The 86,295-nt window shown below is 73.8% G+C and carries 77 protein-coding genes, 2 tRNA genes and 2 pseudogenes (1 of these 81 running past the window's edge); 51 read left to right on the plus strand and 30 right to left on the minus strand.

The genetic code is table 11. The features are described 5' to 3' along the window. The 9 genes from KPF47_RS17725 to KPF47_RS17765 all read left to right on the plus strand — a co-directional run. Nucleotides 1-110 carry the end of an electron transfer flavoprotein subunit beta/FixA family protein gene (locus tag KPF47_RS17725; RefSeq protein WP_224389843.1) on the plus strand. It extends 676 nt beyond the left edge of the window, so only the last 110 of its 786 coding nucleotides appear in the window; the start codon falls outside the window, past its left edge; it ends in the stop codon at nt 108-110. 45 nt (nt 111-155) lie between these two features. Next, the gene (locus KPF47_RS17730) at nt 156-1,103 is read left to right on the plus strand and encodes an electron transfer flavoprotein subunit alpha/FixB family protein (RefSeq protein ID WP_224389844.1); all 948 of its coding nucleotides are present in this window, start codon (nt 156-158) and stop codon (nt 1,101-1,103) included. A gap of 176 nt (nt 1,104-1,279) precedes the next feature. Beyond that, entirely contained in the window at nt 1,280-2,053 is a 774-nt protein-coding gene (locus tag KPF47_RS17735) for a GNAT family N-acyltransferase (RefSeq protein ID WP_224389845.1), read from the plus strand. Continuing rightward, nucleotides 2,050-3,189 carry a 1-acyl-sn-glycerol-3-phosphate acyltransferase gene (locus KPF47_RS17740; RefSeq protein ID WP_224389846.1) on the plus strand — a complete coding sequence of 380 codons (1,140 nt, stop codon included), beginning with the start codon at nt 2,050-2,052 and terminating at the stop codon, nt 3,187-3,189. Before KPF47_RS17735 ends, KPF47_RS17740 begins: the two co-directional genes overlap by 4 nt. Nucleotides 3,190-3,256: 67 nt before the next feature. Next, nucleotides 3,257-4,465, plus strand: a complete 1,209-nt coding sequence (locus KPF47_RS17745; protein WP_224389847.1) for a cysteine desulfurase family protein — start codon at nt 3,257-3,259, stop codon at nt 4,463-4,465. Between the two features lie 3 nt (nt 4,466-4,468). Beyond that, nucleotides 4,469-5,551, plus strand: a complete 1,083-nt coding sequence (mnmA, locus tag KPF47_RS17750; RefSeq protein ID WP_224389848.1) for a tRNA 2-thiouridine(34) synthase MnmA — start codon at nt 4,469-4,471, stop codon at nt 5,549-5,551. A 375-nt stretch (nt 5,552-5,926) separates the two neighbouring features. Beyond that, complete coding sequence (locus tag KPF47_RS17755; RefSeq protein ID WP_224389849.1) at nt 5,927-6,388, plus strand: nitroreductase family deazaflavin-dependent oxidoreductase; 462 nt, start codon at nt 5,927-5,929, stop codon at nt 6,386-6,388. A 101-nt stretch (nt 6,389-6,489) separates the two neighbouring features. Next, on the plus strand, nt 6,490-6,936 hold the full coding sequence (locus KPF47_RS17760) for a nitroreductase/quinone reductase family protein (protein ID WP_224389850.1): 447 nt from the start codon (nt 6,490-6,492) through the stop codon (nt 6,934-6,936). A 386-nt stretch (nt 6,937-7,322) separates the two neighbouring features. Beyond that, the gene (locus KPF47_RS17765; protein WP_224389956.1) at nt 7,323-8,357 is read left to right on the plus strand and encodes a methionine synthase; all 1,035 of its coding nucleotides are present in this window, start codon (nt 7,323-7,325) and stop codon (nt 8,355-8,357) included. A 213-nt stretch (nt 8,358-8,570) separates the two neighbouring features. Here KPF47_RS17765 and KPF47_RS17770 read toward each other — a convergent pair whose 3' ends face one another. Continuing rightward, nucleotides 8,571-9,842, minus strand: coding sequence for an MFS transporter (locus KPF47_RS17770; protein WP_224389851.1), 1,272 nt, complete (start codon nt 9,840-9,842; stop codon nt 8,571-8,573). Nucleotides 9,843-9,996: 154 nt separating this feature from the next. Continuing rightward, complete coding sequence (locus KPF47_RS17775) at nt 9,997-10,683, minus strand: GntR family transcriptional regulator (RefSeq protein WP_224389852.1); 687 nt, start codon at nt 10,681-10,683, stop codon at nt 9,997-9,999. Nucleotides 10,684-10,842: 159 nt separating this feature from the next. Here KPF47_RS17775 and KPF47_RS17780 point away from each other — a divergent pair, with 159 nt between their 5' ends. Genes KPF47_RS17780 through KPF47_RS17800 form a run of 5 tightly spaced genes read left to right on the plus strand, consistent with a single transcriptional unit; the run spans nt 10,843 to nt 17,829 of the window. After that, complete coding sequence (locus KPF47_RS17780; RefSeq protein ID WP_224389853.1) at nt 10,843-12,546, plus strand: thiamine pyrophosphate-binding protein; 1,704 nt, start codon at nt 10,843-10,845, stop codon at nt 12,544-12,546. Further along, the gene (locus tag KPF47_RS17785) at nt 12,546-13,937 is read left to right on the plus strand and encodes a phenylacetate--CoA ligase family protein (protein ID WP_224389854.1); all 1,392 of its coding nucleotides are present in this window, start codon (nt 12,546-12,548) and stop codon (nt 13,935-13,937) included. The genes KPF47_RS17780 and KPF47_RS17785 overlap by 1 nt, the downstream gene beginning before the upstream one ends. A 43-nt stretch (nt 13,938-13,980) precedes the next feature. Continuing rightward, nucleotides 13,981-15,504, plus strand: coding sequence for an aldehyde dehydrogenase (locus tag KPF47_RS17790; RefSeq protein WP_224389855.1), 1,524 nt, complete (start codon nt 13,981-13,983; stop codon nt 15,502-15,504). Nucleotides 15,505-15,536: 32 nt separating this feature from the next. Continuing rightward, nucleotides 15,537-16,166: a gluconate 2-dehydrogenase subunit 3 family protein gene (locus KPF47_RS17795; RefSeq protein WP_224389856.1), complete on the plus strand. Its 630-nt coding sequence runs from the start codon at nt 15,537-15,539 to the stop codon at nt 16,164-16,166. A gap of 10 nt (nt 16,167-16,176) precedes the next feature. After that, on the plus strand, nt 16,177-17,829 hold the full coding sequence (locus KPF47_RS17800; protein ID WP_208822583.1) for a GMC family oxidoreductase: 1,653 nt from the start codon (nt 16,177-16,179) through the stop codon (nt 17,827-17,829). 46 nt (nt 17,830-17,875) lie between these two features. Here KPF47_RS17800 and KPF47_RS17805 read toward each other — a convergent pair whose 3' ends face one another. After that, complete coding sequence (locus KPF47_RS17805) at nt 17,876-18,655, minus strand: isocitrate lyase/phosphoenolpyruvate mutase family protein (protein WP_224389857.1); 780 nt, start codon at nt 18,653-18,655, stop codon at nt 17,876-17,878. A gap of 175 nt (nt 18,656-18,830) precedes the next feature. Between KPF47_RS17805 and KPF47_RS17810 the strand changes: the two genes are divergently transcribed. From KPF47_RS17810 to KPF47_RS17830, 5 genes are all read left to right on the plus strand, one after another. Beyond that, nucleotides 18,831-19,166: a hypothetical protein gene (locus KPF47_RS17810; protein ID WP_224389858.1), complete on the plus strand. Its 336-nt coding sequence runs from the start codon at nt 18,831-18,833 to the stop codon at nt 19,164-19,166. Nucleotides 19,167-19,232: 66 nt separating this feature from the next. After that, nucleotides 19,233-19,934 carry an SDR family NAD(P)-dependent oxidoreductase gene (locus KPF47_RS17815; protein WP_224389859.1) on the plus strand — a complete coding sequence of 234 codons (702 nt, stop codon included), beginning with the start codon at nt 19,233-19,235 and terminating at the stop codon, nt 19,932-19,934. A 19-nt stretch (nt 19,935-19,953) separates the two neighbouring features. Continuing rightward, a complete protein-coding gene (locus tag KPF47_RS17820; RefSeq protein WP_224389860.1) occupies nt 19,954-21,009 on the plus strand; it encodes a catalase family protein in 1,056 nt (351 codons plus the stop codon). After that, a complete protein-coding gene (locus KPF47_RS17825; RefSeq protein WP_224389861.1) occupies nt 21,009-21,668 on the plus strand; it encodes an SDR family oxidoreductase in 660 nt (219 codons plus the stop codon). The genes KPF47_RS17820 and KPF47_RS17825 overlap by 1 nt, the downstream gene beginning before the upstream one ends. A 268-nt stretch (nt 21,669-21,936) precedes the next feature. Continuing rightward, nucleotides 21,937-22,332, plus strand: a complete 396-nt coding sequence (locus KPF47_RS17830) for a VOC family protein (protein WP_224389862.1) — start codon at nt 21,937-21,939, stop codon at nt 22,330-22,332. A 37-nt stretch (nt 22,333-22,369) separates the two neighbouring features. Here the strand turns inward: KPF47_RS17830 and KPF47_RS17835 are convergent, their stop codons facing one another. From KPF47_RS17835 to KPF47_RS17850, 4 genes are read right to left on the minus strand one after another with little or no spacing between them, the layout of a single operon-like run. Continuing rightward, nucleotides 22,370-23,272, minus strand: coding sequence for a DMT family transporter (locus tag KPF47_RS17835; RefSeq protein ID WP_308015418.1), 903 nt, complete (start codon nt 23,270-23,272; stop codon nt 22,370-22,372). Then, nucleotides 23,229-24,875, minus strand: a complete 1,647-nt coding sequence (locus KPF47_RS17840) for a peptide chain release factor 3 (RefSeq protein ID WP_224389863.1) — start codon at nt 24,873-24,875, stop codon at nt 23,229-23,231. Before KPF47_RS17840 ends, KPF47_RS17835 begins: the two co-directional genes overlap by 44 nt. A 9-nt stretch (nt 24,876-24,884) precedes the next feature. After that, nucleotides 24,885-25,283 carry a VOC family protein gene (locus tag KPF47_RS17845; protein WP_224389864.1) on the minus strand — a complete coding sequence of 133 codons (399 nt, stop codon included), beginning with the start codon at nt 25,281-25,283 and terminating at the stop codon, nt 24,885-24,887. Nucleotides 25,284-25,286: 3 nt separating this feature from the next. Next, the gene (locus KPF47_RS17850) at nt 25,287-25,670 is read right to left on the minus strand and encodes an ankyrin repeat domain-containing protein (RefSeq protein WP_224389865.1); all 384 of its coding nucleotides are present in this window, start codon (nt 25,668-25,670) and stop codon (nt 25,287-25,289) included. A 98-nt stretch (nt 25,671-25,768) separates the two neighbouring features. Between KPF47_RS17850 and ligA the strand changes: the two genes are divergently transcribed. Then, entirely contained in the window at nt 25,769-28,267 is a 2,499-nt protein-coding gene (ligA, locus tag KPF47_RS17855; RefSeq protein WP_224389866.1) for an NAD-dependent DNA ligase LigA, read from the plus strand. 201 nt (nt 28,268-28,468) lie between these two features. Then, a complete protein-coding gene (locus KPF47_RS17860; protein ID WP_224389867.1) occupies nt 28,469-29,188 on the plus strand; it encodes a 3-keto-5-aminohexanoate cleavage protein in 720 nt (239 codons plus the stop codon). Nucleotides 29,189-29,475: 287 nt separating this feature from the next. Here the strand turns inward: KPF47_RS17860 and KPF47_RS17865 are convergent, their stop codons facing one another. After that, the gene (locus KPF47_RS17865) at nt 29,476-30,132 is read right to left on the minus strand and encodes an amino acid-binding protein (RefSeq protein ID WP_224389868.1); all 657 of its coding nucleotides are present in this window, start codon (nt 30,130-30,132) and stop codon (nt 29,476-29,478) included. Between the two features lie 337 nt (nt 30,133-30,469). On the opposite strand from KPF47_RS17865, the gene gatC reads away from it, so the two are divergent. From gatC to KPF47_RS17885, 4 genes are all read left to right on the plus strand, one after another. Next, nucleotides 30,470-30,799, plus strand: coding sequence for an Asp-tRNA(Asn)/Glu-tRNA(Gln) amidotransferase subunit GatC (gatC, locus tag KPF47_RS17870; RefSeq protein WP_224389869.1), 330 nt, complete (start codon nt 30,470-30,472; stop codon nt 30,797-30,799). Next, nucleotides 30,796-32,295 (plus strand): Asp-tRNA(Asn)/Glu-tRNA(Gln) amidotransferase subunit GatA, encoded by a 1,500-nt coding sequence (gene gatA / locus KPF47_RS17875; RefSeq protein ID WP_224389870.1) that lies wholly within the window; start codon nt 30,796-30,798, stop codon nt 32,293-32,295. Before gatC ends, gatA begins: the two co-directional genes overlap by 4 nt. Beyond that, entirely contained in the window at nt 32,292-33,797 is a 1,506-nt protein-coding gene (gene gatB / locus KPF47_RS17880; protein ID WP_224389871.1) for an Asp-tRNA(Asn)/Glu-tRNA(Gln) amidotransferase subunit GatB, read from the plus strand. Before gatA ends, gatB begins: the two co-directional genes overlap by 4 nt. 67 nt (nt 33,798-33,864) lie before the next feature. Further along, on the plus strand, nt 33,865-35,028 hold the full coding sequence (locus KPF47_RS17885) for an ROK family transcriptional regulator (RefSeq protein WP_224389872.1): 1,164 nt from the start codon (nt 33,865-33,867) through the stop codon (nt 35,026-35,028). A gap of 11 nt (nt 35,029-35,039) precedes the next feature. Here KPF47_RS17885 and KPF47_RS17890 read toward each other — a convergent pair whose 3' ends face one another. The 4 genes from KPF47_RS17890 to KPF47_RS17905 are packed head-to-tail and all read right to left on the minus strand — an operon-like array spanning nt 35,040 to nt 41,289. Further along, nucleotides 35,040-35,927 (minus strand): carbohydrate ABC transporter permease, encoded by an 888-nt coding sequence (locus KPF47_RS17890; RefSeq protein WP_224389873.1) that lies wholly within the window; start codon nt 35,925-35,927, stop codon nt 35,040-35,042. Further along, the gene (locus KPF47_RS17895) at nt 35,924-36,838 is read right to left on the minus strand and encodes a carbohydrate ABC transporter permease (protein WP_224389874.1); all 915 of its coding nucleotides are present in this window, start codon (nt 36,836-36,838) and stop codon (nt 35,924-35,926) included. Before KPF47_RS17895 ends, KPF47_RS17890 begins: the two co-directional genes overlap by 4 nt. Beyond that, entirely contained in the window at nt 36,835-38,214 is a 1,380-nt protein-coding gene (locus tag KPF47_RS17900; protein WP_224389875.1) for an extracellular solute-binding protein, read from the minus strand. Before KPF47_RS17900 ends, KPF47_RS17895 begins: the two co-directional genes overlap by 4 nt. A gap of 45 nt (nt 38,215-38,259) precedes the next feature. Beyond that, nucleotides 38,260-41,289, minus strand: a complete 3,030-nt coding sequence (locus KPF47_RS17905) for a glycoside hydrolase family 38 C-terminal domain-containing protein (RefSeq protein ID WP_224389876.1) — start codon at nt 41,287-41,289, stop codon at nt 38,260-38,262. A 139-nt stretch (nt 41,290-41,428) separates the two neighbouring features. Here KPF47_RS17905 and KPF47_RS17910 point away from each other — a divergent pair, with 139 nt between their 5' ends. Further along, nucleotides 41,429-42,286 carry an IS5 family transposase gene (locus tag KPF47_RS17910; RefSeq protein ID WP_224389877.1) on the plus strand — a complete coding sequence of 286 codons (858 nt, stop codon included), beginning with the start codon at nt 41,429-41,431 and terminating at the stop codon, nt 42,284-42,286. Nucleotides 42,287-42,422: 136 nt separating this feature from the next. Next, complete coding sequence (locus KPF47_RS17915) at nt 42,423-43,265, plus strand: IS5 family transposase (RefSeq protein ID WP_224386276.1); 843 nt, start codon at nt 42,423-42,425, stop codon at nt 43,263-43,265. A 104-nt stretch (nt 43,266-43,369) separates the two neighbouring features. Here KPF47_RS17915 and KPF47_RS17920 read toward each other — a convergent pair whose 3' ends face one another. Beyond that, nucleotides 43,370-44,467, minus strand: a complete 1,098-nt coding sequence (locus KPF47_RS17920) for a sorbosone dehydrogenase family protein (RefSeq protein ID WP_224389878.1) — start codon at nt 44,465-44,467, stop codon at nt 43,370-43,372. 55 nt (nt 44,468-44,522) lie between these two features. Between KPF47_RS17920 and KPF47_RS17925 the strand changes: the two genes are divergently transcribed. From KPF47_RS17925 to KPF47_RS17945, 5 genes are all read left to right on the plus strand, one after another. Further along, nucleotides 44,523-45,443 (plus strand): 2-hydroxyacid dehydrogenase, encoded by a 921-nt coding sequence (locus KPF47_RS17925; protein ID WP_224389879.1) that lies wholly within the window; start codon nt 44,523-44,525, stop codon nt 45,441-45,443. Between the two features lie 284 nt (nt 45,444-45,727). Further along, the gene (locus KPF47_RS17930; RefSeq protein WP_224389880.1) at nt 45,728-46,747 is read left to right on the plus strand and encodes a polyprenyl synthetase family protein; all 1,020 of its coding nucleotides are present in this window, start codon (nt 45,728-45,730) and stop codon (nt 46,745-46,747) included. Then, nucleotides 46,737-47,753, plus strand: a complete 1,017-nt coding sequence (locus KPF47_RS17935) for a UbiA family prenyltransferase (protein ID WP_224389881.1) — start codon at nt 46,737-46,739, stop codon at nt 47,751-47,753. Before KPF47_RS17930 ends, KPF47_RS17935 begins: the two co-directional genes overlap by 11 nt. Further along, nucleotides 47,750-49,426: a prenyltransferase/squalene oxidase repeat-containing protein gene (locus tag KPF47_RS17940; RefSeq protein WP_224389882.1), complete on the plus strand. Its 1,677-nt coding sequence runs from the start codon at nt 47,750-47,752 to the stop codon at nt 49,424-49,426. Before KPF47_RS17935 ends, KPF47_RS17940 begins: the two co-directional genes overlap by 4 nt. After that, nucleotides 49,423-50,763: an NAD(P)/FAD-dependent oxidoreductase gene (locus tag KPF47_RS17945; RefSeq protein ID WP_224389883.1), complete on the plus strand. Its 1,341-nt coding sequence runs from the start codon at nt 49,423-49,425 to the stop codon at nt 50,761-50,763. The genes KPF47_RS17940 and KPF47_RS17945 overlap by 4 nt, the downstream gene beginning before the upstream one ends. Before the next feature lie 2 nt (nt 50,764-50,765). Here the strand turns inward: KPF47_RS17945 and KPF47_RS17950 are convergent, their stop codons facing one another. Next, complete coding sequence (locus tag KPF47_RS17950; RefSeq protein WP_224389884.1) at nt 50,766-51,782, minus strand: methyltransferase; 1,017 nt, start codon at nt 51,780-51,782, stop codon at nt 50,766-50,768. A 163-nt stretch (nt 51,783-51,945) separates the two neighbouring features. On the opposite strand from KPF47_RS17950, the gene KPF47_RS17955 reads away from it, so the two are divergent. The 6 genes from KPF47_RS17955 to KPF47_RS17980 all read left to right on the plus strand — a co-directional run bounded on the left by KPF47_RS17955 (nt 51,946) and on the right by KPF47_RS17980 (nt 57,951). Next, nucleotides 51,946-52,782, plus strand: coding sequence for a TauD/TfdA family dioxygenase (locus KPF47_RS17955; RefSeq protein ID WP_224389885.1), 837 nt, complete (start codon nt 51,946-51,948; stop codon nt 52,780-52,782). Nucleotides 52,783-52,832: 50 nt separating this feature from the next. Next, nucleotides 52,833-54,071, plus strand: coding sequence for a cytochrome P450 (locus KPF47_RS17960; RefSeq protein ID WP_224389886.1), 1,239 nt, complete (start codon nt 52,833-52,835; stop codon nt 54,069-54,071). After that, nucleotides 54,068-55,081, plus strand: a complete 1,014-nt coding sequence (locus KPF47_RS17965; protein WP_224389887.1) for an aminotransferase class I/II-fold pyridoxal phosphate-dependent enzyme — start codon at nt 54,068-54,070, stop codon at nt 55,079-55,081. The genes KPF47_RS17960 and KPF47_RS17965 overlap by 4 nt, the downstream gene beginning before the upstream one ends. Next, the gene (locus tag KPF47_RS17970; RefSeq protein ID WP_224389888.1) at nt 55,078-56,337 is read left to right on the plus strand and encodes an MFS transporter; all 1,260 of its coding nucleotides are present in this window, start codon (nt 55,078-55,080) and stop codon (nt 56,335-56,337) included. Before KPF47_RS17965 ends, KPF47_RS17970 begins: the two co-directional genes overlap by 4 nt. A gap of 70 nt (nt 56,338-56,407) precedes the next feature. Continuing rightward, complete coding sequence (locus KPF47_RS17975) at nt 56,408-57,010, plus strand: DoxX family membrane protein (RefSeq protein WP_224389889.1); 603 nt, start codon at nt 56,408-56,410, stop codon at nt 57,008-57,010. After that, on the plus strand, nt 57,007-57,951 hold the full coding sequence (locus tag KPF47_RS17980) for a phosphotransferase (protein ID WP_224389890.1): 945 nt from the start codon (nt 57,007-57,009) through the stop codon (nt 57,949-57,951). Before KPF47_RS17975 ends, KPF47_RS17980 begins: the two co-directional genes overlap by 4 nt. An 83-nt stretch (nt 57,952-58,034) precedes the next feature. Here KPF47_RS17980 and KPF47_RS17985 read toward each other — a convergent pair whose 3' ends face one another. The 4 genes from KPF47_RS17985 to KPF47_RS18000 all read right to left on the minus strand — a co-directional run bounded on the left by KPF47_RS17985 (nt 58,035) and on the right by KPF47_RS18000 (nt 63,138). Continuing rightward, the gene (locus KPF47_RS17985) at nt 58,035-59,417 is read right to left on the minus strand and encodes an NAD-dependent succinate-semialdehyde dehydrogenase (protein ID WP_224389891.1); all 1,383 of its coding nucleotides are present in this window, start codon (nt 59,415-59,417) and stop codon (nt 58,035-58,037) included. A gap of 88 nt (nt 59,418-59,505) precedes the next feature. Beyond that, complete coding sequence (locus KPF47_RS17990) at nt 59,506-60,501, minus strand: aldo/keto reductase (protein ID WP_224389892.1); 996 nt, start codon at nt 60,499-60,501, stop codon at nt 59,506-59,508. A gap of 71 nt (nt 60,502-60,572) precedes the next feature. Next, nucleotides 60,573-62,414: a dihydroxy-acid dehydratase gene (gene ilvD, locus KPF47_RS17995; RefSeq protein WP_224389893.1), complete on the minus strand. Its 1,842-nt coding sequence runs from the start codon at nt 62,412-62,414 to the stop codon at nt 60,573-60,575. A 169-nt stretch (nt 62,415-62,583) separates the two neighbouring features. Beyond that, a complete protein-coding gene (locus KPF47_RS18000) occupies nt 62,584-63,138 on the minus strand; it encodes a PH domain-containing protein (protein WP_224389894.1) in 555 nt (184 codons plus the stop codon). A 269-nt stretch (nt 63,139-63,407) separates the two neighbouring features. Between KPF47_RS18000 and KPF47_RS18005 the strand changes: the two genes are divergently transcribed. The 5 genes from KPF47_RS18005 to KPF47_RS18025 all read left to right on the plus strand — a co-directional run bounded on the left by KPF47_RS18005 (nt 63,408) and on the right by KPF47_RS18025 (nt 69,125). Beyond that, on the plus strand, nt 63,408-65,351 hold the full coding sequence (locus tag KPF47_RS18005; protein ID WP_224389895.1) for an acetolactate synthase large subunit: 1,944 nt from the start codon (nt 63,408-63,410) through the stop codon (nt 65,349-65,351). Continuing rightward, the gene (gene ilvN / locus KPF47_RS18010; RefSeq protein ID WP_224389896.1) at nt 65,348-65,857 is read left to right on the plus strand and encodes an acetolactate synthase small subunit; all 510 of its coding nucleotides are present in this window, start codon (nt 65,348-65,350) and stop codon (nt 65,855-65,857) included. The genes KPF47_RS18005 and ilvN overlap by 4 nt, the downstream gene beginning before the upstream one ends. 52 nt (nt 65,858-65,909) lie before the next feature. Then, complete coding sequence (gene ilvC, locus KPF47_RS18015) at nt 65,910-66,914, plus strand: ketol-acid reductoisomerase (protein WP_224389897.1); 1,005 nt, start codon at nt 65,910-65,912, stop codon at nt 66,912-66,914. Between the two features lie 244 nt (nt 66,915-67,158). Then, entirely contained in the window at nt 67,159-68,769 is a 1,611-nt protein-coding gene (gene serA / locus KPF47_RS18020; RefSeq protein ID WP_224389898.1) for a phosphoglycerate dehydrogenase, read from the plus strand. 95 nt (nt 68,770-68,864) lie between these two features. Then, on the plus strand, nt 68,865-69,125 hold the full coding sequence (locus tag KPF47_RS18025) for a hypothetical protein (protein ID WP_224389899.1): 261 nt from the start codon (nt 68,865-68,867) through the stop codon (nt 69,123-69,125). A gap of 21 nt (nt 69,126-69,146) precedes the next feature. Here KPF47_RS18025 and KPF47_RS18030 read toward each other — a convergent pair whose 3' ends face one another. Further along, nucleotides 69,147-70,157, minus strand: a complete 1,011-nt coding sequence (locus KPF47_RS18030; protein WP_224389900.1) for an LLM class flavin-dependent oxidoreductase — start codon at nt 70,155-70,157, stop codon at nt 69,147-69,149. Nucleotides 70,158-70,403: 246 nt separating this feature from the next. Here KPF47_RS18030 and KPF47_RS18035 point away from each other — a divergent pair, with 246 nt between their 5' ends. Beyond that, entirely contained in the window at nt 70,404-71,444 is a 1,041-nt protein-coding gene (locus KPF47_RS18035; protein ID WP_224389901.1) for a 3-isopropylmalate dehydrogenase, read from the plus strand. 43 nt (nt 71,445-71,487) lie between these two features. On the opposite strand, the gene KPF47_RS18040 is transcribed toward KPF47_RS18035, so the two are convergent. Continuing rightward, nucleotides 71,488-71,796: an EthD family reductase gene (locus tag KPF47_RS18040; RefSeq protein ID WP_224389902.1), complete on the minus strand. Its 309-nt coding sequence runs from the start codon at nt 71,794-71,796 to the stop codon at nt 71,488-71,490. A gap of 130 nt (nt 71,797-71,926) precedes the next feature. Here KPF47_RS18040 and gltX point away from each other — a divergent pair, with 130 nt between their 5' ends. The 3 genes from gltX (at nt 71,927) to KPF47_RS18055 (ending at nt 73,663) form a co-directional block, all read left to right on the plus strand. Further along, nucleotides 71,927-73,405, plus strand: coding sequence for a glutamate--tRNA ligase (gltX, locus tag KPF47_RS18045; RefSeq protein WP_224389903.1), 1,479 nt, complete (start codon nt 71,927-71,929; stop codon nt 73,403-73,405). Between the two features lie 55 nt (nt 73,406-73,460). Further along, nucleotides 73,461-73,532 (plus strand) — tRNA-Gln (locus tag KPF47_RS18050). Nucleotides 73,533-73,590: 58 nt separating this feature from the next. After that, nucleotides 73,591-73,663: transfer RNA gene (locus tag KPF47_RS18055), tRNA-Glu, on the plus strand. Between the two features lie 42 nt (nt 73,664-73,705). Here the strand turns inward: KPF47_RS18055 and KPF47_RS18060 are convergent. The 6 genes and pseudogenes from KPF47_RS18060 to KPF47_RS18085 form a co-directional block, all read right to left on the minus strand. After that, a complete protein-coding gene (locus KPF47_RS18060; protein ID WP_224389958.1) occupies nt 73,706-74,311 on the minus strand; it encodes a cysteine hydrolase in 606 nt (201 codons plus the stop codon). Further along, nucleotides 74,308-75,096, minus strand: a complete 789-nt coding sequence (locus KPF47_RS40200) for an MFS transporter (RefSeq protein ID WP_224389904.1) — start codon at nt 75,094-75,096, stop codon at nt 74,308-74,310. The genes KPF47_RS18060 and KPF47_RS40200 overlap by 4 nt, the downstream gene beginning before the upstream one ends. A gap of 58 nt (nt 75,097-75,154) precedes the next feature. After that, nucleotides 75,155-75,706, minus strand: a pseudogene (locus KPF47_RS18070) (MFS transporter); the annotation flags it as partial. Further along, nucleotides 75,706-76,149 carry a MarR family winged helix-turn-helix transcriptional regulator gene (locus tag KPF47_RS39720; protein ID WP_305080436.1) on the minus strand — a complete coding sequence of 148 codons (444 nt, stop codon included), beginning with the start codon at nt 76,147-76,149 and terminating at the stop codon, nt 75,706-75,708. The pseudogene KPF47_RS18070 and the gene KPF47_RS39720, both read right to left, overlap by 1 nt. A gap of 62 nt (nt 76,150-76,211) precedes the next feature. Beyond that, nucleotides 76,212-77,975 carry an Hsp70 family protein gene (locus KPF47_RS18080; RefSeq protein ID WP_224389905.1) on the minus strand — a complete coding sequence of 588 codons (1,764 nt, stop codon included), beginning with the start codon at nt 77,973-77,975 and terminating at the stop codon, nt 76,212-76,214. 189 nt (nt 77,976-78,164) lie between these two features. After that, the gene (locus KPF47_RS18085; protein ID WP_224389959.1) at nt 78,165-78,851 is read right to left on the minus strand and encodes an IclR family transcriptional regulator; all 687 of its coding nucleotides are present in this window, start codon (nt 78,849-78,851) and stop codon (nt 78,165-78,167) included. A gap of 68 nt (nt 78,852-78,919) precedes the next feature. Between KPF47_RS18085 and KPF47_RS18090 the strand changes: the two genes are divergently transcribed. From KPF47_RS18090 to KPF47_RS18105, 4 genes are all read left to right on the plus strand, one after another. After that, nucleotides 78,920-79,984, plus strand: a complete 1,065-nt coding sequence (locus tag KPF47_RS18090; RefSeq protein ID WP_255658826.1) for an IS630 family transposase — start codon at nt 78,920-78,922, stop codon at nt 79,982-79,984. 231 nt (nt 79,985-80,215) lie between these two features. Next, on the plus strand, nt 80,216-81,643 hold the full coding sequence (gene leuC / locus KPF47_RS18095) for a 3-isopropylmalate dehydratase large subunit (RefSeq protein WP_224386220.1): 1,428 nt from the start codon (nt 80,216-80,218) through the stop codon (nt 81,641-81,643). Between the two features lie 16 nt (nt 81,644-81,659). Further along, complete coding sequence (gene leuD, locus KPF47_RS18100; protein WP_224389906.1) at nt 81,660-82,250, plus strand: 3-isopropylmalate dehydratase small subunit; 591 nt, start codon at nt 81,660-81,662, stop codon at nt 82,248-82,250. Nucleotides 82,251-82,389: 139 nt separating this feature from the next. Further along, the gene (locus KPF47_RS18105) at nt 82,390-82,848 is read left to right on the plus strand and encodes an HU family DNA-binding protein (protein WP_224386221.1); all 459 of its coding nucleotides are present in this window, start codon (nt 82,390-82,392) and stop codon (nt 82,846-82,848) included. Nucleotides 82,849-83,282: 434 nt separating this feature from the next. Here KPF47_RS18105 and KPF47_RS18110 read toward each other — a convergent pair whose 3' ends face one another. From KPF47_RS18110 to KPF47_RS18125, 4 genes and pseudogenes are all read right to left on the minus strand, one after another. After that, nucleotides 83,283-84,215, minus strand: a complete 933-nt coding sequence (locus tag KPF47_RS18110) for an endonuclease domain-containing protein (RefSeq protein ID WP_224386222.1) — start codon at nt 84,213-84,215, stop codon at nt 83,283-83,285. A gap of 366 nt (nt 84,216-84,581) precedes the next feature. After that, the gene (locus KPF47_RS40205; RefSeq protein WP_224389907.1) at nt 84,582-85,232 is read right to left on the minus strand and encodes a histidine phosphatase family protein; all 651 of its coding nucleotides are present in this window, start codon (nt 85,230-85,232) and stop codon (nt 84,582-84,584) included. Beyond that, a complete protein-coding gene (locus tag KPF47_RS18120) occupies nt 85,184-85,531 on the minus strand; it encodes an NUDIX domain-containing protein (protein WP_224389908.1) in 348 nt (115 codons plus the stop codon). Before KPF47_RS18120 ends, KPF47_RS40205 begins: the two co-directional genes overlap by 49 nt. Further along, nucleotides 85,531-86,295, minus strand: a pseudogene (locus KPF47_RS18125) (RNA degradosome polyphosphate kinase); the annotation flags it as partial. The gene KPF47_RS18120 and the pseudogene KPF47_RS18125, both read right to left, overlap by 1 nt.

The following is an 86,295-nucleotide window of genomic DNA, read 5'->3' on the forward strand; positions in this document are numbered from 1 at the left end:
TGGTCTCGGCGTCGCCGAAGCCGCCGAAGCAGGCCGGCGAGAAGGTCACCGACGAGGGCGACGGCGGCGCGCGGATCGCCGAGTTCCTGGTCGGCCAGAAGCTGATCTGACCCCGGTTCGTCCCGGCTTCCCTCTTCGTTTGGAGATAGAGACTCATGGCTGAGGTTCTGGTCCTCGTCGACCACGTCGACGGTGACATCAAGAAGACCACCTACGAGCTGCTGACCGCCGCCCGCGCGCTGGGCGAGCCGTCGGCGGTCGTCGTCGGTGCCGCGGGCACCGCGGACAAGCTGGCCGACGGCCTGACCGAGCACGGCGCCGAGAAGATCTACGTCGCCGAGACCGACTCCACCGACTTCCTCTCCCCGGAGACGACGGTGCTGGAGTCCCTCGTGGGCTCCGCGTCCCCGGCGGCGGTGCTGCTCGCGGCCACCGGCAACGGCAAGGAGATCGCCGGGCGGCTCGCCGTCCGGACCGGCTCCGGGCTGCTGTCCGACGTCGTCGGCGTCTCGGCCGACGGCGTGTCGCACTCGATCTTCGGTGGTGCCTACACGGCCGAGGCGAAGGCCAACACCGAGCACCCGGTGATCACCGTGCGCCCGGGCTCGATCGAGATCGAGACCGCGGCGGGTGCGGGTGCCCGCGAGACCGTCGAGGTCCCGGCCCCGTCCGGCCGCGCCGCCACCGTGACCGGCCGCGAGCCGATCGAGGGCGGGTCCCGCCCGGAGCTGACCGAGGCGACCGTGATCGTCTCCGGTGGGCGCGGGGTGGGCTCGGCCGACGACTTCACCGTCGTCGAGGGCCTGGCGGACTCGCTCGGTGCCGCCGTCGGTGCCTCGCGCGCCGCGGTGGACTCCGGCTACTACCCGCCGCAGTTCCAGGTCGGCCAGACCGGTAAGTCGGTCTCGCCGCAGCTCTACATCGCCCTCGGCATCTCCGGCGCCATCCAGCACCGCGCCGGCATGCAGACGTCGAAGACGATCGTCGCGGTGAACAAGGACGAGGAGGCGCCGATCTTCGAGATCGCCGACTTCGGCATCGTCGGCGACCTGTTCAAGGTCGCGCCGCAGCTGCAGGAGGAAGTGGCCAAGCGCAAGAGCTGACCGCTCCGACGACGACGCCCGGGTGCCCTCGTGCACCCGGGCGTCGTCGTGTGCAGGGCCACTGTTCACCGGCTCCTGCCTGCGGCGACACCTGTCCGGGTCCGTTCACCCGGATGCCATCGCCGTGTCGTCGCGGAACCGTCCGGGCGTCGTACCCGGCCGGTACCAACCCCGGTGTGAACCAGGTGATCGTCTCGACCCCGGAGACCGCGGCCCGGCGGTACTCCCTGCTCCTCACGACCGACGACGGCGACGTCGACGCGGCGCAGGCGCTGCGGCACCGGGTGTTCGCCGGTGAGCTCGGTGCCCGGCTCGACAGCACCGTGCCCGGCCGCGACGCCGACCGCTTCGACGCGTTCTGCGACCACCTCGTGGTCCGCGAGGACGCGACCGGCGAGATCGTCGGTACCTATCGGATGCTCCCGCCGCAGCGGGCGCGCGCCGCGGGCGGCCTCTACGCCGACGGCGAGTTCGACCTCGGCAACCTCGACCCGCTGCGCCCCGGCATGGTGGAGACCGGCCGCTCCTGCGTGCACCCCGACCACCGCGGCGGTGCCGTCGTCGGGCTGGTGTGGGCCGGGCTCGCCCGCTACATGCTGCTCACCGGGCACCGCTGGCTGATCGGCTGCGCCAGCGTGTCCCTCGCCGACGGGGGTGCGCAGGCCGCCGGGGTCTGGGAGCGGGTCCGTGCGAAGCACCTGGCGCCCGAGCGGTACCGCACCGTCCCGCTCCGCCCCTGGGACCCGCCCGCCGCGCCCGCGGGCCGGGGCGGCATCCCCCCGCTGCTGCGCGGCTACCTGCGTCTGAACACCTGGGTGTGCGGGCCGCCCGCGCACGACCCGGACTTCGGTGTCGCGGACTTCCCGGTGCTGCTGGGGATGGACCACATCGACCGGCGCTACCTGCGCTTCTTCCTCGGCGACGACGCCGCCGGGGTGACCGGCGCATGACCCTCGCCGCCGGACCGGAGGGCGACGCCGGCGCGTCCCTCCGCCCGCGCCGCCGGTTCCGGCCGCGCGGCCGTGTCTCCGCGGTGCCCGCCGCCTCCGCGGTGCCCGCCGCCTCCGCGGTGCCCGCCGTCGTCCCCGTCCCCGCCGGGCCTGCGGTGCTGTCGTCCGTCCCGTTGGCCCCGGTGGCGCCGGCGACGGGGGACCCCCGTGGTGTCGTGCACCACCCGGCCCGCGCCGCCCTGCGGGCCCCGGTGCACCCGCTCGTCGACCACCCCACGCACCCGCCGGCGCCGCCCGCGTCGCGGCGTCCCGGCGGGCCGTGGGCGGCCTGGTCGCCGTGCACCCCGCAGGAGTGCCTGCCCCCGCGCTCCACGACCGGCACGCTGCGCCTCGCCCGGCGCGCCGCGGCCCTGCTGTCGGTGCTGGCGGTGGCCGCCGCGGTCGTACCGGTCGCCGCGCTGCTGGGCACCCGCGTGCGGGGACCGGTGCTGCGGACGCTGCACCGCGCGGTGCTGCGTGCCGCCGGGGTCCGGCTCGTCGTGCGCGGCGGCCCGCTCGCACCGGCCGACGGCCGGGGTGCGCTGGTCGTCGCCGACCACACGTCGTGGGTCGACGTCCCGGTGCTCGGCGCGCTCGGCCCGGTCACGATGCTCGCCAAGCGCGAGGTCCGGGACTGGCCGCTGATCGGCGCGCTCGCCGCCCGCACCGGCACCCTGTTCGTGGACCGCGAGGGCCTGTCGCGCCTGCCCGGCACCGTCGCGGCCTGCGCCGACGCGCTGCGGGCCGGTGCGCTGGTCGGTGTGTTCCCCGAGGCGACGACGTGGTGCGGCGCGCTCTGCGGGGACTACCGGCGGGCACCGTTCCAGGCCGCGCTCGACGCCGGCGCCCCCGTCCGGCCGGTCACCGTCGCGATCACCACCCCGGACGGGCGCCCGACCACGGCCGCGGCGTTCGTCGGCGAGCAGACCCTCGGGGACACCGTCGGCCGGGTGCTGCGGCTGCCCGGCCTGGTCTGCGAGGTCGTCGTCGGCGAGCTCGTCGAGCCGGGCCCGCACACCGACCGGCGCGCGCTGGCCGCCCGTGCCCGGGACCGGGTCCGTCACCCGCGCCCGGCCACGGCCGCCACGACCGTGTGAGACGGACGGTCGTCCACGACGGGTTCGGCACGCACCGCTGTCACGACGGGGTCTACCCTGGAGGCCGATGACGTACCTGGACCACGCGGCGACCACCCCGATGCTGCCCGCCGCCGTCGCCGCCATGAGCGAGGCGCTCGGCCGCACCGGCAACGCGTCGTCGCTGCACTCGTCGGGCCGCCGCGCCCGGCGCGCGGTCGAGGAGGGGCGCGAGCGGATCGCCGAGGCGGTCGGCGCGCGCCCGTCCGAGGTCGTGTTCACCACCGGCGGCACCGAGAGCGACAACCTCGCGGTGAAGGGCCTGTTCTGGGCGCGGCGGGCCGCGGACCCGCGCCGCACCCGGGTGCTGGTCTCGGCCGTCGAGCACCACGCGGTCGTCGACGCCGCCGAGTGGCTGGCCACCCACGAGGGCGCGCGGCTGCGGCTGCTCGAGGTCGACGCGACGGGCCGGGTCCGTCCGGAGACACTGCGTGCCGCGCTCGCCGAGGACCCGGACGGGAACGCCCTGGTCTCGGTCATGTGGGCGAACAACGAGGTGGGCACCGTCAACCCGGTGCGCGAGCTCGCCGCCGTCGCCCACGAGTTCGGGGTGCCGTTCCACACCGACGCCGTGCAGGCCGTCGGGATCCTCGACGTCGACTTCGCCGCGAGCGGCGCCGACGCCCTCACCCTGACCGGGCACAAGCTCGGCGGTCCCTACGGCGCGGGCGCACTGCTGCTCGGCCGTGAGGTCGCCTGCACCCCGCTGCTGCACGGCGGCGGCCAGGAGCGCGACGTGCGCTCCGGCACCCTGGACGTGCCGTCGCTGGCCGGGCTGGCGACGGCCGTCGTCGAGTCGGTGGCCGCCGCGCCGCGCCGCCGGGTCCACCTGGCAGGCCTGCGTGACGAGCTGGTCCGGGCCGTGCGCGCCGAGGTGCCCGATGCGGCCCTGAACGGCGACACCGCCGACTCCCGGGTCGACGGCGGCCCCGGCAGGCTGCCCGGGAACGCGCACCTGTCCTTCCCCGGGTGCGAGGGCGACAGCCTGCTCATGCTGCTCGACGCCCACGGCATCGACTGCTCCACCGGCTCGGCCTGCACCGCGGGCGTCGCCCAGCCCAGCCACGTGCTGCTGGCGATGGGTGCCGACGAGTGCACCGCTCGCGGGTCGCTGCGCTTCTCCCTGGGGCACACCAGCACCGCGGCGGACGTGGCCGCGGTCGCCGGAGCCATCGGATCGGTCGTGGAACGCGCCCGCAACGCCAGCCGCCGCACTCCCGCCTCGGTCACGGGCTGAGCCGTGCGCGTCCTCGCTGCGATGAGCGGTGGCGTCGACTCCGCGGTCGCCGCCGCGCGGGCGGTCGCCGCCGGACACGACGTCGTCGGGGTGCACCTGGCGCTGTCGCGCACCCGGGACGCGATGCGGTCCGGGTCGCGTGGCTGCTGCTCCAAGGAGGACGCGGGCGACGCCGCCCGCGCCGCCGACGTCCTCGGGATCCCCTACTACGTCTGGGACCTGTCCGAGGAGTTCACCCGCGACGTGGTGGACGACTTCGTCGCCGCCTACGCCGCCGGGGAGACCCCGAACCCCTGCCTGCGCTGCAACGAGAAGATCAAGTTCGCGGCGGTGCTGGACCGGGCACTGGCCCTCGGCTTCGACGCCGTCTGCACCGGCCACTACGCGCGTCTCGACCCGGCCGGTCCGGTGCTGCGCCGCTCGGCCGACGACGGCAAGGACCAGTCCTACGTGCTGGCCGTGCTGCGCGCCGACCAGCTGCGGCACGCGATGTTCCCGGTCGGGGACACCCCCAAGCCGGAGATCCGGGCCGAGGCCGCCCGGCTCGGTCTGCGCGTCGCCGGCAAGCCCGACAGCCACGACATCTGCTTCATCCCCACCGGTGACACCCGCGGCTTCCTGACCGACCGGCTGGGCAGCACTCCCGGCACCCTGGTCGACGACGCCTCCGGGGAGACCCTCGGTACCCACGACGGCGTGCACGGCTTCACCGTCGGGCAGCGCAAGGGGCTCGGCATCGACCGCCCGGCCGCCGACGGCCGCCCCCGCTACGTGCTCGGCATCGAACCGGTCAGCGGCACGGTCCGGGTCGGTCCGGAGGCCGCGCTCGACGTCACCGCGATCACCGCGCGCAGCCCGGTGTGGACCGCGGGCACGGCGCCCGAGGCGCCCTTCGGCTGCGTCGCGCAGGTCCGCGCACACGGCGGGACCGCACCCGCCACCGTCGCCCCCACCGGCGACGGCGTGCAGGTCGCGCTCGACGAGCCGCTGCGCGGAGTCGCCCCGGGGCAGGCCGTCGCCTTCTACCGCCCCGACGACGACGGCGACGTCGTCCTGGGGTCGGCGACGATCACCGGGACCGCCTGACCGAGGTCGCCCGCCGCATCCGCCCGGCGGCATCCGGTCGACCCGGGCCGCGCCATCCCCACCGCCGCCCGATCCGCGTCCGTTCGCGCCGCACCGCACCGCGCCGCGCCGCGCCGAATCGCGCCGCACCGCACCGCGCCGAATCGCGCCGTGCCGCACCGCGCCGAACCGCGCCGCGCCGTGCCGCGCCGCACCGCGCCGTGTCCGCTCGCGCCGCGCCGCGCCGCGTCGCGCGCGCGCCGAGATGCACCCCAGCGGGCAGCGCGGGCCCGTTCCAGCCCGTTGATCTGCATCTCGGCGCACCCCAGCCCCCTCACCCACGTTGACGAGAGCGCTGCTCTTGCTTTCGTGTAATGAAAGGTGAACACTGCTCGCATGAAGAATCAGCGCTCTCACATCCACTACCTGGCCCCCGGCCGCATCACCCGCCGGGTCATGAACCCCCTGGTCGCCGGCCTGACCCGGCTCGGCCTCCCGCTCGCCGGATCCGCGGTGCTCGGTGTCCGCGGCCGCCGCTCGGGCGAGGTCCGCACCACGCCGGTCAACCCGCTGCGCCACGACGGCGCCCGCTACCTCGTCGCCGCCCGCGGCGAGACGCAGTGGGTGCGCAACCTGCGCGTCGCGGGGGAGGTGGAGCTGACCGTCGGCCGTCGCACCGAGCGGGTGGCCGCGACCGAGCTGACCGAGCCGGCCGTCGTCGTCCCGGTCCTGCGCGAGTACCTGCGTCGCTGGGCCTGGGAGGTCGGGGCGTTCTTCGACGGCGTCGACGCCTCCTCGTCCGACGCCGAGCTCGCCGCCGTCGCGCACCGTCACCCGATCTTCGTCCTGGCCGCATGATCCTTCTCCGCGGAGTCGGGAACGCCCCTCGGGGCGCTGCGGGCTCCGGTGAGAGGGATCGCCGGACGGACGGACGCGGTGATCGGTGAGAGGCTATCGCCATGAGTGATCGTGACTACCGAGCACCCGGCCTGCTGGTGCGACGCGTCCTCAACCCGCTGGTCGGGGCCCTGGCGCAGCGCGGGATCACGCCCGGTGACACGGCCGTGCTCGCCGTCCGCGGACGGCGCAGCGGCACGGTGCGCACGGTCCCGTTGACCCCGGTCCTGGTCGGCGGGACCCGTCACCTCATCTCGCCGCGCGGTGAGACCGACTGGGTCCGCAATCTGCGCGCCGCCGGCGGGAGCGCCGAGCTGCGTGGCCGTGGGGGAGCGGAGCCGGTGTCCGCCACCGAGCTCGACGTCGCGGCAGCCGTCCCCGTGCTGCGTGCCTACCTGCGCGGGCTCGGCCGGGCCGCCGGGATGCTGTTCGACGACGTCGGTCCCGCCTCCACCGACGCCGAGCTCGCCGCCGCTGCTCCGCGGCACCCTGTCTTCGCCCTGCGCTGACCGACTGCGCGCCGATCCCGCGCGCCGACCGTGCCCACCCCACGGCGCTCCTCCGCGGTGCCCGTCCGAGCGTCGGTGCCCCGGGGTGATCGCGAGCGTGGAGCGTGGCGTGCAACGCACTGCGTCCCGCACTCCAGTCCCGCACTCCACTCCCGCCGATGATGTCCGTCGACCCTGCACGGCCCCGCGGGGCCCGGGGTCGCCCGCACCGGGACGCGGTGACGGGGGAGACTGGGGACGTGACCGTTCCGGACCCTGCCGACCCGCTGGCCGCCGCGCTCGCCGCCGCCGGACTCGGCGACGTGCGTCCCGGTGAGACCCTGCCGCCCCCGCCGCGGATCGAGGTCGTCGACGACGCCCCCGCCGAACCCGATGCGCCCCGCGCCCTGTGGCCCGCGGGCGTCGGCACCGGTGTGGGCTCGCTGCCCGGCACCGACGTCCGCGAGGCGTGCGCGCTGGTCACCGGCGAGAACCCGGAGTTCCCGGCGCTGCCCGAGCTGCCCGCCCGCGGCGTCGGCGCGGACATGGTCGGCCGCACGGCCGGGCTGTTGGTGGACCTCGCCGTCGAGGTCGTGCCGACCGGCTGGCGGGTCACTGCCCGCGCCGGGCGCGACCTGCGCCGCGCCCGCGACCTGATGTCCGGTGACCTGGACGCCTTCGACGACGCCTGCGACCGCGTCCGCCCGTCCTGGGTGAAGGTCCAGGCCACCGGGCCGTGGACGCTCGCCGCCTCGGTCGAGCTCGCCGCCGGGCACCGCGTGCTCACCGACCGCGGCGCCGTCCGCGAGTTCGCCGCCAGCCTGGGCGAGGGGCTGCGCGCCCACGTCGCCGAGGTGGCGCAGCGGACGGGGGCGACGGTCGTCGTGCAGCTGGACGAGCCCGGCCTGCCCGCCGTGCTCGCCGGGTCGCTGCCGACCGCGTCCGGCTACGGCACCGTCCGCTCGGTCGCCGCGCCGGACGCCCAGGACCTGCTCCGCGACCTGATCGCGCGCGTCGATGCCCCGGTCGTCCTGCACTGCTGCGCGGACCGCCCGCCGATCCGGCTGCTCGCCGGGACCGGTGCCGCCGCGGTCGGGATCGACGCGACCCGGCCGGCGTTCGCCGGAGCCACCGCCGAACCGCGCGCCCTCGACGCGATCGGCGAGACCTGGGACAGCGGTGTCCCGCTGTTCCTGGGGCTGCTCCCCGGCACCGCGCCGCCCCGCGAACCGGTGATCGGCGACCTCGCCCGCCTCGGCTACGACCTCGCCGACCGGCTGGGCTTCGACCGTCACCGGCTGGCCCGCCTCGCCGTCCCGACGCCCGCCTGCGGGCTCGCCGGTGCGACCCCGGCCTGGGCGCACCGCGCGCTCGCCCTGTCCCGCGAGCTGGGGAAGGCCTTCACCGACCCCGACGAGGTCCCGCCCGCCGGCGAGCGCTGACCCCCGCGCGCTCCGACCTCGCGCGCTCCGACCCCCGCGCGCCGATCCTCCACGCGCGCTGATCCGCTCCCCGCGCGTGTCCGGACGCGCGCGGCGCACGGATCACCGCGCGGCGCACGGATCACCGCGCGGCGTTGGGATCACCGCGCGTCGGGGATCCGTGCGCCGGAGGGACCGGGCCCGAGGGGCACTGCATCGCCGGGCCCGAACCGGTCAGGCCCTCGTGGGCTTCCCGTTCACCCTTTCCGGCCGCACCGCGAGCGCTAGCAGCCCACCCGCGACCAGCACCGCGCCGAACAGGTACAGGCTGCTCGCGGTCGACCCGGTGGCGTCGGAGACGAGCCCGACCAGCGACGTACTGACCGCCCCGGCGACGTTGCCGATCGAGTTGACCAGGGCGATCCCCGCCGCCGCCCCGACCCCGGACAGCAGCGCCGCGGGCAGGCTCCAGAACGCGGCCTGTGCACTGGAGACCGCTGCCGCGGCGACCGTCAGCGCGACGAGGGCGAGCACCGTGCTCGACTGGGTCAGCCCGACCGCGACGAGGCCGAGCCCGCCGACGACGGTCGGGACCGCGGTGTGCCACCGGCGCTCTCCGGTGCGGTCGCCGTGCGTGGCGACGGCGACCATCGCCACCACCGCGACCAGGTAGGGCACGGCGGACAGCAGCCCGACGGCCAGGGTGGACTCCACGCCGCTGCGGGAGATGATCGTCGGGAGCCAGAAGCTGATCGTGTAGATCCCCAGCGCGACGGCGAAGTAGATCCCGCCGAGCAGCCACACTGCGGGGCTGCGCAGGGTCCCGCGCACGGAGGCGTGCGCGCCGGACTTCGCGTCGTCGTCGGCGGCGACGGCGGCCGCCACCAGGTCGCGCTCGGCCGGGGTCAGCCCGGTCGCGTCGGCCACCCGGTCGTCCAGGCGGCGGAGCACGACCAGGCCGAGCAGCACCGCCGGAACCGCCTCCACGACGAACATCCACTGCCAACCACGCAGGTCGCCGACGCCGTCGAAGACCTGCATCAGCCAGCCGGACAGCGGTCCGCCGACGATCGTCGCGACCGGGATGGCGGCCAGGAACAGCGCGGTGATCCGCCCGCGCCGGTGGGCCGGGAACCAGTAGGTCAGGTAGAGCAGGATGCCGGGGATGAACCCGGCCTCGGCCACCCCGAGCAGGAACCGCAGCAGGTAGAAGGTCGCGGGCGAGTTCGCCAGCGCCATCAGCCCGGACACCAGCCCCCAGCTGACCATGATCCGGGCGATCCACCGCCGGGCGCCGACCTTGTGCAGGACGACGTTGCTGGGCACCTCGAACAGGATGTAGCCGAGGAAGAACACCCCGGCCCCGATGCCGTAGACGGCGTCGGAGAACCAGAGCTCGTCGTCCATCTGCAGCCGTGCGAAGCCGACGTTGACCCGGTCCAGGTACGAGACGGCGTAGCAGACGAACAACAGCGGGACGAGGCGCAGTGCGACTTTTCGGTACACCCTGTCGCTTTCGGGTCGCTCCGTGGCGCGGGCGTGATCGGGCTGTGCTGCCATGACAGGACTCCTCGACGCTGAGGGGTGCGGCGCCGACACCTTCCGGCATTCTGAATTCGGAAGTCAACCGGAAGGGCGGAATCGTGTGCCCGGCGGCGGGTCAGGAGGCTGCGGTGTCGGCGTCGCCGTCGCGCTCGGCGGCCAGTGCCTCGAGGATGAGCTGCTCGCCGTGCTCGGCGTGCCGGCGGGCGAGCGACTCGGCCCGCTCCGCGTCGCCGGCGACGACCGCGGCGAAGATCGCCGAGTGGTCCTCCCAGACCCAGCGCGGGGCGCTGCCGCGGAACAGCAGCTCGCCCATCACCCGCTGCACATTGCGCCAGATGACCGCGGCGCTCTCCACGAGCAACGGGTTGCCCGAGTGCTCGGTGACGAACCGGTGGAAGTCGATGTCGGCGGCTACCATGCCTGCGTAGTTCTTCTCCGCATCGGCCTGCTGGCCGGCTGCGACCAGGGAGAACCCGCGCGCAGCCTGCTCGGCGGTGAGTCGCCCGGCGGCGCTGCGGGCGGCGTAGCCGTCCAGTACGGCGCGCAGTCCGTACAGGTGTCGGACGAAGTCGGCGTCGACCGGGGCGACCTCCAGACCACGGCGGCCGAAGTCGCGCAGCATGCCCTGGTTGCGGAGCAGCAGCAGTGCCTGCTGCACCGGCTGGCGGGAGACCGAGAACTGCTCGGCCAGCTGCTCCTGACGCAGCGGGGTGCCCGGGGTCAGCTTGCCGGTGCAGATGTCGTCGACGATCGCGTCGTAGACCTGCTGCACCCGTGAGGGCGGGGCCGGGAGGGCGGTCATCGGGCCGGTCCTTTCGCGCCGTGAGATGTCCCGTGGGACAACGGATCGAGCTTACCCAGCAGCAGGGACTCCAGTCCTTCCGGTTGACTTCTGAATTCAGTATGCGCACAGTCGGTGGTGTACGTCACCCGGTCGTCGTCGCCCGAGGAGGCCCGCTCGATGCCCGAGCACGAAGCCCGCACCGCCGCCGCACTGGTGGCCCGATTCCTGTACGAGCGCGGGGTGCGCCGCGTCTTCGGACTGCAGGGCGGGCACATCCAGCCGATCTGGGACCAGCTCGCGCGGCTCGGCGTCGCCATCGTCGATGTCCGCGACGAGGCCGCCGCCGTGCACATGGCGCACGCCCACTCCGAGCTCACCGGCGAGATGGGGATTGCGCTCGCCACCGCCGGTCCCGGTGTCACCAACACGGTCACCGCTGTCGCGAACGCCTCGGTCTCGCGGATCCCGCTGATCCTCATCGGCGGCTGTCCGCCGCGGCCGCAGGCCAACAAGCACCCGCTGCAGGACATCGCGCACACCGCGATCCTCACGCCTGTCACCCGGCAGAGCCGCACCCTGCGCGTCGCCGACGAGGTGCTGCGCGAGTTCGACGAGGGCTGGTCGCGCGCTCTCGGCGACGCCGGCGAGCCCGGCCCGGTCTACCTCGAGATCCCCACCGACGTACTGCGCGACACCGTGCCGCCCGCCGTCGTCCTCGACGACCACCTGCGCCCGCCGCCGGTGCGCCGCTCGCGCCCGCACCCCGCCGACGTCCTGGCCGCCACCGAGCTGATCGGCGCCGCACAACGTCCGCTGGTGATCACCGGCCGGGGCGCGCGCACCGCACCCGAGGCCCTCGTCCGGTTCCTCGACGCGACCGGTGCCGCCTACCTCGACACCCAGGAGGGCCGCGGCCTCGTCGCGCAGGGCCACCCCGCGGTGGTGGGCGCGCTGCGCAGCAGGGCCATGCGCGAGGCCGACCTGGTGATCACCGTCGGGCGCCAGCTCGACTACCAGCTCGGCTTCGGCTCGCCCGCGGCCTTCCCCGCCGCGCGCTGGCTGCGGATCTCCGACACCGCGAGCGAGCTGTTCGACAACCGGCGCGGCGAGGTCGAGATCCTCGCCGACGTCGCGTCCACACTGGACGAGCTGGCGGAGACCGCCGCCGGGGACGGCGCCTGGCGCGACGGGCTGCGCGAGGCGCACCTGGAGCGGTCCTCGGGCTACCGGGACAAGCTCGCCTCCACCCCGCCCGGCGACGACGGTCGCATGCACCCGAACCACATCTTCGCCGCACTGCACGACATCGACCTCGACGGCGCCACCGTCGTCGCCGACGGCGGGGACCTGCTGTCCTTCGCCCGGCTCGGCGTCCCGCCGCAGGCCCGCTACCTCGACGCCGGCGCGTTCGGCTGCCTCGGCGTGGGCGTGCCGTTCGCCATCGCCGCCGCACTGGCCCGCCCGGAGCGCCCGGCGATCGTCGTCACCGGCGACGGTGCGTTCGGCATCAACGCGATGGAGGTCAACACCGCGGTCCGGCACGGCGCGCCGATCGTCGTGATCGTCTCCAACAACGCGGCCTGGAACATCGAGCGCTACGACCAGGCCGAGAACTACGGCCTCGTCGTCGGCACCGAGCTGGAGCACAACGACTACGCGCGGCTCGCCGAGGGGCTCGGTGCATACGGCGAGCGGGTCACCGAACCCGGACAGATGGCCGACGCACTCAAGCGGGCCCTGGCCAACGCACCGGCCGTCATCGACGTCGTGACCAGCCGCGACGCCCCGTCCCCGGACGCGGGCAAGGGCCTGGGCTGGGTGCCGGACTACCAGGCGCTCACCCCCTGGAACGACGCCGAGATCGAGCGGAGGAGGTCCTGATGGGACAGATGGAGGAGTGGCACTTCCCAGCCGGGTACGACCAGAGCTACCTGCCCGACCCGGACAGCCCGTACTGGTTCCCGCACCGGGAGACGATGGACCCGGCCGAGCGCGACGCTGCCGTCCTGGTCCGGCTGCAGGAGGTCCTGCGCTACGCCTACGACCGCTCGCCGTTCTACCGGCGCAAGTACGACGAGGCCGGGCTCGACATCGGTGACGTCACCACCTGGGAGGCGTTCGAGCAGGTCCCGGTGGTCACCAAGGAGGAGCTGCGCGCCTCGCAGGAGAACGCGCCCCCCTTCGGTGACTACGTCTGCGTCGACGACGCCGAGCTGCACCACATCCACGGCACCAGCGGTACGACGGGCACGCCCACCGCGTTCGCCATGGGCCGCCGCGACTGGGAGGTCATCGCCGACAACCACGCGCGCATCCTGTGGGGGATGGGGGTGCGCCCCGGCGACACCGTGTTCGTCTCCGCGTTGTTCTCGCTCTACCTCGGTTCCTGGGGCGCGATGAGCGGGGCGGAGCGGCTGCGCTGCAAGGTCTTCCCCTACGGCGCCGGCGCCTCGGGGATGACCGCGCGGGCCGTGCAGTGGCTCGCCCGCACCCGGCCGAAGGCGTTCTACTCGACGCCGTCCTACGCGTTGCGCCTCGCCGAGGTCGCCGAGCAGGAGAAGGTCGACCCGCGCGAGTTCGGCATCGACGTCATGTTCTTCTCCGGCGAGCCCGGCGCCTCGGTGCCCTCGGTCCGCAAGGCGATCGAGTCCGCGTTCGACACCCGCGTCGTCGACTGCGGGACGATGGCCGAGATGACGCCGTTCATGTCGGCGTCGGCGACGGCCGGCAGCCCGGACGGGATGCTGCTGTGGCAGGACATCGTCTGGCACGAGGTGTGCGACCCGGACACCTTCCGCACCGTCCCGTACGGCTCCGAGGGCACCCCGGTCTACACGCACCTCGAACGGACCTCGCAGCCGATGATCCGGCTCGCGTCGAACGACCTGACCCGCTGGGAGATGGGCACCAACGGCTGCGGGCGCACCTACCCGCGGCTGCCCGCCGGCGTCTACGGCCGGATCGACGACATGATCCACATCCGGGGCGAGAACGTGTACCCCACCGAGATCGACAACGTCCTGCGCGAGATCGAGGGCTACGGCGGGCACCGCGTGCACGTCACCCGCACCGGCTCGATGGACGAGATCGTCGTCCGCGCCGAGTGCGCGCCCGAGCACGCCGAGAGCTTCGAGCGCGCGGCCGGCAGCGGACTGCACCGCGTCGTCGGCCTGCGGGTCGGGGTGGAGGTCGTCGCCCCCGACACCTACGAGCGCAGCGAGCACAAGGCCCGCCGCGTGGTCGACGAGCGCGACCACACGAAGCGTCCCTGAACAGGCGATCCCTGTACCCCCCGTGGCAAGGAGGCCACCGAGCATGTCCGTCACCACCCGTGCACTGACCCTCGACCCCGACGCACGCACCGCCGACCAGGTGGCGATGTTCGTCGACGGGCAGTTCGTCCCGGCCGCGGTCGGCGCGACCTTCCCGACCGTCGACCCCAACACCGGGCGCACCATCGCCGAGGTCCCGCGCGCCGACGGCACCGACGTCGACCGCGCCGTCGCCGCGGCCAAGCGCGTCGCCGTCGAGTGGCAGTTCACCGACGCCATGGCCCGCGCCGCGCTGCTGCGCAACCTGGCCGCGCTGGTCACCGAGCACGCCGACGAGCTCGCCCGGCTGGAGGCACTCGACTCCGGGCACTACCTGGCCAAGGCCCAGGAGCTCATGGGTGCGATCCCGCTGTGGCTCGACTACTGGGCGAGCCTGGCCGACAAGGTCGGCGGGCGCACCATCGAGGTCCCCGGCAACAAGCTGTCGTTCACCCTGCTCGAGCCGCTCGGGGTCACCGCGCACATCGTGCCGTGGAACTACCCGCTGCTGATCATGGTGCGGTCCTGCGCCCCGGCGCTCGCGCTCGGCAACACCTGCGTCGTGAAGCCCGCCGAGGACACCTCGCTGTCGGCGCTCAAGTTCGCCGAGCTGGTCAGGGAGGCGGGCTTCCCGGACGGTGTGTTCAACGTCGTCACCGGGTTCGGCACCGAGGCCGGCGCGTCGCTGGCCGCGCACCCCGACGTCGCGGGCATCACCTTCACCGGCTCCACCGAGACCGGCAAGACGGTCGCCAAGCTCGGCGCCGACCACGTCGCCCAGGTCAACCTGGAGCTCGGCGGCAAGTCCCCGACGATCGTGTTCCCCGACGCCGACCTCGACGACGCCGTCGAGGCCGCCGTGCAGGGCTTCTGCTCGCACACCGGGCAGGTCTGCGTCGCCGGGACCCGGCTGTTCGTGCACGCCGACGTCCGGTCGGCGTTCCTGGAGAAGCTGACCGCGCGCCTGGAGCAGACCCGGGTCGGCGACGGGTTCGCCGAGGGCACCCAGATGGGGCCGCTGGTCTCGCAGAAGCAGTACGACCGCGTGCGGGACTACATCGAGATCGGCAAGACCGAGGGCACCCTGCACTACGGCGGCGGCCGCCCCGCCGGAGCCCCCGAGGGCGGCTACTTCGTCGAGCCGACGGTGTTCGTCGACGTCGCCCACAACGCCCGGATCGCGCGGGAGGAGATCTTCGGGCCGGTGGCCTCGGTGCATTCCTGGACGAGCGAGGACGAGCTGGTCGAGGCGGTCAACGACTCCATCTACGGGCTGTTCGCGGTCCTGCTCGGCCGCGACATCACGAAGCTGCTGTCGACGGCACGCCGGCTGCAGGTCGGCGGCGTGATGATCAACGACTGGTTCGGCGAGTTGCCGATGACGCCGCACGGCGGGCACAAGCAGTCCGGCACCGGCCGCGAGGAGGGCCTGGAGGCCGTCCACGGATACACGCAGGTCAAGCACATCAGCGTCAACCTCGACCCGTCCCTGCGGGCGGGGTCCGACTGGGCCGGCGCGCCCCTGTAGCCCCGGCGTCACGCCAGAGAGGAGAGCATCCGATGAACGACGCACCCGCTCCCTTCGGAGCACCCGCGGAGACCGCGAACCCGGGTGAGGCCGGCGGCTTCTTCGAGGCCGGGCGGCCCCGGATCGGCGGCCTGCTGCACCCGGTCCGGTTCAGCGACGAGCAGGCGGCCGTGCTGAACGCCGTCGCCGACACCCTCATCCCGCCGGACCCGCGCTGGCCCACCGCGAGCGAGGTCGACCTGGTGACCTTCGTCGGCCGCTACGTCACGCCGTCGGGCTACCGGAACAAGCACTTCCCGTTCGCCGAGGAGGACGACGTCAAGGCCGGCCTCGACCGGCTCGGGCTCTCCTTCGTGGACGGTGACGTCGCTGCCCGCACCGAGGCGGTCGCCGCGCTGGAGAAGGCCGAGGACCCGCTGTTCGAGCAGCTGCGCGCGCTCGTCTACTACGGCTACTACTCCCGGCCCGTGGTGACGCTGGCGATCAACCGCAACCTGCCCGCCGGGCGCGACTACCACGGTCCGCCGCTGCCCTACGGCTACCTGCAGACCACCGAGCCGTGGGACGAGGACCTGCTGACCCAGGCCCAGGAGAACGGCTCCTACCTCGAGACCGACGACGTCGTGCGCGTCGACCTGTCCCAGCTGTCCTGGACCAAGTGAGGAGTACGTCATGGCTGCCTACGAGGAGACCGACGTCCTGATCATCGGTGCCGGCCCGGGCGGGGCCGGGATCGCGCTGAAGCTGGCCAAGGCCGGTGTGAAGGTGGTGTGCCTGGAGCAGGGCCCGTGGGTCACGCCCCAGGAGCACCCGCACTACCACGACGAGTGGGAGCTGGAGAAGCAGCGCGGCTGGGCCTACGACCCCAACGTGCGCCAGTTGCCCGAGGACTACCCGGTCACCGGGGTCACGACGCCGTACATGATGAACAACGTCGGTGGCTCGACGATGCACTACGCCGGCCACTGGCCGCGCTACAAGCCCGTCGACTTCCGCAAGGGCACCGAGCACGGGCTCGAGGGCACGATCGACTGGCCCATCAGCTACGAGGACCTGGCCCCGTTCTACGACGAGAACGACGAGATCTACGGCATCTCCGGCCGGATCGGCGACCCGTCCTATCCGGACCGCAAGCAGGCCGTGCGGGACCCGGAGGTGCTGCCGGGCAAGCTCGGGCTCAAGTACGCGAAGGCCTCGCGCGACCTGGGGTGGCACTGGTGGCCGTCGGACAACGCGATCATCACCCGGGACCGGGAGAATCGGCAGGCCGACCAGGCGATGGGTAACGAGCTGTCGGGCAGCCCCACCGGGTCGCTGTCGACCCCGGCCAACGCGCATTGGCCCTACGCGATCCGGCACGGCGCCGACCTGCGCACGATGGCCCGGGTCGAGCAGATCAACGCCGCGAACGGCAAGGCGACCGGCGCGACCTACATCGACCGCACCACCGGTGACCGGCACGAGGTGCGGGCGAAGATCGTCGTCCTCGCGGCCAACGGCATCGGGTCGCCGCGGCTGCTGCTGCAGAGCGCGCAGAAGGGGCACCCGGACGGGCTGGCGAACTCCAACGGGATCGTCGGCAAGTACCTGATGCACCACGTGTTCGCGTTCTGCGACTCGTGGTTCGACGAACCGATCGAGGGCTACAAGGGCAGCTTCGGCGCGCCCCTGTACAGCCACGAATTCTACCACACCGACGTGAGCAGGGGATTCGTCAACGGATTCGGGATGCAGGTGGCGCGCAGCTTCGGGCCGGCCTACGCCGCGATGGGCACGCACACCGGCTACACCGCGCCGTGGGGGGACAGGCATCGCGAGTTCTTCGACGGGCACTTCGCCAACCACCTGATGGTCTTCATGTTCGGCGAGGACCTGCCGGTGGAGACGAACACGGTGACGCTGAACCACGACGTGACCGACAGCTCGGGCCTGCCGGCCGCGCACGTGAACTACGAGCTGCACGCCAACGACATCGCGCTCGCGAAGTACGGGATCGACAAGATCTTCGAGGCCACGCGGGCGGTCGGGGCGGTCGAGACCAACGACACCGGCGTGCTCTACCCGCCGCCGGCCTGGCACCTCATGGGCACCTGCCGGATGGGCAACAACCCCGGCGACTCGGTGCTCAACAAGTGGTGCCAGACCTGGGACGTGCCGAACCTGTTCGTCTGCGACGGCAGCACGCTCACCACGGGTGCGGCGGTCAACCCGACCAGCACCATCGGCGCGCTGTCCCAGCGCACGGGGGAGTACATCCTGCGCAACTGGGACGCCCTCGTCGCGCAGACGACGACGCCGTCCAACGCGGACGCGCCGGACATGTGAGACCGGGGACCGGGCCGGCGCAGCGTGGCGCCGGCCCGGTCGCCGCTCAGTTCAGCTTCCGGGTGCCCTCGGGCAGGCCGCCGCCGGCGTAGACGTCGGTGGCGAGGTCCTCCAGCGCGGTCAGCGCGACGTTCTGGCTCCACGGGCCGTAGGAGACGCGGGCGACGCCCAGCTCCTGCGCACGCTTCAGCGGGATCGACCCGGGGATGCCGATCAGGTTGACCTTGCGCTCCCCGAGCGCCTCGACCAGCCGCCCGACCTGGGTCTCGTCGAGCTTGCCGGGCACGAAGAAGTTCGACGCGCCGGCGTCGAGGTAGGCCTTCCCGCGCTCGATCGCGTCGGCCAGCACGGCCTCGGGGTCCTTGTCGCCCGCCTTGAGGAACGCGTCGGTGCGGGCGTTCAGCACGAAGTCCACGCCCGCGGACTCGGCCGCGGCGACGGCCGCCTCGACCGCCTTGACGGCGTCGGCGAGCGGCTTGACCTGGTCCTCCAGGTTCGCGCCCACGATGCCGACGTCGATCGCGCGGGCGACGGTGCCGCCCGGGTCGCCGTAGCCGGCTTCGAGGTCGGCGCTGACCGGCAGGTCGCCCGCCACCTTCGCGATCAGCCCGACCTCGGCGATCATCAGGTCACGCGGGATGTTCTCGCCGTCCTCGTAGCCGCGGGAGGCGGCGATGCCGTGGCTGGCGGTGGCCAGGGCCTTCGTGCCCGGGGTCTCGGCGACGACCTTCGCGGTGATCGCGTCCCAGACGTTGACGACGAGCAGCAGCTCGGACGCGGCGTGCAGCTCCTGCAGCTTCGTGGCCTTCTCGGCGGTGGAGGTCATGTGATCACCGTAGGACGGTTGCCGGGAGCCCGCTGGCGTACCCAGAACTGGGGATCTGTCGCCCTCCCGACAGCGGTGCGGGCTCTCCGACCCCGATCCTGGTGTCGTGCTCCGCGACCGGTCCGATGTCCGACACCCGTCCCACCCGCGGGGCGGCCTCGGCACGTCGGCGTTCGTGCTGGGAGCACTGGGATCGATCTTCGTCGCCGTCGCGATCGCGCTGTCCGCGGTGTCGCCGCCGGCCGTCGCCGGTCTGGCGCTCGTCTCGGCCGGAGTGGTGCTGGCCGTCGGTGGTCTGGTCCTCGGCACGCTGGGTGCGGTCCGTGCCTGCCCGGCCCGGTGTCGCACCTCGATCTCCGCCGCGGGACTGTCGGTGGCCGGGCTGGCCGGCGGGCTGATCTGGCTGGCCGCGTTCGTGATCCTCGCGGTCGCCGGGTCCGGCCCGGGGCCCACCGGGGACGAGGCCGAGCCCGCACCGGCCTGTGGCGCCACGGTCTGCCAGGTGCCCTGACCGGCCGGTCCGCGTCCGTTGCCCGCAGAAGATGCGACACGGGGTCGGCAACGGGACGATCCGATCATGACCGGACGTCTGCAGGGCACACGGGTGCTCGTCACCCACGCCGACCGCTATCTCGGCCCGCCGGTGGTCGAGCTGTTCCGCGCCGAGGGCGCGGACGTCGTCGCCGACACCACCGACCCCGCGACCGGACCGGAGGTCGCCGCGCAGATCGTCGCCGACGCCGGCGAGATCGACGTGCTCGTCGCGAACTTCGCCGGCCCGCACTCCCGCATGCCGGTCACGAACATGATCGGCGACATCGGGGAGTTCACCGACGCCGAGTTCCAGGACTACCTCGACGAGCTGGTGTGGCCCCTGATCCGCGTCGTGCGCGCCGCGCTGCCCGCGATGTGGGGGCGCCGGTCCGGCAAGATCGTCGCGGCGACGAGCGCGACCCCGGTGCGGGCGATCCCCGGGCTGGCGGTCTACTCCGCCGCCCGCGGCGCGCAGAACGGGTTCCTGCAGGTCGTCGGGGCCGAGGCGGCGCCGTTCAATGTGCAGGTCAACGGGCTGGGACCGGCCCACATCCGCAACAACATGTACTACACCGACGCGATGCTCGACGACGACGAGGTGCGCGGCTCGTTCGAGGCCCAGATCCCGGCCGGGAGGCTGGGGGAGGGCCGCGAGGCCGCGGAGCTGGCGCTCGCGCTGGCGTCGGGGGCCAGCGATTTCATGGCCGGACAGATCGTGCCGCTCTCCGGGGGATGGGCGACCTGATCCCCGGGTACCCGGTCGTGTGCAACCGATCCCGTACACGGACTCCGTCGAGCAGCTCCAGCCGGAGGAGGACGAGCACATCCGGCGCTGCATCGACTCGCTGCTCCGCACCAACGCGATGACCTTCGACCTGCACCGGCACGGGTACCGCGCGACGCACGCCAAGAGCCACGGCGTGCTCCGCGGGACCCTGCGGGTGCACCGCAACCTGTCGGTCGAACTGGCCCAGGGCCTGTTCGCGGCGCCCGGGTCGCACGACGTCGTCGCCCGGATCGCCACCGAGACCGGCCAGCTCGACGACGACCGCGCCCCCAACGCGCGGGGTCTCGCGCTCAAGGTGTTCGAAGTCGAGGGCGAGACCCTGCACCCGTCGGACCCGGGGCACCGGGTGCACGATCTGCTGTTCAACACGCTTCCGGTGCTGCCGCCGGGCACGGCGAAGAAGTTCATGGAGATCACCGAGATCCGCGAGCGGCACTTCTCGGAACCGAAGAAGATCGACGACGAGGTCTCGCAGCGGCCCGACGCGCACGAGCTGGGCGCCTTCGGCAGGCTCGCCAACATCCACCCGCTGGCCCACGCGTACTACACCCAGGGCGTGTTCCGGCACGGCGACTACGTCGCCAAGACCGGCCTCTACCCGGGGACCCCGGAGCAGCAGGCGCTGGCCTCCCGCGAGATCGGGGACGACGACTCGCGCGGGGTGCTGCAGAGCCTGATCGAGGAGTGGACCTCCACCCGCGACACCGTGTTCGACGTCCGGGTGCAGCTGCGCACCGACGCCGACGCCATGCCGGTGGAGGACGCCGCGGTCGACTGGCCGCAGGACCTGTCGCCCTACGTCACCGTCGCGACGCTGACGTTCCCGCCGCAGCACGCCTACTCGCCGCAGCGCCGCGTGTTCGCCGACGACCGGCTCGCGTTCCGGCCGTGGCACGGGCTCGCCGCGCACCGTCCGCTGGGATCGGTGAACCGGCTCCGTCGCCGTGCCTACCAGGAGCTCGGCGCGCAGCGCGGGGACATGAACGCGGTCACCGTGACCGAGATGCGGTCGGCCTCGGAACTGCCCGACTGATGGCCGCCGTGTTCGTCGTCGGCGCGGGGCCGGGCATCGGCCGCTCCGTCGCCCACCGCTTCGCCTCCGCGGGCCACGCCGTCGGGGTGCTCGCCCGCTCGTCATCCACTGTGGACAGGTTGCTCGGCGACCTCGCCGACGGGTCGGCCGGTGCCACCGCCGACGTCGCCGACGAGCCCGCCCTGCGCGCCGCGCTCGACGAGCTCGTCGAGCGGCTCGGGGTGCCCGAGGTCGTCGTCTACAACGCCGGGGTGATCCGCGCCGACACCGTCACCGGGCTCGATGCGGCGACGCTGCTCGACACCTGGGCGGTGAACGTCGGCGGCGCGGTCACGACCGCCGCGGCGCTGCTGCCTGCGATGGCCGACGGTGACGGCGGCAGCTACCTGATGACGGCCGGCATGCCCGACCCGTTGCCGCAGCTGGCCAGCCTGTCGCTGGGCAAGGCCGGGCTGCGCGCCCTCGCCGCGCTGCTCGACGCCGAGTTCGGCCCGCGCGGTGTCCGGTCGGCGACGGTCACCGTGTGCGGGCCGGTCGCGCCGGGCACCGCCTACGACCCCGACGACATCGCCGAGCACTACGCCCGGCTGCACCGCCTGCCGGCCGGGGCCTGGCCGCTCGACACCCGGTTCGGCGACCCGGCCGACGCCGCGGGCTGACCCGGCCGCCCCGCGGGCTGACCCGGCCGCCCCGCGGGGTCGCCGGGCTGCGGCCCCGGGCGCCCGGCGCATCCCGCCGCGCTGCGCCCCGGGTGCGGGGTACCCGACGTCGGCGGGGTGGTCGCCGAGATGCAGCGCAGGGGGTTCCGGGGTGCCCCGCGGGACCTCCGAGCTGCATCCCGGTGCCGATCGCTCGTGCACGAGTGATCGTCGGACGTACCGGGAACCCCGACATGCAGGTCCCGTCATGCGATCCGGAGGTCGTCCCGTGCCCGAGTTCCCCGCCATCCACCACCTCGCCCTGTCGGTCACCGACCTCGACACCAGCGAGCCCTGGTACACGAAGCTGATCGGCGCCGAGCCGGCGATGACGCTGTCCGACGGCCCGTTCCACCGCCGCGTGTTTGCGCTCCCGTCGGGCCAGCTGCTCGGCCTGACCCGGCACGACACGGTCGACACCGGCGACACGTTCGCCCCGGCCCGCCCGGGCATGGACCATGTCGGGTTCGGTGTCGCGGACCGGTCCGCGATCGAGCAGTGGCGGGACCACCTCGACTCGGTCGGCATCGCCCACGACGGGATCGTGGAGGCCGACTACGGCCTCGCCCTGTCCTTCAAGGACCCCGACGGCAACGCGCTGGAGTTCTTCGTCCTCGCGTCCTGACCACGCCCGACCGCACCCGCGTGGCACCCGGGTGCGGTCAGGCCCGGGCGGACGTCCGCGCCGACGCCCGGGCCAGCGCGACCGTCGCCACGACCAGCACCACCACGAGCGCGCCGACGAGCACCAGGACCGGCCCGCCGGTGGCGAGCCGCTCGTCGAGCACCGTCACCCCCACCACGGCCGCGACCAGCGGCGCCCCGACGACCACCGCGGGCAGCGACGCCCCCAGCGCCCCGGCCTGGAACGCGGACTGCTGCAGCAGCGTCCCGCCGACGACGGCGACCACCAGCACCCACGTCTCCCACGAGGTCAGCAGCGCGACCGGTCCGTCGGACAGGGTGTCCACCACGCCGAGGGTCAGCGCCGCGACCACGCCGTAGGCGATGCCGGTCGCGGCGGCGAGCAACAGCGCGCGCGGCGTCCCGGTCGCGGTGCGGGCCGCGAGCAGGCAGCCGGCGAACAGCGCCAGCAGCACCGAGCCCGTCGGCGCCCACTGCACGAGCCCCGCCCGGTCGACGCCCGCCGTCGGCTCGCCCACCGTCACGAACAGCACCAGTGCCACCACCAGCACCGCGGCCCAGCTCAGCTCGGTGCGCGACGGCCGCCGCCCGGCCCACCGCGCCGCCAGCGGCAGCGCGAACACCAGCTGGGTCACGATGATCGGCTGCACGAGCAGCAGCGACCCGAACCCGAGCGCGACGGCCTGCATCCCGAACGCCGCGGTGTCGCCGAGCGCCCCGGCCAGCCAGCGCGGGTCGCGGACCAGGCGGAGCAGCAGCGCCACCCCGCGGTCGTGCGGCACCGCCGCCGCGGAGCTCTGCTGGGCGACCGCGGCCAGGGCGAACAGCAGCGCCGAGACCAGCGCGGCCGCGACCGCCAGGACGGTGTTCAGCGGATCAGGAGACCGACGACCCGGCGGGCATGGCCTCGAAGCGCATATCGGGGAACTTGCGCTGGATGATGTCCATCCGCCACTTGTTGGTGAACAACGCGAGGTGCTCGCCGTCGGAGTCGCGGCGCAGCACCTCGCACTCGGACTGTCCTGCCAGCTTCTCGACCGCCTCGGCGTCGACCAGACGCGCGATCTGGTACGGCAGCCGGTCGAGGGTGACCGGGGCGTTGAACTCGGTCTCCAGCCGGGTGGTGACGACGTCGAACTGCAGCGGACCGACCGCGGCCAGGACCGGTGCCTGGTCCCCGCGCAGGTCCGAGCGCAGGATCTGGATGACCGCCTCGTTGCCGAGCTGCTCGATCCCCTTGCGGAACTGCTTGTACTTGCCCGCGTCCTTCGCGCGGATCACCGCGAAGTGCTCGGGGGCGAACGCCGGGATCGACGGGAACTCGACCGGGTCGGCGGCGTAGAGGGTGTCCCCGGGGCGCAGCGCGGTGGCGTTCACCAGACCGACGATGTCGCCGGGGAACGCCTCCTCGACGGTCCTGCGCTCGGCGCCGAACACCGACTGGGCGTACTTGGTGGCGAACGGCTTCCCGGTCGTCGAGTGGGTGAGCACCATGCCGCGCTCGAACCGGCCCGAGCAGATCCGCAGGAACGCCATCCGGTCGCGGTGCGCCTTGTCCATGCCCGCCTGGACCTTGAAGATCAGCCCGGAGGTGGGCGCCTCCAGCGGGCGCTCCTCGCCCTTCACGTCGGGGCGGGGAGCGGGTGGCGGGGCCAGGTCGACCAGCGAGTCCAGCAGCCGGGCGACGCCGATGTTCGACAGCGCCGACCCGAACAGCACCGGGGTGGCCGTGCCGGAACGGAAGCCCGCCTCGTCGAAACCGGCACCGATCTCGTCGAGCAGGCCCAGCTCGTCCTGGGCGTTCTGCCAGTACTCCGGCTCCTGGGCGGCGATCGTCGCGGCGTCGACGACCTGTGCGGTCGCCTTGGTCGCGCCGCCCGCGGCCCGGGTGAACGCGGTGTACTCGCCGGTGGCGCGCTCGATGAGCCCCTTGAACTGCCCGGCGATGCCGAGCGGCCAGGTCAGCGGCATCGGGCGCAGGCCGATGGTCTGCTCCACCTCGTCCAGCAGCTCCAGGGCCTCGCGGCCGGGCCGGTCCCACTTGTTGACGAAGGTGACGATCGGGACCCCGCGCGAGCGGCAGACGTCGAAGAGCTTGAGCGTCTGCGGCTCGAGCCCCTTGGCCGCGTCGAGCAGCATGACCGCGGCGTCGACGGCGGTGAGCACCCGGTAGGTGTCCTCGGAGAAGTCGCCGTGGCCGGGGGTGTCGAGCAGGTTGATCACGCAGTCGCGGTAGGCGAACTGCAGGACCGCCGAGGACACCGAGATGCCGCGGGCGCGCTCCATCTCCATCCAGTCCGACGTGACGCCCTTGCGCCCGGACTTGCCGTGCACGGCCCCGGCGGAGTCGATGACCTCGGCGTGCAGCGCGAGGGCCTCGGTGAGCGTGGACTTGCCCGCGTCGGGGTGGGAGATCACGGCGAAGGTGCGCCGGCGCGCGGTCTCGCCGACGACGCGGGTGTCGCCGGCGGTTGCGGACGACGGGGTCGTCTCCCTCTGGGCCGCGCTCTCGGTGGTGCTCACGCCCCTATTCTAGGCGTCGCCGCCGGCACCCCCCGACGACGGCGCCCGGCTCAGGTCGGCCACACAGAAGACGTTGCCGTCGGGGTCGGCGAGGACGACGAAGTCGGGCTCGGCGGGGTACCCGTCCCAGTCCGGCCGGGTCGCGCCCAGCGACAGCAGCCGCGCGACCTCGGTGTCCTGCTCGTCCGTGGTGTCGACCAGCAGGTCCAGGTGCAGTCGCGGCCGAGGCTCGGGCGGGGAGGCGCTGCGCATCAGGCCGAGCACCCGGTCGCCGCCGGGACCGGCCAGGGTGCGCCACGACGGGCCCGCCCACTCGTCGGAGATCTGCAGGTGCAGCGCCGCCGCCCAGAACGCGGCGGCCCGGTCGAGATCGACGACGCCGACGACCGGGAACCCGAGTCGCAGCACGGCTCAGGTCCCGGCTTCCAGCAGCGCCCGCATATCGGCCAGGTCGAAGTGCTCGACCGTCTCCCAGGCCGACGGGGTGCCGTGGTGCGGGTCGGCGCCTGCCTCGAGCAGCGCCGTCACCGACACCGCGGAGCGCGCGAACAGCGCTGCGGCCAGCGCGGTCTGGCCGCGGTCGTTGGTGTGGTCCGGCGGTGCGCCGCGGGCCAGCAGGTCGGCGACGACGGCGTCGTGGCCGTAGTAGGCGGCCAGGATGAGCAGGGTGTCGCCCTTGGGATCGGTCAGCCCGACCGGGACGCCCGCGTCGAGGTAGGCGGCCAGCTGCTCGGCCGCGCCCTCCCGGGCCAGGTCGAACATCCGGTGTGCGAGTTCCACGGCCGCCTGGTCCACCCCCGCCACGGTAGGGGGCAGGCGGCCACCCCGCCGGACCGGTGCCGCACGGCCGGATCCGGCCCGCCACCCGTCCGCGAGCCCTCGACGACGGGTGGGTGTCGGGGGTCGCCGCTAACCTGCGCGTCGTGAGTTCCCAGTCCGACGCCCCGCAGGCCCGCGAGCGCCACGCGCAGCTGGCGGCCGAGGTCGCCGACCACCAGTTCCGGTACTACGTGCTGGACGCGCCGGTCGTGTCCGACGGCCAGTTCGACGAGCTGTGGCACGAGCTGCTCGCGCTGGAGGAGGCGCACCCGGAGCTCGTCACGCCCGACTCGCCGAGCCAGCGCGTCGGCGGGACCTTCTCCACCGACTTCACCGCCTACGACCACCTCGAGCGGATGCTGTCGCTGGACAACGCCTTCTCGCCCGACGACCTGCGCACCTGGCAGGAGCGGGTGACGAAGGAGGTCGGCGAGGACCTGCACTACCTGTGCGAGCTCAAGATCGACGGCCTCGCGGTGAACCTGCTCTACGAGAACGGCCGGCTCACTCGTGCCCTGACCCGCGGCGACGGGCGCACCGGCGAGGACATCACGCTCAACATGCGGACCCTGGCCGAGGTCCCCGAGCAGCTGACGGGCACCGAGGAGTTCCCGGTGCCCGCCCTGGTCGAGGTCCGCGGGGAGGTCTACTTCCGCCTGGAGGACTTCGAGCGGCTCAACGCCTCGCTGGTGGAGGCGGGCAAGGAACCGTTCGCCAATCCGCGCAACACCGCGGCCGGGTCGTTGCGCCAGAAGGACCCGCGGGTCACCGGGTCGCGCAACCTGCGGTTGATCTGCCATGGCCTGGGGAAGCGGGAGGGCTTCACCCCCGAGACCCAGTCCCACGCCTACGACGCGCTGGTCGCCTGGGGCCTGCCGATCTCCCCGCGCACCACGGTGCTGCAGGGCATCGGGCGCGTCATCGAGTTCGTCGAGTACTGGGGCGAGCACCGGCACGACGTCGAGCACGAGATCGACGGCGTGGTGGTGAAGGTCGACGAGGTGGCGCTGCAGCGCAGGCTCGGGGCGACCTCCCGGTTCCCGCGCTGGGCGATCGCCTACAAGTACCCGCCCGAGCAGGCCACCACGCGGCTGCTCGACATCCGGGTCAACGTCGGGCGCACCGGCCGGGTCACCCCGTTCGCGGTGATGGAGCCGGTGAAGGTCGCCGGGTCCACGGTCGAGATGGCGACCCTGCACAACGCCGACGAGGTGCGCCGCAAGGGCGTGCTCATCGGCGACCGGGTGGTCATCCGCAAGGCCGGCGACGTCATCCCCGAGGTGCTGGGCCCGGTCACCGACGTCCGTGACGGCTCCGAGTACGAGTTCGTGATGCCGACGCACTGCCCCGAGTGCGGCACCGCGCTCGTGCAGCAGAAGGCGGGCGACGTCGACCGGCGCTGCCCGAACGCCCGCTCCTGCCCGGCGCAGCTGCGGGAGCGGCTGTTCCACGTCGCCGGTCGCGGCGCGTTCGACATCGAGGGGCTGGGCTACGAGGCGGCCGTCGCGCTGCTCACCTCCGGGGTCATCACCGACGAGGGCGACGTCTTCTCCCTCACCGAGGACGACCTGCTGCGCACCGAACTGTTCCGCACCAAGGCGGGCGCGCTGTCGGCGAACGGGCGGAAACTGCTGGCGAACCTGGAGGCGGCGAAGGACCGGCCGCTGTGGCGGGTGCTGGTCGGGCTCTCGATCCGGCACGTCGGGCCGACGGCGGCGCAGGCGCTGGCCCGGGAGTTCGTCTCGATGCAGGCGCTGGAACGCGCCGCTGCCCGGGCGAAGGAGGACACCGAGGCCGCGGGCGTCGCGATCGTGTCCGACGGCACCGCGGGGGAGGACGACACCGCCGCGGCCGAGGGGGACGCGCTCACCACCGAGGGGGCCGCCGCCGAGGCGAAGGGCGACGTGGAGACCGCCGCCGCGGAGGTCGGGGGCGGCCCGGCCGGGAGCGCCGCAACCGGCGCTGACGCGCGCGACGCGGCGGAGGGCGCCGGCGCGGACGGTGCTGCGGCCGGGAATGCCCCGGGCGGTGCCGAGGGCGGCGTCGGGAGCGACGCCGAGGGCGCTGCCGGGAGCGACGCCGAGACGCTCGCCGCGGAGGCCGCCAAGAAGGAACGCGCCGCTGCCCGCGCCCGGGCGAAGGCCGTCGCCGAGGCGCTCGCCCCCATCGCGGGCGTGGACGGCGTCGGCCCGACGATCGCGGCCGCCGTCCGGGACTGGTTCTCCGTCGACTGGCACCGCGAGGTCGTGCAGAAGTGGCGGGCGGCCGGCGTCGCGATGGAGGACGAGGTCGACGACTCGCTGCCCCGCTTCCTGGAGGGGCTCTCCATCGTCATCACCGGGTCGATGGAGAGCTGGTCCCGGGACGAGGCCAAGGAGGCGATCATGGCCCGCGGCGGGCGCGCGGCCGGCTCGGTCTCGAAGAAGACGGCGTTCGTCGTCGCGGGCGAGGCGCCGGGCTCGAAGTACGACAAGGCCGTCGAGCTCGGGGTGCCGGTGCTCGACGAGGCCGGGTTCCGGGTGCTGCTCGACCGCGGCCCCGACGCCGCGCGGGAACAGGCCGCCGGAGGGTGACGGCGCGACGGCCGCTCCGCGGCACGCCGTGCGTCACCGACCGCTCACCGGGCGTGTCCCCACCTGGCGCGGCCCGGCCGCCGGACGGCGACGTCGCCCCGCCGCGCCCACGCCCCGTCGCGGACCCGCGGGCGTGACCGCCTACTCTCGGTCGCGACAGCCGGGTCTGCCGGCGAGGGCTCACGAGGAAGCGGGGAACAGGTGCTGCAGGCGGCGCTCAACGGGTCTCGACCGGCGGACGCGCATCCCGCACTGCCCACGCTGGCCCGCCACCTGGCCCGCGACGCACGTGCCGTCGCCCGGCTCGGCGTCGCCTCGGTGCACGTGCACCCGCGCGACGGCAACGGTGTGGAGTCGATCGAGCCCGCCGTCGTCGGCGACGTCGTCTCGCTGATCCGCCAGGAGGCCCCGGGCATCGAGATCGGCGTCCCGACCGGGCGCTGGATCCAACCGGACCCGAAGGACCGCGTCGAGACCGTCCTGTCCTGGGGCCGGCTCGGTTCCGGCAAGCCCGACGTGTGCGGCGTCAACGTGCACGAGCTCGGGTGGACCGAGGTCTGCCACGCCGCGTGGTCGGTCGGCATCGCCGTCGAGCTCGGCGTCTGGACCAGCGGCGACGCGGTCACCCTCCGCCAGAACGGGCTGCCGCCCGGCACCCGTCGGGTCATCGCGGAGTCCACGGTCATCGACCCGGAGACCGCCGTCGCCGAGGGCATCCGGATCCTGCGCGCGCTCGGCCAGCCCCCCGTCCCGGTGCTGCTGCACGGCGAGGAGGAGGGCGCCTGGCCGGTCCTGGAGTACGCGACCCGGGTCAACATCGACACCCGGATAGGCTTCGAGGACGTTCTCGTGCGCCCCGACGGCTGGCTCGCGACCGGCAACGACGACCTCGTCCGCACCGCGCTGTCCATTCGCGTCTGACCCGGCCCCACCCGCCGCGCGCCCGGTCCGTCGACCGGGCCCGTGCCGCGTCGGCGCCCGTCGGCCGGGGTGCACCGCGCCGGTGGCCTCGCCGGGTCACGCCGTGTCATGCCGCGGCGCACGGCGCCGCACCTCCACGATCGCACGAGCGGGTCGTTCGGCCCATAGGTTCGTACGAGGGGTCCGCTCGTGCGATCGGCGGCCCCGTGCGATCGGCGGCCCCGTGCGATCGGTGGCGCCGGTGGGCGCGGGCCGGGCGGGGAGGAGGGCAAGGGAGAGCGGGCGGGTCAGGCCTTCAGGACGGTCGCGACGATCCCGGACAGGTGTGCGAGCCGGGCCAGCTCCGAGGGTCGGAAGACCGGTCCACCCGGGCGGCCCACCACCAGCGTCTTCGGCGGTGCGCCGGTCCCGAACGGGGCGGCGGCCAGCTCGGTGTCCATGGCCCGCCACGGCTCGGGCACCCAGTGCCGGTCGTCGAGGGCGATCGCCCGGTCCAGCGGCAGCCAGGGGAGGTCCCCGGACCGCGTCTCGGGCGCCGCGGAACTCTCCGCGATGCGGTAGGAGCGGCCGTGCTCGCTGACCGCGACCAGTGCCCAGCCCGCGCGGAACAGCCGCGGCACCTCGGCGGCGAGCAGGTCGAGCCCGTGGGCGTGGTCACCGGCGATCTCGTCGAGCAGCTCCAGCTCACGGTGGGTGTCCAGCTGGCCGGTGTGCGGCCGGACCGACTCCACCGACACCCCGGGCACCGACTCGGCGGCGGTGATGAGCACGTCCGGTGGCCGGTTGGTCGGCAGCTCCACGGCGATGTCGTCGACCGCCTGCCCGTCGCCGCGTTCCACGACGTCGACGCTCAGGATGTCCGCCCCCGCCCCGCCGAGGGCGGAGGCGACGGCGCCCAGGTTGCCGGGCTTGTCCGGGAGCACGACCCGGAGCAGGAACGACACGGGGTGGATCCTCTCCCTCGACCTCGGGCGCCTCGTCGGCACACGTGTGCACCGCACCGGAGCGGTGGGGGCGTTCCGGGCGGGAACGATGATCCTGCCACCCGCGGCCCCGTCGGTCACCCGCCACCCGCAGCGGGGCGTGGGCGTCCGGTCACCGGGGGGCGATCGGCCGGTGGACCGGCGGGAATAGACTCGGCGGGAGACCGGCGCGCGCGGGAGCGACCGGGTCGTGTCGGCAGCCGGACCGGCGGTCACACCGTCGTCGCCGTCGCCACCGGCACCGCCGCGGCCGTCCACCCGCCGTCGTCATCACCGGACACCATCCCAGAGGAGGGGCATGACCGCCGATTCCGCGGAGGAGCGGACGGGCGGGGTCATCACCCGGGACGAGGTCGCACACCTCGCCCGGCTGGCCCGCCTGGCCGTCACCGACTCCGAGCTGGACACCTTCGCGTCCCAGCTCGACGTCATCATCGGGTCGGTGGCCCGGGTCGGGGAGGTCGCCGCCGACGACATCCCGCCGACCTCGCACGCCGTCCCGCTGGAGAACGTCTTCCGTCCGGACGAGCGCCGCCCCGGCCTGAGCCAGGAGCAGGCGCTCGCCGGCGCCCCGGCCGCCGAGGACGGGCGCTTCCGCGTCCCGCGCATCCTGGGGGAGGAGCAGTGAGCGAGCTGATCCGTCTCACCGCGGCCGAGCTCGCGGAGAAGATCCACTCCCGCGAGGTCTCCGCCGTCGAGGCAGCACAGGCGCACCTGGACCGGATCACCGCCGTCGACGGCGAGGTCCACGCCTTCCTGCACGTCGGCGCCGAGGCGGCGCTCGCGAGCGCCGCGCTGGTCGACGAGCGGATCGCGGCGGGGGAGCCCCCGGACTCCCCGCTGGCCGGGGTGCCGCTGGCGCTCAAGGACGTGTTCACCACCTCCGACATGCCCACCACGTGCGGCTCCCGGATCCTGGAGGGCTGGCAGCCGCCCTACGACGCGACGGTCACCGCGCGCCTGCGCGCGGCCGGGATCACGATCCTCGGCAAGACCAACATGGACGAGTTCGCGATGGGCTCGTCCACCGAGCACTCCGCGTACGGCGTCACCCGCAACCCGTGGGACACCACCCGGGTCCCCGGCGGCTCCGGCGGCGGGTCGGCGGCCGCGCTCGCCGCGTTCGAGGCGCCCCTGGCGATCGGTACCGACACCGGCGGCTCGATCCGCCAGCCGGCCGCGTTCACCGGCACCGTCGGCGTCAAGCCCACCTACGGGCAGGTCTCCCGGTACGGGCTGGTCGCGTGCGCGTCGTCGCTGGACCAGGGTGGGCCGTGCGCGCGCACCGTGCTCGACGCGGCGCTGCTGCACGAGGTCATCGGTGGCCACGACCCGCGCGACTCGACCTCGATCGACCGGCCGGTCCCGGCCGTCGTCGAGGCCGCGCGCCACGGCGCGACCGGCGACCTGTCCGGGCTGAAGGTCGGCGTGGTGCGCGAGCTGAGCGGCGAGGGCTACCAGCCCGGCGTGCGCTCGGCGTTCGACGCGTCGCTGCGCCGGCTGGAGAAGCTGGGCGCCGAGATCGTCGAGGTCGGCTGCCCGCACTTCGAGTACGGCATGGCCGCCTACTACCTGATCCTGCCGAGCGAGGTGTCGTCGAACCTCGCCCGGTTCGACGCCATGCGTTACGGCCTGCGTGCCGCCGAGGGCCGCTCCGCCGAGGAGGTCATGGCCCACACCCGTGAGCAGGGCTTCGGCCCCGAGGTCAAGCGCCGGATCATGCTCGGCACCTACGCCCTGTCCAGTGGGTACTACGACGCCTACTACGGCCAGGCCCAGAAGGTCCGCACGCTGATCAGCCGGGACTTCGACGCGGCGTTCGCCCAGGCCGACGTGCTCGTGTCGCCGACCGCGCCGACCGTGCCGTTCCCGATCGGGGACAAGATCGACGACCCGCTGGCCATGTACCTCAACGACCTGGCGACCATCCCGACGAACCTGGCCGGGGTGGCCGGCATGTCGGTGCCCAACGGGATCTCCGAGGGGTTCCCGACCGGCCTGCAGATCATGGCCCCGGCGCTCGGCGAGGCCGTCATGTACCGCGTCGGGGCGGCGTTCGAAGCCGCCCGCGACGCCGACGAGGGCGGTCCGCTGATCGCGCGCGTTCCGGAGGTGACCCGGTGACCACCACCGAACCCGAGCTCGTGGAGTTCGACGACGTCGTCGCCCGCTTCGACCCCGTCCTGGGCATCGAGGTGCACGTCGAGCTGTCGACGAACACCAAGATGTTCTGCGGCTGCCCGACCGCGTTCGGCGCCGAGCCGAACACCCAGGTGTGCCCGGTCTGCCTCGGCCTGCCCGGTGCGCTGCCGGTGGTCAACCGGGCCGCGGTGGAGTCGGCGATCCGGATCGGCCTGGCGCTGAACTGCTCGATCGCGCCGTGGGGCCGCTTCGCCCGGAAGAACTACTTCTACCCGGACATGCCGAAGAACTTCCAGACCAGCCAGTACGACGAGCCGATCGCCGTCGACGGGTTCCTGGACCTGACCCTCGACGACGGCGAGGTCGTCCGGATCGGCATCGAGCGCGCGCACATGGAGGAGGACACCGGCAAGTCGCTGCACGTCGGCGGGGCCGACGGCCGCATCCACGGTGCCGACCACTCGCTGCTCGACTACAACCGGGCGGGCGTGCCGCTGATCGAGATCGTCACGAAGATGATCCCGGACACCGGCGCCCGCGCGCCGGAGGTGGCCCGCGCCTACGTCACCGCGCTGCGCGACCTGATCCAGTCCCTCGGCGTCTCCGACGTCCGGATGGACCAGGGCTCGATGCGCGCCGACGTCAACCTGTCGCTCTCGCCCAGGGGCGGCCCGCTGGGTACCCGCACCGAGACGAAGAACGTCAACTCGCTGCGGTCGGTCGAGCGTGCGGTGCGGCACGAGATGAGCCGGCAGGCCGGCGTGCTCGACGCGGGCGGAGAGATCGTCCAGGAGACCCGGCACTTCGACGAGGCGACCGGCCACACCCGTGCCGGGCGGCGCAAGGAGACCTCGGAGGACTACCGGTACTTCCCGGAGCCCGACCTGGTCCCGATCGCCCCGTCCGCCGAGTGGGTGGAGGAGCTGCGCGGCACGCTGCCCGAGCTGCCGTGGGAGCGCCGCAGGCGCATCCAGACCGAGTGGGGCATCTCCGACGAGGAGATCCGCGACCTGGTCAACGGCGGCGCGCTGGAGCTGGTCGAGGCCACCGTCGCGGCGGGCGCGCCGTCGCAGGAGGCCCGCTCCTGGTGGGTGTCCTACCTCGCCCAGCAGGCCAACACCCGTGAGCAGGAGCTCGCCGAGCTGCCGATCACCCCGGAGCAGGTCGCCCGGGTGATCGAGCTGGTCGCGGCCGGTGAGCTGACCAACAAGCTGGCCCGCCAGGTCGTCGACGGCGTGCTCGACGGCGAGGGCGGCCCGGACGAGGTCGTCGCCTCCCGCGGGCTGAAGGTCGTCTCCGACGAGGGCGCGCTGATCGCCGCCGTCGACGCGGCGCTCGCCGAGCAGCCCGACGTCGCGGAGAAGATCCGCGGGGGCAAGGTGGCCGCGGCCGGTGCGATCGTCGGTGCGGTCATGAAGGCGACGAAGGGCCAGGCCGACGCCAAGCGGGTGCGCGAGCTGATCGTCGAGCGGGTCGGGGCCTGACCTGACCGGGGCACGGGCCCGTCGGGGCGCGAACCTGCCCCGGATCGGCGACTTCAACCAGGCGGTCGTGCTGGACGCGCTGCGGCGCGCCCGGCACGACCTGTCCCGGGCCGAGCTGTCCACGTCCACCGGGCTGTCCGCGCAGTCGATCACCAACATCGTCCGCAGGCTGGTCGACCGTGGACTGGTGCAGGAGCGGGAGCCGGTCGCCGCGCAGGGCCGCGGCCGCCCGCCCGCTTCGCTGCGGCTGGACCCGGCCGGCAGCTATGCCGTCGGGGTGCACGTCGACCCCACGGTGACCGCGGTCGTCCTGGTCGACCTCACCGCGGCTGTCGTGGCCGCCCGCCGCACCGTCGCCGCGTCGGCGACGACCCCGGACGAGCTGGTCGCCGCGGTCGCGGCCGCCGTGGCCGAGGTGACGGCCGGAGTGCCGCCGGACCGGGTGCTGGGGGTGGGCGTCGCGACGCCCGGCCCGGTGGACACCGGCGCGGGCGTCGTCGTCGGCGCGCCGCTGCTGCCCGGCTGGGACCGGGTCGCCCTGCGCGCCCTGGTCCGCGAGGCCACGGGACTGCCGGTGGTGATGCACAAGGACACCGCCGCGGCCGCCGTCGGCGAGCTGTGGCACGACCCCGACCCGGCCGATTTCGTCTTCCTCTACCTGGACACCGGGCTCGGGGCCGGGTTCGTGGTGGGCGGTGAGCTGCTGCCGGGCAGCACCGACAACGCCGGCGAGATCGGACACCTCGCCGTGGCCCCGGACGGGCCGCCGTGCCACTGCGGTCAGCCCGGCTGCGTCGGCCCTTCGGGGATGCCCCGCACCCTGGTGACCGAGGCGGCCGCGGCCGGGGTGCTCGACCCGCTGCCGCACGACGCCACGGACCGCCGGGTGGACGCCGCTTTCAGCACCCTGTGCGCGCGGGCCGCCGCCGACCCGGTCGCGCACGGCATCCTCGCCCGCAGCGCCGGGCGGATCGCGCGGGCCGCGGTGACCCTGTGCAACGTGCTGGACGTCGGGGCCGTCGTCCTCGGCGGACCGGCGTGGTCGCGGACCGCACCGGTGTTCCTGCCGATCGTGCGCGACGTCGTCACGGCCACCACCGAGGCCCGGCAGGTGCACGAGGTCGACGTGCGGGGCAGCGCCCTGGGCGACGACGCCGCGGTCGTCGGCGCCGCCTGTCTGGTCCTGGAGCACGCGTTCTCCGCGCGCCCGGCGACGCTGCTGATCCGCTGAGGCCGGGCCGGTCAGCCCTTCAGCCCGCCCGCGGCCGCGAACCCGGACCCGAGCCGGCGGCCCAGCAGCAGGTACAGCACCACCACCGGGGCGGAGTAGAGGATCGAGAAGGCGGCGAGCTGACCGTAGGCGACCTGGCCGTACTGCGAGGAGAAGGTGAACAGGCTGACCGCGGCGGGCAGCTTGTCCGGCGAGAGCAGCAGCATGAACGGGACGAAGAAGTTGCCCCAGGTCTGGACCAGCGTGAAGATCGCGACGACGGCGACGCCCGGACGCATCATGGGCAGCACGACCTCCCACAGCGTGCGCAGCATGCTGGCGCCGTCGACCCACGCGGCCTCCTCGATCTCGACCGGCACGCCGTCCATGAAGCCCGTGGTCAGGAAGATCGCGTACGGCAGCGCCGACGTCGCCAGGAACAGCACCGCCGCCGGCATCGAGTCGATGAGGTTCACCTGCACGAACAGCGCGTAGACCGGGATCATGATCGCGGTGATCGGCAGCCCGGTGGCGAACACGATCGTCAGCAGGAAGGGCCGGCTCGCCCGGCTGCGGTAGCGGGACAGCGGGTAGGCGGCGAGCACCGCGCACACCACGGTGACCAGTGTGGCGCCACCGCAGAGCACCACCGAGTTCCACATCGGGCGGAACGTGGTCTCGGTGTCGAGCACGGCGGCGTAGTTGTCCAGGGTCGGCGTCGCGGGCCACGCCACGGCGAGCGAGGCCTCCGCGTCGAACGAGGCCAGGACCACCCAGGCCAGCGGGATGCAGAAGAACGCCGCGATCGCGACCAGCACGACGTCGGCGGGGCGCGGTCCGCGCCGGCGCCGGGCGGGGTCCGGTGCGGGGGCCGGGACGGCGGAGCCGGCCGGCGGTGGACGGTGCGCGGTGGCGGTCATGCGTCCTCCGTGGCGAGCAGGCGCAGGTAGGCGAGCGAGGCGATCCCGCCGAGGACCAGCAGGAGCAGGGCCACCGCGGTGCCGTAGCCGAGCTGTCCGTAGGAGAAGGCCTGCTCGTACATGTGCAGCGGCAGCGTCTGGCTGGAGGTGCCGGGCCCGCCGCCGGTCATGACGTAGATCAGGCCGAACACCGACAGCGTCTGCAGGGTGATCAGCATCAGGTTCGTCGCCACGGCACGGCGGATCAGCGGCAGCGTCAGGGAGAAGAAGCGCTGCACGGGCCGGGCACCGTCGATCATCGCCGCCTCCTCGACCTCGCGCGGGATCTCGGCGAGTGCGGCGGTGTAGACGAGCATCGTGAAGGCCGTCCCGCGCCAGATGTTGGCGAAGGACACCGCGATGATCGGCCACGCGACGAGCAGCTCCTGCTCGGGCAGCCCGACCAGCCCGAGCAGGGCGTTCAGCGAGCCGTCCCCGGCGAGGAAGGTGTACCAGAGGTAGCCGACGACGACCTCGGGCAGGATCCACGCCCCGACCACGACCGCGCCGGTCACCGCGCCCACCGGTCGCGAGGCGTTGCGCATCAGCAGGGCCAGCGCCAGGCCGAGCAGGTTCTGCCCGATGATCGCCGACACCACGGTGAAGACCAGGGTGAGCCCGGCGGAGTTCCAGAACTCCGGCGAGGTGAGCGCGTCGGTGAAGTTGCCGAGCCCGACGAACGCGGTCGTGTCCGCGCCGTCCCCGCGCAGCGCCCGGTTGGTGAAGGCCAGGTAGACGCTGTAGAGGACCGGGCCGGCGAGGAACAGCACCAGCAGGACGACGGCCGGCACGATCGGCCCGCCCCGCAGCAGGCTGCGGCGCAGCGGCGCGGGACCGCGGGCGGTGGCCCGCCGCCCGGCGAGGGCGGTCACGGGCGCACCTCCGGTGCGGTCTGCTCGACGCCCACTATGTCGACGAGCGCGGCGTCGTAGGCGTCGGCCGCGGCCTCGGGACCCAGCTGCCCGGTCATGACGTCCTCGGTCGCCGCCTGGATCGCCGAGGAGATCTGCGGGTACGGCGCCGTCGCGGGCCGGTAGTCGGCGTGCGGGACGAGGTCGGTGAAGAAGGGGGCGGCGGGGGAGTAGCCGTCGTAGCCGGGGTGCTCCATCACGTCGCTGCGGTTGGCCAGCTTGGCCTCGGCGACGGTCCACCGCAGCGCGTTCTCGGTGGACATCAGCGTCTGCAGCAGCTCCCAGGCGAGGTCCGGGTCGGGGGCCAGCCGCGGCAGCGACCACGCCCAGCCCCCGGACAGGGTCACGAAACCCCGGCCCTGCCCGCGCCGGGTGGGCATCCGGGCCAGGTCCATCGTCTGCGACCACTCCGGCCAGGCGCCGGACGCGCCCGGGTCCCAGTTCTGGGCGATCCAGTTGCCGTCGACGACCATGCCGACCCTCCCCTCCGGCATCCACGACGTGTAGACGGTCTCGGTGAGGTTCGGGTCGAGCGCGGCCTGCAGCGGCGGGCCGAGGCCCTCCCCGAACACGGTGTGCAGGAACCCCAGCGCCTGGCGCATCCCGGCGGCACCGGTCGTCCACCGCCGGGAGGTCCGGTCGTAGAGGACCGAGTCGGTGCCGTTGAACAGCATCTGGAGTCCCTGCATGCTGGCCTTCTCGCCCTGCGCCTTGCCGGAGTAGAGGACGAGGGGCACGGCGTCGGGGACCCGGTCGCGGACCGCCCGCGCCGCGGTGAGCAGGTCGTCCCAGGTCCGGGGCCGGAACGGCGCCACGATCCCGGCGGCGGCCAGGACGCCGCGGTGGTACCAGATCCCGCGGGTGTCGGTCGGTCCCGGGATGCCGTAGACCTTCCCGTCCTCCCCGGTGACGGCGTCCTTGGCGACGTCGACGTAGGCGTCCCACAGCGGCCAGCGGGAGACGTAGTCGTCCAGCGGGCGCAGGTAGCCGGCGGCGATGTCGGCCTTGAGGATGAAGGTGTCCTCGTAGGCGATGTCCGGCGTGGTCCGCGCGGAGGCCATCATGAGCTCGTTCTTGGTGAAGAAGTCGTTCTCGGCCGCCACCAGCCCGACGACGTCCACCGAGGTGCCGGGACGCGCTGCCATGAACTCCGCGGCGGCGCCCTCGATGTAGTCACCGACCGCCCGGGCCGACCCCCACTGCTGGTAGGTCACCCGCAGCGCTCCCGGGGCCCGGGCCTCGGCGCCGCACGCGCCGAGCACCGGAGCGGCGAGCAGGGCACCGCCCGCGGCCAGGAGCGTGCGCCGGGAGAACCCGCCGGGGGGTGGTGGGGTCATCGGGCGGACCGTCCTTTCGCGTCGTTGCGAGGGCGGAGCAGGGGATCAGGTGCGGGTCAGGCGCACCGTGACGATCTGGAACGCGCGCAGGTCGAGCCGGAGGTCCCCGCCCAGCGCGCGCGGGGTGTCGAGGGTGCGTTCGAGCAGGTCGGTCTCGACGGCGCCGGCGCAGTCGAAGCCGGGCCGCAGCACCGCGCGGGCCCGGCCTCCGTGCGCCTCGTAGAGCCGCACGACCACGTCACCCGAGCCGTCGTCGGCGAGCTTGACCGCCTCGACCACGACGGCGCCGGTGCCGTCGTCGTCGACGGTCACGAGCGGCTCGACCGGGCCGGACCCGGTGACCTCGCGGGTGCCCAGCGCGACCCGGTAGCCCTCGCGGACCGCGTCGGGGATGTCGGTTCCCGGGGTGAGCGTGCACCGCAGGACGTGCTCGCCGGAGTCGGCCTGCGGGTCCGGGAACTGCGGGGCCCGCAGCAGCGACAGCCGCAGCAGCGTGGTCGTCCCCGCTGCGGTGCCGTCCGGCCCGGGCCGGGTGTCGCGGGTGATGTCGTGGCCGTAGGTGGCCTCGTTCGCGACGGTGACGCCGTAGCCGGGTTCACCGACGTGCACGAACCGGTGCGCACAGGTCTCGAACCGGGCCGCGTCCCACGAGGTGTTGGCGTGCAGCGGCCGGTGCAGGTGTCCGAACTGGATCTCCGAGGTCGCCCGCTCGGCGTGCACGTCGAGCGGGAACGCGAGCTTGAGGAGCTTCTGGCGCTCCTGCCAGTCCGCGTGCACCCGTACCTGCAGGGACCGGCCGCCGCGGTCGAGGGACCAGTCGGTGGTGATCGTGCTGTCCCCGACGGCGACGACGGTGCGCACCCCGCCCGGGACCGGCTCGACCGACGTGGCCCCCGGCAGCCCGGTCTCGACGCGGCGGTAGTGCCGGTCGACGTCCCAGGCGTCCCACTCGTTGGGGATGTCCTGGAACAGCTGCAGGCCCGCGGTGGCGCCGGGGGAGAGGACCGCCCGGCCGGCGTCGAGGTCGTCGAGGGCGTGCACCCGGCCGTCGTCGCCGACGAGCACCGACAGCCGCCCGTTCCCGATCCGGTGCCCGTCGCCGACGCGCTCGACGGTCACGTCCGGTCCGGCGGGTGTCGCGGCCGGGCCGATCCCCAGCGAGGGCACGCCGTGCAGGGCGTACGGACCGGCGTTGGCCCGCAGCACGACGTCCCCGTCCCCGGCCAGGGGGGCCAGCGCACCGTCGACGATCGTCTCCAGCTCGGCGGAGACGGCGGCGTGGTCGCGCTCGGCGTCGTGGTGCACCCAGGCGATGGAGCTGCCGGGCAGGATGTCGTGGAACTGCAGGAGCAGCACCTTCTGCCACAGCCGCCGGAGGTCGTCGGCAGGGTAGGGCACCCCGGTGCGCACGGTCGCGGTCGCGGCCCACAGCTCGGCCTCGCGCAGCAGGTGCTCGTTGCGCCGGTTGCCCTGCTTGGTGCGGGCCTGCGAGGTATAGGTGCCGCGGTGGTACTCCAGGTACAGCTCGCCCGACCAGACCGGCGGGTCCGGGTAGTCGGCCTCGGCCTCGGTGAAGAACTCCCGCGAGGTGCCGATCCGCACCCGCGGCGCGCCTTCCAGATCGGCCTGGCGGCGGGCCAGGGCGAGCATCTCCCGGGTGGGCCCGCCGCCGCCGTCGCCGTGCCCGAACGGCACGAGCGACACCCCGGCGCGGCCCTTCTCCCGGTACTGGCGCTGGGCACGGTCGAGCTCGTCGGCGGTCAGCTCGGAGTTGTAGGTGTCGACCGGAGGGAAGTGGGTGAACACCCGGCTGCCGTCGAGGCCCGCCCACAGGAACGTGTGGTGCGGCATCCGGTTGGTGTCGTTCCAGGAGATCTTCTGGGTGAGGAACCAGCGGGAGCCGGCCGCGCGGACCAGCTGCGGCAGCGCGGCGGTGTAGCCGAACGAGTCCGGCAGCCACCCCTCGAGCGGCTCCACACCGAACTCGTCGAGGAAGAACCGCTTGCCCTCCACCAGCTGGCGGGCCAGCGCCTCGCCGCCGGGCATGTTCGTGTCCGACTCCACCCACATGCCCCCGACCGGCACGAACGTCCCGGCGGCGACGGCGTCCCGGAGCCGGGCGTACAGCTCGGGGTAGGTGTCGCGCACCCACCGGTACTGCTGGGCCGAGGAGCAGGAGAAGCGCAGCCCGGGGTCGGCCTCGGCGAGGGTCAGCACGTTGGAGAAGGTGCGCGCGCACTTGCGGACGGTCTCCCGGGTCGGCCAGAGCCACGCCGAGTCGATGTGTGCGTGCCCGGTCGCGACGACCCGGTGTGCGCTGGCGTGCGCCGGTGCGGCGAGCGCCGGGGCGAGCCGCTCGCGGGCCCACCCGGCCGTCGTCGTGAGATCGCGCGGGTCGATCGCGTCCAGGGCGTCCTCGACCGCGGACACGATCAGCGCGTGCCGCGCGGTGTCGGGGTCGAGCCGGTCCAGCCAGCCCTGCAGCACCGTCAGGTCCTGGTCGAGCTCCCAGACGGTCTCGTCCAGCAGCGCCACGTCGACCCGGCGCAGGGTGTAGAGCGGCTCCGTGCCCGCGGTCGCGGGGTCCCCGAGCGGGGTCGGGACGAACCAGCCGTGCTCGGAGATGTGCGGGTTGGCGGCGGCCTCGACGAACAGGTCGACGGTCTGCCCGGTGACGGGCACCCAGGCGTTGCGCGGCTCGATGCCCTTGACGATGCGTCCGTCCGGGCTCCAGACGGTGCCCTCGGCCTGGAAGCCCGGGTTCGCGGTGCCGAACCCCAGGTCCACGACGGCCTCCACACGCGTCCCCGGCACGTCCCGCCAGTCCGCGGGCACGACGCCGGTGGCGCGGAACCACACGGTGCTCCACGGCCGTCCCCACGCCGAGAGGTGGCCACGGCCGACCGGGAACGGGGTGTAGGTCTGCGCGGCGGCCTCGGCGAACCCGACGGGCTCGCCCGGGGCCTCCCAGGCGGTGACCTCCAGCGGCCGGGCGTCCCGGTACCGGGACCGCGCCAGGTGCTCGGAGCGGAAGCGGCGCAGGCGGTCGACGACGAAGCGGGTCCGGTCGTGCACGAACTCTCCAGGCGGTGGGCGACGGTGCCACAGTTAGAGCGTCCGGCAGTAGAGGTGGCCGTGTGTCGGTGTTGGTAGAGACACGGACCTGCAAGTGATCATGGGATTGCTGATGTCCTGATGGTCGCCTGGAGGGTCCGTGCCTCTATTGCCAGAATCGCTGATCGACCCCCTCTGGGTCGAGTTCGCTGCCCTGATCGAGGCAGAGCGGCGCCCGGAGTTCGACCCGGCCCATCCGTGGGGATGTCACCGCCGCCGTATCCCCGACCGCCTGGTGTTCGAGCACGTGCTCGCGGCGTTGGTGCACGGCAGCGGCTACGAACGCATCGCCACCCCCGGCTGCTCGGACCGCACGATCCGCCGCCGTCTCGCCCAGTGGGCCGCCGCCGGCGTCGGGGAGCAGGTCCTTCGGGCCGCGCTGGCCGGCTATGACCAGATGATCGGTCTCGACCTCGACGATCTGTCTGCCGACGGAGCGATCACCAAGGCTCCCTGCGGTGGCGAGGTCGCCGGCTGTAACCCGGTCGACCGGGGCAAACAGGGCACCAAACGCTCCGTGGTCTGCGACGGTGCGGGGATCCCGCTGCACCTGATCAGCGCCCGCGCCAATGACCACGACTCGCCGTTGCTGAAACCGACCCTGATCGGGATCTACGACATGATCGGGCCGCTGCCCGAGCGACCGTGCCTGCACCTGGACCGGGGCTATGACTCAGGCAAGACCCGCGATCTGCTCGAACGACTCGGGTTCGACGCACAGATCGCCACCAAGGGCCGGCCCGCCCCGATCCAGGTCGGTAAGCGGTGGCCGGTCGAGCGCACCCATTCCTGGATGAACGGCTACGGCAAGCTGCGCCGGTTCACCGATCGCCGGAAGATCATCGTCGAGTTCTACCTCGACCTCGCCGCCGCGCTCACCGTGATCCGCCGGCTGATCAACCGTGCCCGCAGCCGCTACCGCTGGACAACCCGACCCACGACCCGTCGACTCCGATAACCATCAATCGCCGGGCGCTCTTAGAGGTCGCGCGGATTGGTCACAGCTTGGCCGCGGTCGAGTGTCTGGGGGCGAGGGCGGGTACGGGCCTGCCGATCATGAAGTTATCTACGCTTCGTGATCGTCTGGAGGCCGCGTGCCCACCCTGCCATCATGGCTGACCGAGCCGTTGTGGGACCAGTTCACCGCGCTGCTGCCTCATCGAGACGAGTTCGATCCCACCCATCCGCTGGGCTGCCATCGCCGCCGGATCGCGGATCGGATCGTGTTCGACAAGCTCCTGCAGGTACTGCGGTTCGGCTGCTCGTATGAGGGCATCGCTGACAGCACCTGCTCGGCGACCACCATCCGCGATCGTCGTGACGAGTGGATCAGGCTCGGGGTCTTCGCCCAGCTGCGTCGGATCGTCCTGGACGCCTACGACCGCATCGTCGGTCTGCTGCTGCACGACATCGCCGTCGATGGCGCCATCACCAAGGCCCCCGGCGGCGGCGAGGTCGCCGGTCCGTCGCCGGTGGACCGGCGCAAACAGGGTATGAAACGTTCGGTGCTCGTCGAGGGATACGGCATCCCGCTGGGCCGAGTCCTGGCCGGAGCCAACCGGCACGACTCCCCGCTACTGGGCCCCACCCTCGACCGCCTCGATGCTCTCGGCCCGCTGCCCGACGACATCACCGTGCACCTCGACGCCGGCTATGACTCCGGCAAGACCCGCGACACGCTGGCCGAACGAGGCCTGCACGGCGAGATCGCGCACAAGGGTGAGAAAGCGCCGATCCAGGCCACCCGCCGCTGGCACGTCGAGCGGACCAACGCTTGGCACAACAGCTTCAACCGGCTGCAGCGCTGCTACGAACGACGAGAAATCGTCGTCGACGCGTTCTTCGACCTCGCCGACACGATCGTCACACTCCGTAGCTTGATTCGGCAGGCCTGGACCACACACCGCTGGAACGCCCGACCTGCACGACGTCCATGATCACCAACCAATCCGCGCGACCTCTTAGTAAAAACGATGGAAGAATTGATCACAAGGGTGCCGTCGCCGGGCGGTGCGCGGGGCGACCGCGGCTCCGGGGCGTCTCAGATGGCGCTGGCGCCGCCGCCGGTCGGCGGCTGGATGCGCACGACCCGGTCGTCCGTGGCGCCGGGGGCGCCGCCGTCGCGGTTCACCGTCCCCAGCCACAGCAGGCCGTCCGGGGCGAGGGTGACCGGGCCGATCCGGCCGTAGGTGCCCTCCAGTACCGGCTTCGGGTCGCCGGTGAAGGTGCCCTCCGGGCCCGGGTTGAGCACGAACAGCGCCTTCCCGGTGCTCTGGGCGACGACGACCGCACCGGGCAGGACCGTGCACCCGGCGACGCCGGGACGGTCCGGCCAGGTCCAGGCCGGCGCGCCGAGCGCGCCCGGGGCGACGCGGTGGAGCACGTCGCGCCCGGCCGTGCGGTCGGTGACCCAGATGGTCCGTGCCGCCGGGTCGACGCACACCCCGCCCGGCGCGGTGAGCCCGCGGGCCAGCACCGGAGAGGCGCGGTCGGGGTTGCCCGGGGCCGGGCGGCCCAGGGTGTCGATCCGCAGCACCGCCCCGGCGAGCGGTCCCGCCCCCGCAGGGGTGGCGACCAGCAGCGACGACCCGTCGGCGTCGGCGGCCAGCGACCCGCCCGGCGGCAGCCCCTCGAGCACCGGCTTGGGCGCCTCGCCGGGCGCGATCCGCCAGACCCGGCCCTCGGACAGGGCGTACAGCAGCCGGTCCTCCGCGTAGCCGGGGGACAGGACCAGCCCGGTCAGCCCGCCCGCCGGGTCGACCGGCACCGTCGCGACCGGCTGCGGGGTGGCGCCCCGGCGGACCTCCAGCACCCGCCCGGTCCGGCGCTCGGCGACGAGGGCGCGGTCGCCCTGCGGGAGTACCGCGACCGCCCCGACCGGTCCGAGGCACGCGGCCACGACCTGCGGATCCGGGTCGACGCAGGGCTGTGGGTCGGCCGCGGGTCCCTGCTGCTGCGGGGACGGGGCCGGGCTCGACGGCGGTGGCTGCTCCTCGGGGGCGACCCGGGGCGGTCCGCCGAGCTCGCCCTCGCCCTCGGCCTGGGGCCGCCACTCGCGGGAGCCGGTGTCGGGGAAGGTGGCACAGCCGCTCAGCAGCACGACGAGTGTCGCGACGATCAGCAGCAGCCGGGCGGTCACGGGGAGCCAGGCTAGGCCCCACGAGGTGAGTGCCCGGTGAGTACGGTCGGTCGTCATGAGCAGCCCCGTGACCGTCCTGGTGCCGCACGCCGTCGGAGCCGAGATCCTGTCCGATGTGGACGGGCTCGTCCCGGTCGTCTACGACCCGGAGGGGCCGATGCCCGGCGAGGCGGCCCACGCCCGCGCGCTGGTCGCGCCGTTCCTCGCCGGTTCCGACGTGGTCGGGATCATCGAGCAGGTCCCGGACCTGGAGCTGGTGCAGCTGCTCACCGCCGGGGCCGAGACGTGGATCGGGCGGCTGCCCGAGGGCGTCGCCCTGTCCGACGGTCGCGGCGCGCACGGTGGGGCCACCGCCGAGTGGGTGGTGTCGGTGGTGCTCGCCGTCTACCGCCACCTGGACCGGTTCGTGCGTGCCCAGGACCGCGGGGAGTGGGACTACCACCAGACCGAGGAGCTGGCCGGCAAGAAGATCCTGATCGTCGGCGCGGGGGACGTCGGCCAGAAGACCCGCGCCCGCCTGGAACCGTTCGAGGTGGAGACGACGCTGGTCGGGCGGACGGCCCGCGACGGTGTCCACGGGTGGGAGGAGCTGCCCGACCTGCTGCCGCAGCACGACGCGACGGTCCTCATCGTCCCGCTGACCGACGAGACCCGTGGCCTGGTCGACGCCGAGTTCCTCGCCGCCATGCCCGACGGGTCGCTGCTGGTCAACGGTGCCCGCGGTCCGGTGGTCGACACCGACGCGCTCCTCGCCGAGTTGACCTCGGGGCGCATCCGGGCCGCCGTCGACGTCACCGACCCCGAGCCGCTGCCGCCGGGGCACCCGCTCTGGTCGGCACCCGGCCTCCTCCTGACCCCGCACGTCGGGGGGACCGTGCCGATGGCGATGCGCCGGGCCTACGGCGTCGCGGCCGAGCAGCTGGCCGCGTTCGTCCGGGGCGAGGAGCCCCCGAACCTGGTGACCGGGGCGTACTGAGGGGAACCGCTCGTGCCCCCGAGGGCAGGGTCGGCGACGGTGGAAAGGACCGCTCGCAGAATCCGGTAAAAACACCGGAGTCCGGCTGGTAAGCGAATTCCGGCCTGCGACGGAAGCGCTTGCGTGGTTTCGGACGTAATCGTACGTTCGGGCCGCGTTTCACCGGCTGACACAGCACCGATCGTGCCTGTGCCGCTCTCGGGGAGGTTCTGCGTGATGATCCGGACCACTCGCCCGCCGTGCTCGACGAGGAACCGTCGGAGACCTGCCCTGTGCCGGGCACTGTGAGCCGGGCGCCGTCGCTCACCGACGGCGACGCCGCCCGGGACGCCACGGGAGCCCGTGGTCTCGTCCGTTCCGCGCTCGCCGAGCGTCGTCCGGACACCGGGGCCCGGTTCGACGAGATGACCCGCTACGCGTTGCTCGCACCGGGCAAGCTCCTCCGGCCGCTCATGCTCCTCACGGCGGCGGAGGCCGTCGGCGGTCGGCGTGAGGACGTGCTCCCCGCCGCCGCGGCGGTCGAGCACCTGCACGTCGCGTCCCTGGTGCACGACGACATCATCGACAACGACGACCTGCGTCGTGGCCGGCCGTCGGTGCACGCCCGCTACGGCGTCCCGGACGCGATCGTGACCGGTGACGCGCTGCTGTTCGACGTGTTCGCCGTCGTCGCCGAGTGCTCGGCCCCGCCCGAGGCCGTCGTCACGGCGGTCGCCGAGCTGGCCCGTGCCGGGAGCGACCTGTGTCGCGGACAGGTCCAGGAGTCCCAGCTCGTCGCGCCGGGGCCCGGCCGTCCGGGAAGCACCCTGGCCGACTACCTCGAGGTGGCCGCGCTCAAGACCGGCGCCCTGTTCCGGGGGGCCTGCCGGGCGGGTGCCGCGCTCGGCGGCGGGACCCCCGGGCAGGTCGACCTGCTCGGGGACTACGGACACCACACCGGGATCGCGTTCCAGCTGTTCGACGACCTGCTGCCCTACCTCGACGACGCGTCGGTCACGGGCAAGCCGGCGACCAGCGACGCCGCCAACCTCCGGCCCACCTGGCCGGTCCTGCTGGCGCACCGGGACGGTGACCCCGGTGTGCGCCGGAGGGTGGAGACCGCCCTGTCCGGGGCCCTCGGCCCGGCCGAGGCGCACGGGATGCTCCGCTCGGCGGTGACCGCGCCGGGGATCTGGGACGCGGCGCGCGGCGGCGCACGGGACCAGGCCGACCGGGCCGTGGCCCGCCTCGGGGAGCTCCCCGGGGACGAGGCGGCGGGCCGGCTCGCCGGGATCGCCGCGATCGCTGTCGACCGTGACCGCTGACGGGCGCACCCTGCGCGCCGACGCCCGTGCGGCTCCGCGGTGGGGCGGGGGGACCTGGCAGGCGCACTGGGAGACCTGGCGGCCGTACACCACCTGGCACCCGGCGTTGCTGGGGCTGGCCGGGGCGCTGGTGGCGGGTGGCCGCTCCCCGGGCGCGCTCGCCGTCGCGGTGCTGGCCCCGGTGCTCGGCTGGCTGGCCGGGCACTACCTCGGTGACTACTTCGACCGTGACCTGGACGCGATCGCCAAGCCGCACCGCCCCATCCCGTCCGGCAGGCTCACCCCCCGGGCCGCGCTCACCTGCGGCATCGCCTGCGTCGCCGGCTCGCTGGTGCTGACGACCGTGGCGAACTGGCGGACGCTGCCGGTGTTCGCCTGCGCGATCGTCGGGATCATCACCTACAGCAGGCTGTTCAAGCAGCGGGGGCTGGCCGGCAACCTCAACCGCGGCGTGCTGTCCGCGCTCGCGATGGTGGTGGGCGCGATGGCCGTCGCTCCGTGGCCCCCCTGGGCGTTGCTGCCCGCCGCGCTGGGCTTCGCCCTGCACGACACCGCGTCCAACCTCATCGGGACGGTGCGCGACGTCGACGGCGACCGCGCGGGCGGCTACCGGTCGGTGCCGGTCCGGCACGGCACGTCGACGGCGGTCCGGGCGGCCGCCGCGCTCTGGCTGGCGGCGATGGTCGCGGTCGGGGTGGGCGCCGCCGTCGCGGACCGGCCCGCGGCCCAGCTCGGCGGGCTGGCGCTGGCGGTGCTCGTCGGCGGGGGCGCCTTCGTCGTGGTGCGTCCCGGCACGGTGACACCGCGTCGCGCGCTGCTCTCCCACGAGGTGCTGGTCGCCGAGCGGCTGCTGCTCGCGGGCGCCGTCGTCGCGGGTGCCGCGGGCCCGCTCGTCGCCGAGGCGGTCGTGCTGCCCGCGGTCGTCACATCGCTGGTCATGCAGGCCCGGATGCGGGCCCGGCACGAGTTCCCGGCCGACGCCGGGAACGGAGAGGACACACCATGACACCGGCCCACGCCGGGACCGGCCGGCTCGCCGACGAGGTGTCGGAGGCGATCGCGGGAGGGGCCGAGGCACTGCTGCGGTCGCGCCGTGCGGACGGCGTGTTCGACTACGGCGCCGCGAGCCTGCGGTCCACACTCGCCACGGCGGGTGCCATCACCGCGCTGCACTTCGCCGATCCCGGCGGCGCCGCCGACCTGATCGCCGCCGGGGCCGACCGCCTGCGCCGCACCCGGACCGAGGACGGTGGCTGGGCGATGGTGCCCGGTCTGCCCGCGGAGCCGGGCCCGACCGCCGTGTCGGCCGCCGCGCTGCACCTCGTCGACCCGGCCGGGTCCGCCGAACAGGTCGCGGCCGGGCGGCGGTGGATGGAGCGCTACGGCGGCCTCGAGGCGATCCCGCACCCGGAGGTCGTGCTCTGGTGCCGGCAGTTCTACGGGTTCGTCGGCTGGATCGCCCCGGCCGACATGCGCCGGTTCCCGCTGGAGCTGGCGTTGCTGCCCGGCCTCTACCGGCGGCTGTTCGACCTGCGGCTGCCGATGGCCTCGGCACTGGGGCTCGCCCAGACCCGACACCGCCCGCTGACCCGGGTGCAGCGCACGCTGTCCCGGCTGGCCGAGCCGAACGCGCTGCGCGTGATCCGCCAGGCCTACGAGCACGAGGGGTCCGCCGGATCCTGGTCCGAGGACGCCTGGGTGACCGGCCTGGTCTGCACCGGGCTGGCCCGCGCCGGCCTCGGCCAGGACATGGTGGACGCCGCCGTCGGCTGGCTGCGCCGGTCCATGCACCCGGACGGCTCGTGGGCCACGACCCCGCTGGACGCGGCCTGGACGATGTACGCGGTGCGCGGCCTGGTCGAGGCCGGCTACGGCACCGACGAGCGCCTGGTCGCCTCCCGGGAAGCGCTGCTGGGCCTGCAACAGCACAGGCCCTTCCTCGCCTTCGGCTGCCCGCCCGGCTTCTGGGGCTGGACCGCGGGGCGCGGCTGGCCCGCGGTGCTCGAGACGGGCGAGATCGTGTCGGTGCTCAGCAGGCTCCCCGGCACCGCGCAGGACGCCGCCGTGGCCGAGGGGGTCGGGTGGCTCACCGACCGGCAGGACTCCCGCGGCTCCTGGGGTCTGTGCGTGCGCAACACCAGGGTCGCCAACAGCGGACCCTGCCCGATGACGACCGCGCAGGCGGTGGACGCCCTGCTCGACGCGGGGGTGCCGGCCGACGACCGGCGGGTCCGCCGCGCGCTGCGCTGGCTGGGCCGGGCCCAGCTGCCCGGCGGCGGCTTCGAGTCGGTCTGGTACCGGGAGCACACGATGGGCACCGCCGCGGTGCTGGAGACCTTCGCCCGCTGCGGCCGCGGCGGGGACGGCCCCGCGGTCCGGGCCCGGACCCTGCTGGCGGGCACCCGCAACACCGACGGCTCCTGGGGCGACGGCCACGGTGCCCCCGGCACCGTGGAGGAGACCGGCTGGGCGGTCGCGGCGCTGCTCGCCGCGGGTGCGGCCCCGGCCGAGGTGGAACCGGGCGTGCGGTGGCTGCTGGACGCCCGCCTGCCGGACGGCGGCTGGCCCGCCGAGCCCGTGCACGAGTACGTCCGCCGGGTCAGCCGCTACGCCAACCCGGGGTTCACCCACGGGATGGCCCTGCGCGCGCTCAGCCGCTACCGGGAGGCCCTGACGTGAACCACGGCCACGAGAACGGCCATGACGCCGGCCACGACGCCGGCCACGACATCGTGGGCTCCGCCGGGCGCGACACCGACTACGACGCGGTGGTGTGCGGCGCGGGGGTGGCCGGTCTGGCCGCGGCCTGTGCGCTGGGCAGGCTCGGGCACCGGGTCCTGGTGCTGGAGAAGCGGCCGGAGCCGCAGCAGGTCGCCAAGGGCGAGGTGCTGCAGCCGGGATCCCTGGGGATCCTGCGGGAGTGGGGCGTGGCGGACCGGCTGGAGGCGGCGGGTGCGCTGCGGCTGGAGCACCTGGTCGCCCGCGCCGCCGACGGGACGCCCCGGATGCGGCTGGACTACGGGCACCTGCCCACCCCGCAGCCCTGGCTGCTGGCCCACGACTACCCGACGATCCTGCAGGCGCTCGGCGACTCCCTGCCCCCGGGCGTCGAGGTACGGCGCGGGGCGCTGGTCGAGGGACTGGTCCGGTCCGGTGACCGGGTCACCGGCGTCCGGTGCGACGGCACCGCGATCACGGCCGCGCTGGTCGTCGCGGCCGACGGCATCTCCTCGCGGCTGCGGCGCGAGGCCGGGCTGACCGCACCCCGCCGCGACTACCCGCACCGGCTCGCCGCCTTCGAGCTGGCGGGCACCGTCCCGCCGGACTTCTCCGCCTACGTGACCGACGGCGGGCTGCGGCTGCGGTACCCGCTCCCGGGCGGGCGGGTGCGGTTGTACGTCCAGGTCGCCGCGGACGAGCTGCGGGGTCTCGGTCCGGACGGGCTGCGTGCCTGGAGCGACCGGGTGCTGCGCGGCTGCCCCGGGCTGGACCCGGTGGCCGAGGCGTTCCGCGCGGGCGTCGCCGACCGTCAGGTGCTGCCGGTGTCGCGGGCGCTCGCCCCGGCGCTGACCGTGCCGGGGCTGGCCCTGGTCGGGGAGAGCGGACACCTGGTGCACCCGATGGCGGCGCAGGGCATGAACAGCTCGATCGCCGACGCCCACACCCTGGCCGCGGTGCTCCGGCAGGGCGGCTCGCTGCAGGCCGGGGTCGTCGACCACGCGTTGCGCCGGTTCGACACCGCCCGTCGCCACGACCTGCACCACATCGGCCGGACCAGCCACAACGCCGCCCGGATGATCACCGGCCGGTCCTGGATCGGGGACCGGGCGCTGACCGGGACCGGTGCCAACGACCGGATCCGGCACGAGGTCATGCACACCATGTCGGGGCTCGGGATCCGGCGCCTGAGCCCGGTGGACCGCCTGCACCAGATCTGGGTGCTCCCCGACCCGCGGGCCGCCCGGCTGCCCGGCGGGGCCCGGACGGTCCGCGGATCGGGTGCGGCGGCCCGATGACCTCACGCCCTGGCGTACTCCAGCACGACCAGACCGTTCGCGCCGTCCCGGCGGCCCCGGGCGACCAGGCCGGCGTCGGCCGCGAGGACGTCGAACGCCTCCGGCGCCCGCTCCCGCCCGCCCAGCAGGGTCAGCGACTGCAGGTCGAACGACGCGTTGTTCTTCGCGTGCTCCTCCCCGGCCAGCACCTCGACCACCAGCACCCGGCCGTCGGGCGCGACGGCCTCGGCGCAGCGGCGCAGGATCCGGACGGCGTCCTCGTCGGGCCAGTCGGTGAGCACCCGGGAGACCATCAGCACGTCGTAGCCGGTGGGCAGCGGCTCCAGGAAGCTGCCGCCGACGAAGCGGGCCCGCTCGCCCAGCCCGGCCCCGGACAGGAACTCCTCGGCCTCCGGGGCGACCTCCGGCAGGTCGAGCACCGCGCCGTGCAGGTGCGGGTGGGCGGACAGGACGGCGTGGAGCAGCGCCCCGGTGCCGCCGCCCACGTCGAGCACCGTGGAGACCGGCGCCCAGTCGTGTCCGGCGGCGACCTCGGGGCCGGTCTGCCAGGCGAAGCCGGCCATCGTCGCGCCGAAGAACAGGCGCAGGCGCTCGTCGGCGCGGTAGTCCGCCCAGAACTCACGGCCGTGCACCGCGGGGTAGGCCGAGCGGCCGGTGCGGACCGCGTGCAGCATCCCGCCGTAGGCGAGGTCCATCCGCAGGCCGGGGCCGTCGGCGTCGAGCCAGGCGCGCAGCAGCGCGTTGCGGTCGTCCAGCAACGCCTCGGAGACCGGCGTCAGCGCGTACCGGCCCGGAGCGGACTCGGCGAACAGCCCGGCCGAGACGAGATGACGGAGCAGCCGCACGAGGGCGTCGGGGTCGGCACCGCAGGCATCGGCGAGCTCGCCGACGCCGGTGTGACCGTCCCGGACCAGCTCCGGCAGCCGCAGGGCGACCGCGGTCCGCACCGCGAACGGGGTCGCCAGATCGACGAGTGCGGCGAGAGCGGCAGTGCCGTCCTGTGTGGTCGGACTGGTCACGGAATTCCTTTCGACGAACGGGAGGGGCAGTCGGCCCGGCACTGACGATGGCAGTTCGGAGCGGATTCCGACAAGGGTCCGTGACAATTCGACACAGCATTTCCCGACCGATTCCGCCGACGCGGTACGGCGGTCGAACAATGTGTACGGAAAGGTTGTCCAGATGGTTTCGCTCGACGTCCGTCCGGTGTCCGGGGCGCTGGGGGCCGAGGTGCGTGGGCTCGCGCTCGCCGACGTGGACGACGAGGTGTTCGCGGACCTGCACCGGCTCCTGCTCGACCACCTCGTGCTGTTCCTGCCCGACAACGCCGGTCTCGGACCGGCCGACCACGAGGCGTTCGGCAGGCGGCTGGGACCGCTGGAGGTCCACCCGTTCCTGCCGAAGCTGGACGGGCACGACGAGATCGTCGTCCTCGACTCCGACCAGGGGGCGAAGGCCGACGTCTGGCACACCGACGTCACGTTCTCCCCGACCCCGCCGATCGCGTCGGTGCTGCAGATCGTGCAGGGCCCCGAGGTCGGTGGCGACACCATGTGGAGCAACCAGTACCTGGCCTACGAGGCGCTGTCCGCCCCGCTGCGGGAGCTGCTCGACGGGCTCACCGCGCTGCACGTCTTCGAGCACCCGAACGGCTCCTACCGCAGCGAGGCCGAGCACCCCGTCGTCCGGGTGCACCCGGACACGGGGCGGCGCTCGCTGTACGTCAACCGGATGTTCACCCGGCGCATCCCGCAGCTGACCCCGGGGGAGAGCACCGCGTTGCTGACCCACCTGTTCGACGTCGCGGAGAGCCCGCAGCGGGTCTGCCGCCACCGCTGGACCGAGGGCGGGGTCGCGATCTGGGACAACCGGGCCACCCAGCACTACGCCGTGAACGACTACAGCGGCCGCCGGGTCGGCCGCCGGGTCACCGTGCTCGGCGACCACCCGCAGGGCGAGCCCGCGCGCTGGCCGCACCACCGGGCCGCCGGGATGAGCGCGACGGCCGTCAAGGACTGACCGGCACGGCCCGACCGGCACCGACCGGCACCGCAGCAGGGGAGACCGACATGAGCGAAACCACCACGACCGGCGCCGGATCCGAGGAGTTCCTCGAGACCTACTGGCGTGACCCGCACACCGCACTGGCCGGGGCCCGCCGGGACCACCCGGTCCGCGAGGTCACCTTCGAGACCGGCTCGACCTGGCTGGTCACCCGCTACGCCGACGTCCGGGCCGGGCTGGTCGACGAGCGCCTCGCCAAGGACTGGCGGGCCTCGCTCCCGCCCGCCGAGCGCGCCGCGGCGCCACCGGGGCTGCCCGCCCCGATGTCGCACATGCTGACCTCGCTCGACCCGCCGGAGCACACCCGGCTGCGCCGGCTGGTGACCCAGGCGTTCACCGCCCGGCGGATCGCGGCGCTGCGGCCGCGGGTCGAGAAGCTGGCCCACGACCTGCTCGACGCGCTGCCGGTCGACGAGCCGGTCGACCTGGTCGCCCGGTACGCGATCCCGTTGCCCATGGAGGTCATCTGCGAGCTCATCGGGGTGCCGGACCTGGACCGCGAGGACTTCGCGCACTGGTCGACGGTGCTCATCGACGAGTGCCCCGAGCCGGAGCTGATCCGGGCGTCGAACCAGATGGCCGACTACCTCGGCGGCCTGGTCGCCGCGCGCCGCCGCGACCCCGACGACGCGTTGCTCTCCGGGCTGATCGCGGCCTCGGAGGACGGTGAGCAGCTCTCCGACATCGAGATCGTCGCGATGGCGATGCTGCTGCTCATGGCCGGGCACGAGACGACGGCGGTGTTCGTGACGAACAGCGTCCGGGTGCTGCTGGGCGAGCCGGACGCGCTGGGCAGGCTCGCCTCGCCGGAGACCGCGCCCGCGCTGGTCGAGGAGCTGCTGCGGTGGGCGTCGCCGGCGCTCAACGCCTCGCTGCGCTTCGCCACCGAGGACATGGAGATCGGCGGGACGGCGATCCCGCGCGGCGCCTCGGTGACCCTGTCCACCGGGGCCGCCAACCGCGACCCGGACCGGTTCGAGGACCCGACGCGGCTCGACCCCGACCGCGACACCAGCGGGCACATCGCGTTCGGCCACGGCATCCACCGTTGCCTCGGCGCGGCGCTGGTCCGGCTGGAGGCCGACGTGGCGCTCACCGCGCTGTTCGGCCGGTTCCCGCAGCTGCGGGCCACCGCACCGGAGGACGAGCTGACCTTCCGGCGCAGCGTGCACGTCCACGCCCCGCGCACCTTCCCGGTGCTGCTGGGCCCCACCCCCGACCAGGAACAGGAGCCACGACCGTGACCCCCGTCGTGCACCAGCTGTCCTTCAACGAGAACCACTGGCCGGTCCTGCCCGGGGTGCGCGAGGCGCTGACCGGGTCGCTGGACACGATCGGCCACACCCTCGACGCGCTGTCCGAGGGCCTCACCGCCGAGCTCGCCCGGCGGCTCGGGGTGCCCGCGACCCGGGTCGTCGCGGGCGCGGGCTCGGGGGCGCTGCTCCAGCAGTTCCTCGCCGCGCACTGCACCCCCGGCACGACGGTCGTGCACACCGCGCCGTCGTTCGCGATGTACCCGCTGCTGATCCGCAACACCGGCGCGACCGCCGTCGCCGTGCCGGACGGCCCCGGCGGCAGCGACCTCGCCGCGGTGGCGAAGGCGGTCACCGACGACACCCGCGTCGTGGTGCTCTGCAACCCGGACAACCCCACCGGCGAGGTGCTGGGCACCGCGGCGGTGCGGCAGCTGCTCGACGACCTGCCCCCGCACGTGCTGCTGCTCGGCGGCGAGGCCTACCGCGAGTTCGCCGACCCGGACGCGGTCGCCGACGTGCTCGGCCTGGCGGCCCACGACGACCGGGTCGCCGTGGTCCGCACCTTCTCCAAGTCGCACGGGCTGCTGGGCCTGCGGGTGGGCTACCTGGTCGCCGCGGAGCACGTCACCGCGCCGATCCGGCCCAGCACGCTGTTCTACCGGGTGCCGACGCCCGGTCAGGCGGCCGCGCTGGCCGCCATGGACGCCGAGGACCGGATGCGCGAGCAGTGCCGTGCGGTGGCGGCCGAGCGCGACCGGGTCCGCGACGGGCTGCTGGCGCTCGGCTTCGACGTGCCGCCCAGCGGCGGCAACTTCGTGTGGGTCCGCCTCGGCGGGCGCAGCCGGGCGTTCGTGGAGCACCTCGCCGCGGCCGGGATCGCCGTCCGCGACCAGGACGGGCTCGGGGTGCGGGTCAGCACCGGCCTCCCGCCGGCCAACGACGCGGTCCTCGCCGCGGCCGCCGGCTTCGACCCCGCTCCGGACGGGACCGCCCCGTGACCGGCGGCCCGGCCACCCGGCAGGAGACGACCGCACCGGCCTCCCGGACGTCGCGGCTGTTCATGCCGTTCTACCTGCTCGCGTTCGCCGGGCTGATGGCGACGACGGCCACCCCGGTGGCGGTGACGCTGGCCCTGCGCGCCCAGCAGCTCTACGGCGAGGAGAAGACCGCCGTCCTGGCCACCACCCTGGCGATCGGCACGGTGTTCGCCTCGGTCGCGCAGCCGCTGGGCGGCTGGCTCAGCGACCGCACCGTCTCCCGCTGGGGCCGTCGCCGTCCGTGGCTGGTGCTGGGTCTGCTGGGCGGGGTCGCGGGCCTGCTGGTGATCGCGCTGGTCCCGGAGCGCTGGGGGATGGTCCTCGGCTGGTCGATCGCGTCGCTGTTCCTCAACCTGGCGTTCTCGGCGCTGTTCGCGGTACTCGCCGACCAGGTCCCGCCGGATCGGCGCGGCCGGGTCTCCGGCTGGATCGGGGTCGCCCTGCAGGCCGGGCTGAGCGCAGGCACCTGGGGCGCGGTCTGGCTGGGGAACCAGCCCGTCGCGCTGTTCCTGGGCCCCGCCGCGTTCGCGGTGCTGACGACCGCGGCGCTGCTCGTCGTGCTGCCCGACCGGTCGGCCGTACCCGGGACACGCGCCGCGGTCGCGCGCGTCCCGTGGCGCGAGCGCGTCGCCCGGCTGGCGCACTACCGCGACTTCGGGTTCGTCTGGGCCGGCCGGTTCCTGCTGCTGACCGGCTACTACATCTTCTTCAACTTCCAGCTCTACACCCTGACCGACCACCTGGGCGTGACGATCGCGGTGGCGACCTCGGTGGTGGCGCTGAACAGCACGCTCAGTGCGGTGCTGAAGCTCGTGGTGTCACCGCTGGCCGGCTGGCTGTCCGACCGGCTCGGCAGGCGCCGGGTGCTGGTGGGCTGCTCGGCGGCGCTGTTCGCGGTGTCGATGCTGCTGATCGCGCTGGCGCAGGACGTCACGACGTTCGTGCTGGGCGCCTCGGTCGGGTTCGTGGCCTACGGCATCTTCCTGGCGGTCGACCTCGCGCTGGCGACCGAGGTGCTGCCGGAGGGCGACACCCACGGCGGGTTCGGGCTGGGGCTGTACAACGTCGCGGGGACGGTCTCGCAGTCACTCGCACCGGTGGTCGCCGTCTCCGTGCTGGCCGCCTCCGGCAACAGCTACCCGCTGCTGTACACGGTCGCCGCGGGGCTGGTGGCGGCGGCCGTCGTGACGGTGATGTTCGTCCGGTCGGTGCGCTGAGCCGACCCCGCGCCATCCGGGCCGCGCGGCACCCGGGGCCGCCGCCGTCGTCCCGGTAGGGTCCGGCGCCATGAGTGGGCCCACGCAGCACTACGACTGGGGCGGCATCTCCGGTACCGAACCGCCGGAGCCGACCCGGCCGGAACGCCTGCCGGTGCCCGCGCACCTGTCCTCGGACATCGGCCTGCTCGTGCTGCGGGTGGTCGTCGGGGCGTGCTTCGCCGCGGCCGGGGCGCGCACGCTGTTCGGCGTCGCGGGCGGGATCGGTCTCGACGCGAGTGCCGCCGCGCTCGCCGGGGCCGGGTTCGTCGCGTTCGCCGGTCCGCTGGCCTGGGTGCTCGCCGTCGGCCAGCTGGTGCTCGGGGTGCTGCTCGTGCTGGGTCTGCTCACGCCGTTCGCCGCGGCCGGGCTGCTCGCCGTGAAGATCAGTGCCGTGGTGGTGGCCCTGGTGCCGGTGCTCGACGTGCCGCTGTTCGCCTCCGACGGTGCGAACTCCCTGGAGCTGGACCTGCTGCTCGGCGCCGGGGCCGCGGCTTTGGTGTTCGCCGGGGCGGGCCGGATCGCGATCGACGCCGGACGCACCTACCAGCGCCGCCCGCTGCCGTGGGCGGTGCTGTCGCTGCTGGTCGGGGTCGCGGTGGCGTTGCTGGTCCTGTTCGTGCTGCGCCGGTGACCGCGCCCGGCGACCCGTGGCTGCGTCCGCTGTCCCGGCGCCGCCGTCGCGACCTCGCGGTGCGCGCGCGGACCCCGCTGGCCGGCGGGTACGCCTCCGGCGGGGCCGAGCGGATCGACCTCGACGACGGCACCGCGGTCGTCCTCAAGCGGGCCTCGGCAGCGGAGGTCGCGGCCCTGCGGGCGGTCGCCGTGGTCACCGGGCCGGTACGCGTGCCGCGCCTGCTGGTGCCCGGCGACGGCTGGGTGCTGCTCGACCACGAGCCCGGTGGTCCGCTCGCGCCCGGCGAGCCGGTGCCCGACGAGGTCTGGGTGACCCTGGCCCGCACGCACGCGCACTGGCGCCGGAACCGGCCCCGCGGCGTCCCCCTGGTCGACGACGCCTGGTGGGCGGGCCGGTGCGCGCAGGCGGCGGAGCGGTTGGGCGCGGCCGCGGAGCGGTACGACGCGACCGCCGATGCCGGCGCTGCCGGGGTGTGCCGTGCGGCCGCCCGCACCGTCGGCGGCTGGGCGGCCGACGACCGGGCCACGACCGCGCTGCGCGTGCTGCCGCGCACGGTGTGCCACGGTGACGCGCACCGCGGCAACGTGCACCTCGGTCCCGGTGGGGCGGTGCTGCTGGACTGGGGCAACGCCCGGGTCGCGCCGGGGTCGCTCGACGTCGTCGTGCTCACGGCGCCGCCCGCCGACGGTCCCGCCGACGCGCCGTCGTCGCCGGTGCCCGGGCTCTACCGGGACACCCTGCACGCCGCGCTCGGCGCGCCCGACCCGCCGGCGATGGTCGCCGTGGAGACGGCGTGGGCCCGGGTGCAGGCACACGTGCAGTACCTGCCGTTCGCCGCCGACCACCAGGGCCCCGAGCGGGTCGACTCGATGGTCCGGGTCGCCGCCGGGGCCCTCGACGAGCTGCGCGACCTTCCGGCCGCGGTCCGCCGCGGCTGACCCGGTACCCCCCGAGTGGCACACCACGGCCGCGACGACCGGCCGTCGACGACCCCGACGTGCCACTCGGGACGGGGCGCGGCTCAGCCCCGGGGCTTCGCCGTGCGACGCAGCCGGGTGTTGACGAACTCGCCCATGCCCCAGCGGCCCAGCTCGCGGCCGAATCCGGAACGCTTGACCCCGCCGAAGGGCAGCCCGGGCAGCGTGGTGCCGTGCTCGTTGATGTAGGCCATGCCCACCTCGAGCCGGTCGGCGATGTCCTGCGCCCGCTCCAGGTCGCCGCTCCACACCGAACCGCTGAGCCCGTAGCTCACGTCGTTGGCCAGGGTGACGGCGTCGTCGACCGAGTCGACCCCGTAGACCACGGCGACCGGCCCGAAGATCTCCTCGGAGTAGGCGTCCATGTCCTTCGTGACGCCGGTCAGCACGGCCGGGCGCATGAACGCCCCGTCGCCGTCGACCGCCTCGCCACCGGTGTGCAGGGTGGCCCCCTGCTCCACGGCGCGGCGAACCTGCGCGACGACGCCGTCGCGCGCCGTGACCGAGGACAGCGGGCCGAGCCGGGTGGCGGAGTCGGTCGGGTCGCCGTGCTCGGTCGCCTCGAACGTCGAGACCAGCGCCGACACGAACTCCTCGACCCTGTCCGAGGGCACGATCATCCGCTTCGGGGAGTTGCAGGCCTGGCCGGCGTTCATCAGACGGGCCCGGCCGGCGACCTTCGCGGTGCGGGCGACGTCGGCGTCGTCGAGGACGATGAACGCGTCCGACCCGCCCAGCTCCAGCACGGCCTTCTTCAGGTTGCGTCCCGCGGTCTCGGCGACCGAGGCCCCGGCGCGCTCGCTGCCGGTCAGCGAGATGCCCTGGATCCGCGGGTCGGCGATCATGTCGGCGATCTGCTCGTTGGTCGCGAAGACGTTGACGTAGACGTCGGCCGGGACGCCCGCGGTGTGGAAGATCTCGGCCATCACCTCGGCCGAGGCCGCACAGATCGGGGCGTGCTTCAGGACGATCGTGTTGCCGACGACCAGGTTCGGCGCCACGAACCGGGCCACCTGGTAGTAGGGGAAGTTCCACGGCATCACGCCGACGAGCGGGCCGATCGGCTCGGTCTGCACGACCGACTCCTGCGCGCCCTGCGGGTCGAGGGTCTCCCGGGTCAGCAGGTCCGGGCCGTGCTCGGCGTACCACCGGTAGATCGACGCGGCCAGCGCGACCTCGCCTGCGGCCTCCTTGAGGGGCTTGCCCATCTCGGTCGCGATCAGCGTGGCCAGCTCGTCGCTGCGGGCCTCGTAGGCCTCGGCCACCCGGACCAGGATCTGTGCCCGGTCGGCGGCGGGGGTCGCGCGCCAGCCGGGGTAGGCCCCGGTGACCCGGTCCAGGACGTCGGAGACCGCCGCGTCGTCGAGCTCGGGGAACGTCCTCTCGGTCCGGCCGGTGGCGGGGTTCGTCGTCACGTAGGCGCTCATGGGTTCCTTCCGGGTTGCGGTGGGCGCGGATCGTGTCGTGCGCCCACCGACGGGATGTCCGGTCCGGGGGGACCGGGAAACATCGGGATCAGCGTCCGACGTTGCGCTGCAGGTGCGCCGGGTAGCGCTCGCCGGCCACCGCCGACGCCGGCGCGGCCGCCTCGATCTCGGCGAGCTCGTCGGCCGACAGCTCCAGCGAGGCGGCCTGCACGTTCTGCTCCAGGTAGCTCCGCCGCTTGGTCCCCGGGATCGGCACGACGTGCTCCCCGCGGCTCTGCACCCACGCCAGTGCCAGCTGCCCGGCCGTCACCCCGCGCCGTTGTGCGAGGGAGCGCAGGGCCTCGACGATCGCGAGGTTCGCGGCCAGGTTCTCGTCGGAGAACCGCGGCAGCCCGCGGCGCATGTCGCCCTCGCCGAGCTGGCCGGTCGAGGTGATCGCGCCGGTCAGGAAACCGCGCCCGAGCGGGGAGAAGGGCACGACGCCGACGCCCAGCTCGGCACACGTCGGCGCGACCGACTCCTCGATGCCGCGCGTCCACAGCGACCACTCCGACTGCACCGCGGCGGGCGGGTGCACCGCGTGCGCCCGCCGCACGGTGTCCGCGCCGCACTCGGAGAGGCCGTAGTGGCGGATCTTCCCCTCCTCGATCAGCCCGGCGAGCGCGCCGACGGTCTCCTCGATCGGGGTGTCCGGGTCGACGCGGTGCTGGTAGTAGAGGTCGATGTGGTCGACGCCCAGGCGGCGCAGCGACTCCTCGGCGCACCGCCGCACGTAGGCCGGGTCGCCCTGCGCCCCCTGGTTGCCCTGCGCGTCGCGCACGATGCCGAACTTCGTCGCCAGGACCACGCGGTCGCGGCGGTCGGCGATCGCGGCACCCACGAGTTCCTCGTTGGCGCCGTCGCCGTAGACGTTCGCGGTGTCGAGCAGGGTGACGCCCAGGTCGAGGGCGCGGTGGACGGTCGCGATCGACTCGGCGCGGTCCCCGGAGCCGTAGCTCTGGCTCATGCCCATGCAGCCCAGACCCTGGGCGGAGACGGTGAGGTCGCCGAGACGACGGGTGCCGAGGCTCATTCCGGTAGCCATGCCAACCAACCTAGACGCGGGCGGCCCCGGTCCGCAGCGGAGCGGACCGGGGCCGTCGTGCGTGCCGGGGGTCAGGGGATGCGGCGGACCGCCCCGGTGTCGGCGCTGGTCGCCATGTGGGCGTAGGCGCGCAGCGCCCTGGACACGACGCGCTGCCGGTCGACGGGCTGCCACGGCCGCTCGGAGGACTCCATCTTGGCGCGCCGGTCGGCGAGCTCCTCGGGGTCGACGAGCAGCTCCAGCGACCGGGCGCGGACGTCGAGCCGGATCCGGTCGCCGTTCTGCACCAGACCGATCGTGCCGCCGGCGGCCGCCTCGGGGGAGATGTGCCCGACCGAGATGCCCGACGAGCCGCCCGAGAAGCGGCCGTCGGTGATCAGGGCGCAGACCTTGCCCAGCCCGGCGCCCTTGAGGAACGCGGTCGGGTGCAGCATCTCCTGCATGCCCGGCCCGCCCGAGGGGCCCTCGTAGCGGATGACCAGCACGTCGCCGGGCTTGATCTCCTTCTTGAGGATCGCCGAGACGGCGTCCTCCTGGCTCTCCAGCACCACGGCCGGACCCTCGAACTCCCAGATGTCCTCCGGGATGCCCGCGGTCTTGATGACGGCGCCGTCGACCGAGAGGTTGCCGCGCAGCACGGCGAGGCCGCCGTCGGCGGAGTAGGCGTGCTCGAGGTCGCGGATGCAGCCGCCCGCGGCGTCGGTGTCCAGGCTCGACCAGCGGTTCTCCGTCGAGAACGCCTGCGTGGTCCGGACCCCGCCCGGCGCGGCGTGGTACAGCTCGACGGCGGTCTCCGACGGCGCCGAGGAGCGGATGTCCCACTCGGTCAGCCACTGCTCCAGCGACGGCGAGTGCACCGTGTGCACCCCGGTGTTCAGCAGCCCGGCCCGCCACAGCTCGCCCAGCAGGGCGGGGATGCCACCGGCCCGGTGGACGTCCTCCATGTGGTAGTCCGAGTTCGGGGCGACCTTGCTCAGGCACGGCACCCGCCGGGAGACCGCGTCGATCGCGGCGAGGTCGAAGTCGATCTCGCCCTCCTGGGCCGCGGCCAGGATGTGCAGCACCGTGTTCGTGGAGCCGCCCATCGCGACGTCGAGCGCCATCGCGTTCTCGAACGCCTCGCGGGTGGCGATGTTGCGGGGCAGCGCGGACGCGTCGTCGTCGCGGTACCAGCGGGTCGCCAGGTCCATCACGGTGCGCCCGGCGTTGAGGAAGAGCTCGCGGCGCGCGGCGTGGGTGGCGAGGGTGGAGCCGTTGCCCGGCAGCGAGAGCCCGAGCGCCTCGGTGAGGCAGTTCATCGAGTTGGCGGTGAACATCCCGGAGCAGGACCCGCAGGTCGGGCAGGCCGAGCGCTCGACCTCGGCCAGGCCGGCGTCGTCCACCTCGGACGACGCGGACGCCGAGATCGCGGTGATCAGGTCGGTGGGCGCCTGCGCGACGCCGCCGACGACGACCGCCTTGCCGGCCTCCATCGGCCCGCCGGAGACGAACACGGTCGGGATGTTGAGCCGCATCGCGGCGTTCAGCATCCCGGGCGTGATCTTGTCGCAGTTGGAGATGCAGACCAGGGCGTCGGCCGCGTGGCCGTTGACCATGTACTCCACCGCGTCGGCGATGATCTCGCGGCTGGGCAGCGAGTAGAGCATCCCGCCGTGGCCCATCGCGATGCCGTCGTCGACGGCGATCGTGTTGAACTCCTTGGCGACCCCGCCCGCCTCCTTGATCGCGCTCGCGACCAGGTCGCCCATGTCCTTGAGGTGCACGTGGCCGGGCACGAACTGGGTGTAGGAGTTGGCGATCGCGACGATCGGCTTGCCGAAGTCGTCGTCGCCCATGCCGGTCGCGCGCCAGAGCGAACGCGCTCCGGCGGCGTTGCGACCGTGGGTGGTGACGCGGGAACGCAGGGCGGGCATCGGTCTTCTCCAGCCGGGTCTTCCGTGGTGGTTCCTGGGGTGACCCCGGTGGGCGCGGCGCGGAGCGTGGTCGCGGGCCGCCCGGGGCGCGGCGCGACGGCGGCGGGGCGGGTCGCGTCCCGCCGGCCGGCGGGCCGATCGCCCGCAACCGTACGCCTCGCGACGGCCGTCAGTGGTCCTCGGCCCGGTCGGTCACCTCGGTCAGGGCGGCCGGGTCGGCGATGCGGCCGCCGCTGGCCACCGAGAGTGCGGGCAGGTCGCGTGCGTGCACCGCGGGCAGGACGAGGTCGTCGTCCTCGCCCAGCACCGCGCTGATCCGCGAGCGCGACCCGATCCGCAGGCCGCGCACGTCGTCCCAGTCCACGGTGCGGGAGGACAACGGGCCGCGCACGACCAGCGTCTCGGGGTCCACGGTGGTGCGGACCCGCAGGATCCAGGCGATCGCGGCCACCGGCACCACGAGCACGACCCAGAACCACGGCAGGCTGAACACCAGCGGTGTCGACCCTACGACCGCGACCAGGATCGCGAAGATGGTGAGCCGGCTGGGCTTGAACACCAACGCGCGCGAGCCCGCGCGGACCTTGCGGCCCTCGTCACGGACCTGCGGCGTCCAGGCCAGCTCGCTGTCCACCTGCTGGGACGCCGGCGGGGCCGCGGGCGGGGCGGCGGAGGCGTCGTCGGCGGGCGCGGCCGGGGTGGCTCGGTCGTCGGTGCTGCTCACGACCCCAGTGTGGCAAACACGGACGGTGTGACGACGGCCCGGACGGGTGGGGTCGTTTGACTCCGTCCGTGGGACGCGTGCTAGCGTCGATGCATGTTCGCCGTTCGAATTCTCGTACTTCTTGGGCGCGTCGTCGCCTGAGTTCGACCTTCTCGAACGACGACGCGCTCACCCTCGCAGCGCCCGGAGCACCGGGCGGCGGGGGTTTTTTCATGTCCAGCCCCATGTCCGGCATCTGATCGACACGATCTCCAGCGAGGCAGACCCAGATGACCACCGTCCCCGCCAGAACCGGCTCGTCCGGCCCGAAGCCGGGCCCGCCGCCCGGCCGGTCCGCGGCCTCCGGCACGTCCCGCAGCGCGGCCCCGGCACCCGGTGAGACCACCGTGCCCGGCCCGCGCATCGTGGACGAGCCCATGACCGGCGCCCAGTCCCTGGTGCGGTCGCTCGAGGAGATCGGCTGCGAGGTCGTCTTCGGGCTGCCCGGCGGGACGATCCTGCCCGCCTACGACCCGCTCCTGGACTCGACGAGGGTGCGCCACATCCTCGTCCGGCACGAGCAGGGCGCGGGACACGCCGCCACCGGGTACGCGCAGGCCACCGGCAAGGTCGGGGTCTGCATGGCGACGTCCGGTCCGGGGGCCACGAACCTGGTCACCCCGATCGCCGACGCCCACATGGACTCGGTGCCGCTGGTGGCCATCACGGGTCAGCAGACCCGGCCATTGATCGGCACCGACGCCTTCCAGGAGGCCGACATCACCGGCATCACCATGCCGGTGACCAAGCACAACATGCTGGTGACCGACGCGACGGAGATCCCGCGCGCGATCGCCGAGGCCTTCCACCTGGCGTCCACCGGCCGGCCCGGCCCGGTCCTGGTGGACATCCCGAAGGACGTGCTGCAGGAGCAGACCACGTTCTCCTGGCCCCCGGAGCTGAAGCTGCCCGGCTACCGGCCGACGACCCGGCTGCACGGCAAGCAGATCCGCGAGGCCGCCCGGCTGATCCGCGAGTCGGCCAAGCCGGTGCTCTACGTCGGCGGCGGCGTCCTGAAGGCCGAGGCCGCCGACGAGCTCAGGGAGCTCGCCGAGCTGACCGGGGCACCCGTCGTCACCACTCTGATGGCGCGCGGTGTGTTCCCCGACAGCCACGAGCTGCACCTGGGCATGCCGGGGATGCACGGCACCGTCGCGGCGGTCGCGGCGATGCAGCGCTCCGACCTGCTCGTCGCGCTCGGCTCCCGGTTCGACGACCGGGTCACCGGGAAGCTGGAGAGCTTCGCCCCCGGGGCGAAGATCATCCACGCCGACATCGACCCGGCCGAGATCTCCAAGAACCGCCGGGCGGACGTGCCGATCGTCGGGGACTGCAAGGAGGTTCTCGCCGACCTGGTCGAGGCCGTCCGCGCGGACCGCGCCGAGCACGGCGAGCCCGACCTGTCCGGCTGGTGGAAGCAGGTCGGCGGGCTGCGCGACCGCTACCCGCTCGGCTACGACGAGCCGACCGACGGCGCGCTGAGCCCGCAGTACGTGATCGAGCGGATCGGGGCCATCGCCGGGCCCGACGCGATCTACGCCGCGGGCGTCGGCCAGCACCAGATGTGGGCCGCGCAGTTCGTCAGGTACGAGAAGCCGCGGACCTGGCTGAACTCCGGCGGGCTCGGGACCATGGGCTACGCGGTCCCGGCCGCGATGGGCGCCAAGGTCGGCGAGCCGGACACCGTCGTCTGGTGCATCGACGGCGACGGCTGCTTCCAGATGACCAACCAGGAGCTCGCCACCTGCGCGATCGAGGGCATCCCGATCAAGGTCGCCGTCATCAACAACGGCAACCTGGGCATGGTCCGCCAGTGGCAGAACCTGTTCTACGGCGAGCGGTACTCCAACACCGACCTCAACACCCACAAGCTGCGCATCCCGGACTTCCCGATGCTCGCGCAGGCGATGGGCTGCGAGGGTCTGCGGGTCGAGTCCAAGTCCGACGTCGACCGGGTCATCCACCAGGCGATGGAGATCAACGACCGGCCGGTCGTCGTGGAGTTCGTCGTCGGTGCCGACGCCCAGGTGTGGCCGATGGTCGCCGCGGGGATGAGCAACGACGAGATCAACGTCCGGCGCGACATCCGGCCGGAGTTCGAGCACGACGAGCTGGCGGCCTCGGTCGACGCGGTCGCCGACGTCACCGAGCAGGCCCTGGAGGGCGAGAAGTGAGCGAGCTCCACACCCTCTCGGTCCTGGTCGAGGACAAGCCGGGTGTCCTGGCCCGGGTCTCCGGGCTGTTCTCCCGGCGCGGGTTCAACATCAACTCCCTCGCCGTGGGGCCGACCGAGCACCCCGACGTGTCCCGGATGACGATCGTCGTCGAGGTGGACGAGCTCCCGATGGAGCAGGTCACCAAGCAGCTCAACAAGCTGGTGCACGTCATCAAGATCGTCGAGCTGGAGCCCGACGCGTCGGTGCAGCGTGAGCTGCTGCTGGTGAAGGTGCGGGCCGACGCCACCGTGCGCAGCCAGGTCGTCGAGACCGTCCAGCTGTTCCGCGCCAAGGTGGTCGACGTCTCCCCGGAGGCGCTGACCGTCGAGGCCACCGGGTCGTCCGACAAGCTCACCGCGCTCCTGCGCATGCTGGAGCCCTACGGGATCCGCGAGATGGTGAAGTCCGGGATGGTAGCCGTCGGTCGCGGCCCCCGGTCCATCACCGCCGCGGCCGTCCGTTAGACAGACCGCGTAGTCCAGCTACACACCCCCTGAGAGGAACCGTCCCAGAGCCATGAGTGTCAACATCTACTACGACGCCGACGCCGACCTGTCGATCATCCAGGGCCGCAAGGTCGCCGTGATCGGCTACGGCTCCCAGGGGCACGCGCACTCGCTGTCGCTGCGCGACTCCGGGGTCGAGGTGAAGATCGGTCTGCCCGAGGGCTCGAAGTCCCGGCAGAAGGCGGCCGACGAGGGTCTCGAGGTCGGCACGCCGGCCGAGGTGTCCGCCTGGGCCGACCTGATCATGGTCCTGGCGCCGGACACCAAGCAGCGCTTCATCTACACCCAGGACATCGAGCCCAACCTGAAGGACGGCGACGCGCTGTTCTTCGGCCACGGCTTCAACATCCGCTTCGACCTGATCAAGCCGCCGGCGAACGTCGACGTCGCCATGGTCGCCCCGAAGGGCCCGGGCCACCTGGTCCGCCGCCAGTTCGTCGACGGCAAGGGCGTCCCGGCCCTGATCGCCGTCGAGCAGGACGCCTCGGGCAACGCCAAGGCCCTCGCGCTCTCCTACGCGGCCGGGATCGGCGGCGCCCGCGCGGGCGTCATCGAGACCACCTTCACCGAGGAGACCGAGACCGACCTGTTCGGTGAGCAGGCCGTCCTCTGCGGCGGTGCCGCGGCGCTGGTCCAGACCGGCTTCGAGGTGCTGACCGAGGCGGGCTACGCCCCGGAGATCGCCTACTTCGAGTGCCTGCACGAGCTCAAGCTGATCGTCGACCTCATGTACGAGGGCGGCATCGCCAACGAGCGCTTCTCCATCTCCGACACCGCCGAGTACGGCGACCTCACCCGCGGCCCGCGCGTCATCACGCCGGCGGTGAAGGAGGAGATGAAGAAGATCCTGGGCGAGATCCAGGACGGCACCTTCGCCCGCGAGTGGGTCGCCGAGGACGAGGCAGGCCGCGCGAACTACACCAAGCTGCAGCAGCAGGGCGCCGAGCACCCGATCGAGCAGGTCGGCGAGAAGCTCCGCGGCCTGATGAGCTGGGTCGGCGAGAAGGCCAAGTGATCCACTGCCGGACGCGTCCGGCAGGATGAATCGCGCGGGCCCCAGACGGCCCGCGAATGCCCGGGCCCGGACGCACCCCTCCGGACCGGGCGACGTGGAACCCCCGTACCGGCGACACCGGGCGGGGGTTTCGCGCGTCCGGGTGCCGTGCGACGACCCGTCCGCCCGATCCGGTCCACGACGGCCCCCGCGGTCCTAGGATGGTCGACGTTCGCGCACCGACCTCGGGGAGCACTCGCACACCGTGAGCACCGCAGCCACCGACCACCGTCCCGTCGTCCTGCTCGCGGAGACGCTCGCGCCCTCCGCCGTCGAGCTGCTCGGCGACGGCGTCGAGATCCGTCACGTCGACGGCACCGACCGCCCCGCGCTGCTGGCGGCGCTCGCCGACGCCGACGCGCTGCTGGTCCGGTCCGCCACCCTGGTCGACGCCGAGGCGCTCGCCGCGGCGGGCCGGCTCACGGTCGTCGCGCGCGCCGGGGTCGGCCTGGACAACGTCGACGTCGCCGCGGCCACCGCGCGCGGGGTGATGGTCGTGAACGCGCCCACCTCGAACATCGTCTCCGCCGCCGAGCACGCCGTCGCGCTGCTGCTCGCGACGGCACGTCACATCCCGGCCGCGGACGCGGCGCTGCGCGCCGGGGCGTGGAAGCGCTCGGCCTACGGCGGCGTGGAGCTGAACGGCAAGACCGCAGGCATCGTCGGACTCGGGAAGATCGGGCAGCTGGTCGCGCAGCGCCTCGCCGCCTTCGGCATGACGCTGGTCGCCTACGACCCCTACATCGCGCCGTCGCGCGCGGCGCAGCTCGGCATCGAGCTGCTGGGCCTCGACGACCTGCTCCGCACCGCGGACATGATCACCGTGCACCTGCCGAGGACCCCGGAGACCCTGGGGCTCATCGGCAAGGACCAGCTGGCGCTGACCAGGCCGGGGGTGCTCGTCGTCAACGCCGCCCGTGGCGGCCTGGTCGACGAGGACGCCCTCGCCGAGGCCGTCCGCTCCGGGCACGTCGGGGGCGCCGGCATCGACGTCTACGTCACCGAGCCGACCACCTCCAGCCCGCTGTTCGAGCTGGAGAACGTCGTCGTCACCCCGCACCTGGGCGCCTCCACCGTGGAGGCGCAGGACCGCGCCGGGACCGACGTGGCCCGCTCGGTGCAGCTGGCCCTGGCCGGGGAGTTCGTGCCGGACGCGGTCAACGTGCAGATCCACGGCGCGGTCGGGGAGGAGGTCCGCCCCTGGCTGCCGCTGGTGCAGAAGCTCGGCACCACGTTGCACGCCGTCGCCGGGCGCACCCCGACCTCGGTCACCGTCGACGTGGCGGGCGAGCTCGCCACCGAGGACGTCCAGGTCCTGGGCCTGGCCGCGCTGCGCGGGGTGTTCACCCACGTCGTCGAGGACCAGGTGACGTTCGTGAACGTGCCCCAGCTCGCCGAGGAGCGCGGGGTCGGCGTCGAGATCACGACCTCCCCGGAGAGCGCCAACCACCGCAGCGTCGTCCAGCTGCGCGGCGCCATGCCCGACGGCGACAAGATCACCGTGTCCGGCACCCTCACCGGCCGTGCCGAGGTGGAGAAGCTCGTCGAGATCAACGGCAGGCACTTCGACCTGCGCGCGGAGGGCGACGTCGTACTGCTGGAGTACGCCGACCGTCCCGGCGTGATGGGCCGGGTCGGGTCGCTGCTGGGGGAGGCCGCGATCAACATCGAGGCCGCCCAGATCTCGCAGACCACCGACGGGACCGACGCGATCATGCTGCTGCGGGTGGACCGCCGGATCGACCCGGCGGTGCTGGAGCCGATCGGCGCCTCGGTCGGCGCCCGCACGATCCGGCTCATCTCCTTCGACGACTGAGCGACCGCCGGGGCCGTCCCGCACCCCGGGAAACGGCTGCGCGCAACGGGGTGGTCGTGGGATCCTGGCGGCTCGGTACGAGCGGAGGGCACCCGGTGAGCTGGCTGCGGGCACTGGTGATGGCGGGCACGGCGGTCGGCGTCGCGTGCCTGGTGCTGCTCGGCGTCGGTTTCGTCACCGGGCTGTCGCTGACCGTGCCCTACGTCGTGTCGGTGATGGCGATCGTGACCGGACCGCCGTCGGCGACGATGACGGTCGGCCCCGGCATGCTCGTGGTCCTCGCCGCGCTCGTCGCGCTGATCGAGGCCCCCGGCCGGGTGCGCGCCCGCCGGGCGCTGCTGCGTCCGGGGCACTGAACCCGGCCGGCGGGCCGGGGCTCAGCCGCGCGGGCTCCAGCCCAGCGCCGGGCCCAGCGCGCCCGCGATGTCGGTGACGATCTGGACGTAGTCGTCGTGCGGGAAGCCGAACGGCAGCGCGAACACCGCCTCGTCGACCTCGCGGAACCCGGCGTCGTCCCACAGCCGTTCGGCGATCTCGGCGGCGGTGCCGACCAGGTCGGGGGCGAAGAGCAGCCCGGCCGGGCCCTGCGGGACGCCGACCCGGGCGTCGCGCTCGCGGGCGTAGGCGGCGTAGCGCTCGCGCTGGGCGGGCGTGGCGGAGTCGGTCGGGACGACGACGAGCCCCTGCGACACCCGTCCCGTCGGGTGTGCCTCCCGGTAGGCCCGGATCTGACGGGACTGGACCGCGGCGAAGTCGGTCTCGCCGCCGCTGCGCACCACGCTGCTGGTCAGCAGGTTGAGCCCCTGCTCCGCGGCCCAGACGGCCGAGGAGTCGCTGCCCGCGCCGTACCACATGCGCCCGGCCAGACCGGGGGAGTGCGGCTGCACCCGCTCGGAGAACGACTCGATCCCGACCGTCCCGGAGAAGGTGCTCGCCCGCTCACCGCGCACCAGCCGCAGCAGCCGCGACACCCGCTCGCGGCCGAAGTCCTCGACGTCGGCGGTGTCCGGGTAGAGCGCGTCCCGCACGTGCTCCCACTGCATCGGCGGCCCGACCGAGATCCCCGGGTTCAACCGGCCGCCGGAGAGCACGTCGACCGTCGCCAGGTCCTCGGCGAGGCGCAGCGGGTTCTCCCAGCCCAGGGGGATCACGGCCGTACCGAGCTCGATCCGGGAGGTCCGCTGGGGCGCCGCGGCGAGCACCGCGACCGGTGAGGAGATGCCGAACTGCAGATGGCGGTGCCGGACGAAGGCCGAGTCGAAGCCGAGCCGTTCGCCGAGGACGATCATCTCCAGCGTGGTCTCGTGTCCGGGGCGGGGGTCGTCGCCGTCGAACGAGCCGATGGTGAGGAAGCCGAGGCTGCGCAGCGGGCGGTCGGGCGTGGGCACGTCGGGGGCAACGACGCCGCAGGCGTGCTTCTTCCCCCCGCGTCATCCGGACGGGTGACGACGACCGCGGCCGTCCCACCCCTCGGGACGCGCCGACGTCCCCGGAACGGCCGCGTGTCGCGGGTACTCCGACCGCGTGCGGCGCACGTGTCACCCGGACGGGACCACCCCACCGGGTGGCCGAACGATGACCCTGCGTCGGCAGGCGGTAGCGTGCGGCCAGCATCACGATGAGAGGACGAGGTCATGCGCCTTGCGGTCATCCCCGGTGACGGCATCGGCCCGGAAGTGATCAACGAGGCACTCAAGGTCCTGGGCGAGGTCGCCCGCGACGTCGAGACGACCGAGTACGACCTCGGCGCCGCCCGCTGGCACTCGACGGGCGAGCTGCTCCCGGAGACGGTGCTGACCGAGATCAAGCAGCACGACGCGATCCTGCTGGGTGCCGTCGGCGACCCGTCGGTGCCCAGCGGCATCCTCGAGCGCGGCCTGCTCCTGCGTCTGCGCTTCGAGCTCGACCACCACGTGAACCTGCGCCCCGCGCGGCTCTACCCGGGAGTGCGTGGCCCGTTGGCCGGCAACCCGGAGATCGACCTGGTGGTCGTGCGCGAGGGGACCGAGGGTCCTTACGTCGGCACCGGCGGCCTGCTCCGCAAGGACACCCCGCACGAGATCGCGACCGAGGTCAGCCAGAACACCGCGTTCGGCATCGACCGCCTGGTGCGCGACGCGTTCGCGCGTGCCCAGCGCCGCCCGCGGAAGCACCTGACGCTGGTGCACAAGACCAACGTCCTCACCTTCGCCGGGGCGCTGTGGTCGCGGATCGTGGAGGAGGTGTCGCTGGAGTACCCCGAGGTGTCGGTGGCCTACCAGCACGTCGACTCGACCACGATCCACCTGGTCACCGACCCGGGCCGGTACGACGTCATCGTCACCGACAACCTGTTCGGCGACATCCTGACCGACCTGGCCGCCGCGGTCACCGGTGGCATCGGCCTCGCCGCCAGCGGCAACATCGACGCCAGCCGCGCCAACCCGTCGATGTTCGAGCCGGTGCACGGCTCGGCCCCGGACATCGCGGGCCAGGGCATCGCCGACCCGACGGCCGCGGTGCTGTCGGTCGCGCTGCTGCTCGACCACATGGGCGACCGCGACTCGGCCCGCCGCATCGAGGCGGCGGTGGCGTTCGACCTGGCGACCCGCGACCACGCGGCCACCGGCAACACCTCGTCGATCGGGGACCGGCTCGCCGCGCTGGTGTCGAGCCGCGAGGTCGCCACCAACTGACGCGGTACGGGTGGCCGCCGGTCCCCGGCGGCCACCCACCGGCTCAGACCTGGTTCGACGGCCCGGTCAGCAGCGTGACACCCGCGCCGGCGAAGTTCTCGAGGTCGGCGACGGCGGCCTGGCCCTCGGCCCCGCCCATCCCGGCCTGGAACGCCGCCGCGTCCGGGAACTCCAGCACGGCCACGAGATGGTACGGCGGCGTCGCGCCGTCCGGCCCGGTCGCCGGGCGGGACACGGTGAACCGGGCCACTCCGGGGATCTTCTTCGCCAGCGGGGCGTGCACCCCGTCGTAGTGCCTGTCGAACGCGGCGACGTCCTCGGGGTGGTTGTACAGGGCGGTCAGCTGGAACACGGGGTCCCCTCCTGGTGCATCGTCGTGCGGCGCCTCGCTGCGCCGCGGCACCTTCCACCCTGGCCCATCCGGTCGTGCCGTGCACTACCCGTCGGGGCGGATCGGTGCGGCTGGCTAGGCTGGCCCCACCATGAGTACTCCAGCCCAGGTCCGGGTGCGGTTCTCCCCGTCGCCCACCGGTACCCCGCACGTCGGCCTCATCCGCACCGCCCTGTTCAACTGGGCCCACGCCCGCCACCACGGCGGGGCGCTGGTGTTCCGGATCGAGGACACCGACGCCTCCCGCGACTCCGACGAGTCCTACCGGTCCCTGCTCGACGCGCTGGAGTGGCTCGGCCTCGACTGGGACGAGGGCGTCGAGAAGGGCGGTCCGCACGGGCCGTACCGGCAGAGCGAGCGCGGCGAGGTCTACGCCGACGCCCTGCGCCGGCTGATCGACGGCGGCGAGGTCTACGAGTCCTTCTCCGGCGCCGAGGAGATCGAGGCCCGGCACCGCGCCGCCGGCCGCGACCCGAAGCTCGGTTACGACAACGCCGACCGCGACCTCACCGACGAGCAGCGCGCCGCGTTCCGCGCCGAGGGCCGGACACCGGTCTACCGGCTGCGGATGCCCGACCACGACATCACCTTCACCGACCTCGTCCGCGGGGAGATCACCTTCCGGGCGGGTCAGGTGCCCGACTTCGTGCTCGCCCGCGGCGACGGCACCCCGCTCTACCCGCTGACCAACCCGGTCGACGACGCGCTGATGGAGATCACGCACGTGCTGCGCGGGGAGGACCTGCTGGCCTCCACCCCGCGTCAGATCGCGCTGCTGGAGGCGCTGGCCCGGGTCGGCATCGGGAACGGCCCGTTCACCTACGCCCACCTCCCGCTGGTCACCGGTGAGGGCAACCGCAAGCTCTCGAAGCGCGACCCGCAGTCGAACCTGTTCCACTACCGCGACCGCGGCTTCGTCCCCGAGGGGCTGCTGAACTACCTCGCGCTGCTCGGCTGGTCGATCGCCGAGGACCGCGACGTGTTCTCCCTCGAGGAGATGGTCGCCGCCTTCGACGTGTCCCGGGTGTCGAGCAACGCCGCCCGGTTCGACCTGAAGAAGGCCGAGGCGATCAACGCCGCGCACCTGCGTCTGCTCGCCCCCGACGACTTCGCCGGGCGCGTGCTGCCGTACCTGGCGGCCGAGGGGATCGCCGATCCGGACCGGACGGTGCTCGCCGCCGCCGCACCGCTGGTGCAGGAGCGCAGCCAGGTCCTGTCCGACGCGGCCCGGATGCTGGCCTTCCTGTTCCGCGACGAGGAGTCCTTCACCCCCGACGACGACGCGGCCGCGAAGAACCTGGGCGCCGACGCCGCTCCGGTGCTGGAGGCGGCCGTCGCCGGGCTGACGGACCTGCCGGAGTGGTCGGCCGCCGCCATCGAGGAGTCGCTCAGGACCTCGCTCGTGGACGGCCTGGAGCTCAAGCCGCGGAAGGCCTTCGCACCCGTCCGCGTCGCGATCAGCGGCCGGACCGTGTCCCCGCCGCTGTACGAGAGCATGGAGCTGCTCGGCCGTGAGCGGTCGCTCGCCCGCCTGGGGGCCGGTGTCCGACGCTCCCGGAGCATGGGTTAGAGTACCTACATCAACGGAGAGCGGGCCTCGCTCCGGAACGGGGCCCGCTTTTCGATGGGGTATGGTGTAATTGGCAGCACGACTGATTCTGGTTCAGTTAGTCTAGGTTCGAGTCCTGGTACCCCAGCGGAAATCGCAAATTCCTCGGAATGGTCGGTTTCTGACAATCGGCACGGTCTGGTCCAGGTCCCGTCGTCTAGCGGCCTAGGACGCCGCCCTCTCAAGGCGGTAGCGCGGGTTCAAATCCCGTCGGGACTACTCCACGAAGGCCCCGCTCTCCGGAGCGGGGCCTTCGTCGTGTCAGCGGTGGGCCGCGCCGAGCAGCCCGGGGAGCCGGTCGGTCGTGGTGACCAGGGCCTGGGAGGGGAACACCGTGGACAGCAGGACGTCGTGCACGTCGGCCCGCGGGTCGGCGCAGGCGTCGCCGAAGACGACGACGCGGAAGTCCCGGTCCGCGGCCTCGCGCACCGTGGTGAGCACCACCCCGCTGGTCGACAGCCCGGCGAGCACCACGGTGGTGACACCTGCCGCACGCAGCCGCGCGTCGAGGTCGGTGGTGGAGAACGCCCCCACCCGCGACTTGCGGACCACGACGTCCCCCGGCTCCGGGGCGACCCGCGGGTCGAAGGCGGCGCCCGGGTGGTCGGGGTGCATCGACCCGGCGGGTCGCGCGGCCACCGCCCGGCCGAACACGCTGTGCGCCGGGGCCGCGGCCGCCTCGTCGTCGGTCAGGGCGACGCGCACGTGCCCCACCAGGGCGCCCGCGGCCCGGGCGGTGGCGACGGCGCGCGCGGCGGCGTCGACCGGTGCCGGGTGCCCGCTGCGCTCGGCCACCGCGTCGACGATCGAGCGCTGGTAGTCCATGACGAGCACCACGGTGCGGGTGGGATCGAGCTGGTCGGTCACGACGGTGCTCCTTCCGGTCCGGCGAGCCGGGCCAGTGAACGGTCGGCGAGGGTGAGCAGGACGAACAGCGTCGAGGCGACGAGCATCACCGTGGCGAGGACGGGCAGGCCGTCGCCCGCCGTGCCGCCGCCGAAGGCGATCCCGCCCGCGGCGGAGGCGGCGATGGCACCCAGGTAGAAGAAGGTGCGCATCAGCCCGGCCGAGGACGCGACCCGCTCCGGGTCGGCCTGCCGGTAGACCGCGTTCTGCACGGCGAGGTTGTTCAGGCCCTGCGGCAGCCCGGCGAGCAGCGCGACCACGACGATGACCCAGACCGGGCTGGCCGGCCCGAGGGCGAACAGCAGTGCGGCGAGCAGTACCTGGGCCGCCCCGCCGACGAGCAGCTTGCCCCGGATCGCGCGCCGCCTGCCGGTCAGCGCGGTCACCCCGATCCCGGTGACGAAGATCGGCAGCAGGACCAGCCCGGCCGTCGCCGGGCTCAGCCCGCGACCCTGCTCCAGCCACTGGGTGAAGCCGTACAGCACGCAGTAGGAGACGGTCGCGGTGAGCACCGCGCGGACGAAGGTCAGCAGCAGCGGCACGTTCCCGCCGAGCACCCGCAGGTCCAGGAACGGCTCGGGGGTCCGCAGCTCGCGTACCACCAGTCCCGTCCCGGCGGCCACGGCCACCAGCGCGGGGGCGACCGCGCCGGCGTCGGGGTGCAGCAGGGCGAGCAGCAGCGCGACGGCGGTGACCGCGAACAGCACGATCCCCGGCGGGTCGACCCGGCGCAGCGCAGCCCGCACCCCCCCGGTGGGTGACCGGGGTACGGGGGAGTCGCAGCGCGCCGAGCGCCAGGCACAGCAGGGCCAGCGGGATGTTCACCACGAACACCGCCCGCCAGCCCGCGACCCCGAGGAGCAGCCCGCCCAGGCTCGGCCCGACGACGGCGATCGTCGACGTCGCGATCGACAGCACCGTCAGCACGCCCTCCGGGCTGTCGGTGCCGGTGCGGTCGGCCTCGCCGCGGATCAGCGCCATCGCCGCCGGATAGCCCGCGCACGTCCCGAGCCCGATGACGACCCGCGCCGCGACCAGCCACCAGACGTCCGGGGCGAGCGCACCCAGGACCCCGCCGACGCCGACCAGCACGGCACCGACCAGGTAGAGCGGGCGCGGCCCGTAGAGGTCGACCAGTCGCCCGGTGACGGGCTGGCCGACCGCGGTCGCGAGGTAGAGGCCGGACACCAGCCAGGCCGTCTCGGTCGCGGGGGCGCCGAGGGCGAGCCCGATCGGCACCAGCGCGACCGCGATCAGCGAGGAGTTCACCGGGTTCAGCACGGCCCCGCCGATCATGGGGAGGAGCAGCCGGCGGTCGAAGGTGGACGGGCCGGTGCGGTGGCCCCGGTGCAGCATCACCGCTCGGTCACCCGCTCCAGCAGCCGCATGGCCTCGTCGACGGTGCGCAGCTCGTCGTCGCGGAGCCGGTCGGCGAGCACGCCCGCGAGCCAGTCCTCGCCGGCGGACCGGGCGTCGGCGGTGAACCGGCGACCGAGTTCGGTGGCCGAGACGATCTGCCGGCGTCCGTCGGACGGGTCCGGGCGGCGCTCGACCAGGCCCCGCTCCTCCAGCGCGGCGATCGACATCGCGACCGACTGCGGGCGGACGCCCTCGGCGGCCGCGAGCGCGGCCGCGGTGCTGGGGCCACCGCGGTCGAGACGGCCGAGCAGTGCGGTCTGCGACGCCGTCAGCTGGTCGCGGTCGTAGTGCTCGCGCATCCGGCGGCGCAGCCGGCCGACGCCGATCCGGACCGCGCGGGCGGTGGCCGCGGCGGTGGCCCCGGTCGTTGGTTGCGTCATGCAACCCACGATAGGTCGACAGTCCGGATTCATCAACCCGGACTGTCGACCTGTCGGTCGTCTCAGGTGCCGGGCGGGACCGGGTTCCCCTCCGGCGGGTTGGGCGTCGAGCTGTCCGGCGGAGGCGGCGTCGAGGACGACGAGGACGTCGAGCTCGGGGGCGGCGGAGCGGAGGTCGTCGTGGTCACGACCGGTGGCGGCGCGGGGGCGGGGGCGTCGGTCGTCGTCGGGACGACCTCGGTCGGCCGGTCCCGGGTCCGTTCCGGCTCACGCACCGGCTCCTGGTCGACGGTCGTCGGGGGCGGGGCCTGGGTCGTCGTCGGGATCGCCGGCAGCTCGGGGGTCGCATTGCTGATCGTGCGGTCCTGTGGCCAGAAGAACACCGTGCCCAGCACGGCCAGTGCCGCGACGACCCCACCCGCGCCGATCAGCACGGCGGGGGAGCGGCGGGCGGTCGTCGGCTCGGGGGCGACGGTGGTCTCGCCGTCGTCGTAGCCCCCGTACCCGCCGTAGCCGTGCACGGCGGTCTGGTCGTAGCCGATCGGTGGCACGGCGGGGAACCGGTCGGTGGGCGGGTCCGCGCGGGCACCCTCGAGGTAGGCGGTGCGGTCCCCGTCGAGCCGGGTCGTGCCGCCGGTCGGCATCCGGTCGGTGACCGGGTCGGGGTTCTCCCACGGCAGCGGGCCGGGGTCGGGGGCCAGCGCGGGGCCGCTGCTCGCGGACACGGCGCCGAACCCGCCCGAGCCGGTGCCGGGCACCGGGTCGGCCGGGCCGAGCGCGACGACGGCGCCCTTCGCGATGGTGTTCTTCGGGTCCGCGTCGACCTGCACGGGACGCCCGAGCCCGGAGGAGACCAGCTCGGCCACCAGCGGGACCCGCGAGGAGCCGCCGACGAGCAGCACCACCGACGGCCCGGAGGCGGCCAGGCCGGCCGAGGCGATCGCACGCTGCAGCGCCTCGACCGACTCCTCCAGCCGCGGCCGGATGCGCTCCTCGAAGTCGCTGCGGTGCAGTCGCACCGTCGTGCGGACCTCGCCGAGCCACACCGGGATCGAGACCTCGGTGTCCGACGACAGGCTCTCCTTGGCCTCGCGGCAGTCGCGGCGCAGCCGTGCCATCGCGGATAGGACGTTCGGGTCGGTCTCGTCGAGCCCCTCGAACGCGGCGGGCACGGCGTCGCGCACGTGGTCGACGACGGCCTGGTCGAAGTCCGCCCCGCCCAGCTGCTCCACGCCCTCGGGCCGCCCGAGCAGCGTGAAGCCGCCGCCCGCGGCCTCCTTGCGGACGACGGCGGCGTCGAACGTCCCGCCGCCCAGGTCGTAGACGGCGACGGTCGCGCCCGGCTCGACCCGCTCGTTCGTCGCGTAGTGCAGCGCAGCGGCCTGCGGCTCGGTGAGGAAGGTGACGGTCAGCCCGCGCTCGGCCAGTGCCGCGGCGAACAGGTCGCACTTGTGGCTGCCCCAGGACGCCGGGTGGGTCACCGCGATGCGGTCGGGGACGCCGCCCTCGGTGCGGGCGACGACGTCGACGACGTGCTCGGCCAGCAGCGCGGACAGCTGCTCGGGGGCGAAGGACCGCTCGCCCAGCGGGATGGGCGTCGGGTCGCCGATGCGCCGCTTGAACTCGCGCGCGACGCGGTCCGGCTCGGTCAGCGCACGGCGCTCGGCGGCGTCGCCGAAGAGCAGGCTCCCGTCCGGCGCCACGTACACCACGGACGGAATGTCGACCGAGTGGTCACCCAGCGTGACCATCTCGACGGTGCCGGAGCCGATGACCGCGGCCGCCGTGCGCGTGGTGCCGACGTCGATGCCCAGCAGATAACCCATCGTCTCCCCGGTGTGCCGACCATGTCCGAAGGGCCCGGCCCGGTGCCGGACCACCACACGGTAGTGGAGCCGGTCGTCGCGACCTCGACCGACTGGGTCCCACCGGAGCGGCCGGGCCCGGCCCCGGCCGCGGGACGAGCGGGGCGCACGGCACGCGGGGCCGGATCCCGAGCGGGGCCGCCGGCGGCCCTACGCGAGACGGTGCTGCAGGGCGTCCGCGGCGGCGAGCAGGTCGGCGGCCCAGCGGACCCCCGGCCGGCGGCCGATGCGGTCCACCGGCCCGGACACCGAGACCGCGGCGACGACCTGGCCCGCCGCGTCGCGCACCGGGGCGGACACCGATGCCACGCCGGCCTCGCGTTCGGCCACGCTCTGTGCCCAGCCGCGACGGCGGACGTCGACGAGCACCCGCTCGGAGAAGCTCGCGTCGGCGAGGATCAGGCGCTGGGTGGCCGGGTCGCACCACGCGGCGAGCACCTTCGCCCCGGATCCCGCGGTCATCGGCAACCGGGAGCCGACGGGCACGGTGTCGCGCAGGCCGGACGGCGGCTCGGCGTGCGCGATGCAGATGCGGTGGATCCCGTCGCGCCGGTAGAGCTGCACGCTCTCGCCGGTGATGTCGCGCAGGCGCGGCAGGACCGCGGCCGCGGCGTCCAGCAGCGGGTCCGGCCGCCCGCCCGCGAGCTGACCGAGGGTGGGGCCGGGGTGCCAGCGCCCGTCCGGGGTGCGCAGCAGCATCCCGTGCGCCTCGAGCCCGACGGCGAGCCGGTGCGCCGTGGCCCGGGGCAGGCCCGTGCGCTCACAGAGCTCCGCCAGGCCACACGGTCCCTCCGCCGTCGCCCGGAGAACCCCCACGGCCTTGTCGAGCACGCCGATCCCGCTAGTGTTGCGGTAACTAGGTTACTTTACTCACGGGCTGGTTTACGGGATCATGAGCTGTGCCGTTGACTGTGACCGTGGACGTTCCGGCCGCCGACCGCGAGGTGTTGGAGTCCTGGCTGCGTTCCTCGTCGGTTTCGGCGGGACTGGCCCGACGGGGCAGGATCGTGTTGCTGGCCGCGGACGGGGTGGCGGTCAAGGACATCGTCACACTGGTCGGGGCGTCGAAGGCGACGGTGATCGGGTGGAAGAAGCGTTACGCCGCTGAGGGGATCGCCGGGCTGGCCGACCGGCCCAAGGCGGGCCGGCCGCCGGTGATCGACGAGGTCGCGGTCGTGCTCGCCACGCTGGAACCGCCGCCTGAGCGGCTCGGAGTCACGCACTGGTCGTCACGGCTGCTCGGTGCCGAGCTCGGGATCTCCCACGTGTGGATCGGCAAGATTTGGCGGCGGTGGGGGCTGCAGCCGTGGAAGTCCGAGACGTTCAAGTTCTCCACCGATCCCGAGCTCGAAGCCAAGGTCCGCGACATCGTCGGGTTGTATCTGAACCCGCCGGACAAGGCCGTCGTGCTCTGCGTCGACGAGAAATCCCAGGTCCAGGCCCTGGACCGGACAGCGCCGATCCTGCCGATCATGCCCGGTATCCCGGAGAAACGGACGCATGACTACGTCCGTCACGGCACCACCACGCTGTTCGCGGCGTTAGAGGTCGCGACCGGGCGGGTCGAGCAGGCGTGCCTGCCGCGGCATCGCCATCAGGAGTTCCTGCGGTTCCTCAAGCAGGTCGCGAAGGCCTACCCGCGGCGCAAGCTGCACCTGGTGGTGGACAACTACGCGACCCACAAGCACCCCGCAGTGAAGGCCTGGCTGGCCCGCAACCCGCGGATCACCCTGCACTTCACCCCGACCTCGGGATCGTGGCTGAACATGGTCGAGGTCTTTTTCGGGGTCATCACCCGCCAGGCCATTCGCCGTGGCAGCTTCGGCAGCGTCAGAGAACTGATCGGCGCGATCGGCCGGTTCATCGACGGCTGGAACGAACGCTGCCACCCGTTCATCTGGACCAAACCCGCAGACCACCTACTCAACCACTGCCGACCCGGTCAAAGAACATCGTTTACGCGACACTAGACTGTCCCACGTTCCGATACTAAAGAGCGCCCGGCAAATGAGGTCGTGGGGGTGTCGTTGCAGGTAGAGGCACGGACCCTCCAGGCGACCATCAGGACATCAGCAATCCCATGATCACTTGCAGGTCCGTGCCTCTACCTGCAACGACACCCCCACGACCTCATTTGCCGGGCGCTCTAACTTCCCACGATCTGGGAAGTCCACCGCGATCAGATCACAGAGGAGGCGGGCGTGACCACCGCAGAGAAGCCGCGCACGCTGGCCGAGAAGGTCTGGGACCGGCACCTCGTCCGCAAGGGCGAGGGCGACGAGCCCGACCTGCTCTACATCGACCTGCACCTGGTGCACGAGGTCACGAGCCCGCAGGCGTTCGACGGGCTCCGGCTCGCCGGCCGTCCGGTCCGCCGGACGGACCTCACCATCGCGACCGAGGACCACAACGTCCCGACCCTCGACGTGCTCTCCCCGATCGCCGACGAGGTCTCGCGTACCCAGGTGGAGACCCTACGCCGCAACTGTGCGGAGTTCGGTGTCCGGCTGTACCCGATGAACGACCCCGAGCAGGGGATCGTGCACGTGGTCGGCCCGCAGCTGGGGCTGACCCAGCCCGGCACCACGGTGGTCTGCGGTGACTCCCACACCTCCACCCACGGCGCGTTCGGCGCGATGGCGTTCGGCATCGGGACCTCCGAGGTCGAGCACGTGCTCGCCACCCAGACGCTGCCGCTCAAGCCGTTCCGCACCATGGCGATCGAGGTGACCAGCGCCGACGGCACACTGCGCCCGGGCGTCACCTCCAAGGACGTCATCCTCGCGGTGATCGCGAGGATCGGCACCGGTGGCGGTCAGGGCCACGTGCTGGAGTACCGGGGCAACGTCATCGAGAACCTCTCGATGGAGGCCCGGATGACGATCTGCAACATGTCCATCGAGGCCGGTGCCCGGGCGGGCATGATCGCCCCCGACGAGACGACCTTCGCCTACCTGGAGGGGCGCGACCACGCCCCCACCGGCGACGACTGGGACGCCGCGGTCTCCGACTGGCGGACCCTGCGCACCGACGACGGCGCCGAGTTCGACCGGGTCGTGCACATCGACGCCGACGCGCTCACCCCGTTCGTCACCTGGGGCACCAACCCCGGCCAGGGGCTGCCCCTGGGCGAGTCCGTGCCGGACCCGGCCGCCATCACCGACGACGGCGAGCGCGCCGCCGTGGAGAAGGCGCTGTCCTACATGGGCCTGACCGGCGGGACCCCGCTGCGTGAGGTGCCCGTGGACGCGGTGTTCGTCGGATCCTGTACCAACGGCCGGATCGAGGACCTCCGCTCGGTCGCCGAGATCCTGAACGGGCGCTCGGTCGCGAAGGGCGTGCGGATGCTCGTCGTCCCGGGGTCGATGCGGGTCCGGTTCCAGGCCGAGGAGGAGGGTCTGGACACGGTCTTCCTCGACGCCGGCGCGGAGTGGCGCTCGGCGGGCTGCTCGATGTGCCTGGGCATGAACCCCGACCAGCTCGCGCCCGGCGAGCGCTGCGCGTCCACCTCGAACCGCAACTTCGAGGGGCGCCAGGGCAAGGGTGGTCGCACCCACCTCGTCTCGCCGCTGGTCGCCGCCGCGACCGCCGTGCGCGGCACCCTGTCGAGCCCCGAAGACCTGGACTGAAGGAGTACCTGGGCTGATGGACAAGTTCGAGACCCACACCGGGATCGGCGTGCCGATGCGCCTGTCCAACGTGGACACCGATCAGATCATCCCGGCCGTCTACCTCAAGCGGGTCACCCGCACCGGCTTCGAGGACGGGCTGTTCTCGGCCTGGCGCCAGGACCCGTCGTTCGTGCTCAACACCGAGCCCTACGACCGCGGGTCGGTGCTCGTCGCCGGGCCGGACTTCGGGACCGGCTCCTCGCGCGAGCACGCCGTCTGGGCGCTGATGGACTACGGCTTCCGCGTCGTCATCTCGTCGCGGTTCGCCGACATCTTCCGCGGCAACTCGGCGAAGGCCGGGCTGGTCGCCGCCGAGGTCGCCCAGCCCGACGTCGAGCTGATCTGGAAGAAGCTGGAGAACGAGCCGGGTACGCGGATCACCGTGGACCTCGGCGAGAAGACCGTGCAGGCCGGTGACCTCACCGTGCCGTTCCAGATCGACGACTACGCCCGGTGGCGGCTGCGTGAGGGTCTCGACGACATCGGGCTCACGTTGCGGCACGAGGAGGCGATCACCGCGTTCGAGGGAACCCGGCCCGCCCGGATGCCCCGCACGACGGTCTGACCCGACACGGGTGGTCACCGTCGTCCGACAGATGTCGCGGTGATCACTCGTTCGGACCTGTACTGATGGAGGGTATGCGACCCGGAACCCCCTGCCGGATCTGGTGCGCGGCAGGGACGCAGCCTTACCTTTCGTGACCATGAACAAGGCTCAGCTCGTCGATGCGCTGACCGCCCGGCTCGGAGACCGTCGCGCCGCCTCGGCGGCCGTCGACGCGATGGTCGAGGTCGTCGTGGACGCCGTCGGCCGCGGCGAGACCGTCACCCTGACCGGGTTCGGGGTGTTCGAGCCGCGGCGACGTGCTCCGCGCACCGCCCGCAACCCGCGCACCGGGGAGACGGTGCCGGTCGGCGAGACGGTGGTGCCGTCGTTCCGGCCCGGTGCGGCGTTCAAGGAGCGGGTCGCCGCCAGCGAGGCCGCCGCCGCCAACGCGACCAGTGCCCCCCGCCGCGCCGAGCGGGCCGCGACGGCCGACGGTCGCAGCACTGCGCCCCGCGAGACCGTCCCGCCGGAGACCGCTGCTCCGGCCGCGCCGGCGAAGAAGCCGGCTGCCTCGGCGAAGAAGCCGGCCCGACGAAAGGCTGCTGCGGAGAAGTAGCCGCTCGGCGCATCCGCTGCCCTGTGCTCACCGCCCAGCAAGGCCGACGAGCGCATCGATCAGTACATGAGCGCTGTTCCCCCGGGTGCGGACAGCGTTGGTGTATTGATCGACGGTGTCCGCCGGTGGGCGCCCCGGGGCTCAGAAGCGGCCCGCCAGGTGTCGCGGCGTATGCCCGCGTCCCGCCCCGCGAGCACTCCACCCCCTCCGCGGGCCTCGTCCCACTCGCACCCGGTCCGCGCCCGGACTTCTCACGCGTCGATCAGTACATGAGCGCTGCCCGCACCCGTGTGGACAGCGCTCATGCACTGATCGACGGAGCCTGGACGAGCGGGACATCGGTGGGGCGGGCGGGACGGGGCGGGGAGGCGGTCGGCGTCGGGAGGACGTCGCGCGGGGAGTCGCCGGGATCGGTGGCGCGACGCCGGTGCGGGTCAGCGGGAGGCGAGGTGAGCCCGCTGGATGAGCAGGGCGTGGACCGTTCGGACGGTGCGACGGGCATTGCGGGTGAGGCCGTCGGCGGTGATCCGGAGGGTCTGCCATCCCAGCGCCGCGGTGCGGGTGTCGCGGACGCGGTCGAGCGGGTCGTCGTGCTGGGCGCCGTCGTACTCGATCGCGAGCAGGGCGTCGGGGTAGGCGAGGTCGAACCGCACCCAGGGGCGGCCCCGGCCGTCGTACAGCGGGAACTGGACCTGCGGGACCGGGAGCCCGGAGAGCACGAGCAACAGCCGTAGCCGGGTCTCGGGCGGGGACTCCGCCCGCGGGTCGGAGAGTGCGACCACCCGGTCCAGCCGGGCCGAGCCCCGCACGTGCGGGTACAGCGACCGCAGGACCAGCAGATCGGCGGGGTCGAAGCCGGGGCAGGGCGCCGTCATCCGGGACAGCTTCCGCTGCTCGGGTGCCGGCGTGCCCCGCACCCGGACGAACACCGGCCGGTCCCGTCCCCGGGCGGCGAGCGTGTCGAGGGCGACGACGGCGTCGACGATCTCGAGCCGCCGGCACAGCTCCCACGCCGTGGCACGGGGCGAGGTGACCCGGACGCCGTCGCAGAGACCGGGTTCGAGCGGTGTGCCCTGGTGGGCGAGCAGGTCCGGGCGGGGCCGGATGCGCCGTGGCGCGACGAGCTCGGCGGGCGCCGTCCAGGGCCCGCAGGACGCGCCGAGGATCTCGGCCGCCGACCAGGCCGACGCCGCGCCGAGGGGGCCGGCGTAGACCGATGCGGCCCGGGCCCGGAGCACCGGTGTCAGGGGGACCGCGGCGGACACGTACACGTCGGGGAACAGACGCACGAACCGTGGCCCGCGCAGCCGCGCGGGCGTGACGATCCCGCGCGCGACGGCCTCCGACCCCCGGAACGGCTCCTCCACCCGCGCACCCTGCACCCCCGCCGACGCCCGCCGGGCCGGAACCGGCGCGCCCGTTCGCGATCGCACACTCCGCCGCCGGGAGGGCACTCCGCAGGACCTCGTTCGATCAGTGCATCAGTGCTGCCGGCCCGGGGCCGAACAGCCCTCAGGTACTGATCGAGGAGCGGTCCGGGCACGGGCCGGGGCCACCGGTGGCGGGTGCGCGTGCGGGTGCGAGGGGGAGCGGCGGGGAGCGCGGGGAGTAGCGGGGTGCGGGAGCGCGGGGAGTAGCGGGGTGCGGGGTGCGGGGTGCGGCGGGGAGTGGCGGGGTGCGGGGAGTGGCGGGGTGCGGGGAGTGAGGCGGGAGGTGCGGGACGGCGCGGCGGATCAGGCCGGCGGGCGGCGGTAGTAGTCGGCGGACAGCAGCCCGCCCGCGGCGTCGAACCCGAGCACCCAGGTGCTGGCCTTGTGCGAGGGCAGGTCCGGGTCGGCGGAGCGGCCGGTGGCGGCGAGCAGGTGCCCGACGACGTCCGGGATCACCCCGCCCTGGCTGCACAGCAGTGTCACGCCCGGCTGCGCCGCCAGCTCGCGGAAGCGCCGCAGACCCGTGGCGGGGGAGACCCAGTAGCCGTGCTCACCGAGCAGCGGCTCCACGTCCGGCTCGCCCGCGCCGTTCGTCCGCGCGTACGGCTCGATGGTCTGGCTGCACCGCAGCGGCGGTGCGGTCGCGAGCCGGTCCGGGCCGAACCGGGCGAGGAACTCCGCGAGGCGGTCGGCCTGGGTGAACCCGGTGCCGGACAGGGGGCGCAGGTCGTCGTCGCCCTCCCAGGCGGCCCGGCTGCCCGCCTTGGCGTGCCGCACGAGCACCACCGTCGACGACGGCGGCCCCACCCGGTCGAGCCGGTCCAGCAGGTCCGCGTCGGTGGGCCGGGTGAGCAGCGCCGCGGCCTCCTCCCGGGACAGCCACCGCAGGTCGTCGGTCTCGTCGGTCACGGTGAAGCCGTGGTCGCGGACCACCTCGGCGGCCCAGTAGTGCACGACCTTGTGCCCCCTGCCGGGCACCGAGTAGGCGGTGTGACCGAGCCGGGCGCCGAGGCGGCACTCCAGGTGTGTGCCTCCTCGGCGGTCTCGCGCAGTGCGGTCAGCGTCAACGCCTCGCCCGGGTCCTGGTGCCCCTTGGGCCAGGACCAGTCGTCGTAGCGGGGGCGGTGGACCAGCGCCACCTCGAGGGTGCCGTCGTCGGCGTGGCGCCACGGCACCGTGCCGGCCGCGACGACGTCGGCGATCCCCGCCGGGTCGACCTCGGCGCCGTCGGTCCGGAGCTGCTCGGAGAGCATCAGTCCTCGCTGCTGCCGCGGCGGGAGTTCATCATCTCGACCTGGTGGTCGCGCACCCGGACGTTCGCCGACCCCGGAGCCGGCGACGGCGACCACGTGCCGTCCGGCCCGAGCGTCCAGCAGCGCGTCGCCGGGTCCAGGCAGGACTCGAACATCGCGCCGAGCTGGTCGGCGAGCTTCGGGTCGGCCACCCGCAGCATCACCTCGACCCGGCGGTCCAGGTTGCGGTGCATCATGTCCGCCGAGCCGATCCAGTACTCGTCGGCCGAGCCGAAGTGCAGCACGCGGGAGTGCTCCAGGAACGGCCCCAGGATCGACCGGACCGTGATGTTCTCGCTCAGCCCCGGTCGTCCGGGGACGATCGCGCAGATGCCGCGCACCACGATGTCGACCGGCACCCCGGCCTGCGACGCCCGGTAGCAGGCGTCGATGATCGCCTCGTCGACCAGCGAGTTCGCCTTGATCTGCACCCGGGCGCCGGACTCCCCGGACAGGTGGGCCTCGATCTCGTCGTCGATCCGCCGGACGATGCCGCGGCGGATCCCGTAGGGCGCCACCAGGAGGCTGCGGTAGGAGGTCTGGCGCGAGTAGCCGGTGAGCGAGTTGAACAGGTCGGTGAGGTCCGCGCCGATGGTCGGGTCGGCGGTGAGCACGCCGACGTCCTCGTAGAGCCGCGCGGTCTTCGGGTTGTAGTTGCCGGTGCCGATGTGGCAGTAGCGGCGGATCTCCGAGCCCTCCTGGCGCACGACCAGGCAGGTCTTGCA

Source organism: Pseudonocardia sp. ICBG1293 (assembly GCF_020131355.1).
Classification (GTDB): Bacteria; Actinomycetota; Actinomycetes; order Mycobacteriales; family Pseudonocardiaceae; genus Pseudonocardia.

Bases quoted from the DNA above. Each gene is read 5' to 3' on its own strand.
- leuD (WP_224389906.1), top strand. From the start codon at position 81,660: ATGGACAAGTTCGAGACCCACACCGGGATCGGCGTGCCGATGCGCCTG.
- KPF47_RS17955 (WP_224389885.1), top strand. From the start codon at position 51,946: ATGGTTTCGCTCGACGTCCGTCCGGTGTCCGGGGCGCTGGGGGCCGAG.
- KPF47_RS17890 (WP_224389873.1), bottom strand. From the start codon at position 35,927: ATGACCGCCACCGCGCACCGTCCACCGCCGGCCGGCTCCGCCGTCCCG.
- KPF47_RS17975 (WP_224389889.1), top strand. From the start codon at position 56,408: ATGAGTGGGCCCACGCAGCACTACGACTGGGGCGGCATCTCCGGTACC.
- KPF47_RS17960 (WP_224389886.1), top strand. From the start codon at position 52,833: ATGAGCGAAACCACCACGACCGGCGCCGGATCCGAGGAGTTCCTCGAG.
- KPF47_RS17785 (WP_224389854.1), top strand. From the start codon at position 12,546: ATGGGACAGATGGAGGAGTGGCACTTCCCAGCCGGGTACGACCAGAGC.
- KPF47_RS17940 (WP_224389882.1), top strand. From the start codon at position 47,750: ATGACACCGGCCCACGCCGGGACCGGCCGGCTCGCCGACGAGGTGTCG.
- KPF47_RS17760 (WP_224389850.1), top strand. From the start codon at position 6,490: ATGAGTGATCGTGACTACCGAGCACCCGGCCTGCTGGTGCGACGCGTC.
- KPF47_RS17740 (WP_224389846.1), top strand. From the start codon at position 2,050: ATGACCCTCGCCGCCGGACCGGAGGGCGACGCCGGCGCGTCCCTCCGC.
- KPF47_RS17775 (WP_224389852.1), bottom strand. From the start codon at position 10,683: ATGACCGCCCTCCCGGCCCCGCCCTCACGGGTGCAGCAGGTCTACGAC.
- gltX (WP_224389903.1), top strand. From the start codon at position 71,927: ATGAGTACTCCAGCCCAGGTCCGGGTGCGGTTCTCCCCGTCGCCCACC.
- KPF47_RS17925 (WP_224389879.1), top strand. From the start codon at position 44,523: ATGAGCAGCCCCGTGACCGTCCTGGTGCCGCACGCCGTCGGAGCCGAG.
- KPF47_RS39720 (WP_305080436.1), bottom strand. From the start codon at position 76,149: ATGACGCAACCAACGACCGGGGCCACCGCCGCGGCCACCGCCCGCGCG.
- KPF47_RS17755 (WP_224389849.1), top strand. From the start codon at position 5,927: ATGAAGAATCAGCGCTCTCACATCCACTACCTGGCCCCCGGCCGCATC.
- ilvC (WP_224389897.1), top strand. From the start codon at position 65,910: ATGAGTGTCAACATCTACTACGACGCCGACGCCGACCTGTCGATCATC.
- KPF47_RS17795 (WP_224389856.1), top strand. From the start codon at position 15,537: ATGAACGACGCACCCGCTCCCTTCGGAGCACCCGCGGAGACCGCGAAC.
- KPF47_RS18005 (WP_224389895.1), top strand. From the start codon at position 63,408: ATGACCACCGTCCCCGCCAGAACCGGCTCGTCCGGCCCGAAGCCGGGC.
- KPF47_RS17790 (WP_224389855.1), top strand. From the start codon at position 13,981: ATGTCCGTCACCACCCGTGCACTGACCCTCGACCCCGACGCACGCACC.
- KPF47_RS17730 (WP_224389844.1), top strand. From the start codon at position 156: ATGGCTGAGGTTCTGGTCCTCGTCGACCACGTCGACGGTGACATCAAG.
- KPF47_RS17985 (WP_224389891.1), bottom strand. From the start codon at position 59,417: ATGAGCGCCTACGTGACGACGAACCCCGCCACCGGCCGGACCGAGAGG.
- KPF47_RS17745 (WP_224389847.1), top strand. From the start codon at position 3,257: ATGACGTACCTGGACCACGCGGCGACCACCCCGATGCTGCCCGCCGCC.
- KPF47_RS17990 (WP_224389892.1), bottom strand. From the start codon at position 60,501: ATGGCTACCGGAATGAGCCTCGGCACCCGTCGTCTCGGCGACCTCACC.
- KPF47_RS18120 (WP_224389908.1), bottom strand. From the start codon at position 85,531: ATGCTCTCCGAGCAGCTCCGGACCGACGGCGCCGAGGTCGACCCGGCG.
- KPF47_RS18080 (WP_224389905.1), bottom strand. From the start codon at position 77,975: ATGGGTTATCTGCTGGGCATCGACGTCGGCACCACGCGCACGGCGGCC.
- KPF47_RS17815 (WP_224389859.1), top strand. From the start codon at position 19,233: ATGACCGGACGTCTGCAGGGCACACGGGTGCTCGTCACCCACGCCGAC.
- ilvD (WP_224389893.1), bottom strand. From the start codon at position 62,414: ATGCCCGCCCTGCGTTCCCGCGTCACCACCCACGGTCGCAACGCCGCC.
- gatC (WP_224389869.1), top strand. From the start codon at position 30,470: ATGACCGCCGATTCCGCGGAGGAGCGGACGGGCGGGGTCATCACCCGG.
- KPF47_RS18105 (WP_224386221.1), top strand. From the start codon at position 82,390: ATGAACAAGGCTCAGCTCGTCGATGCGCTGACCGCCCGGCTCGGAGAC.
- KPF47_RS17825 (WP_224389861.1), top strand. From the start codon at position 21,009: ATGGCCGCCGTGTTCGTCGTCGGCGCGGGGCCGGGCATCGGCCGCTCC.
- KPF47_RS18035 (WP_224389901.1), top strand. From the start codon at position 70,404: ATGCGCCTTGCGGTCATCCCCGGTGACGGCATCGGCCCGGAAGTGATC.
- KPF47_RS17780 (WP_224389853.1), top strand. From the start codon at position 10,843: ATGCCCGAGCACGAAGCCCGCACCGCCGCCGCACTGGTGGCCCGATTC.
- KPF47_RS17900 (WP_224389875.1), bottom strand. From the start codon at position 38,214: ATGACCCCACCACCCCCCGGCGGGTTCTCCCGGCGCACGCTCCTGGCC.
- KPF47_RS17800 (WP_208822583.1), top strand. From the start codon at position 16,177: ATGGCTGCCTACGAGGAGACCGACGTCCTGATCATCGGTGCCGGCCCG.
- KPF47_RS17805 (WP_224389857.1), bottom strand. From the start codon at position 18,655: ATGACCTCCACCGCCGAGAAGGCCACGAAGCTGCAGGAGCTGCACGCC.